General features: G+C 72.5%; 108 protein-coding genes and 1 tRNA gene (1 of these 109 cut by a window edge). 49 read left to right on the plus strand and 60 right to left on the minus strand.

The window, feature by feature from the left end:
* Window positions 1-141, minus strand: the 5' portion of a protein-coding gene (gene aspS / locus H283_RS0118715; RefSeq protein ID WP_043650154.1) for an aspartate--tRNA(Asn) ligase. Its footprint begins 1,176 nt before the window's first position; the window shows 141 of its 1,317 coding nt (coding positions 1-141); its start codon is at window positions 139-141; its stop codon lies beyond the left edge, outside the window.
* A 507-nt stretch (window positions 142-648) separates the two neighbouring features.
* On the minus strand, window positions 649-1,845 hold the full coding sequence (locus H283_RS0118720; RefSeq protein ID WP_028785732.1) for an acetoin utilization protein AcuC: 1,197 nt from the start codon (window positions 1,843-1,845) through the stop codon (window positions 649-651).
* Between the two features lie 50 nt (window positions 1,846-1,895).
* Here H283_RS0118720 and H283_RS0118725 point away from each other — a divergent pair, with 50 nt between their 5' ends.
* Complete coding sequence (locus H283_RS0118725) at window positions 1,896-2,564, plus strand: TrkA family potassium uptake protein (protein ID WP_020145057.1); 669 nt, start codon at window positions 1,896-1,898, stop codon at window positions 2,562-2,564.
* A 95-nt stretch (window positions 2,565-2,659) separates the two neighbouring features.
* Here H283_RS0118725 and H283_RS0118730 read toward each other — a convergent pair whose 3' ends face one another.
* The 4 genes from H283_RS0118730 to H283_RS0118745 all read right to left on the minus strand — a co-directional run bounded on the left by H283_RS0118730 (window position 2,660) and on the right by H283_RS0118745 (window position 5,578).
* Window positions 2,660-3,187 (minus strand): GNAT family N-acetyltransferase, encoded by a 528-nt coding sequence (locus H283_RS0118730; RefSeq protein WP_020145058.1) that lies wholly within the window; start codon window positions 3,185-3,187, stop codon window positions 2,660-2,662.
* A gap of 92 nt (window positions 3,188-3,279) precedes the next feature.
* Complete coding sequence (locus tag H283_RS0118735; RefSeq protein ID WP_020145059.1) at window positions 3,280-3,792, minus strand: N-acetyltransferase; 513 nt, start codon at window positions 3,790-3,792, stop codon at window positions 3,280-3,282.
* Between the two features lie 15 nt (window positions 3,793-3,807).
* Entirely contained in the window at window positions 3,808-4,614 is an 807-nt protein-coding gene (proC, locus tag H283_RS0118740) for a pyrroline-5-carboxylate reductase (protein ID WP_020145060.1), read from the minus strand.
* A gap of 13 nt (window positions 4,615-4,627) precedes the next feature.
* Window positions 4,628-5,578, minus strand: coding sequence for a proline dehydrogenase family protein (locus H283_RS0118745; RefSeq protein WP_020145061.1), 951 nt, complete (start codon window positions 5,576-5,578; stop codon window positions 4,628-4,630).
* A gap of 187 nt (window positions 5,579-5,765) precedes the next feature.
* Between H283_RS0118745 and H283_RS0118750 the strand changes: the two genes are divergently transcribed.
* The 3 genes from H283_RS0118750 (at window position 5,766) to H283_RS0118760 (ending at window position 8,702) form a co-directional block, all read left to right on the plus strand.
* Window positions 5,766-6,506 carry a hypothetical protein gene (locus H283_RS0118750; protein ID WP_156023310.1) on the plus strand — a complete coding sequence of 247 codons (741 nt, stop codon included), beginning with the start codon at window positions 5,766-5,768 and terminating at the stop codon, window positions 6,504-6,506.
* Window positions 6,506-7,330 (plus strand): maleylpyruvate isomerase N-terminal domain-containing protein, encoded by an 825-nt coding sequence (locus tag H283_RS0118755; protein WP_020145063.1) that lies wholly within the window; start codon window positions 6,506-6,508, stop codon window positions 7,328-7,330. The genes H283_RS0118750 and H283_RS0118755 overlap by 1 nt, the downstream gene beginning before the upstream one ends.
* An 85-nt stretch (window positions 7,331-7,415) precedes the next feature.
* Window positions 7,416-8,702, plus strand: coding sequence for a lactate 2-monooxygenase (locus tag H283_RS0118760; RefSeq protein WP_020145064.1), 1,287 nt, complete (start codon window positions 7,416-7,418; stop codon window positions 8,700-8,702).
* Window positions 8,703-8,718: 16 nt separating this feature from the next.
* Here the strand turns inward: H283_RS0118760 and H283_RS0118765 are convergent, their stop codons facing one another.
* On the minus strand, window positions 8,719-9,783 hold the full coding sequence (locus H283_RS0118765) for a hypothetical protein (protein ID WP_020145065.1): 1,065 nt from the start codon (window positions 9,781-9,783) through the stop codon (window positions 8,719-8,721).
* Between the two features lie 126 nt (window positions 9,784-9,909).
* Between H283_RS0118765 and H283_RS0118770 the strand changes: the two genes are divergently transcribed.
* The 9 genes from H283_RS0118770 to H283_RS0118815 all read left to right on the plus strand — a co-directional run bounded on the left by H283_RS0118770 (window position 9,910) and on the right by H283_RS0118815 (window position 19,381).
* Window positions 9,910-10,662, plus strand: coding sequence for a cyclopropane-fatty-acyl-phospholipid synthase family protein (locus H283_RS0118770; protein ID WP_028785734.1), 753 nt, complete (start codon window positions 9,910-9,912; stop codon window positions 10,660-10,662).
* Window positions 10,659-11,144, plus strand: coding sequence for a nucleoside deaminase (locus H283_RS0118775; RefSeq protein ID WP_020145067.1), 486 nt, complete (start codon window positions 10,659-10,661; stop codon window positions 11,142-11,144). Before H283_RS0118770 ends, H283_RS0118775 begins: the two co-directional genes overlap by 4 nt.
* A gap of 229 nt (window positions 11,145-11,373) precedes the next feature.
* Complete coding sequence (locus H283_RS27860; RefSeq protein WP_020145068.1) at window positions 11,374-11,676, plus strand: hypothetical protein; 303 nt, start codon at window positions 11,374-11,376, stop codon at window positions 11,674-11,676.
* A 296-nt stretch (window positions 11,677-11,972) separates the two neighbouring features.
* A complete protein-coding gene (locus H283_RS27865) occupies window positions 11,973-12,293 on the plus strand; it encodes a hypothetical protein (RefSeq protein ID WP_020145069.1) in 321 nt (106 codons plus the stop codon).
* Window positions 12,294-12,558: 265 nt separating this feature from the next.
* Window positions 12,559-15,177 (plus strand): ATP-dependent Clp protease ATP-binding subunit, encoded by a 2,619-nt coding sequence (locus tag H283_RS25725; RefSeq protein WP_020145070.1) that lies wholly within the window; start codon window positions 12,559-12,561, stop codon window positions 15,175-15,177.
* A gap of 164 nt (window positions 15,178-15,341) precedes the next feature.
* Window positions 15,342-16,268, plus strand: a complete 927-nt coding sequence (locus H283_RS25730; RefSeq protein ID WP_231372324.1) for an ABC transporter ATP-binding protein — start codon at window positions 15,342-15,344, stop codon at window positions 16,266-16,268.
* Window positions 16,265-17,596: an FtsX-like permease family protein gene (locus H283_RS0118805; RefSeq protein WP_020145072.1), complete on the plus strand. Its 1,332-nt coding sequence runs from the start codon at window positions 16,265-16,267 to the stop codon at window positions 17,594-17,596. The genes H283_RS25730 and H283_RS0118805 overlap by 4 nt, the downstream gene beginning before the upstream one ends.
* 22 nt (window positions 17,597-17,618) lie before the next feature.
* Window positions 17,619-18,878 (plus strand): LCP family protein, encoded by a 1,260-nt coding sequence (locus H283_RS0118810; protein ID WP_028785735.1) that lies wholly within the window; start codon window positions 17,619-17,621, stop codon window positions 18,876-18,878.
* Window positions 18,875-19,381 (plus strand): amino-acid N-acetyltransferase, encoded by a 507-nt coding sequence (locus H283_RS0118815; protein WP_020145074.1) that lies wholly within the window; start codon window positions 18,875-18,877, stop codon window positions 19,379-19,381. Before H283_RS0118810 ends, H283_RS0118815 begins: the two co-directional genes overlap by 4 nt.
* A gap of 95 nt (window positions 19,382-19,476) precedes the next feature.
* Here H283_RS0118815 and H283_RS0118820 read toward each other — a convergent pair whose 3' ends face one another.
* The 3 genes from H283_RS0118820 to H283_RS0118830 are packed head-to-tail and all read right to left on the minus strand — an operon-like array spanning window position 19,477 to window position 22,008.
* Window positions 19,477-20,409: an ATP-binding cassette domain-containing protein gene (locus H283_RS0118820; RefSeq protein WP_020145075.1), complete on the minus strand. Its 933-nt coding sequence runs from the start codon at window positions 20,407-20,409 to the stop codon at window positions 19,477-19,479.
* On the minus strand, window positions 20,406-21,221 hold the full coding sequence (locus H283_RS0118825) for an ABC transporter permease (RefSeq protein WP_020145076.1): 816 nt from the start codon (window positions 21,219-21,221) through the stop codon (window positions 20,406-20,408). The genes H283_RS0118820 and H283_RS0118825 overlap by 4 nt, the downstream gene beginning before the upstream one ends.
* Window positions 21,214-22,008: an ABC-2 family transporter protein gene (locus H283_RS0118830; RefSeq protein ID WP_020145077.1), complete on the minus strand. Its 795-nt coding sequence runs from the start codon at window positions 22,006-22,008 to the stop codon at window positions 21,214-21,216. The genes H283_RS0118825 and H283_RS0118830 overlap by 8 nt, the downstream gene beginning before the upstream one ends.
* 104 nt (window positions 22,009-22,112) lie before the next feature.
* Here H283_RS0118830 and H283_RS0118835 point away from each other — a divergent pair, with 104 nt between their 5' ends.
* Complete coding sequence (locus tag H283_RS0118835) at window positions 22,113-22,502, plus strand: pyridoxamine 5'-phosphate oxidase family protein (protein ID WP_020145078.1); 390 nt, start codon at window positions 22,113-22,115, stop codon at window positions 22,500-22,502.
* Between the two features lie 238 nt (window positions 22,503-22,740).
* Here H283_RS0118835 and H283_RS0118840 read toward each other — a convergent pair whose 3' ends face one another.
* From H283_RS0118840 to radA, 3 genes are read right to left on the minus strand one after another with little or no spacing between them, the layout of a single operon-like run.
* Window positions 22,741-23,634, minus strand: a complete 894-nt coding sequence (locus H283_RS0118840; RefSeq protein ID WP_020145079.1) for an A/G-specific adenine glycosylase — start codon at window positions 23,632-23,634, stop codon at window positions 22,741-22,743.
* A gap of 26 nt (window positions 23,635-23,660) precedes the next feature.
* Window positions 23,661-24,737 carry a DNA integrity scanning diadenylate cyclase DisA gene (gene disA / locus H283_RS0118845; RefSeq protein WP_020145080.1) on the minus strand — a complete coding sequence of 359 codons (1,077 nt, stop codon included), beginning with the start codon at window positions 24,735-24,737 and terminating at the stop codon, window positions 23,661-23,663.
* 55 nt (window positions 24,738-24,792) lie between these two features.
* Window positions 24,793-26,208 (minus strand): DNA repair protein RadA, encoded by a 1,416-nt coding sequence (gene radA / locus H283_RS0118850; protein ID WP_020145081.1) that lies wholly within the window; start codon window positions 26,206-26,208, stop codon window positions 24,793-24,795.
* A gap of 71 nt (window positions 26,209-26,279) precedes the next feature.
* On the opposite strand from radA, the gene H283_RS25735 reads away from it, so the two are divergent.
* Window positions 26,280-26,498: a hypothetical protein gene (locus H283_RS25735; RefSeq protein WP_020145082.1), complete on the plus strand. Its 219-nt coding sequence runs from the start codon at window positions 26,280-26,282 to the stop codon at window positions 26,496-26,498.
* Between the two features lie 290 nt (window positions 26,499-26,788).
* The gene (locus H283_RS0118860; RefSeq protein WP_020145083.1) at window positions 26,789-27,121 is read left to right on the plus strand and encodes an Lsr2 family protein; all 333 of its coding nucleotides are present in this window, start codon (window positions 26,789-26,791) and stop codon (window positions 27,119-27,121) included.
* A 178-nt stretch (window positions 27,122-27,299) separates the two neighbouring features.
* Here the strand turns inward: H283_RS0118860 and ligD (H283_RS0118865) are convergent, their stop codons facing one another.
* Together ligD (H283_RS0118865) and ligD (H283_RS0118870) are read right to left on the minus strand one after the other, a co-directional pair.
* A complete protein-coding gene (gene ligD / locus H283_RS0118865) occupies window positions 27,300-28,184 on the minus strand; it encodes a non-homologous end-joining DNA ligase (RefSeq protein ID WP_020145084.1) in 885 nt (294 codons plus the stop codon).
* Window positions 28,184-29,131: a non-homologous end-joining DNA ligase gene (gene ligD, locus H283_RS0118870; protein WP_043650158.1), complete on the minus strand. Its 948-nt coding sequence runs from the start codon at window positions 29,129-29,131 to the stop codon at window positions 28,184-28,186. The genes ligD (H283_RS0118865) and ligD (H283_RS0118870) overlap by 1 nt, the downstream gene beginning before the upstream one ends.
* Window positions 29,132-29,149: 18 nt before the next feature.
* On the opposite strand from ligD (H283_RS0118870), the gene H283_RS0118875 reads away from it, so the two are divergent.
* The 3 genes from H283_RS0118875 to H283_RS0118885 all read left to right on the plus strand — a co-directional run bounded on the left by H283_RS0118875 (window position 29,150) and on the right by H283_RS0118885 (window position 32,463).
* The gene (locus H283_RS0118875) at window positions 29,150-30,112 is read left to right on the plus strand and encodes a Ku protein (protein ID WP_028785737.1); all 963 of its coding nucleotides are present in this window, start codon (window positions 29,150-29,152) and stop codon (window positions 30,110-30,112) included.
* A 120-nt stretch (window positions 30,113-30,232) separates the two neighbouring features.
* Window positions 30,233-31,459, plus strand: coding sequence for an acetyl-CoA hydrolase/transferase family protein (locus H283_RS0118880; RefSeq protein ID WP_020145087.1), 1,227 nt, complete (start codon window positions 30,233-30,235; stop codon window positions 31,457-31,459).
* Window positions 31,460-31,701: 242 nt separating this feature from the next.
* Window positions 31,702-32,463, plus strand: a complete 762-nt coding sequence (locus H283_RS0118885) for an SDR family oxidoreductase (protein WP_020145088.1) — start codon at window positions 31,702-31,704, stop codon at window positions 32,461-32,463.
* Window positions 32,464-32,587: 124 nt separating this feature from the next.
* Here the strand turns inward: H283_RS0118885 and H283_RS0118890 are convergent, their stop codons facing one another.
* The 6 genes from H283_RS0118890 to H283_RS0118915 form a co-directional block, all read right to left on the minus strand.
* The gene (locus H283_RS0118890; RefSeq protein WP_020145089.1) at window positions 32,588-33,385 is read right to left on the minus strand and encodes a sugar phosphate isomerase/epimerase; all 798 of its coding nucleotides are present in this window, start codon (window positions 33,383-33,385) and stop codon (window positions 32,588-32,590) included.
* Window positions 33,386-33,455: 70 nt separating this feature from the next.
* Window positions 33,456-34,385: a Ppx/GppA phosphatase family protein gene (locus tag H283_RS0118895; RefSeq protein ID WP_020145090.1), complete on the minus strand. Its 930-nt coding sequence runs from the start codon at window positions 34,383-34,385 to the stop codon at window positions 33,456-33,458.
* A 152-nt stretch (window positions 34,386-34,537) separates the two neighbouring features.
* Complete coding sequence (locus tag H283_RS0118900) at window positions 34,538-35,272, minus strand: ABC transporter permease (protein WP_020145091.1); 735 nt, start codon at window positions 35,270-35,272, stop codon at window positions 34,538-34,540.
* Window positions 35,269-36,030 (minus strand): ABC transporter ATP-binding protein, encoded by a 762-nt coding sequence (locus H283_RS0118905; RefSeq protein ID WP_043650159.1) that lies wholly within the window; start codon window positions 36,028-36,030, stop codon window positions 35,269-35,271. Before H283_RS0118905 ends, H283_RS0118900 begins: the two co-directional genes overlap by 4 nt.
* Before the next feature lie 10 nt (window positions 36,031-36,040).
* A complete protein-coding gene (locus H283_RS0118910) occupies window positions 36,041-36,667 on the minus strand; it encodes a TetR family transcriptional regulator (RefSeq protein ID WP_020145093.1) in 627 nt (208 codons plus the stop codon).
* 9 nt (window positions 36,668-36,676) lie between these two features.
* Window positions 36,677-38,044 carry an ankyrin repeat domain-containing protein gene (locus tag H283_RS0118915; RefSeq protein WP_020145094.1) on the minus strand — a complete coding sequence of 456 codons (1,368 nt, stop codon included), beginning with the start codon at window positions 38,042-38,044 and terminating at the stop codon, window positions 36,677-36,679.
* A 252-nt stretch (window positions 38,045-38,296) separates the two neighbouring features.
* Between H283_RS0118915 and H283_RS0118920 the strand changes: the two genes are divergently transcribed.
* From H283_RS0118920 to H283_RS0118930, 3 genes are all read left to right on the plus strand, one after another.
* The gene (locus H283_RS0118920; RefSeq protein WP_020145095.1) at window positions 38,297-39,097 is read left to right on the plus strand and encodes a hypothetical protein; all 801 of its coding nucleotides are present in this window, start codon (window positions 38,297-38,299) and stop codon (window positions 39,095-39,097) included.
* Window positions 39,094-39,792, plus strand: coding sequence for a class I SAM-dependent methyltransferase (locus H283_RS0118925; RefSeq protein ID WP_020145096.1), 699 nt, complete (start codon window positions 39,094-39,096; stop codon window positions 39,790-39,792). Before H283_RS0118920 ends, H283_RS0118925 begins: the two co-directional genes overlap by 4 nt.
* A gap of 206 nt (window positions 39,793-39,998) precedes the next feature.
* On the plus strand, window positions 39,999-41,114 hold the full coding sequence (locus H283_RS0118930) for an NAD(P)/FAD-dependent oxidoreductase (RefSeq protein ID WP_020665708.1): 1,116 nt from the start codon (window positions 39,999-40,001) through the stop codon (window positions 41,112-41,114).
* 22 nt (window positions 41,115-41,136) lie between these two features.
* Here the strand turns inward: H283_RS0118930 and H283_RS0118935 are convergent, their stop codons facing one another.
* The 6 genes from H283_RS0118935 to H283_RS0118960 form a co-directional block, all read right to left on the minus strand.
* Window positions 41,137-42,777 (minus strand): helix-turn-helix transcriptional regulator, encoded by a 1,641-nt coding sequence (locus H283_RS0118935; RefSeq protein WP_020145098.1) that lies wholly within the window; start codon window positions 42,775-42,777, stop codon window positions 41,137-41,139.
* A gap of 51 nt (window positions 42,778-42,828) precedes the next feature.
* On the minus strand, window positions 42,829-43,713 hold the full coding sequence (gene nadC, locus H283_RS0118940) for a carboxylating nicotinate-nucleotide diphosphorylase (protein ID WP_020145099.1): 885 nt from the start codon (window positions 43,711-43,713) through the stop codon (window positions 42,829-42,831).
* Window positions 43,710-45,536, minus strand: a complete 1,827-nt coding sequence (locus H283_RS0118945; protein ID WP_020145100.1) for an L-aspartate oxidase — start codon at window positions 45,534-45,536, stop codon at window positions 43,710-43,712. Before H283_RS0118945 ends, nadC begins: the two co-directional genes overlap by 4 nt.
* 12 nt (window positions 45,537-45,548) lie before the next feature.
* The gene (gene panD / locus H283_RS0118950) at window positions 45,549-45,983 is read right to left on the minus strand and encodes an aspartate 1-decarboxylase (protein ID WP_020145101.1); all 435 of its coding nucleotides are present in this window, start codon (window positions 45,981-45,983) and stop codon (window positions 45,549-45,551) included.
* A gap of 36 nt (window positions 45,984-46,019) precedes the next feature.
* Entirely contained in the window at window positions 46,020-46,892 is an 873-nt protein-coding gene (panC, locus tag H283_RS0118955) for a pantoate--beta-alanine ligase (RefSeq protein ID WP_043650189.1), read from the minus strand.
* A 137-nt stretch (window positions 46,893-47,029) separates the two neighbouring features.
* Window positions 47,030-47,938: a Rossmann-like and DUF2520 domain-containing protein gene (locus H283_RS0118960; RefSeq protein WP_020145103.1), complete on the minus strand. Its 909-nt coding sequence runs from the start codon at window positions 47,936-47,938 to the stop codon at window positions 47,030-47,032.
* 23 nt (window positions 47,939-47,961) lie between these two features.
* On the opposite strand from H283_RS0118960, the gene H283_RS0118965 reads away from it, so the two are divergent.
* A complete protein-coding gene (locus H283_RS0118965) occupies window positions 47,962-48,954 on the plus strand; it encodes an SAM-dependent methyltransferase (protein ID WP_028785738.1) in 993 nt (330 codons plus the stop codon).
* A gap of 5 nt (window positions 48,955-48,959) precedes the next feature.
* The gene (locus H283_RS0118970; protein WP_020145105.1) at window positions 48,960-49,493 is read left to right on the plus strand and encodes a copper resistance CopC family protein; all 534 of its coding nucleotides are present in this window, start codon (window positions 48,960-48,962) and stop codon (window positions 49,491-49,493) included.
* Between the two features lie 26 nt (window positions 49,494-49,519).
* Here H283_RS0118970 and H283_RS0118975 read toward each other — a convergent pair whose 3' ends face one another.
* Together H283_RS0118975 and H283_RS0118980 are read right to left on the minus strand one after the other, a co-directional pair.
* Window positions 49,520-49,963: a glyoxalase/bleomycin resistance/extradiol dioxygenase family protein gene (locus H283_RS0118975; protein WP_020145106.1), complete on the minus strand. Its 444-nt coding sequence runs from the start codon at window positions 49,961-49,963 to the stop codon at window positions 49,520-49,522.
* Between the two features lie 13 nt (window positions 49,964-49,976).
* Window positions 49,977-51,203, minus strand: a complete 1,227-nt coding sequence (locus tag H283_RS0118980; protein ID WP_020145107.1) for a cytochrome P450 — start codon at window positions 51,201-51,203, stop codon at window positions 49,977-49,979.
* A gap of 82 nt (window positions 51,204-51,285) precedes the next feature.
* On the opposite strand from H283_RS0118980, the gene H283_RS0118985 reads away from it, so the two are divergent.
* Window positions 51,286-52,473, plus strand: coding sequence for an NADH-quinone oxidoreductase subunit D (locus H283_RS0118985; RefSeq protein ID WP_020145108.1), 1,188 nt, complete (start codon window positions 51,286-51,288; stop codon window positions 52,471-52,473).
* 8 nt (window positions 52,474-52,481) lie between these two features.
* Complete coding sequence (locus tag H283_RS0118990; protein ID WP_020145109.1) at window positions 52,482-52,712, plus strand: hypothetical protein; 231 nt, start codon at window positions 52,482-52,484, stop codon at window positions 52,710-52,712.
* Window positions 52,713-52,803: 91 nt separating this feature from the next.
* On the opposite strand, the gene H283_RS0118995 is transcribed toward H283_RS0118990, so the two are convergent.
* The 6 genes from H283_RS0118995 to ftsH all read right to left on the minus strand — a co-directional run bounded on the left by H283_RS0118995 (window position 52,804) and on the right by ftsH (window position 58,876).
* Window positions 52,804-53,733 carry a hypothetical protein gene (locus H283_RS0118995; protein ID WP_156023312.1) on the minus strand — a complete coding sequence of 310 codons (930 nt, stop codon included), beginning with the start codon at window positions 53,731-53,733 and terminating at the stop codon, window positions 52,804-52,806.
* A 164-nt stretch (window positions 53,734-53,897) separates the two neighbouring features.
* Entirely contained in the window at window positions 53,898-54,377 is a 480-nt protein-coding gene (locus H283_RS0119000; RefSeq protein WP_020145111.1) for a DUF3180 domain-containing protein, read from the minus strand.
* A complete protein-coding gene (gene folK / locus H283_RS0119005; RefSeq protein ID WP_020145112.1) occupies window positions 54,374-55,261 on the minus strand; it encodes a 2-amino-4-hydroxy-6-hydroxymethyldihydropteridine diphosphokinase in 888 nt (295 codons plus the stop codon). Before folK ends, H283_RS0119000 begins: the two co-directional genes overlap by 4 nt.
* A complete protein-coding gene (gene folP, locus H283_RS0119010) occupies window positions 55,258-56,151 on the minus strand; it encodes a dihydropteroate synthase (protein ID WP_051103692.1) in 894 nt (297 codons plus the stop codon). Before folP ends, folK begins: the two co-directional genes overlap by 4 nt.
* A 46-nt stretch (window positions 56,152-56,197) precedes the next feature.
* Window positions 56,198-56,770, minus strand: coding sequence for a GTP cyclohydrolase I FolE (gene folE / locus H283_RS0119015; protein WP_020145114.1), 573 nt, complete (start codon window positions 56,768-56,770; stop codon window positions 56,198-56,200).
* 3 nt (window positions 56,771-56,773) lie between these two features.
* Window positions 56,774-58,876: an ATP-dependent zinc metalloprotease FtsH gene (ftsH, locus tag H283_RS0119020; RefSeq protein ID WP_028785739.1), complete on the minus strand. Its 2,103-nt coding sequence runs from the start codon at window positions 58,874-58,876 to the stop codon at window positions 56,774-56,776.
* A gap of 345 nt (window positions 58,877-59,221) precedes the next feature.
* Between ftsH and H283_RS28645 the strand changes: the two genes are divergently transcribed.
* Window positions 59,222-61,450, plus strand: a complete 2,229-nt coding sequence (locus H283_RS28645) for a translation factor GTPase family protein (protein WP_304412612.1) — start codon at window positions 59,222-59,224, stop codon at window positions 61,448-61,450.
* Between the two features lie 127 nt (window positions 61,451-61,577).
* On the opposite strand, the gene H283_RS0119030 is transcribed toward H283_RS28645, so the two are convergent.
* From H283_RS0119030 to H283_RS0119050, 5 genes are all read right to left on the minus strand, one after another.
* On the minus strand, window positions 61,578-62,402 hold the full coding sequence (locus tag H283_RS0119030) for a DUF1028 domain-containing protein (protein ID WP_020145117.1): 825 nt from the start codon (window positions 62,400-62,402) through the stop codon (window positions 61,578-61,580).
* A 15-nt stretch (window positions 62,403-62,417) separates the two neighbouring features.
* Window positions 62,418-62,969 (minus strand): hypoxanthine phosphoribosyltransferase, encoded by a 552-nt coding sequence (gene hpt / locus H283_RS0119035; RefSeq protein ID WP_020145118.1) that lies wholly within the window; start codon window positions 62,967-62,969, stop codon window positions 62,418-62,420.
* Between the two features lie 348 nt (window positions 62,970-63,317).
* A complete protein-coding gene (gene tilS / locus H283_RS0119040; RefSeq protein ID WP_020145119.1) occupies window positions 63,318-64,316 on the minus strand; it encodes a tRNA lysidine(34) synthetase TilS in 999 nt (332 codons plus the stop codon).
* Between the two features lie 21 nt (window positions 64,317-64,337).
* The gene (locus H283_RS0119045; protein WP_020145120.1) at window positions 64,338-65,444 is read right to left on the minus strand and encodes a zinc-dependent metalloprotease; all 1,107 of its coding nucleotides are present in this window, start codon (window positions 65,442-65,444) and stop codon (window positions 64,338-64,340) included.
* Between the two features lie 123 nt (window positions 65,445-65,567).
* Window positions 65,568-67,148: a D-alanyl-D-alanine carboxypeptidase/D-alanyl-D-alanine-endopeptidase gene (locus H283_RS0119050; RefSeq protein WP_020145121.1), complete on the minus strand. Its 1,581-nt coding sequence runs from the start codon at window positions 67,146-67,148 to the stop codon at window positions 65,568-65,570.
* A gap of 156 nt (window positions 67,149-67,304) precedes the next feature.
* Here H283_RS0119050 and H283_RS25740 point away from each other — a divergent pair, with 156 nt between their 5' ends.
* The gene (locus H283_RS25740) at window positions 67,305-67,823 is read left to right on the plus strand and encodes an inorganic diphosphatase (protein WP_020145122.1); all 519 of its coding nucleotides are present in this window, start codon (window positions 67,305-67,307) and stop codon (window positions 67,821-67,823) included.
* A 31-nt stretch (window positions 67,824-67,854) separates the two neighbouring features.
* Here H283_RS25740 and H283_RS25745 read toward each other — a convergent pair whose 3' ends face one another.
* On the minus strand, window positions 67,855-68,811 hold the full coding sequence (locus H283_RS25745) for a serine/threonine-protein kinase (protein ID WP_020145123.1): 957 nt from the start codon (window positions 68,809-68,811) through the stop codon (window positions 67,855-67,857).
* Window positions 68,812-68,873: 62 nt separating this feature from the next.
* Between H283_RS25745 and H283_RS0119065 the strand changes: the two genes are divergently transcribed.
* Both H283_RS0119065 and H283_RS27870 read left to right on the plus strand, forming a co-directional pair.
* On the plus strand, window positions 68,874-69,440 hold the full coding sequence (locus tag H283_RS0119065) for an RNA polymerase sigma factor (protein ID WP_020145124.1): 567 nt from the start codon (window positions 68,874-68,876) through the stop codon (window positions 69,438-69,440).
* A 200-nt stretch (window positions 69,441-69,640) separates the two neighbouring features.
* Window positions 69,641-70,450, plus strand: a complete 810-nt coding sequence (locus tag H283_RS27870) for a hypothetical protein (protein ID WP_020145125.1) — start codon at window positions 69,641-69,643, stop codon at window positions 70,448-70,450.
* Window positions 70,451-70,568: 118 nt separating this feature from the next.
* On the opposite strand, the gene H283_RS0119075 is transcribed toward H283_RS27870, so the two are convergent.
* Together H283_RS0119075 and H283_RS0119080 are read right to left on the minus strand one after the other, a co-directional pair.
* Window positions 70,569-72,077, minus strand: coding sequence for an MFS transporter (locus H283_RS0119075; protein ID WP_020145126.1), 1,509 nt, complete (start codon window positions 72,075-72,077; stop codon window positions 70,569-70,571).
* An 8-nt stretch (window positions 72,078-72,085) separates the two neighbouring features.
* Window positions 72,086-72,325 carry a hypothetical protein gene (locus H283_RS0119080; RefSeq protein ID WP_020145127.1) on the minus strand — a complete coding sequence of 80 codons (240 nt, stop codon included), beginning with the start codon at window positions 72,323-72,325 and terminating at the stop codon, window positions 72,086-72,088.
* A 231-nt stretch (window positions 72,326-72,556) separates the two neighbouring features.
* Here H283_RS0119080 and H283_RS0119085 point away from each other — a divergent pair, with 231 nt between their 5' ends.
* The 4 genes from H283_RS0119085 to H283_RS0119100 all read left to right on the plus strand — a co-directional run bounded on the left by H283_RS0119085 (window position 72,557) and on the right by H283_RS0119100 (window position 75,894).
* Window positions 72,557-73,105, plus strand: coding sequence for a TetR/AcrR family transcriptional regulator (locus tag H283_RS0119085; RefSeq protein WP_020145128.1), 549 nt, complete (start codon window positions 72,557-72,559; stop codon window positions 73,103-73,105).
* A 17-nt stretch (window positions 73,106-73,122) separates the two neighbouring features.
* Window positions 73,123-74,058 carry an LLM class F420-dependent oxidoreductase gene (locus H283_RS0119090; protein WP_020145129.1) on the plus strand — a complete coding sequence of 312 codons (936 nt, stop codon included), beginning with the start codon at window positions 73,123-73,125 and terminating at the stop codon, window positions 74,056-74,058.
* 151 nt (window positions 74,059-74,209) lie between these two features.
* Window positions 74,210-74,671 carry a MarR family winged helix-turn-helix transcriptional regulator gene (locus H283_RS0119095; protein WP_020145130.1) on the plus strand — a complete coding sequence of 154 codons (462 nt, stop codon included), beginning with the start codon at window positions 74,210-74,212 and terminating at the stop codon, window positions 74,669-74,671.
* Window positions 74,668-75,894, plus strand: a complete 1,227-nt coding sequence (locus tag H283_RS0119100) for an MFS transporter (RefSeq protein ID WP_020145131.1) — start codon at window positions 74,668-74,670, stop codon at window positions 75,892-75,894. Before H283_RS0119095 ends, H283_RS0119100 begins: the two co-directional genes overlap by 4 nt.
* 91 nt (window positions 75,895-75,985) lie before the next feature.
* Here H283_RS0119100 and H283_RS25750 read toward each other — a convergent pair whose 3' ends face one another.
* The 3 genes from H283_RS25750 to H283_RS0119115 form a co-directional block, all read right to left on the minus strand.
* A complete protein-coding gene (locus H283_RS25750; protein ID WP_020145132.1) occupies window positions 75,986-76,357 on the minus strand; it encodes an MmcQ/YjbR family DNA-binding protein in 372 nt (123 codons plus the stop codon).
* Window positions 76,358-76,468: 111 nt separating this feature from the next.
* Window positions 76,469-77,800 (minus strand): nitrate/nitrite transporter, encoded by a 1,332-nt coding sequence (locus H283_RS0119110; protein WP_020145133.1) that lies wholly within the window; start codon window positions 77,798-77,800, stop codon window positions 76,469-76,471.
* Window positions 77,801-77,817: 17 nt separating this feature from the next.
* Window positions 77,818-79,266 carry an NAD-dependent malic enzyme gene (locus H283_RS0119115; protein ID WP_020145134.1) on the minus strand — a complete coding sequence of 483 codons (1,449 nt, stop codon included), beginning with the start codon at window positions 79,264-79,266 and terminating at the stop codon, window positions 77,818-77,820.
* A gap of 174 nt (window positions 79,267-79,440) precedes the next feature.
* On the opposite strand from H283_RS0119115, the gene H283_RS0119120 reads away from it, so the two are divergent.
* Window positions 79,441-81,924 carry an HAD-IC family P-type ATPase gene (locus H283_RS0119120; protein ID WP_020145135.1) on the plus strand — a complete coding sequence of 828 codons (2,484 nt, stop codon included), beginning with the start codon at window positions 79,441-79,443 and terminating at the stop codon, window positions 81,922-81,924.
* A gap of 175 nt (window positions 81,925-82,099) precedes the next feature.
* The gene (locus tag H283_RS0119125) at window positions 82,100-83,335 is read left to right on the plus strand and encodes an MFS transporter (RefSeq protein WP_020145136.1); all 1,236 of its coding nucleotides are present in this window, start codon (window positions 82,100-82,102) and stop codon (window positions 83,333-83,335) included.
* A 189-nt stretch (window positions 83,336-83,524) separates the two neighbouring features.
* Here H283_RS0119125 and H283_RS0119130 read toward each other — a convergent pair whose 3' ends face one another.
* The 3 genes from H283_RS0119130 to H283_RS0119140 all read right to left on the minus strand — a co-directional run bounded on the left by H283_RS0119130 (window position 83,525) and on the right by H283_RS0119140 (window position 85,547).
* Entirely contained in the window at window positions 83,525-84,001 is a 477-nt protein-coding gene (locus tag H283_RS0119130; RefSeq protein WP_020145137.1) for a GNAT family N-acetyltransferase, read from the minus strand.
* Window positions 83,998-85,128, minus strand: a complete 1,131-nt coding sequence (locus H283_RS0119135; protein WP_020145138.1) for a hypothetical protein — start codon at window positions 85,126-85,128, stop codon at window positions 83,998-84,000. The genes H283_RS0119130 and H283_RS0119135 overlap by 4 nt, the downstream gene beginning before the upstream one ends.
* 345 nt (window positions 85,129-85,473) lie before the next feature.
* A tRNA-Thr gene (locus tag H283_RS0119140) sits at window positions 85,474-85,547 on the minus strand.
* 248 nt (window positions 85,548-85,795) lie between these two features.
* Here H283_RS0119140 and H283_RS0119145 point away from each other — a divergent pair.
* Window positions 85,796-86,722 carry an NADP-dependent oxidoreductase gene (locus H283_RS0119145; RefSeq protein WP_196806030.1) on the plus strand — a complete coding sequence of 309 codons (927 nt, stop codon included), beginning with the start codon at window positions 85,796-85,798 and terminating at the stop codon, window positions 86,720-86,722.
* A gap of 102 nt (window positions 86,723-86,824) precedes the next feature.
* Here the strand turns inward: H283_RS0119145 and H283_RS25755 are convergent, their stop codons facing one another.
* From H283_RS25755 to H283_RS0119175, 6 genes are all read right to left on the minus strand, one after another.
* Complete coding sequence (locus tag H283_RS25755) at window positions 86,825-88,579, minus strand: alpha/beta hydrolase (protein ID WP_020145140.1); 1,755 nt, start codon at window positions 88,577-88,579, stop codon at window positions 86,825-86,827.
* Entirely contained in the window at window positions 88,510-90,309 is a 1,800-nt protein-coding gene (locus H283_RS0119155) for an alpha/beta hydrolase (protein WP_020145141.1), read from the minus strand. The genes H283_RS25755 and H283_RS0119155 overlap by 70 nt, the downstream gene beginning before the upstream one ends.
* Window positions 90,303-91,856, minus strand: a complete 1,554-nt coding sequence (locus H283_RS0119160; RefSeq protein WP_020145142.1) for an alpha/beta hydrolase — start codon at window positions 91,854-91,856, stop codon at window positions 90,303-90,305. The genes H283_RS0119155 and H283_RS0119160 overlap by 7 nt, the downstream gene beginning before the upstream one ends.
* Before the next feature lie 189 nt (window positions 91,857-92,045).
* Complete coding sequence (locus tag H283_RS0119165) at window positions 92,046-93,206, minus strand: DNA polymerase III subunit delta' (RefSeq protein ID WP_020145143.1); 1,161 nt, start codon at window positions 93,204-93,206, stop codon at window positions 92,046-92,048.
* The gene (gene tmk, locus H283_RS0119170) at window positions 93,203-93,862 is read right to left on the minus strand and encodes a dTMP kinase (protein WP_020145144.1); all 660 of its coding nucleotides are present in this window, start codon (window positions 93,860-93,862) and stop codon (window positions 93,203-93,205) included. Before tmk ends, H283_RS0119165 begins: the two co-directional genes overlap by 4 nt.
* Before the next feature lie 145 nt (window positions 93,863-94,007).
* Window positions 94,008-95,042: an aspartate-semialdehyde dehydrogenase gene (locus H283_RS0119175; protein WP_028785740.1), complete on the minus strand. Its 1,035-nt coding sequence runs from the start codon at window positions 95,040-95,042 to the stop codon at window positions 94,008-94,010.
* 193 nt (window positions 95,043-95,235) lie between these two features.
* On the opposite strand from H283_RS0119175, the gene H283_RS0119180 reads away from it, so the two are divergent.
* On the plus strand, window positions 95,236-95,718 hold the full coding sequence (locus tag H283_RS0119180) for a hypothetical protein (RefSeq protein ID WP_156023314.1): 483 nt from the start codon (window positions 95,236-95,238) through the stop codon (window positions 95,716-95,718).
* Window positions 95,719-95,780: 62 nt separating this feature from the next.
* On the opposite strand, the gene H283_RS0119185 is transcribed toward H283_RS0119180, so the two are convergent.
* Entirely contained in the window at window positions 95,781-96,542 is a 762-nt protein-coding gene (locus H283_RS0119185) for a MerR family transcriptional regulator (protein ID WP_020145147.1), read from the minus strand.
* Window positions 96,543-96,690: 148 nt separating this feature from the next.
* Between H283_RS0119185 and H283_RS0119190 the strand changes: the two genes are divergently transcribed.
* The 9 genes from H283_RS0119190 to H283_RS0119230 all read left to right on the plus strand — a co-directional run bounded on the left by H283_RS0119190 (window position 96,691) and on the right by H283_RS0119230 (window position 104,716).
* Window positions 96,691-97,665 carry a LysR family transcriptional regulator gene (locus H283_RS0119190; protein WP_196806024.1) on the plus strand — a complete coding sequence of 325 codons (975 nt, stop codon included), beginning with the start codon at window positions 96,691-96,693 and terminating at the stop codon, window positions 97,663-97,665.
* 51 nt (window positions 97,666-97,716) lie between these two features.
* Window positions 97,717-98,487 (plus strand): dimethylargininase, encoded by a 771-nt coding sequence (gene ddaH, locus H283_RS0119195; protein ID WP_020145149.1) that lies wholly within the window; start codon window positions 97,717-97,719, stop codon window positions 98,485-98,487.
* Window positions 98,488-98,561: 74 nt separating this feature from the next.
* Complete coding sequence (locus tag H283_RS0119200) at window positions 98,562-99,401, plus strand: TspO/MBR family protein (RefSeq protein ID WP_043650211.1); 840 nt, start codon at window positions 98,562-98,564, stop codon at window positions 99,399-99,401.
* Between the two features lie 166 nt (window positions 99,402-99,567).
* Window positions 99,568-100,815 carry an NAD(P)/FAD-dependent oxidoreductase gene (locus H283_RS0119205; protein WP_028785741.1) on the plus strand — a complete coding sequence of 416 codons (1,248 nt, stop codon included), beginning with the start codon at window positions 99,568-99,570 and terminating at the stop codon, window positions 100,813-100,815.
* 118 nt (window positions 100,816-100,933) lie between these two features.
* On the plus strand, window positions 100,934-101,644 hold the full coding sequence (locus tag H283_RS0119210; protein WP_020145152.1) for a fasciclin domain-containing protein: 711 nt from the start codon (window positions 100,934-100,936) through the stop codon (window positions 101,642-101,644).
* Between the two features lie 120 nt (window positions 101,645-101,764).
* Entirely contained in the window at window positions 101,765-102,586 is an 822-nt protein-coding gene (locus H283_RS0119215; RefSeq protein ID WP_020145153.1) for a DUF4397 domain-containing protein, read from the plus strand.
* Between the two features lie 30 nt (window positions 102,587-102,616).
* The gene (locus H283_RS25760; RefSeq protein ID WP_020145154.1) at window positions 102,617-103,381 is read left to right on the plus strand and encodes a class F sortase; all 765 of its coding nucleotides are present in this window, start codon (window positions 102,617-102,619) and stop codon (window positions 103,379-103,381) included.
* Between the two features lie 23 nt (window positions 103,382-103,404).
* Window positions 103,405-103,977, plus strand: a complete 573-nt coding sequence (locus tag H283_RS0119225) for an RNA polymerase sigma factor (RefSeq protein ID WP_020145155.1) — start codon at window positions 103,405-103,407, stop codon at window positions 103,975-103,977.
* The gene (locus H283_RS0119230; protein WP_020145156.1) at window positions 103,961-104,716 is read left to right on the plus strand and encodes an anti-sigma factor; all 756 of its coding nucleotides are present in this window, start codon (window positions 103,961-103,963) and stop codon (window positions 104,714-104,716) included. Before H283_RS0119225 ends, H283_RS0119230 begins: the two co-directional genes overlap by 17 nt.
* A 3-nt stretch (window positions 104,717-104,719) precedes the next feature.
* Here the strand turns inward: H283_RS0119230 and H283_RS0119235 are convergent, their stop codons facing one another.
* Window positions 104,720-105,292, minus strand: a complete 573-nt coding sequence (locus tag H283_RS0119235; RefSeq protein WP_231372325.1) for a MarR family winged helix-turn-helix transcriptional regulator — start codon at window positions 105,290-105,292, stop codon at window positions 104,720-104,722.
* A gap of 63 nt (window positions 105,293-105,355) precedes the next feature.
* Here H283_RS0119235 and H283_RS25765 point away from each other — a divergent pair, with 63 nt between their 5' ends.
* A complete protein-coding gene (locus H283_RS25765) occupies window positions 105,356-107,464 on the plus strand; it encodes an MMPL family transporter (RefSeq protein WP_231372326.1) in 2,109 nt (702 codons plus the stop codon).
* Between the two features lie 267 nt (window positions 107,465-107,731).
* On the opposite strand, the gene H283_RS0119245 is transcribed toward H283_RS25765, so the two are convergent.
* Both H283_RS0119245 and H283_RS0119250 read right to left on the minus strand, forming a co-directional pair.
* Window positions 107,732-108,340, minus strand: a complete 609-nt coding sequence (locus tag H283_RS0119245; RefSeq protein ID WP_020145159.1) for a GNAT family N-acetyltransferase — start codon at window positions 108,338-108,340, stop codon at window positions 107,732-107,734.
* The gene (locus H283_RS0119250) at window positions 108,340-109,746 is read right to left on the minus strand and encodes a serine hydrolase (protein WP_020145160.1); all 1,407 of its coding nucleotides are present in this window, start codon (window positions 109,744-109,746) and stop codon (window positions 108,340-108,342) included. The genes H283_RS0119245 and H283_RS0119250 overlap by 1 nt, the downstream gene beginning before the upstream one ends.
* A 168-nt stretch (window positions 109,747-109,914) precedes the next feature.
* Between H283_RS0119250 and H283_RS0119255 the strand changes: the two genes are divergently transcribed.
* Entirely contained in the window at window positions 109,915-112,137 is a 2,223-nt protein-coding gene (locus H283_RS0119255; protein ID WP_020145161.1) for an NADP-dependent isocitrate dehydrogenase, read from the plus strand.
* Between the two features lie 149 nt (window positions 112,138-112,286).
* On the opposite strand, the gene H283_RS0119260 is transcribed toward H283_RS0119255, so the two are convergent.
* Window positions 112,287-112,994, minus strand: a complete 708-nt coding sequence (locus H283_RS0119260; protein WP_020145162.1) for a FadR/GntR family transcriptional regulator — start codon at window positions 112,992-112,994, stop codon at window positions 112,287-112,289.
* Window positions 112,995-113,012: the final 18 nt, after the last annotated feature.

Genomic DNA, 113,012 nt, shown 5'->3' on the forward strand with positions numbered 1-113,012 from the left:
TAGCACGAGGAACGTGACGCTCGCGAGGACGCGGCGCCGGTGGATCCAGCCGGCGAGGGTGACCCGCTCGCCGGGCTCGACGGACGCGAGGTCCCGCGCGAGCACGCGCGGAGCAAGGGTCGTGGGTTGGGTCGGTTGCATTCCGTTCACCTCCAGAGGGTTGGTGCCCCGGAGGTGTGGGCGATGGGGAATGTCGCTGTGCCACCACACCTTCGCCGCCGCGGATCGCGGTCGGCCTCTGGTTGTGCTCGGCTCAGGATCGTCAGGCCCGTCGTCGCCGTGCGCCAAGGTTAGGCGCAACACGCACGCCCAGCCAACCCGGTTACCAGGCGGCGGCGCCGGCGAGCGGGACCTAAACCACCACGCGGAGGCGCCGGCGTCGCCTGGACGCAGCGCAGGGAGCGAGGAACGAGCGAGCGAAGCGGAGGAAGGCGACGCCACCGGGCGCCGCCGCCCGCGCCGGAACGGAGTGAGGCGCAGAGGACCCAGAGCCGCGGCGCCGACGGTGCCTGGACGCAGCGCAGCGAGCGAGGAACGAGCGAGCGGAGCGGAGGAAGGCGACGCCTGACGGGCGCCGCGGCACGCGCCGCAGCGAAGCGAGGCGCCGACAGCAGGGCACGCGCCGCAGCGAAGCGAGGCGCCAATAACTCAGTCGAAGTGGACGTCGAGCCCGTGCAGCGGGAAGACGGCCGTGCGGGTGGCCATGACGGCGCGGTCGACCTCGCTCGCAGGGTCGTAGCCCATCTCCCACGAGCGCCACCAGAGCGGCCCGTCCTCAGCGGTCAGGTCGCCCATCCGTCGCGGACCCGGACGGCCGAAGATCTGCTCGACGTGGGCGCGCCAGTCCTCGGGGACCGCGGTGCTCGTCGGGATCGGGGCGTGGGCTGCGATGGCGGTCAGGTGCGTCCACGTGCGGGGCACGACACCGATGACCTCGTAGCCGCCACCGCCGAGGGCCACCCAGCGGCCCTCGCACACCTCGTGCGAGAGCCGGTGGAGCGCGTCGGCCGCCGCCCGCTGGGCGTCGACCGTGACGGCGAAGTGCGCGAGGGGGTCCTCCGCGTGGGTGTCGCAGCCGTGCTGGGTGACGAGCACGTCGGGTTTGAAGGCACGGATGAGCGGCATGGCGACGGCGTGCAGGGCGCGCAGCCAGCCGGCGTCGCTGAGGCCGGGCGGCAGCGCGACGTTGACGGCGGTGCCCTCGGCGTCGGGGCCGCCGACGTCGCTCGGCCATCCGGTGCCCGGGAAGAGAGCTCGGCCGGTCTCGTGGACCGAGATCGTCAGCACCCTGGGGTCGTCCCAGAAGATCCGCTCGACGCCGTCGCCGTGGTGCACGTCGACGTCGACGTAGGCGACGCGTTCGGCGCCGTGGTCGAGGAGCCACTGGATGCCGACGGCGATGTCGTTGTAGACGCAGAAGCCGCTCGCCTTGCCCCGCATCGCGTGGTGCAGGCCGCCGGTGAAGTTCACGGCGTGCTCGGCCTCGCCCTCCCAGACGGCGCGACAGCTGTCGACCGTCCCCGACACGACCCGGGCGCTGGCATCGTGCATGTCGACGAAGGCCGGGTCGTCCTCGGTGCCGAGGCCGTAGGCCTCGTCGGCGGCAGAGGGATCGGTCGACGCGGCCTTGACCGCGGCGACGTAGTCGTCGTCGTGGACGGTGGCCAGCAGCTCGTCGGTGGCCACCTCGGCACCGACCACCTCGACGCCGTCGACGTCGAAGACCCCGAGGGCGTCGCAGAGCCGGGCCGTGAGGTCCAGGCGAGCGGGCGCCATCGGGTGCGTGGGGCCGAAGTCGTACCTCGTGAAGGAGGCGTCCCAGACGACCCGGGCCTGAGTTGGCATGATTGAGACGCTATCGCGGAAACGCGCCACGGACGACGGAGGTAACACCCATGGGCCGCAACCGGCTCTTCGACGACGACGTCATCGTCATCGGGCTGGGACGCTTCGGCTCGGCCGTCGCTCTCGAGCTCACCAAGCTCGGCCACCGGGTCATCGCCGTCGAGCGCGACAACGCCATCGCCGAGAGCTACGTCAACAAGGTGGCCAAGGTCGTGCACGCCGACATGGCGCAGTCGACGGCGCTCGACATGATCCGCCACGCGGAGCCGCGGATCGCGATCGTCGGCATCGGCTCGTCCGTCGAGTCGTCGGTCCTCGCGGCTGCCAACCTCGTCGACGCGGGCGTCCCCTCGATCTGGGCGAAGGCCCTGTCCCCCGAGCACAAGCGCATCCTCGACCGCATCGGGGTGCACCACGTCATCTCGCCCGAGGCCGACTCCGGTCGCCGCGTGGCCCACCTCGTCAACGGCAAGATGCTCGACTACATCGAGTTCGACGACGGTTTCGCCATCGTCAAGCTGAAGCCGCCGGCCGAGACGATCGGCTTCACGCTCGAGCAGAGCCAGATCCGCCGCAAGTACGGCGTCACCGTCGTCGGCGTCAAGGCTCCCGGCGAGGACTTCACGTATGCCGTCCCGCAGACGAAGATCTCGGCGCACCACATGCTCATCGTCAGCGGGCCCGTCGAGCTCATCGAACGCTTCGCCGCGCGCCCCTGAGGACGGGCTCGCCTCCGGCACAGACGAACCCACCGTCCCGAGCGCGGGGGCGGTGGGTTCGTGACGTGCCTGGTGGCCGGGGGCGCGCCGCCGGCTCAGAGGCGCAGCGTCGGTCCGTTGTCGGCGCCGAGCGGCAGGACCATGGCGATCTCCTCCTCGCCGTCCTCCTCGCTGACGACACCCATCGGCCGGCGGTAGTCGGTGGGGCGGAACCCCATCCCGCTCGCGAAGGCGACGGCGCGGCCGTTCTCGGTGCCGACCCAGTAGACGAGGTGGGAGTGGCCGCGCTCGGCCGCGAGCGAGGCGCCGTCCTTGACGAGGTGGGTGGCGACGCCGGAGCCGCGGGCCTCGGGACGCACCCACAGCCCGAAGAGCTCGCCGGCCGAGCCGTCGCTCTCCTTGGCGGTGCCCACGCTGACCACGCCGACGGCGCGGCCGTCGCGCTCGGCCACGAGCCGTGCGGAGCGCTGCATGCGTTCACGCCAGAAGTCCTCGTCGTAGGACTCTTCCTCGTCGACCGAAGCCACGAATGCCTCGGGCGATTCACGCAGTGCGGCGAGGCGGACGGAACGGTAGTCCTCCCAGTCGTCCTCGCCGAGGGGACGCACGGTGATGTCGCTCATGGGTCCACCTTCGCACGACAGCCTGTCGGACCGCACCCGCGGGCCGGTGAACGTTCGGGTGCGCCTCGGGACCGACTGGCCGACAGGGTGACTCAGAAGCGGTGGACCATCTCGATCTCGCGCAGGTCCGGGCGCCGCGGGTGGTCGTGGACCGCGCCGGTGCGCACGAACCCGCACCGAGCGTACAACCCCTCGGCGACCGTGTTGGAGCTCGTCACCTCGAGCACGACCTCGGTCTTGCCGAGGCGCCTCGCCTGCTCGAGGACGGCCCGGACCAGCGCCTCGCCGACACCGCGACCGCGGGCCTCGGGTGCGACGTACATGCCGAACAGCGTTGCGGTCGTGGCCCGTTCGGGCTCCCAGTGGGAGCCGAGCCCCGCGCTGCCGAGCACCCCCGAGGCGTCGCGGGCCTGCACGAGCCAGGCGCCCTCGATCCGCTCGCGCCAGTCGGCCTCGTCGTAGGCGGCCTCGTCGGCGTAGGTGAACCAGAAGGCGTCGGGGGCCTCCTGAAGCATCGCGAGCCGGACGTCGCGGTGCGACTCCCAGTCCTCCGGCGAGACGGGGTGCAGGTGCAGACGCTGGTCGTGGGTGTGAGGCTCGGCCATCACCCCACGATGCCTTCAGACCTGGCCGGACGCCAGCTGTTTCGAGCGCGCCGCCGCAGCCTCGATGGCCGTGACGAAGGCGGCCCGGACCTTGTGGTCGTCGAGCTGGCGCAGCGCCGCCACCGTCGTGCCGCCGGGCGAGCTGACCTGCTCGCGCAGGACCGTCGGGTGCTCGCGGGTCTCCTTGAGCATCGTCGCCGCCCCGTAGAGCGTCTGGACGACGAGCTCGGTGGCCGTGGCGCGCGGCAGACCGAGCACGACGCCGGCCTCGATCATCGCCTCGACGACGTAGAAGATGTAGGCGGGGCCGCTGCCGGAGATCGCCGTGACGGCGTCGAGGTGCTTCTCGGCGAGCCGGACGACCCGGCCGCACGAGCTGAGCAGCGCCTCGGCCTCGGCGAGGTGGTCGTCTGTGCAGTGGCTGCCGGGCGAGATGCCGGCCATGCCCTGGTCGACGAGCGCCGGGGTGTTGGGCATGACGCGGATGACCGACGTGCCCTCGGGCAGCCGCGACTCGAGGAACTCCGTCGTGATGCCGGCAGCCAGCGAGATGACGGCGTTGCCGGGGGCGACGTGGTCGTGGATCTCGTCGAGCAGCGCCGCCATGTCCTGCGGCTTGACGCAGAGCACGAGCGTGTCGGCGACGTCGGCCGCCTCGGGGTTGGCCAGCACGCGCACCCCGTGACGCTCGGCGAGCGCGTTGACCTTCTCGGGCGTGCGTCCCGTGACGAGGAGGTCGCCGGGCGTGCGGCCCGAGCGGATGAGGCCGGAGACGAGGGTCTCGCCCATGACCCCCGCACCGAAGATGGCCGTCGTCGTCATCGTGGGTCTCCGCTCAGCTCTTGGTCGCGACGCCGCGCAGGAAGAACATGACATTGGCGGGCTTCTCGGCCATCCGGCGCATGAGGTAGCCGTACCACTCCTGGCCGTACGGGATGTAGACGCGCATCTGGTCGCCGCGGTCGGAGATGCGCTTCTGCTCCTCGGGCCGGATGCCGTAGAGCATCTGGTACTCGAACGACCTCGGGTCGCGACCGGCCTGGCCCGCGAGCGCCCCGGCGATCTCGATGAGCCTCGGGTCGTGCGAGGCCACCATCGGGTAGCCCTCGCCCTGCATGAGGATCTTGAGGCACCGGACGTAGGACTTGTCGACGTCGGCCCCGGACTGGAAGGCGACCGACTCGGGCTCCTTGTAGGCGCCCTTGCAGAGACGGACGCGGGACCCGGCGTGGGCGAGGTCCCGGCAGTCGGCCTCGGTGCGGTAGAGGTAGGCCTGCAGCACGGCCCCGACGGTCGGGAAGTCGGCCCGCAGGTCACGCAGCGCGTCGAGGGTCAGGTCGGTCGTCGTGTGGTCCTCCATGTCGAGGGTCACGGTCGTGCCGGCCTGACGGGCCAGCTCGCAGATCTCACGGGCGTGGTCGAGCGCGATGGCGTTGCCGTCACCCGGCAGCGCCTGCCCGAGCGCGCTCAGCTTGAGCGAGACCTCGACGGAGCCACCCTCGGTGAGGCCCTGGTCGCGCAGCGCGGTGAGCAGCGAGAGGTAGGCGTCGCGCGTGTTCCGGGCCTGGGCGAGGTCGGTCGTGTCCTCGCCGAGGTAGTCGATCGTCGAGAGGCGGCCGGACGCCGCGATCTCGGAGGCGGCCCCGACGACGTCGGCACGCTCGGCACCGGGCACGAAGCGCTTGACGACCGAGCGCGACACGGGCGCCTTCTCGATGACGTCTCGGATCTTCTCCTGCTTGGACAGCTGCAGGAGCGAGTTGCGCAGCAGGTCGCTGGCGTCCACGGGGGCCTCCGGGTGGTGCTCGGGATGTCGCTCGGGTCACGGCGGCGGACGGTGGTGACCGTCCCGCCGGGCAAATCTACCGCCGCCGGCAGCCGGCGCCCGCCGGTCCCCTCCGCTCCTCCGGCACGCATGCGGCCCGCCCGGTCCCTCGGGCTCGTCCTCGGGCCCATGGGGCAGACTCGCTGCCATGGCTCGCCCGACCGCCACCCGACGACCCGTGCCCGCCGCCCTCGCCGCCGTGGCACTGCCTCTCGTGCTCGCCGCCTGCGGCCAGCCGACCGCGACGCCGTCTGCCGCCACCAGCCCGGTCGGCTCGGCCGGAACGGCAGGCGCCACCGGTGCCTCGACGAGCCCCGCCGCCGACGACCCGCCGCTCACCCCGCCGTCGAGCGTCGTGCCAGCCCGCGTGCACGCCACCGCAGCCGTCGCCGCCTACTTCCGTGGTCACGACCTCCGGGGGCTGACCCGCACGGACGACGAGTCGGTGACCGAGGCCGTCCTCACGTCGTGCCCCGCCGGGCCCACCGTGGCCCGGGACGCCGGCCCGACGGCATACGCCCGCTCCTGGGAAGGACCGGGAGGCGTCCGCGCCGACGTCGCCGCGATCACCTACCCCGACCTCGCGTCCGCGGCGCAGGCGGCCGAGCCGCTGCTCGCCGCGGCGCAGGCCTGTCGGGCACCCCGGCCGGCCAAGGGCATCACGACGACCGTCGCCAACCAACGCCGCGACGTGGCGGAGGGTATGCCGCTCGGCCGGGTCGACGTGACCCGGACCTCCCCGGACGAGACCCGCCACGACTACGTCGGCGTCGTGCAGGTGGGCAACGTGCTCGTGCGCCTCACCTACTCGTCCGTCGACGCGAAGGTCGCCACAGAGAAGGGGTCGACGGCGCTCGCGCTGCTGGCCCGGGACGTGCAGAGGCTCTGATGCCCACGATCGACGACGCCGCCCTCGCCGCGCCCGGACCGCTCGGCGTCACCCTCGACGACCTCGGCGAGGCCCTCGGGGGCGCCGCGACCGTGCTGCGCGCCAACGCGATGGCCGCCGGCCTCGACTCGCCCGTCCCGACGTGCCCCGACTGGACGGTGCTCGACCTCGTCGTCCACCAGGGCATGGTCCACCGCTGGGCCGCGAGCCACCTGCGCGGCGAGCCCGTCGAGCCACCGGAGCCGCTCGAGCGTGAGGGCCGCGAGTCCTCCGACCTGCTCGGCTGGTTCGACGACGGGGCGACGGCGCTGCTCCAGGCCATCGTCGATGCGCCGGACGACCTCGACGCGGTCGTGTTCCTCAAGGACGCGCCTGCCCCACGGCTCTTCTGGACGCGCCGGCAGTGCCACGAGACGACGGTCCACGCCGTCGACGCGCTCGGGGCCCGGCTCGGACGGCCCGCGCGCGCCGACGAGACGTGGATCCGGCCCGCCGTCGCGCTCGACGGCATCGACGAGCTGCTCGTCGGCTTCGTCACCCGCCGCAAGGAGGGAGCCTCACCCGGCGCTCCGACCCGGCTGCTCGTGCGCCCCGACGGCGCCGACGTCGCGTGGCTCGTCGACCTCGACACCGGCCGGCCGATCCGGACCAGCCGGGTCCGGTCGGGGTCCGGTGGTTCCGGCGGTGCCGACGCCGACCACGTCCTGACCGGCGACCCCGTCGACCTCTACCTGCGACTGTGGAGCCGCGGCGCTACCGAGCCGGCGGAGCCCGTCACGGAGCTCGAGCGCTGGTGGCGCGAGAACATCTCGATCTCGTGGTGACCCCCGGGTCGGCCGCGTAGCAGGATGGGCGCAGCACCCAGACCGCACCGTCGCGGACCGGGCTCCGGCGACCAGAGGAGCTCGTATGCCGCAGGAGGGCATCGGACGGACCGTCCAGTCGGCCATCTACCGGGCCGGCGCCTTCGGCCGCCGACCGGCGGTCCCGACCGACGGCACGCAGCTCGAGGCGGCGGCCCGCAAGGTTATGTCGAAACGCGGGTTCGCCTACGTCGCAGGCTCGGCCGGCTCCGAAGCGAGCGCCGACGCGAACGTCGCCGCCTTCTCCCGGTGGCGCGTCGTGCCCCGGATGCTCGTCGACACGACCGCACGCGACACGTCCGTCGAGCTGTTCGGCCGTCGACACGAGAGCCCCTTCCTCGTCGCCCCGGTCGGGGTCCTGTCGATGGCCGACGACGAGGCCGACCTCGCCGTCGCCCGCGGTGCCCGTGAGCAGCGCATCACCCAGATCCTCAGCACCCAGGCCTCGGTGCCGATGGAGGACGTCGCCCGCGCCCTCGCCGGCTCGGGGCACTGGTACCAGCTCTACTGGAGCAGCGACGACGACCTCGTCGAGAGCCTCGTCTCGCGCGCCGAGGCGTGCGGCAGCGACGCCCTCGTCGTCACGCTCGACACGGCATACCTCGGCTGGCGTCCACGCGACCTCGACCTCGGGCACCTGCCCTTCGCCCGCGGCGAGGGCATCGCGCAGTACACGTCGGACCCCGTCTTCCAGCGGCTCGTCCGCGAGCGGGTGGCGGCCGCCGCGCCGGTCGCCCGGCCGCGGCCCACACCGGCTGCGGTCGCGACGCTCGTCTCGATGAGCCGCAACCACCCGGGCGACACCCGGCACAACCTCACGGCACCCGAGCCGCGCGCCGCGGTCGAGACGTTCCTCGACGTCTTCAGCCGTCCGTCGCTGACGTGGGACGACCTGCCGCGGCTGCGGGCGATGACGAGCCTGCCGATCGTGCTCAAGGGGATCCTGCACCCCGACGACGCCCGACGCGCCGTGGACGCCGGGGTCGACGGCGTCTACGTCTCCAACCACGGGGGCCGGCAGGTCGACCGGTCGGTCGCCGCGCTCGACGCACTTCCCGGAGTCGTCGGGGCCGTGCGCGGTGCGGGGTCGGTTGCGCCGGTGATCTTCGACAGCGGGATCCGTTGCGGCGCGGACGCGTTCGTCGCGCTGGCCCTCGGCGCGTCGGCCGTCGGCATCGGGCGACCACACGTCTACGGGCTGGCTCTCGCCGGTGCCGACGGGGTGTCGGAGGTGCTGCGCAACCTGCGCGCCGAGCTCGACCTCCAGCTGGCGCTGACCGGGTGCACGTCCCTCGACGACCTCACCCCGGAGCGCCTCGTCCGGGTCGGGTGACCCGCCCGGACCGGCCCTAGAGCCGCACGCCGGAGTACGACGTCGCCGTGCGCACGTCGATGGTCGGCGCGGGGTCTCCCCCAACCTCCCACCACGTGTCCGTGGTCCCGCCGCCGGCCGTGCTCCAGCACGTGCCCACCTGGTTGCGCGGCGGGTTCGCGGCGAACGTGCAGACGGTGTAGACGCCCGGCGGCACGTGGATCGTGAAGGCGCCACCGTCGACCGCGGGGTCGGCCGCGGCACCGGCGATCAGCGCGTCCTCGGCGTCGAAGAGGTTCTGGCAGCACAGGGCGACGACCGTGGCGTTGCCACCCGACACGGTGCCGGTGATCGTGCGGCTGCCCACGACGACGTCGGCGCGGACGTAGCGGTCGGCGAAGCCGCCGACCGTCGACTCCGGGATGACCCAGTAGTGGACGGCTTCGGTGCTGCACCCCGTGCCGCCTCGCGAGCCGCACACCTGCGCGGGCAGTGCGGTGTCGACGAACGAGGTGGCGGAGCCGCTCAGCGTGACCACCGTGCCCCCGGTCGTCGTCGGCGCCACGTTGCGGATGAGGCGGACGGCCTTGAGGGGGCCGGTGGGGTTGCGCCACGAGAGACGGACCTGCGCCGCGCCGAGGTCGTAGGACGGCGGGGTCACCGAGGCGACGGCGCGGAGGTCCGCCACGACGTCGGGGCGCGTGACGACGGTGACGGTGCGTCGGGCCGAGTAGAGACCGTTCGCCCTGACCCAGACGGCGAACGTGTAGGCCACGTTCGGGGTGAGAGCCGGGGTGAGCGTCGTGCGTGCGGTGCGCCCGGTGACCGGGACGGCATACCCCGCCGTCGGGGACGCCGCCGGCGTGTAGCCACGCGTCAGGCGCACGACCCCGCCACCACCCGGGCTGTAGTACGCCGCCGGGACGGTGTAGCTGATCGTGATCCGGTGGGCCGTGCGCTCGGTGACGGTGATGCCCGAGACCGGCGGCGGGGGCGTCGCGGCCGACGAGGGCGTCGCCGGGACGAGCAGCGCCGCGAGCCCGACGAAGGCGGTCAGCGCGACGACGAGGCGTCTGCGGATGGTCGTTCCGGTCGTCGTCATCACGGCGCTCCCTGTGTCCCCTGTGGCGTGCGAACCGTCACATCATGGACCAGCCGGGGCCCGACGACGGGGTTCGGGGAGTGGAACTCGCTCGACGGCTCCGTCGCCGTCCCGGAGGATCGGGTCATGCCAGCCCTCGACCACCTGACCCGCGACGCCTACCCGAAGTCGAACGGCTACGACGCGAAGTGGCTCGTCGACCTCGACATGGGCCCGCATCCGCTGTGGCTGCTCGAGGACCTCGCCGCCGACCTCGACCTGCGTCCGGGCATGCGCGTGCTCGACCTCGGCTCCGGACTGGGCGCGACGTCGGTCTTCCTCGCACGGGAGTACGGCGTCAGCGTCGTGGCCGCCGACCTGTGGGTCGACCCCACCGAGGCCGCCGCGGTCTTCCGCAAGGAGGGCGTCGACGACCGCGTCCTCGCGACGCGGGTCGACGCGCACGCGCTCCCCTTCGGCCGGGGCTCGTTCGACGCCATCGTCAGCATCGACGCGTGGGAGTACTTCGGCACCGGCGACCACTACCCGCCCTACCTCGCGACCTTCCTCAAGCCGGGTGGCCAGCTCGGGGTCGCGACGCCCGCACTGACGACCGAGGTGCGCGAGCTCGGCGAGATCCCCGAGCACATCGACCGCGTCGTGGGCGCGGAGTCCGCGGCCTGGCACACGGCGGACTGGCTGCGCAGCCAGTGGGAGTTCAGCCGCGCCTTCACGACCGTCACGGCCCGCAACCAGCCGGACGCGTGCGCGAACTGGCTGCTGTGGGAGCGTGCCGTCATGGAGCTCAAGGGACAGCCCACGTCGCCGGTGCAGGGGATGCTGGAGGCCGACGGCGGCGCGTTCGTCACGTTCGCCCTCGTCACGGGGAGGGTCGCATGAGCCTCGACGCGACCGACCTCGAGCACCTGCGGCGAGCCGTGTCGCTCGCGCGGCTGGCGCTGGAGCGCGGCGACGAGCCGTTCGGCTCGGTCCTCGTCTCGGGCGACGGCCAGGTGCTCTTCGAGGACCACAACCACGTCATCGAGCTCGAGGAGACCCAGCACCCCGAGTTCGCCATCGCGCGGTGGGCCGGCGCCCACCTGACCGCGCCCGAGCGCGCGTCCGCGACCGTCTACACCTCGGGCGAGCACTGCCCCATGTGCTCGGCCGCGCACGCCTGGGTCGGCCTCGGCCGGATCGCGTATGCCGTGAGCTCGGCCCAGCTGACCACGTGGCGGTCGGCGTGGGGCTCGGCCCCGTCGCCGGTCGCGCCGCTGTCGATCCGCGACGTCGTGCCCGGCGCGGTCGTCGACGGGCCGGCCCCCGAGCTCGAGGCCGAGGTCCGCGACCTCCACGACCGCTTCGCCCACCGAAAAGCCTGACCCCGGCACGAGGCGTACGCCAACCCAGCCAAGGCGCAGCTCGCGCGCCGACCCCACCTTCGGGCGCCGCGGCCCTCAAACCGTCGGGGCGCGCACCTTTGCGGGCCGCGGCACCCAAACCGACGGGATCAGGCGCCAAACCCCGCACCCTCAGGCGCCGCGGCCCCCAAACCGACGGTGCTGTGGAGAGCGCGGGCAGGGGTCCTCGCCCTTGGGAGATGGTCGGGCCATGACCCTGAACGAGGGACGGCCGTTTCTTCGGTCCGAGGCGAGACACCTGTCGGACGGCCAGCTGCGCCGCAGCTACCGGGCGCTCTTCCACGGGGTCTACGTCCGACATCGAACCCCGGTGGGCGACCTCGAGCTCGCCGAGGCCGCATTGCTGGTCGCCGAGCCCGGAAGCTACGTCTCGCACCACACGGCTGCCCGGCTCCTGGGGGCAGCGGCGCCCGACCACCCCGACGTCCATGTGACCTCGCGTCGGTTGCGGGTCAAGGGAGCCGGGTTGACGGGGCACCGGGCGAAGGCTTAGCAGCAGGTGGTGCTGTGGCGAGGCATCCGGATGACGTCGCCGGTGCAGACGTTCCTGGACCTGGCCCACTGCCTGACCCTCGTCGACCTGGTCGTGCTGGGTGACTCCTTGGTGCGGCGCCGACGGACGACCCCGGATGAGCTCGTGTCGGCTACTCGTGCCCGTCGAGGGCCGTACTCCCGACTGGCCCGCCGAGCAGCGGCGCTCGTCCGCGCGGGTGTCGACTCACCGATGGAGACGCGCCTGCGGCTGCTCATCGTGCTCGCCGGACTGCCCGAGCCAGGGTCGACCACCGGGTGCACGACCACGACGGGACCCTGCTCCGGCGCTACGACCTCTCCTACCTCCCCTTCCGACTGATCATCGAGTACGACGGCAGGCAGCACGCGGAGTCGGACGAGCAGTGGCTCAGCGACATCGGTCGCGACGAGACACTCGACGACGAGCGGATCCGGCGGCTGGTCATCGTGTCCCACGACCTCTACGCGACGCCGGCGAAGACGCTCGCGCGGATCACGCGCGCCATGCGCCGGGCCGGCATGCCGTCCATTCGACTCCGCGACGAGTGGCGCCGACATTTCCCGAGCCGGCCCGGCGACCTCGCGATCCCGGCCTGACCGGACCGCGGCGACCCGCCCGACACGGGTGGGAAACGCGGGCGCAACAGTGCGGGCGGACACTGGACGGGTACGACACGGCATACGCAAGGATCACGACACGCCTCACGGCATCTGTCCGCTCACGGCGAACAGCGGCTGAACCTGAGCCGATCACGCTCAGGATGGGGAACAGGAGGGACACCACCGGCGTTGGTCGGGGTGTGCTCGTCCACAGCGGGCACGGATAGCATCGAGATGTCTCTCGATCAGTCAGGAGAAGAACATGTTCGAACGGTTCACCGACAGGGCCCGAAGGGTGGTTGTCCTCGCGCAGGAGGAAGCTCGCCTGCTCAACCACAACTACATCGGGACCGAGCACATCCTCCTGGGTCTGATCCACGAAGGCGAAGGCGTCGCCGCGAAGGCCCTCGAATCGCTCGACATCTCGCTCGAAGCGGTCCGGGCCCAGGTCCAGGAGATCATCGGCCAGGGGCAGCAGGCCCCGACCGGCCACATTCCCTTCACGCCCCGCGCGAAGAAGGTCCTCGAGTACTCGCTCCGCGAGGCGCTCCAGCTCGGCCACAGCTACATCGGCACCGAGCACATCCTGCTCGGCCTGATCCGCGAGGGCGAGGGCGTCGCCGCCCAGGTCCTCGTCAAGCTCGGCGCGGAGCTCAACAAGGTCCGCCAGCAGGTCATCCAGCTGCTCTCCGGCTACCAGGGTGGCCAGGGCGGCGAGAAGGCTGGCGCCGGCGTTGGCCAGAGCCAGGCCGAGGGAACGCCCGCGGGCTCCCTCGTGCTCGACCAGTTCGGTCGCAACCTCACGCAGGCTGCCCGCGAGGGCAAGCTCGACCCGGTCATCGGACGTGAGAAAGAGATCGAGCGGGTCATGCAGGTGCTGTCCCGCCGCACGAAGAACAACCCGGTCCTCATCGGCGAGCCCGGCGTCGGCAAGACCGCCGTCGTCGAGGGTCTCGCCCAGGACATCGTCAAGGGCGAGGTGCCCGAGACGCTCAAGGACAAGCAGCTCTACACCCTCGACCTCGGCTCGCTCGTGGCCGGCAGCCGCTACCGCGGTGACTTCGAGGAGCGGCTGAAGAAGGTCCTCAAGGAGATTCGCACCCGCGGCGACATCATCATCTTCATCGACGAGATCCACACGCTCGTCGGTGCGGGTGCCGCCGAGGGCGCCATCGACGCCGCGTCGATCCTCAAGCCGATGCTCGCCCGCGGTGAGCTGCAGACGATCGGTGCGACGACGCTCGACGAGTACCGCAAGCACATCGAGAAGGACTCGGCCCTCGAGCGGCGCTTCCAGCCGATCCAGGTGCAGGAGCCGACGCTGCCGCACGCCATCGAGATCCTCAAGGGTCTGCGTGACCGCTACGAGGCCCACCACCGCGTGACGATCACCGACGGTGCGCTCGTCGCGGCGGCCAACATGGCCGACCGCTACGTCAACGACCGCTTCCTGCCCGACAAGGCCATCGACCTCATCGACGAGGCGGGCGCGCGACTGCGCATCCGTCGGATGACGGCTCCGCCGGACCTGCGCGAGTTCGACGAGAAGATCGCCGCGCTCGTGCGCGAGAAGGAGTCGGCCATCGACGGCCAGGACTTCGAGCGCGCGGCTCGCGTCCGCGACGACGAGAAGCGCCTGCGCCAGGAGAAGGCCGCCCGTGAGGCCCAGTGGAAGTCGGGCGACATGGACGTCGTGGCCGAGGTCGACGAGGAGCTCATCGCCGAGGTCCTGGCTGCGAGCACCGGCATCCCGGTCTTCAAGCTGACCGAGGAGGAGTCGAGCCGACTGCTCCACATGGAGGACGAGCTGCACAAGCGAATCGTCGGCATGGACGACGCCGTCAAGGCGTTGTCCCAGGCGATCCGTCGCACCCGTGCCGGCCTGAAGGACCCGCGCCGTCCGGGTGGCTCGTTCATCTTCGCCGGCCCCACCGGTGTCGGTAAGACCGAGCTCGCCAAGACGCTCGCCGAGTTCCTCTTCGGCAGCGAGGACGCGCTGATCCAGCTCGACATGTCCGAGTACTCCGAGAAGCACACGGTGAGCCGCCTGTTCGGCTCGCCTCCCGGCTACGTCGGCTACGAGGAGGGCGGCCAGCTCACCGAGAAGGTGCGCCGCAAGCCGTTCTCCGTCGTGCTCTTCGACGAGGTCGAGAAGGCCCACCCGGAGATCTTCAACTCGCTGCTGCAGGTGCTCGAGGACGGCCGCCTCACCGACTCGCAGGGTCGGATGGTCGACTTCAAGAACACGGTCATCATCATGACGACCAACCTCGGCACGAGGGACATCTCCAAGGCCAACATGGGCTTCTCGGCCGGACCCGACAGCCGCTCGGACTACGAGCGGATGAAGGCGAAGGTCACCGACGAGCTCAAGCAGCACTTCCGGCCCGAGTTCCTCAACCGTGTCGACGACACGATCGTCTTCCCGCACCTGAGCCGCGACGAGATCATCCAGATCGTCGACCTCGAGATCGCCAAGCTCGACAAGCGGCTCAAGGACAAGGACATGGGCATGGAGCTCACGCAGGCCGCCAAGGACCTGCTCGCCAAGAAGGGCTACGACCCCGTGCTCGGTGCGCGCCCGCTGCGCCGCACCATCCAGCGCGAGATCGAGGACGCCCTGTCGGAGCGGATCCTGTTCGGGGACTTCGCGTCCGGCCAGTACGTCAAGGTCGACACCGAGGGTGAGGGCAAGGCGGAGAAGTTCACCTTCTCCGACATGGCCCACCCGGACGCGGCGCACCGTCCGGCCGACGACCTCCCGGAGCTTCCCGAGGGCGCTGCCCTCGACGAGGCGCTCGGGGTCAACATCACGGCCGGGCCGCCCGTGCCCGACGACCAGGTCTATCCCGACGCGGGGCTGACCGGCACGGAGCGCTGACCGCAGCGATCCGCCAGCACGGCCGAGGGGCCGGGGACATCACGTCCCCGGCCCTTCGTCGTACGCACCCGTCCCGGCCGTCATACCGGAGTCGTATGCCGTCCCGCCCGGGAGGCGACCACGGCCCGATGTGGGACCGTCCCCACTCCCGCGAGGGTGGGTCCATGAGCTACTACGACCCAGCCCGTATGCCGTGCGGCGCGCCCGAGCGCCCCGGCTCCCCGACCGTCGCCTCCCCCACCGTCGCCTCCCCGGTCAGCCCCACCGTCGCCTCCCCGGTCAGCCCCGCCGTCGGCCTCGTCGGCGCCCCGGCCCCCTCGCGTCCGTCACCGGCGGCGCCGGCCGACCCGACCCGCGACCTCGTCGCCCGGGATCTTGTCATGACCTACGGACGCTCCGGGGCCTCCGCCGGGCCGCCCGCTCTCGGCGGCGTCGACCTGACGATCCGCGCCGGGGAGAGCCTGGCCGTGATGGGGCCCTCCGGCTCGGGCAAGACGACGCTGCTGCACGTCCTCGCCGGAATCCTGCGACCCACCGGCGGCCAGGTGCTGTGGCGCGGCCGGGACATCGCCCGGATGTCGGACCGCGAGCGCACCGTGCTGCGCCGCGAGGACTTCGGCTTCGTCTTCCAGCAGGGCATGCTCCTGCCCGAGCTGCCGGCGATCGAGAACGTCGCCCTGCCGCTCATGCTCGGCGGGGTCAGGCGGTCCGAGGCGGCGGCGCGAGCGGCCACGCTCTTCCCCCCGCTCGGCCTCTCGGGCCTCGAGAAGCGCCGACCCGGCGAGCTCTCGGGCGGACAGGCGCAACGCGTCGCCATCGCGCGGGCGCTCGTGGCCCGGCCCGGTGTCGTCTTCGCCGACGAGCCGACCGGTGCGCTCGACCAGACGACGAGCGCCGAGGTGATGCACCACCTGACGCAGCTCGCGGCGCACACGGGCGCGTCGCTCGTCGTCGTGACCCACGACGAGAACGTCGCCCGCTGGTGCCACGGCGTCGTCCGGGTCCGCGACGGCCGCGTTGCGCCCGACGCCGTCGCCGACGACCGCGCCGCGGCCGGCCGGGTGCAGGCTGCTCCGGCGGCGACGCGATGAGGGCCGCGACCGAGCTCTGGTGGCGCCTGCGGCACGCGGGCGCGGCCGACAACAGGGTGCCCGGCATCCTCGCGGTGGTCTCGTTCGCCGTCGCGACGGCCGCCCTGCTCGTCTGCGTCGCCGGGCTGCGCGCGTTCGAGGCGCGCAACCCCCTGCCACCGGGCGGGCTCGAGGGCCACCTCAGCGACGAGGCGGCGCTCGGCAACCTCTACGTGACCCTCGCCTGGATCGCGACGACGTGCATGGTCATCCCGATCCTCACGCTCGGCGGTGTCGCGGCGCGTCTCGCGATCGCCCGCCGCGACCAGCGGCTGGCCGCGCTCCGTCTCGCCGGTGCGACGTCGGGACAGGTCACGCTCATGACGCTGGCCGAGGCTGCGGCCCAGGCCGTCGTCGGTGCGCTGACCGGCGTCGTGCTCTACCTCGCCGTCCTCCCTGTCGTGGCCCGGCTGAGCTTCCAGGGCCGCCCGTTCGAGCTGCGCGAGCTCGTGCTGCCGCTGGGGCAGACGCTGGCCGTCGTCGCGGCCGTCGTCGTCGTGGCGGTCGTGTCCGGCGCGTCGAGCCTCGCCCGGGTGGCGATCAGCCCGCTCGGCGTGGCTGCCCGCACTCGCCCGAAGCGTCTCAGCGTCCTGCGGGTGCTCGTCGCCCTGGCCGCCGGAGCTGCGTGGGTGCTCGTCATCACGCCGATGAAGGAGCCGCAGCGGATGACGATCGTGCTCGTGCTCGGCGCGATGATCCTCGCCGTCAACGCGGTCGGGCCGTGGGTCGTCATGGTGGCCGGCCGGGGCGCGGCCCGTCTCGCCCCGACCGCTGCGACGCTGCTGGCGGCCCGGCGCATCGCCGACGACCCGAAGAGCACGTGGCGCGCGGTCGGCGCCCTCGGCCTCGCCGTCGTCGTCGTGGGCTTCACGAGCCTTGCGCAGGTCGACGACCCGACGACGCCGCTCGAGCGCTACCTCGCCGACGACCTCGGCACGGGCGCGCTCGTCACCCTCGTCATCATCACCATCGTCGGCGCCACCTCGACGGGTGTCGTCCAGGCGGCCCGGGTGCTCGACCAGCGCGAGCAGTACCGCGCGCTGGCGCTGGCCGGCACGAGCGAGCGCTCGCTCCACCGGGCACGCGCGCTCGAGGTCGCGCTGCCGCTGTCGGTGACGATCGCGCTGTCCGCCGGCTTCGTGCTCGTGCTCATGCTGCCCTTCACGAGCGCCCTCGACAGCGGCCTCGTCGTGCGCTTCGTCGTGACCTCGGCCGTCGCCGGGGCGGTCGTCCTGGCCTCGGTCCTGGCCTCTCGGTCACTCGTACGGACGGCCTCCCGCGTCGCCTGAACCGGTCGTCTACGGTGGGGCGGTGACCTCCCAGCCCCGCCCCACCGACGTCCGCCAGCCGTCTGCGTTGCCCGCCGACACCCGTCGTCCGGCCCGCTCGCGACTGCTCGTGGTGGCGCGTGCCGGGGCCGTCTCGGTCGCTGCCGCGGTGGCCCTCGCCGGCTGCTCGACAGGCGCACCGGGCGGGACCGGCTCGGCGGTCGGAGCGTCCGCCACGGCCGACGGCGCCACGTCCGGGTCGAAGCCCTCCTCCTCAGGGGTTCGCGTGAGCGGGGCGCCGGCGCCCTTGGCTGCGCTGGTCTCGAGGCTGTATGCCGGGGGCGACCTCACGCATACGTCCTCCCACTCGGCCGCGGCCGCCCTCAAGACGCGCAAGGCCGCCCCCGGCCCGGTCACGGCCCGGGCCGAGGTCGGCTCGTGGTTGGGCACGCCCGTCGCCGTCGTCACCGCCGGCGACGACGTGACGCTCGCCGTCGGGCCGACGTGGAAGGTCGTCGGCGGCTGGTGGCCGTCGCTCGGGGTCGCGAAGCCGAGCCTCGGCGGCGGACCGCGCTGGGTGCTCGCCATCGGCTCCGACGCTCGCAAGGGCCAGCCGCTCGAGCGCACCCGCGCCGACGTGCTCCAGGTCATCGGCATCGACGGCCAGGGTGGCGGCGGCGTCATGGGAATGGCCCGCGACCTGTGGGTCCCGCTGGCGACCGGAGGCAAGGGCAAGATCAACTCGGCCATGGTGTTCGGCGGCCCCCGCGCGCAGGTGAGCACCGTCAGGTCCGTGACCGGTCTCCCCGTCGAGGGCTACGTCGTCCTCGGCTTCAGCGGGTTCAAGAAGATCGTCGACGACGAGGGGGGCATCCCGATCGTCATCCCCAAGACCGTCGTGGCCTCGCACGCCAAGAACCTCGTCATCAAGGCCGGCGCCCAGACCCTCTCCGGCGCCGAGGCCCTTGCCTACGCCCGCGAGCGCAAGACGTTGCCCGACGGGGACTTCGGCAGGTCGCGCCACCAGGGAGAGGTCATCCTGGCCGCCGCGGTCAAGGCGAAGCTCGCCGGCCCGATCGCCATCCCGTCGGCGCTGACGAGCTTCAGCGCGGTCGGTCGGAGCAACCTCTCGGCCGAGCAGATCCTCACCTTCGCCGCAGGCCTCCATCAGCTGAGCCCGCTGCGGGTCGGCCGAGGCGTCGCGCAGGGAGCCTTCGGGTGGGCGGGCCAGCAGTCGATCGTCGTGCTCGGCAGGCAGGCCCGCACCCTCTTCGCCGAGTTCCGCGACGGGAACCTCTCGTGAGCGGCGGCACCCCCGTCATCCGTCGGGCCCGCACCTCCGACGTCCGCGCCATCCGCGCCCTCGTGGCGCCGTTGGCCGAGCGTCGGGTGCTCGTCAGCAAGGAGGCGGTGACCTACTTCGAGAGCCTCCAGGAGTTCCGCGTCGCCGACCTCGACGGCCGCGTCGTCGGCTGCGGCGCCCTCCACGTCATGTGGGAGGACCTCGCCGAGATCCGCACGCTCGCGGTGGCCCCGGACCAGCTCGGCACCGGACTGGGCGGACGTCTGCTCGAGACGCTCGTCGAGGACGCGCGCGAGATCGGCGTCGAGCGGCTCTTCTGCCTGACCTTCGAGACCGACTTCTTCGTCCGGCACGGCTTCGAGGTCATCGAGGGCCAGGCCGTCCCGATGGATGTCTACGCCGAGCTGCTGCGCTCCTACGACGAGGGAGTGGCCGAGTTCCTCGACCTGGAGCGCGTCAAGCCCAACACCCTCGGCAACACCCGGATGCTCCGCACCCTCTGACCCCGGCTCGGATCTCCCCACCGTCGAAGGGCACCCGCCAGGCCCCGTTCGTCGGGCCTCTCGCCGGTAGGGCCGCTCCACGTTCTGGCTGGTGGTCAGGTGCGGCCCGAGGCGGCGTAGATGCGCCGGACGACGTCCTCGATGTCAGGCTCCTCGATCGTCAGGTCGCGCACCTCGTGGCGCGAGGAGACGTGCGCGAGCACGGCCGCGACGGTCGTGGCCTCGGCGTCGAACGACAGCCGCTGCCGCAGGCCGTCCGACTCGCTGTCGACGAGAGTCGCTCCCGGGACGTCGTGCAGGTCCGGCGTGGGCTGGGCGAGGTCGATGACGAGGATCCGCTGCGCGCCGACCGTGCCCGCCAGCCCGGTCAGGGTGCCGTCGAAGGCGAGCCGGCCGTGGTCGACGACGAGGACCCGGTCACAGAGCCGCTCGATGTCGCCCATGTCGTGCGTCGTCAGGAGCAGGGTCGTGCCCTGCTCACGGCGCTCGGCGACGAGGAACTCGCGCAGCCGCTGCTTCGAGAGCACGTCGAGGCCGATCGTCGGCTCGTCGAGGATGAGCAGCTCCGGTGAGTGCAGCAGGGCGGCGGCGATCTCGGCCCGCATCCGCTGGCCGAGCGACAGCGAGCGCACTGCCGTCCCCAGCTGCGGGCCCATCTCGAGCTGCTCGACGAGCAGGTCGGTGCGGGCCCGCGTCGCCGCCTCGTCCATCCGGTGGATGGCCCCGAGGATCGCGAAGGAGTCGCGCAGCGGCAGGTCCCACCACAGCTGGGAGCGCTGGCCGAAGACGACCCCGACGCGCCGAGCCACCTCGACCCGCTGCCGCATCGGGTCGAGCCCGCAGGTGCGGACGTGACCGGAGGTCGGCTTGAGGATGCCGGTCAGCATCTTGATCGTCGTCGACTTGCCGGCGCCGTTCGCCCCGATGTAGCCGACGGCCTCGCCGGGCTCGACCGAGAAGGTCATCCGGTCGACGGCCCGCGTCTTCTTGAAGTCGCGCACGAGGTCGCGCGTCTCGATGATGCTCATCCGCCTGCTCCTTGGTAGTGACGAGTGCCGAGGCGCCAGCACGTGGCGGCGATCCCCCAGGCCAGCAGCCCGGCGACAGGGGTGAGCCATGCGAGCCAGGTCGGCGCCAGCGGGTCGTCGAGGCCGAGGATCGCGACGGCCGGGATGTAGGCGACGAAGGCCGTCGGCACGACGAAGGTCCAGAAGATCCGCAGCAGGTCGGGGAAGACCTGCTGGCTCTGCTGGGCGGCATACGACCCGCCGTAGGTGAAGGCGTTGGTGAACTCCGCGCCGTCGACGAGGAAGAACTGGAGCCCGCCCGCCGCCGTGAACAGGGCCGAGAAGATCGCGGTGCCGCTGACCACGGTGAGCACGATGAGCGCCACGGTGGCCGGCGACCATGCGATGTCGGCCGTGGTCAGGGCGACGCCGAGGGCCACGAGGGCGACGGACAGCCGGCCGACCCTCCGCAGGGACAGGTCGCTCGTCATGAGCTGGGCGAGCAGCGGCAGCGGGCGCACGTAGAACGCGTCGACCTGGCCGGCCCGGATGTAGCGCGGCAGCTGGTCGAGGTGACCGACGAACATGTCGGCGAGCGAGAAGGCCAGGTTGGACAGCGCGAACACGAGCAGGGCCGCCGTGAAGTCGAGCCCACCCAGCACGTCGACGTTGTGGAAGATCACCCACACCTCGGCGAACTCGGCGAGGCCGACGCCGACGGTGCCCAGGATGTCGGTGACGAACGAGGCGCGGTACTGCATCTGGGCTCGGGCTCGGGACGCGAGCAGCACCCGGTAGGGGCGCAGCCGCTGGGAGAGCGTCGCGTCAGCCACCCTGCACCTCCAGCCGTCGACGACCCGCGCGCAGCACGACCTGACCGAGGGCGAGCAGTGCGACGGCCCAGAAGACCTGCACCCCGACGGCCGACGCGATGTCGTCGCCGACGACGCGTCCGGCGAGGATGTCGATGGGGTTCTGCAGCATCGACGGGAAGGGCGACCAGTTGGCGATGGTGCGCAGCCAGTCCGGGAACCACGGCACGGGCAGGTAGAGACCGCAGAGCAGGCCACCGGTGATCATCCATAGCAGCGTGATGCCGCGGATCTCGACGAGCCAGAACGCGAGCAGGTTGATGACGAAGTTGCCCGAGAAGGCCACGACCACGGCGAGCAGGATCGACACGGCGCCCGCGACCCAGCTGACGGCGGACGGTGGCCACGCCATGTCGAACAGGAGGGCACCGAGGAGCAGCGCGGGCACTCCCCGGCCGACGAGGTTGATGCCCGCGCGTCCGAGATCGCCTGCGAGATAAGCGATCTGCGGGTCGACAGGTCTGAGGAAGTCGACGGCGATGTCACCGGTGCGGACGCGGTCCTTGACCTCGGCGAAGCCCCAGAGGTTGACCGTGCCGAGCAGCGCCTGACCCCACCAGACGAACGCGATCGTCGTCGGGGCGTCGTAGCCGCCGATGGCCGTGCCGGCCGACGCGAGGGCGGCGAGCAGGATCGAGGCACGGATGAAGCCGAATACCGAGTTCGTCGTCATCCCGGCCAGCAGGGCCAGCCGATACGTCGAGTGCCTCCTGAAGCCGGCCCGGACGAGCAGCCAGAAGGTCTTCACGACGCACGGACGGGGGCAGGCACAAGGGGCCACGCTACCGACGAGGCGCCCCGGGATCAACGGGGTGCGCCGGTGACATGCCGGGCTCTCGTAGTCTGTGGCCCGTGGCCACCCTTCCGCGCGACCTCTCCCCCGAGGCCCTCGAGTTCCTGTCGGTGCGTCACCTCGCGACGCTGACGACCGTGCGGCCGGACGGCTCGCCCCACGTCGTGCCGGTCGGCTTCACCTGGGACCCCGAGACGTCGGTCGCCCGCGTCATCACGAGCCGCGACAGCCGCAAGGCCCGCAACGCGCTCGCCGGGTGTGCCGCCGTGCTGTGCCAGGTCGACGGGCGCCACTGGCTCTCGCTCCAGGGCACCGCCCGCATCGTCGACGACCCGGCCTCGGTCACCGACGCCGAGCAGAGGTATGCCGCCCGCTACCGCGAGCCTCGCCCCAATCCCGAGCGCGTCGTCATCGCGATCGACGTGCGCTCCGTCCTCGGCAACGTCTGACCGGCGCCCCGCCCCACTCGAGTGAGCACCCTGTCACAGTCGAGTGAGCACCTGGACTCAGTCGAGTGAGCACCTGGTCACATCGAGTGGCCGCGCCGTCCCACACGTCACATCGGTGCTGTGACGACGGGCCCACTCGACTGTGGTTGCGCGCTCACTCGAGTGTGGTTGCGCGCTCACTCGAGTGGGGTTGCGCGCTCACTCGAGTGGGGTTGCGCGCTCACTCGAGTGAGGTAGGTCAGGCGGGGAGGCGGAACCTCTGGCGCGACAGGGGCTCCACGAGGCCGTCGGCGACGAGAGAGTCGAGGCAGCGCATGACCTGCACCCGGTCGTCGGCGGAGTCCTCGAGCTGGGCGAGCGGCAGCGACGCGTGGGCGTCGCGCAGGCGGCGCAGCAGCTCGCCACGCACCTGGCGGTCGGTCCCGTGCCAGGACTGGCCCCGCCGGGGCGGTCCGTCGTAGGCCGGCCGCCCGGCGACGTTCCACGCGCACAGGTCGGCGACCGGGCACTCGTCGCAGCGTGGGCCCCGCGCGACGCAGACGAGGGCGCCGAGCTCCATCACGGCGACGTTCCACGTGTTCGCGGTGCCGCGGTCGGGCGGCATCGAGTCGGCGGCGAGCCGGGCCTCGGCGCGGTTGAGCGTGAGGTTCGGGAAGGCCTTGCCCTCGAGGGTGCGGGCCAGCACGCGCCGGACGTTGGTGTCGACGACGACCTCGGGGATGCCGAACGCGAAGCAGGACACGGCCGCCGCCGTGTAGGCCCCGACCCCGGGGAGGGCCAGCAGCGCCTCGGGGCTGTTCGGCACCTCGCCACCGTGACGCTCGACCATGACCTGTGCCGCCTCGTGCAGCCGGAGGGCGCGCCGCGGGTAGCCGAGGCGACCCCAGGCGCGCACGGCATCTCCCGGCGCAGCGGCCGCGAGGTCGGCCGGCGTCGGCCACCGCTCCATCCACGCGCGCCAGATCGGCTCGACCCGGGCGAGCGGGGTCTGCTGCGACATCACCTCGGAGAGGAAGACACCCCAGGGACTGGCGTCCGGCGCTCGCCACGGCAGCTCCTTGCGCCCGGACTCGGCGTACCAGGCGTTGACGCGCTCGTGGAGCAGCGAAAGCGGGACCTCGCGGGACGGCATACGAATTCGGACGGCGGCGGGGCCGGTCAGACGTAGCGCTCGAGGATGCTCGACTCGGCGAGCCGCGAGAGGCCCTCGCGCACGGCCCGGGCGCGGCCCTCACCGACGCCCTCGACGAGCATGAGGTCCTCGATGCCGGCGGCGAGCAGGCGCTGGAGCGACTCGAAGTGCGACACGAGCCGGTCGACGATCGCCGTGGGCAGGCGCGGCACCTTGGTCAGGAGGCGGTAGCCCTGCGGCGACACGGGGGCGTCGAGGCTGTCGCCGACGACCGAGAAGCCGACGGCGCGGGCACCTGCCGCGAGGTCGAGCAGCTCGACCGAGTTGAGGGCCTGGAGGTTGGCGAGCGCGTCGCTGAGGGTCAGGCCCGACTTGGTCGCCGGGAGATAGTCGCGGATGACGAGCTCGCGGTCGTTGCCGAGCCCGCCGACGAGCTCCTCCAGCTGGAGGCTGAGGAGGCGACCGTCGGTGCCGAGCTCGACGACGTAGTCCTGGATCTCGGCCGAGATGCGCCGCACCATCTCGAGGCGCTGGAGCACCGCGGTGACGTCGCGGATGGTGACGAGGTCCTCGATCTCGAGCGCGGACAGCGTGCCCGTGACCTCGTCGAGGCGGGCCTTGTAGCGCTCCAGGGTCTGGAGGGCCTGGTCGGCGCGCGACAGCGTCGTGGGCGAGCCCTCGATGACGTGTCGGAGGTCGCCGACGTAGAGCGCGACGACGCCCATGGACTGGCTGACGGAGATGACGGGGAAGCCCGTCTGCTTGGCCACGCGCTCGGCCGTGCGGTGACGCGTGCCGGACTCGGTGGTCTCGATGCGGGAGTCGGGCACGAGCTGGGTGGCGGCGCGCAGGATGCGGGTGCCCTCGCGGTCGAGCACGACGGCGCCGTCCATCTTGCACAGCTCGCGCACGCGGGTCGCCGAGAACTCCATGTCGAGCACGAAGCCGCCGGTGCAGATCGAGTCGACCACGCGGTCGAAGCCGAGCACGATGAGGGCTCCGGTGCGTCCACGGAGGATGCGTTCGAGGCTGTCGCGCAGCTCCGTTCCGGGTGCCACGGCGGCGAGGGCCGCACGCAGCAGCAGCTCGTCGTTCCGGTCCATCACTTCCCTGTTCGCAATGGGGGCGCCGAGCGCGTCCACCCCGGTCGGTCGCAGTCTAGACGGTGCCGACGGCCGGTGCGCTCGTTGACCGTCCACCGGCGAGGCGCCCCATCGCCTCGATGGCCCGCGGGACGTCGGCGACCTCGACGGCACGGATCCCGGCCGGCACGGAGGAGTCGGACAGGCTGCCTGCGGGCACGAGGGCGTGGCGGAATCCGAGGCGGGCCGCCTCGGCGAGACGGCGGTCCAGACCGGTGACGCGGCGCACCTCGCCGGCGAGGCCGACCTCACCGAAGGCGACGACGTCGCTGGCGAGGGGCTTGTCGATGACGGACGACGCGACGGCGCAGACGATGGCGAGGTCGGCGGCGGGCTCGGTGATGCGTACCCCGCCGACGGTCGCCGCGAAGATGTCGCGCGAACCCACCGGCGCCCCGGCGCGCTTGTCGAGAACGGCGATGATCATCGCGAGCCGCGAGGCGTCCAGACCGCTCGAGGTGCGTCGCGGCGACGGCAGCGTGGACGGTGCGACGAGCGCCTGCACCTCGGCGACGAGCGGTCGGCGGCCCTCGAGCGTGACGGTGACGCACGTGCCCGGCACCGCATGGTCACGCGTCGAGAGGAACAGCCCGCTCGGGTCGGCCAGCCCGGTGATGCCGACGTCGGACAGGTCGAAGCAGCCGACCTCGTCGGTGGGGCCGAAGCGGTTCTTCACGGCGCGCACGAGTCGCAGCCGTGAGTGCCGGTCGCCCTCGAACTGGATGACGACGTCGACGAGGTGCTCGAGGACCCGAGGACCGGCGATCGAGCCGTCCTTGGTCACGTGGCCGACGAGGAGCACGGCGGTGCCACGCGCCTTGGCCGCCGCGATGAGTGCACCTGCGACCTCCCGGACCTGCGAGACGTTGCCGGCCTGGCCCTCGACGTCGGCACTCGCGATGGTCTGGACGGAGTCGACGACGAGCAGGCCCGGCGAGCGGGCCTCGACGTGGCCGAGGACCGTCGCGAGGTCGGTCTCGGCTGCGAGGTAGAGCGTGTCGGCCATCGCCGAGATGCGCTCGGCCCGCGTGCGCACCTGGGCGGCCGACTCCTCGCCGCTGATGTAGAGGACCTCGGAGCCCGACCGGGCCGCTCGGGCGGCGACGTCGAGCAGCAGCGTCGACTTGCCGACGCCGGGCTCCCCCGCGACGAGGACGACCCCGCCGGGGACGAGGCCACCGCCGAGCACGCGGTCGAACTCCGCCACGCCGGTGGGCCGCGCGGCCGCCCGGGTCACGTCGACGTCGCCGATGCGCAGGGCCGGGGTGACGACGGAGGCCGCCGTGGTGCGGGCGGCTGCGGGCGCACCGGTCTCGGCCACCGTGCCCCAGGCCTGGCACTCGCCGCACCGACCGACCCACTTGGCGGTGGTCCACCCGCATTCACCGCAGCGGAAGCCGGGGGTGCGTCGGGTCGTCGTCCTCGTAGCCATGGCACGACCGTACGGTGGGGGTGCGACAGCGCTCGTGAGGGGCGGCCGTGGCGCCGTGAGAAAATGTCGGCATGGAATCGGTCATGCCCTATGTGCTCGCCATCGTCCCGACGGTCGGTGTGGGTGCGCTCTTCTACTTCGTCATCAAGAGCATCCTCGAGGGAGACCGACGCGAGCGCCTCGCCCAGGCCAGGTGGGAGGCCGAGCACGACCGTCGCGAGGCTGCCGCGAACGAGGCGTCGCACACGGCTGCGCCGGGCGCCGAGACCACCCCGACGACAGAACGCTGAGCGACGGAGCGTAGATCCCCGGAGCGCAGAGCCCCGCAGCGCAGAGCCCCCGGAGCGCAGAGCGCGCCCGGCGCGTGTCGTCGACCGCGCGTCCGACAAAGGACCCGCCACGGCAGGATCACGGCCTTTCCGTCATTCCTCTACGTCGGCGCATCTCTTTAGTCATCGACCGCGCCATTCTTTCGATGGAAATGCATTCGCGGACTCTTCGCGCTAAATTGATCGTGCCCCGCGAGTCGCGTATTCGCGGAATCCCCTCCGAATTAGCGAACAACTTCAGATGGAGAAACATGGCTCAGCGTGTCGAAGTGGTGTTGATCGATGACATCGACGGTGGAAAGGCTGCCGAGACGGTGACCTTCGCCCTCGATGGCGTCACCTACGAGATCGACCTGTCCGACAAGAATGCCCGCAAGCTTCGCGACGACCTCGCGACGTGGACCGGTCACGCACGTCGGGCGGGTTCGGCCAAGGCCGCCTCGCGTCGTCGCGCGGGCGCCGGCTCGGCCAAGCGCAGCGACCTCGGCGCGGTCCGTGAGTGGGCCCGCGCCAACGGCCACACCGTCTCGGACCGGGGCCGCATCTCGGCCGACGTCCAGGCGGCCTACGACAAGGCGCACTGACCCCGGGTCAGCGACGCAACCGAGAGGGCCCGGCACTCAGGTGCCGGGCCCTCTCGCTGCTCCGGACCGGACGGAGTCCGCCCCGTCCTCGTGCGAGCGCCGCAGGGCCGCAGCGCCGCAGCGCCGCAGCGTCGCCGGTCCGTACGCCGCGACGTCGCCCTACTCGCCGGACCAGCACTCAGCCCGTGATCTCGGCAGCCAGGTCACCGTCCCGGGCCACGCGGTCGAGCACCTCGTCGGCCGTCAGCTGCTCGAGCTCGCCACCCTCGGCACCCGCCTCGATCTCGTCCCACGACCGCGGCGCCGCCACGGTCGGACGGTCACGCCCGCGCAGCGAGTAGGGGCAGACGGTCGTCTTGGCGGCGACGTTCTGGCTCCAGTCGAGGAAGATCTTGCCGGGCCGCAGCTCCTTGGCCATCTTCCACACGATGAGGTCGGGGTGCGCCTTGGTCAGCTCCTGGGCGAGCTGCTGCACGGTGTCGCGGATCTCGTCGCTCGTGTGCGCTCCGGGCAGGACGGCATACAGCTGGAGTCCCTTGCTGCCACTGGTCACCGGGACGGTGGCGAGCCCGATGCGGCCGAGGCGCTCGCGCACGACGAGCGCGACGCGGGCGCACTCGTGCAGGCCGGTGCCGGGCCCGGGGTCGAGGTCGATGACGAGCCGGTCGGGGTTCAGCGGCACCGCGTCGCGCCCCTCCCCCTCGTAGCGCCACTGGTGCACATGCAGCTCGAGGGAGTTGAGGTTGGCGAAGAAGGTGAGTCCCGCGAGGTCGTCGATGAGCGGGAAGACGGGGTCGCGCCCCGCACGCCGGATCCACGCCGGCGTGCCCGCCGGGATGTTCTTCTCGAAGAACTGCATGTCACCGACCCCGTGCGGGAAGCGGATCCGCGTCACGGCGCGGTCGCGCAGGTGCGGGAGGATCACCGGCGCGATGCGCGCGTAGTAGTCGATGACCTGGGCCTTGGTCGTGCCCGCCTTCGGGTACATCACCTTCTCGAGGCTCGACAGCTTCATCCGGCGGCCGTCGACCTCGACGGTCACCTTGGTCGGCACGTAGGCCATCACTCACCGTCCCCGTGGTCGTCGACGTCACCGGGCGTGAGGTCGCTGCGCAGGCCCTTGTATGCCGGCTGGCGCAGTCTCCCCTGGCCGCTCAGTCCCAGCGACTGCACGTCGGCGACGAGCACCGGGTGCACCCACGTCGCGCCGTTCGAGTCCTCGGCGGGGACGTCTGTGGCGAAAGGCGACTCGGCCGAGGTGAGGGCTTGGAGGTCGCGCATCAGGGCCTGCCCCGTCTTGCCCGCGAGACCCGACCCGACGCGCCCGAGGTAGCGCAGGCCGCCCGGGCCGGGGACCCCGACGAGGACGGCCCCGAGACGGTTCGACACGGTGCCCGTGGACTCGGGTCGCCAACCGCCGATGACGACGGAGACGGTGCCGCGGTGGGGCGACTTGAGCCAGTAGGGCGAGCGGAGCCCAGGGACGTAGACGGAGTCGACACGCTTGGACACGATGCCCTCGAGGCCCTGCTCCTTCGTCGCGGCGTGCAGCGTCGCCCCGTCGGCGAAGGTCGGCGGGGTCTGCCAGCGCGAGGCGCTGAGCTCGAGGCGCTCGAGTGTCGAGCGCCGGTCGGTCCACGTGCGCGGCATGAGGTCGACCCCGTAGAGCCGCAGCAGGTCGAAGGTCATCAGGGTGACTGGCGCGGCCTCGGCGAGCATCGCGGCGCGGCGGGCGTCGGTCACGTGGAAGCGTTCGGCCATCGCGGCGAACGACGGCACGCCGTCTCGCATCGAGACGATCTCGCCGTCCAGGAGCATGTCGGCGTACTCGTTCGCGAGTCCACGCAGCTCCGGGAACGCGACGGTGACGTCACGCTCCGTGCGGGAGAAGAGGCGCATCTCGCCGTCCACGACGTCGGCCAGCACCCGCATGCCGTCCCACTTGACCTCGTGCTGCCAGCGGTCGCCGAGCGGAATCGTCGTCGTCGGCGTCGCGAGCATGGGGCGCATGGGTGCATTCTTGTTCTCATGCGAGCCATCTGGAAAGGCGCCGTGTCGTTCGGCCTCGTCAATGTGCCGGTCCGACTCTTTTCGGCGACCGAGAACCACGACGTGCAGTTCCGGCAGGTCCACGAGAAGGACGGCGGCCGCATCAAGTACCAACGCGTCTGCTCGATCGACGGTGAGGAGGTGCCCTACTCCGACATCGCCAAGGGCTACGAGGCCGCCGACGGCCAGATGGTTGTGCTGACCGACGAGGACCTCAAGAGCCTTCCGACGCGGTCGACGAAGGAGATCTCGATCGAGAAGTTCGTGCCGTCTGAGCAGATCGACCCGCTGCTCTTCGACAAGAGCTACTACCTCGAGCCCGACAAGACGGGCCTCAAGCCCTACGTCCTGCTCCGTGACGCGCTGGAGAAGGCCGACCGGATGGCGCTCGTCACCGTGTCGGTGCGCACCCGGATGACGCTCGCGGTGCTCCGTGTGCGCGACGGCGTCATCGTGCTCCAGACGCTCCTCTGGGCCGACGAGGTGCGGGCGCCCGAGTTCGAGTCCCTCTCGGAGGAGACGCACGCGACGGCCAAGGAGCTCGCCATGGCCTCCTCGCTCGTCGACTCGCTGTCGGGCGACTACGAGCCCGAGGAGTTCGAGGACGACTACGCCGAAGCCGTGACGCAGCTCGTCGCGACGAAGATCGAGGGCGGCGACATCACCGAGACGCCTGAGGCCAAGGGCGAGGAGACCGAGGTCGTCGACCTGCTCGCGGCCCTGCAGCGCAGCGTCGACAAGGCCAAGGCCGCCAAGACCGGCGGCCCGAGCGCCTCCGACTCCGACTCCGACTCCGCCGACGAGAAGCCCGCGAAGAAGACGGCCGCGAAGACCACGACGCAGAAGAGCGCGGCCAAGAAGACGACGGCCAAGAAGACGACGGCGAAGAAGTCGACGGCCAAGACCACGACGAAGAAGGCAGCCACCAAGAAGGCCAGCTGACCCGCCGGCTCCGCACCGTCGTCGCCCCGACCCACGCCACGTGCGAAGGGTCGGGGCGACGTTCGTCACGCCGGACGGCATACGCCCTCGCCGGGGCGTGCGCTGCGCGAGGATGAAGGGGTGCGGACGGCGACGATCGACGAGCTCACCCAGCGGCTTCGAACACTCCCGGACAACCCCCGTGTCGTCGTCAGCGGCAACATGGCGGTCCCCTGGGAGGCGGTCCGGGCGCTCGACGCGGCCCAGCCGAGCTACGTGCTCCACGCGCTCAACGCGCCTGCCGGGCTTCCCGACCGCGAGGGCGTCACCGTCGAGACGTGCTTCGTCGGACCGGGTATGCGTCGGCACCCCCGCCTGCGCTACGTGCCCTCGCGCCTGTCGCTCGTGCCGCTGCTCTACGGCCGGGCCCTGCCGCCGGACGCCGTGCTGCTGCACTGCGCGCCTCCGCGCAACGGCCAGGTCAGCATGGGCCTGGAGGTCAACGTCCTGCCCGCGGCGCTCGAGGCGTGCCGGGCCCGGGGCGGGCTCGTCGTCGCGGTCGTCAACCCGCAGATGCCCTACACGTTCGGCGACGCCCAGGTGCCGCTCGAGCACGTCGACCTCGTCGTCGAGGTCGACGCGCCGCTGCCCTCGCACGCGGCCACCGAGCCTGATCCCGAGAGCCGGCTCATCGGCGAGCGCGTCGCGGCCATGGTCCGGGACGGGGCGACGATGCAGCTCGGCATCGGCGCGGTGCCCGACGCGACGCTGTCCGCGCTGACCTCCCGCCGAGGCATCCGGATGTGGACGGAGATGTTCTCCGACGGCGTCCTCGCGCTCGACGAGGCCGGTGCCCTCGACCCGGACCACCCGCTCGTCACGTCGTTCAGCTTCGGCTCGACCGACCTCTACGCCTGGCTCGACGGCAACCCACGCGTCCGGATGATGCGCACCGAGAAGACGAACGACCCCGGTCTCATCGCCTCGCAGCGGCAGATGACCTCGGTCAACACCGCCCTCGAGGTCGACCTCTTCGGCCAGGCGAACGCCTCGCGGATCAACGCGCGCATCCACTCCGGCTTCGGCGGGCAGACGGACTTCATCGTCGGCGCGCTGCACTCCGCCGGCGGCCAGTCGTTCATCGCGCTCCGCTCGTGGCACCCTCGCGCCGACGTGTCGACGATCGTGCCGCTGCTCGACGAGCCCGTGACGAGCTTCCAGCAGAGCGCCATCGTCACCGAGCAGGGCGTCGCGCCGCTGTGGGGACGCAGCGAGAAGGACCAGTGCCACGACATCATCGAGAACTGCGCCCACCCGCGCGTCCGCGACGACCTCTGGGAGGAGGCGCAGGCCCTCGGCCTCGCCTGACCCCGCACCCGCTCGACCGATGGCGTATGCCGCCCTCCCGCCCTTCGCGGCGCACCCTCCCTCCCGTCGCGTGAGCGCGCAGTCCCAGTCGAGTGAGCGCGTAGCACCAGTCGAGTGCGCCCGTAGTCACACCCGGTCTGGTGAGGGTGGGGCGGGGCGCTCACTCGAGTGGGACGGGGCGCTCACTCGAGTGGGACGGGGCGCTCACTCGAGTGGGACGTGGGGGCTCGTAGGGTGGCGGCATGAGCCCTGCGCCACCGTCCGACGCCACCACAACCGCTCCGGACGGGCGTCCGGTCGCGGTCGTCACCGGCGGCACGCGCGGCATCGGACTCGCCATCGCCCGCGACCTCGCCGCCACGCACCACCTCGTCATCGGCGGTCGCAGCGCCGACTCGGTGGCCGACGTCGTCGCCGCGTTCCCGTCGGCCGAGGGCCTCGTCGCCGACCTCGCCGACTGCTCTCCCGGCGGGTCGCTCGAGACCGCCCTCGCGGCCCTCGCCACGCGCCTCCCGCGTGTCGACGTGCTGGTCCACTCGGCCGGCGTCCTGCGCAACGGCACCGTCGCCGACTCGCCCGTGCAGGACTGGGCCGACTCGATGACCGTCAACGTCGTCGCGGTCGCCGCCGTGACCCGCGCGCTCCTGCCGGCGCTCCGGGCCGCGCACGGCCTCGTCGTCACCGTGAACTCGGGCTCGGGCCTGACGGCGACGCCGGCCTCGGGCGCCTACTGTGCCTCGAAGTTCGCCCTCCGAGCGCTCACCGACTCGCTGCGCCAGGAGGAGCGCGAGCACGGTGTCCGCGTCACCTCGCTCCACCCCGGCCGGGTCGACACCGACATGCAGCGCGAGCTCGTCGAGTTCGAGGGCGACGAGTACGACCCGGGCGCCTACCTCGACGTCGACTCGGTCGTCCGGGCCGCGCGCCTCGCCATCGACGCCGGCCCTGACGCGAGCATCGACATGGTCTCGGTGCGCCCTCGCGGCTGGCGCCCCGCCACCTGACCGAAGCCCCGCACACCCGCACCGCACCGCGCGCTCCTGGGCAACAGACCGAGAAGATCGCAACCGACCGGGATCGGATCTCGGTGGGTTGTGACCTGCACGGTGTGTTGCGGAATGGAGGCGGTCAGATGCGGCTGGCGCCTCGGGTCGGGACGAGGGCGAGCCGGGCGAAGGCGAGTGCCTCGGCGAGGTCGACCTCACGCTGGTCCCGACCCACCTTGCGCGTCGACACCTCGACGACGACGTCGCCGGCCCAGCCGCTGTCGGCGAGGTGCTCGAGCACGGCACCGCACGGCTCGCCGCCGCGCCCGGGGACGAGGTGCTCGTCGAGGAACGAGCCGAGCCCGTCGGCGAGGTGCAGGTGCGCGAGCCGCGACCCGAGCGACTGCGCCATGAGGAGCGCGTCGGACCCGGCGGTCGCCGTGTGCGAGAGGTCGAGGGTCACGTTGTCGTAGGGCTGGCCCACCGGGTCCCAGTGCGGGAGGTAGGCCATGACCTCACGCCGCGCGGTGCGCCAGGGATACATGTTCTCCACCGCGAGCCGGATCCCCGACTCGTGCTCACGCAACGCCACCCCGTCGACGAACCCAGCGGCATACTCCCGCTGCCAGCGGAAGGGAGGGTGCAGCACGACCGTGCCGGCACCGACCTCGAGCGCGAGGTCGATGGAGCGGTCGACCTTGCCCCACGGGTCGGTGCCCCACACGCGCTGGGTCAGCAGCAGCGTCGGCGCGTGCACGGAGACGATCGGCAGGGCGTGCAGCTCCGACAGCGCCCGCAGGGCACCGGCCTCCTGCGTCACCGGGTCGGTCCAGACCATGACCTCGATCGCGTCGTAGCCGAGCCGCGCCGCGGTCGCGAAGGCGGTCGCCGCGTTGTCGGGGTAGAGCGAGGCGGTCGACAGGCCGACCCGGATGGTCATGCGGCCATTCTGCGCCACGCCCCCGGGGCGGCTTCGGGGCGGTCCGTCCGTCTGCCGCGCATCCGCTGCGTCACGACGTCAGGTGGTCGAGGCGACGGAGGATGAGGCCCTCGCGCAGGGCCCAGGGGCAGATGTCGAGCTGCTCGACCTGGAGCAGGTCGAGCGCAGCCTCGGCGACGAGCGCCCCGGCGTAGAGCTGGCGGGCGCGGCCTTCGGACACCCCGGGCAGCTGCGAGCGTGCGGCGGTGTCGAGGCGTCCGACGCGGACGACGATCTCGTGGAGGTCGTCGCGCGAGAGGGTGCGCCGCACGAAGGGGCCGTCGGCGCGCGGCGCGGCACCTGCGATGCGGGCCAGCGAGCGCATCGTCTTGGAGGTCCCGACAGCCCGGTCGGGGCTCCCGGACGTCAGCAGCGGTCGCACCTGCTCGGCGAGGCTCGACCGGACGTGAGCGCGCAGCTCGCGGGCGGCCAGCTCCGAGGGCGGGTCACCGGGGAGCCGCTCGCGGGTCAGGCGGCCGGCACCCAACGGCAGGCTGAGGGCCACGTCGGGCTCCTCGTCGAGACCGCACGCCAGCTCGAGCGAGCCGCCGCCGATGTCGACGACGAGCAGGCGCCCGCTCGACCAGCCGAACCAGCGCCGGACGGCCAGGAACGTCATCCGCGCCTCGTCGGCACCGCTCAGGGCCTCGAGCTCGACGCCGGTCTCGGTGCGCACCCGCTCGATGATCGCCTCGCCGTTCGGCGACTCACGCAGGGCCGACGTCGCGAAGGCGAAGAGGTCGCTGACGCCCTGGTCCTCCGCGACGTCGAGGCACTCGCGGATGAAGGCGACGAGCCGGTCGGCCGTCGCCTCGCTGACGCTGCCGTCGGCCTCGAGGCTCTCCGAGAGGCGGAGCTCGGTCTTGTGCGAGAAGGCAGGCAGCGGCTGCGCGCCGGGGTGTGCGTCGACGACGAGAAGGTGGACCGTGTTGGACCCGATGTCGATGACGCCCAGGCGCATGCCCCAACCCTAGTGCCGGGGCCGGCAGCGCCCCGCCCCGGCGCCGACTCCCCATCGAACGCGGCGTTCGACGGCGAACGCGCTGGCAGAACACCGAGTTCGCGACCGAACGCCGCGTTCGGTGGGGGGTGAGGGTGAGCGGCCGTATGCCGTCAGGCGGACCGGCGGCTCAGCGTGAGCGAGGCGAGGGCGAGGGCGCCGGCGATGAAGGCTGCGACGATGCCGAGGTCGCCGAGCACCGCGGTCACGGGCTCGGGGTTGCGCGCGATCTCCTTCATCGCGTCGACGGCGTAGGACAGCGGCAGGACGTTGCTGACCCACTCGAGGACGGTCGGCAGCTGGTCGCGCGGGATGAGCAGGCCGCAGAGGAGGAACTGCGGCAGGAGGAAGGCCGGCATGAACTGCACGGCCTGGAACTCGGTGCGCGCGAAGCCGCTCGCGAGCAGCCCGAGTGCGGTGCCGAGGACCGCGTCGAAGACGGCGACGACGACGAGCAGCCACAGCGGCCCAGCGACGCTGAGGCCGCAGACCCAGACGGCGAATCCCGTTGCGATCACGGCCTGCAGGACGGCGAGCGCTCCGAACGCGACGGCATACCCGAGCATGAAGTCACCCTTGCCCATGGGGGTGGTGAGCAGGCGCTCGAGGGTGCCGGACTGGCGCTCACGCAGGGTGGCGACCGACGTGACGATGAACATGACGACCATCGGGAAGACGCCGAGCAGGGCCGGGCCGATGGCGTCGAAGACCGGCGTGCCGTTGTAGATCCACGCGAGCAGCCCGAGTAGGACGCAGGGCACGACGATGATGAGGCCGATGGTGCGGTGGTCCGTGCGCACCTGGCGCAGGACGCGGCCGGAGGTGGCAGCGGTGAGTCCGGCGTTCACGACGAGCTCCTCTCTCCGGACCGGGCGGTCTCGGCGTCGATGAGGGCGAGGAAGGCGGCATCGGCGTCGACGGCACCCGTCTGCTGGAGCAGCTCGGCGGGCGTGACGTCGGCGAGGACGCGACCCTCGCGGAGCAGCACGAGCCGGTCGCAGCGCGTCGCCTCGTCCATGACGTGGCTCGACACCACGAGCGAGTGTCCGCGGTCGGCGAGGTGGCGGAAGAGGTCCCACAGGTCACGGCGCAGGACCGGGTCGAGGCCGACCGTGGGCTCGTCGAGCACGAGCAGGCTCGGCCGCCCGACGAGCGCCGCGGCGAGGGAGACGCGGGACTCCTGACCTCCCGAGAGGTCCTGGACGAGCTGGTCGGCGTAGGGCACGAGGTCGACCTCGGTGAGGGTGCGGTCGACGGCCTCGCGCAGCTCGGTCCCGCGCAGGCCGACGGCACGGCCGAAGTAGGTGACGTTGTCGCGGACGCTCAGGTCGGCGTAGACGCTGGGACTCTGCGTGACGTAGCCGACGCGGTCGCGGAGCGCCGGTGAGCCGGCCGGATGACCGAGCACCGTGACGGTGCCCGACTCGACGATCTGCACGCCGACGATGCAGCGCATGAGCGTCGACTTGCCCGAGCCGGACGGCCCGAGCAGGCCGACCACCTGGCCGGCGGGGATCTCGAGGTCGAGGCCCGGGATGACCCGCCGCTTCCCGCGCACGACCTGCAGGCCGCTCACGGCGACCGCCGGACCACTGTTATTCATCATGTGATGAAATCTACTCCTGCTCGGGCAGCCTGTCCACGAGATGGTGCTGGAGGACGGGCCCGATGCGCTCGACGAGCTCCTCGCGTGTCGCGTCGGCCAGCGCCGGGACGCGGATGACGTAGCGCGCCACGACGAGCCCGATCATCTGGGAGGCAGCCAGCGCACCGCGCAGCTGCGGGTCGGCGGCCCCGGTGCTCGCGGCGATCCGCCCGAAGACCTCGCGCCCGAGGAACTCCCGCAGCATGCGCGCGGCCTCCTCGCTCGTCATGCTCGACCGGACGAGCGCGACGAGGGCGTCGCGGCGCTCCGGCGGCTCCCAGACCGTCAGGAAGGTCTCGACGATCCGCCAGCCGAGCCGTTCGACGTCACCCGACGTGATGCGCGCGATGAGCTCGGCCGGGTCGACCGGCACGTCGAGCGTCGCTGCGAAGAGACCCGCCTTGCCCTCGAAGTAGTGGTGCACGAGCGCAGGGTCGACGCCGGCTTCGCGGGCGATCCCTCGCATGCTCGCCTTGTCGTATCCCTTGGCCGCGAAGGACTTTCGCGCAGCGTCGACGATCACCGCTCGCGTGTCGGTGCCGCCCGGACGGCGTCCGCGCCCCTTCGGCGTCGCCTCGCTGCTGGCCCTCGGCGTCATGTGCTCACGCTAGCGCTCGTCGTCCAGGGCCCTCGAGGTATGCCGTCCGGTGGCGCCGCGCAGCACGGCCGCGGCGCGCTCGCCTCTCGCCCACAGCGCCCAGCGGTAGGGCGTCGTACCGTGCATCGCGTCGACGACGGTCGGGTCGGCGCCGACCTCGAGCAGCGCGGTGACGAGCTCGACGTCGTCCATGAACGCCGCCTGGTGCAGGGCGGTGCGCCCGTCGCGGAGGCTGTCGACCCTGGCGCCGGCGGCCACGGCCGCACGGACGGCCTCGGGCGTGGCCGCTCGGTGGATGTCGGGGACCGTCGGGTCGCCCGGCCACGGGCCGGTGACGGGGACGTCGTCACCCAGCACGTCGTCCGGAGTCAGGTCCGCCGCACCGTCGGGCACGAGACCGTGGGCGGCGAGCAGCTCGAGGCGGTCGACGAAGCCGTGGGAGCGCGCCCAGTCGACCTGACGGGTGATCATCTCCTCGATCGTCTCGGCAGGCTCACCGGTGCGTCGGGTCCAGACCTCGGAGGAGGGACGGCCCAGGCCGTGCGCGAGGAGCAGCTCGAGGTGGCTGTCGTCGCGGTTGAACATCCGGTTGTAGAGCGTCTGCCGGTCGTTGGGGTCGGCGCCGCGCTCGAGGAGCAGCTCGGCGAGCGGCTGCCACTGGGGGTGCCGGGGCTGGCGGCCCGGCCCCTGCTCGCCCTCGCCGAACACGCCGGTCAGGGCGGTGAAGGCGGTGGGCAGCCCCTGCCAGAGGTAGCCGCTGTCGGGGTCGGCACCAGCGTCGAGCAGGACCCGAGCCGACCCGACGGCGTCGACCTGCGGGACGCGCGAGTAGACGAGGTGGAGCAGCGGCGGCCACCGGAACGGTCCGCCCTCGCGGGTCGGCGCTCCGCGGTCTGCCGCGAGATGCGACCGCAGGGCCTCGGCGTCGCCGGCGGCCGCGGCGACGAAGACGTCGCGATGGACGAGATCGGGGTCGTCCGCGAGCAGCTGCGCGGCACGGGACCAGCGCTCGGGCTCGTCGCGTTCGGTGTACGTCAGGCACGCGAGCGCCACTGTGACAGAAGCAGACTCGGCGGCATCCACTCCGGCCGATGCCTCCAGGACCGGGTCGAGGGCGGCAGGGTCCCGACTCAGACCTGCAGCGGCCGCGAGGTAGGTGCGCAGCCGCGGCCAGCTCGCGAAGCCGAGACTGCGGGCGACGACGAGCTGGGCGTCGGAGAGCGCGAAGGTGGTGGGGTCTCCAGGTGCACCCTCGGGATGGAGGCGGGACACGAGGACGATGGCCCGGGGCTCCCCGGACCGGACGGCGCGCTGGAGCCGACGCGCCTCGCGGCGCAGGTGCTCGAGATCAGGGTTGGCGGGCAGTGACAGGGCCATGACGGCCTCCTCTCGTCGTGCCCGCGTGCGCTGCTCGGGCCGAAAGGAGGTCGGACCGCATGCTGTTCGGCTCCAGGGAGGCTGAGCCCCTTCCCGCGCACCGGAGGCGCCCTGGACGCCTGCCGCCAGCGTACGCGGGCGCCCGCGCACGCGGAAGCACACGGCATACGCACGCAGGGCCCGTCCGGACGCACCATCCACGGGGTGGGCGTCGTCGGCGCGCTGGAAACGTCGGCGGCATAGGGTGAGCCGGTGGCTGAAGCACCTCTGGACCTCCCCCGCGTCTGGGTCGAGTTCACCGACCCCGCCGACACGAACCAGCGCTACCGCTGTGACCTGACGTGGCTCACGAGCAGCTGGACGTGCATCTTCGGCAGCGGCTGCCAGGGCATCTACGCCGGCCGGCCCGACGACGGGTGCTGCACCCTCGGCGCCCACTTCACCGAGAAGGACGACTGGAAGCGTGTCGCCAAGGCGGTCGAGGACCTCGGCGAGGACGAGTGGGAGTACCACTCGGTCGGCCGCGCCACCGGGAGCAAGGACGACTGGACCGAGAAGGAGGACGGCGCGCGCAAGACGAAGGTCGTCGACGGTGCCTGCATCTTCCTCAACCGTCCCGGCTTCCCCGCGGGCGCCGGGTGCGCGCTGCACCAGCACGCGGTCCTCACCGGCGTCGAGCCGCACACCCTCAAGCCCGACGTGTGCTGGCAGCTGCCGATCCGCCGCACCTTCCGCACCGTCGAGCTGCCCGACGACTCGAGCTACCTCGAGGTGACGATCACCGAGTACGACCGCCGCGGCTGGGGCCCCGGTGGCCACGACCTCGACTGGTACTGCTCCGGCAACTCCGAGGCGCACGTCGGCCGCGAGCCGGTCTACCGCTCCAACGCACCTGAGCTCACCGAGCTCATGGGGCCGCTCGCCTACGCCGAGCTGGCGATCCGCGCTGAGGCGCACCTCGCCCAGGTCAAGGCCGTCCGCGCGCGTGGCGTGCGCAAGCTGCTGCCGCTGCTCGTGCACCCCGCCACGATCGAGGCGCAGCGGAACCCATGAGCGACGAGTCCGGGATCATCCCCTCCCCCAACATCTGGGAGACGCCCGACGTCTACGAGGTCGAGAACCGCGGCGTCGACCGTGCCCATGTCATCGAGGACGCGATGCGCTCGGTCCTCGACTGGTCGGGTCTCGACGTCGTCGACATCGGGTGCGGCACGGGCTACCACCTGCCGTTCTTCGCCCGCGACGCACGCTCGGTCGTCGGCCTCGAGCCGCACCCGCCCCTCGCTTCGCTTGCGGCACAACGCATCTCGGGTATGCCGTCCGTCTCGGTCCGGGAGGAGGGTGCCGCCGCCATCGGGGTGGCCGACGGGTCGTTCGACGTCGCGCACGCGCGATGGGCGTACTTCTTCGGACCCGGGTGCGAGCCGGGGCTCGCCGAGCTCGACCGCGTCATGCGTCCGGGCGGGGCGGCCTTCGTCGTCGACAACGACGCGACCCGCTCGACGTTCGGTCAGTGGTTCCGACGGGCGCTGCCAGGCTACGACCCGCGCGCGGTCGAGCGGTTCTGGGAGCGTCAGGGCTGGCAGCGCGAACGGCTCGACATCCGGTGGGACTTCGACTCACGCGCGGACTTCGAAGCCGTCGTCGGCATCGAGTTCGCACCCGAGCACGCCGACCTCATCCTCGCCGAGCACCCCGACGCCACCGGCGTCGACTACGCCATCAACCTCTGGTACCGGCGCTACTGACCCTCCGCGACGGCATACGCCCGCGGCGGCAAGGGCCCGACGCGTCCCCTCCCGTCCGGGTCATCCGCCACGCGGATCGCCCGCCCGTCTGCGACGAGGCCTGGTCATTTCTGCCCACGCCGCCTCGTGCGGGATGGGCACCACGGCCGACGCGGCGACCGGCCCGTCCTTCCTACCGTCGAGACATCGACCACCGGGAGGACACCATGGAGACCATCGAGACCGTCATCGTCGGCGCGGGCCAGGCAGGGCTGGCCACGGCGCGCGAGCTCGTCGAGCGCGGGCACGAGTGCGTGCTCCTCGAGCGCAACGAGGCCGTCGGGGACGGCTGGCGCCAGCAGTACGACTCCCTGCGGCTCTACTCCTCCGTCCGGCACGACTCCCTGCCCGGGATGCCGTTCCCCGGCGACCCCCGGGCGTTCCCCGGCAAGGACGAGGTCGCGGCCTACCTCCAGTCGTATGCGGCCCGCTTCCGTCTGCCCGTTCGCCTCGGCGTGCGGGTGGAGCGGCTCGCAGCCGCGCCCGAGGGTGACGGCTTCGTCGTCACGACCGACCGCGGCAGCATCGCCTGTCGCAACGTCGTCGTCGCGACAGGGACCTTCGGGCGTGCGCCTCACGTCCCGGCCTTCGCCGCCGACCTCGACCCCTCGATCCTCCAGCTGCACTCGAGCCAGTACCGCCGCCCGAGCCAGCTGCGCGACGGGCCGGTGCTCGTCGTCGGCGCCTCGCACTCGGGCTGCGACATCGCCTACGAGCTCGCCGAGGGCCGACGCACCGTGCTGGCCGGGCGGGACTGCGGTCAGATCCCCGTGCGCTGGGACACCCCTGCCGTGCACGTGGCGTTCCCCTTCCTGCTCTTCGCGTGGCGTCACGTGCTGACGCGCAGGACCCCGGTCGGTCGGAAGATGATGGCCGAGATCCGCCACCACGGCGGACCGATGCTCCGGGTCAAGCGGGAGGACCTCGCCGCGCGTGGTGTCGATCGTCGGGTGCAACGCGTCACCGGCGTGACCGACGGGCGCCCGACGCTCGACGACGGGACGGTCCTCGACGTCACCAACGTCGTCTGGGCCACGGGGTTCGACCAGCGCTTCGACTGGATCGACCTCCCCGTCCTCGGCGAGGACGGCTGGCCGCGGGAGTACCGCGGCGTCTCGACCGACGTGCCCGGCCTCTTCTTCTGCGGGCTCGCCTTCCAGTACGCGTTCGCCTCGATGGTGCTGCCCGGCGTGGGTCGCGACGCGGCCCACGTGGCGACCCACATCGCCAGGCGGTCGGCCGCGCGCACCACGCCGCTCGGGGTGGGCGCCGCTGCCGGGTGAGGCCACCCGGGAGACGGGCCGGTCAGCGCGGTCGGGGCACGAGGTCGTGCTCGAAGGCGAAAGCCGCCGCGGCCGTGCGGCTCCCGACGCCGAGCTTGGTGAAGATGTTGCTCAGGTGGCGGGCCACGGTCCGGTCGCTCAGCACGAGCGCAGACGCGATCTGGGCGTTGCTTCGCCCCTCCGCGACGAGGCCGAGCACCTCGACCTCGCGCTCGGTGAGGCCCGCTGGGCGCGCGCCGGGTGAGCCCAGCCGGTCGAGCGCGTCGACGTCGGGGCCGGCCCCGAGAGCCACGAGCACCTCCCGCGCCGACGCCAGCGACCTTCGGGCCGACTCGTCGTCGCCGAGCGCGAGGAGCGCTCGCCCGCCGGCAGCCTGGGCGAGCGCGGCCTCGTGGGGCACGTCGAGGCGCACCCAGGCCTGCTGTGCCTTGCGCAGGTAGGGCAGCGCACCTGCCGCGTCACCGGCAGCCAGCTCGACGTGGCCCCAGGCCGTGGCCGCCGTCGCGGCGAGCACCTCCGACCCGAAGGACTCCGCGAGCGCGTCGAGCTCGCGAGCACCGTCACGGGCCGCGTCGACGTCGTCCGCGGCCAGCAGGACCTCCACGGCGGCCGGCAGGATCCGGCTGCGTCGCACCGCCGGCCCCGGCTCCGCGAGCAGCCGGCGCACCGCGGCGAGCGCGGCCGTCGTCCTCCCCCGGGCCAGCCAGAGCAAAGCCGATCCCGGCTGCGGGTCGTAGCCGTGCTCCGCACTCAGCTGGTAGGCCGCGTCGGCTGCCTCGAGGTCGCCGCGCAGGCGCAACAGGTCGCCGCGTTCGCAGGCGGCCTGGCCGACGGCGTCGACGGCACCCGCCAGCCGGTAGCGCTCGATGGCCGCCGTGAGCTCGTCGAGGGCGTCGTCCCAGGCGCCGTGGGCGCGCATCACCTGGGCGCGGTGGAGGCTGCACTGCCCGGTGAACGTCACGAGGCCCGGTTGGTCGGTGCACCAGCGGTGCAGCAGCTGCGTCCACTCGACGACGCGGCGCAGGTCGGAGACCTCCTGACAGCCCTCGATGGCGGTGCAGTAGACGTGCCCGAGCATGACCGGGGGCAAGGTCCGGGTCGTCGCCTCGAGCATCGACTCGTCGAGGAGGGAGAGACCGTCGGTCACGCGGTCGCCGTAGATGGCCATCCGACCCTGGGCGCACAGCCCGGTCGAGAGCAGGCCCGCGTCGTCATGGCGACGTCCGGCCTCGGTCGCCTCGAGCGCGCACGCGTGGGCCTCCGCGAAGCGACCCGCACCGAGGTGCGTGAACATCCGCGCGAACGCGACGTAGCCGGACTCCAGGCTCCCGTCGGGCAGTGCCGCGACGAGGCGCTCACCGCGACCGAGCCACGCGGCGGCGGAGGAGGGGTCACCGCTCGTGCGGCCGATCATCGACAGGTGGAAGGCGCACCGGGCCGCCCCCGCGGTGTCGTGCTCGGAGAACCTGACCTCGAAGGCTCGCCGATAGCGCTCGACGGCGTCCCTCATGCGCCCGAGCAGGTGCGCCGCTGCGGCGGACGACTCGAGATCGTCGGCCGTGAGCCCCTCGGGCTCGACCGCGGACCACCGGTCGAGGGCGGCCGACCACTCACCACGCTCGAACTCGGCTCTGGCGCGGACCAGCTCGTCGACGACACCCACGGCACCCTCCTGCCCGCAGGCTACGCCCGCGCCACCGTCGAGGGGCCGGAGTCAGTCGGTGAGGTCGAGGGCGATGTCGACGATGGGTGAGCTGTGCGTCAGGCCACCGACGGACACGAAGTCGACTCCGGTCCCGGCGTACTCGCGCACGACCTCGAGCGTCAGGCCACCCGTCGCCTCGATCTCGACGGGCTCGCCGGCGCCGCGGAGCAGCGCGACGGTCTCGCCGAGCACGTCGACGCTCATGTTGTCGCACATGATGAAGCGGGCCCCGGCGTCGTAGGCCTCCTGCGCCTCGGCCGGCGTCGTCACCTCGACCTGCACGTCGACGTCGGGGAATCGCCCGCGGACGAGCGCGTACGCCGACGCCACCGAGCCGGCCGCGAGTTTGTGGTTGTCCTTGATCATCGCGACGTCGTAGAGACCCATGCGCTTGTTCGTGCCGCCGCCGCAGCGCACGGCGTACTTCTCGAGCCAGCGCATGCCCGGCGTCGTCTTGCGCGTGTCGAGGACCATCGTCGACGTGCCCTCGAGCGCGTCGGCCCAGCGACGGGTGTGGGTGGCCACGCCCGACAGCCGGCTCAGGATGTTGAGGATGGTCCGCTCGGCCACGAGGATCACCTGGGTGGGCCCGGTCAGCCGCGCGATGACGTCGCCGCGCTCCAGCCGCGAGCCGTCGTCGCCCACGACCTCGACCGTCGGCACCTCGCGGCCGAGCTGCTCCGCGACCGCCGCCAGCACGAGCCCGATGACGGGCACGCCCGCGACGACACCGGGGGCCCGCGCGACGATCTCGGCGGTGCGCGTCTGGTCGGCGGGGATCGTCGCGAGCGTCGTCACGTCGACGCCCTCGGGACCGAGGTCCTCACGGAGCGCGACCGTGACGAGCTCGTGCGCCCACTCCCGCGGGAACCCGCTCAGCCCGTCGCCGCTCACTGCGTTTCCTCCGTCGATCCCACCGGTTGCGTATGCCGTCCAGCCCCGTTCGCGGGTCGCACCCCGTTCGCGCGGTCCTCGTCGAGCACGTCGAGCGGCACCGAGCCGTCGAGGTCGAGGCCGTCGAGGTTCGCGCGGGGCACGGGCACGACCGTCGCCTCGAGCACGCCGGAGCCGGAGCGTTCCAGGTGCACGTGGTGCAGGAAGTGCGCGTCGTCGCGGGCCGGGAAGTCCTCGCGCACGTGACCGCCACGGGTCTCGTCACGCAGCGCGGCGGCATACGTCAGCGCTCGTCCGAGGTGGAGCAGGTTGGTCGTCTCCCAGCTCTTCGGACCGCCCTGCTTGTCGGCGTCGTCCGCGACGGCGCGCGCCGCGAGGGCCGCGAGGGTCTCCTGCGTCTCCGCGAGCGACGCGGCCGAGCGCACCGTTCCCGACCCCGACGTCATGGCGCGCTGCACGTCGAGGCGGCGCTTGCCGCGGATCAGCTCGGGCTCACCGACAGGTGCGACCGGCGTCGTCTCGGTGAGCTCCCCGGCGCCGAGCCGGGCCGTGAGGTCGTCGGCGATGCGGCGCGCGAAGACGAGCCCCTCGAGGAGCGAGTTGCTCGCGAGGCGGTTGGCACCGTGGACGCCGGTGCACGAGGTCTCCCCGCACGCGTAGAGGCCCTCGAGCGAGGAGCGGCCGCGCAGGTCGGTGCGCACGCCACCGCTCGCGTAGTGCTGCGCCGGCGCGACGGGGAGCAGCTGCGTCGCAGGGTCGAAGCCGAGCTCACGGCAGCGCTGGACGATCGAGGGGAAGCGCTGCTCGAGGAACTCGGCGCCGAGGTGGCGGCAGTCGAGGTAGACGTGGTCGGTGCCGGTCTCGCGCATCCGGGCGATGATGGCGCGGGCGACGACGTCGCGCGGGGCGAGGTCGGCGAGCGGGTGCTGGCCCTGCATGAAGCGCTCGCCCGCCTCGTCGACGAGGAAGGCACCCTCACCGCGCACCGCCTCGGAGATGAGCGGCTGCTGGCCGCGCGAGCCCTCGCCGAGCCACAGCACCGTCGGGTGGAACTGGACGAACTCGAGGTCGGCGAGCACGGCGCCGGCCCGCAGCGCGGCCGCCATGCCGTCCCCGGTGGCGACGGACGGGTTCGTCGTCGAGGCGTAGATCTGGCCGAGGCCACCGGTGGCGAGCACGACGGCACGCGCGTGGGCCGCGCCGACCCCGTCGACCTGGCCCTCGCCGATGACGTGGAGCGTCACGCCGCACACCCGAGCGTCGGCGTCCGTCAGCAGGTCGACGACGAGCGCGTGCTCGATGACCTCGATGCCGGGGTCGTCGCGCACGCGGTCGAGGGCGGCGATGAGGGCGCGGCTGATCTCGCGGCCCGTGGCGTCCCCTCCGGCGTGGAGGATGCGGTCGCGGTGGTGCCCGCCCTCGCGGGTCAGGGACAGGCCGCCGGTGTCGCCGCGGTCGAACTCGGCCCCGAGGGCGATGAGGTCCCACACGGCGTCCGTGCCCTCGCGCACCAGCGCCTCGACGGCGTCGACGTCACAGAGACCGACCCCGGCGACGAGGGTGTCGTGGATGTGCTCGGCTGCGCTGTCCTCGGGTGACATGACGGCGGCGATGCCGCCCTGCGCCCACGCCGTCGAGCCCTCGTCGAGGACCGTCTTGGTCACGAGGAGCACGCGGTCGACCCGCCGCCTCAGCCGCAGGGCCGTCGTCAGGCCGGCGACGCCTGAGCCGACGACGATGACGTCGGCCGTGGCCGTCCAGCCGGGCGCGGGCGCACGCAGCCGCCGGGGGACGGTCACGTCGGGGAGCCCGCTCTGCGGCATACGGCTGGCCTCTCAGTCCTGGTACTCGTGGTGGCGCCCGGTGACGGCGGAGGTCATGAGACCGAAGCCGTCGGGCACGTCACCTGCATCGTGCCCCACCTCGACGACGCGGTTGTCGTCGTCGACGAAGACGACCTGCGGCTCGAAGGTGCGTGCCTCGGCATCGTCCATCGCGGCGTACGCGATGATGATGACCGTGTCACCGGGCGAGATGAGCCGGGCCGCCGCGCCGTTGATGCAGACGATGCCCGTGCCGCGCTCGCCCTCGATCGCGTAGGTCGTCAGGCGGTTGCCGTTGTCGACGTCGACGACGTCGACCTGCTGGCCCGGCCACAGGTCGGCGGCGTCGAGCAGGTCGCGGTCGATCGTCAGGGAGCCGACGTAGTGCAGGTCGGCCTGCGTCACCGTGGCCCGGTGGATCTTGGAGTGGAGCATGAAGCGCTGCACGACAGGTCCTCGAAATCGTCTGTGGTGGAAGGGAACTCAGGGCTGGGAGAAGGTCTCGAGCGCGCCGCCGCCGGGGCCGACGAGCACCGGCAGGTTGTCGATGAGACGAGTCGTACCCACTCGGCCCGCCACGGCGAGCAGCGCCTCGCCGCGATACCACTCCGGCACGTCCTCGAGCGTGTCCGGGTGGACGAGCACGAGGTAGTCGACGAGCGCGAGCGGCTCGCGCACGAGCACGGCCCGGGCGGCGCGACGCACCGCCGACGGACCCTCGGAAGCGGCGTCGGCCCCCGCACGCAGCGCGGCCGACAGGCACAGGGCCGTCTCGCGGTCGGAGTCGGTGAGATAGGTGTTGCGGCTCGACATCGCGAGGCCGTCGGGCTCGCGGACGGTCGGCACCGCCACGACGCGCACCGGGAAGTCGAGGTCGCGGCACATCCGGCGGATGAGGAGCAGCTGCTGGGCGTCCTTCTGCCCGAAGTAGGCCGCGCTGCACCGGGTCAGGTGCATGAGCTTGCCGACGACGGTGAGCATGCCGTCGAAGTGGCCGGGCCGCGACTGGCCCTCGAGGACGTCGCCGAGCGGGCCGGCCGAGACGCGGACGCCCGGGTCGCCGTCGGGGTAGATGACGTCGGGCGTCGGGGCGAAGACGACGTCGACGCCCGCGGCCGTGCAGATCTCGAGGTCGGCGTCGAAGGTGCGCGGGTAGCGCGAGAGGTCCTCCTTGGGGCCGAACTGGAGCGGGTTGAGGAAGATCGTCACGACGACGTGGCGGTGGGTCTTGCGCGCCTGGTGGATGAGGGTCGCGTGCCCCTCGTGCAGCGCGCCCATCGTCATGACGACGGCGACGTCGTCGTCGTCGAGCGCGGACCGGGCCTCGGTCAGCTCGTCCCTCGTCCTCGCCACCACCGGCGATTCCGGCCGTGTGCCGCTGACGCCGCCGGCGCCGTCGGTGGCGTCGGTGGTGTGGTCGCCGGCGCCGGTAGTCGTCCCGATGGTCGTGCCGGTGGTCGTGCCGGTGGCGGTGGTCGTGCCGGTGGTGTCAGTCACGGTTGGTCCTCCTCGTGCGCGAGCAGCTCGAGCAGCGGGCCGGCGTCGGAGGCGCGAAGGCGTCCGCTGAGCAGCGCTCGCTGCGCCGTCGCGCGGGCCAGGGCGAGGTAGGTCGGGCGAATGTCCGGGGCGACCTTGCGCAGCATCGCGACGTGCCCGGCCACGGTACCGGCATCGCCGCGCGCGACCGGACCGGTGAGGGCTGCGTCACCCCGGCGGAGGGTGTTGGAGAGCGCGGCGCTCAGGAGCGGTTCGAGCACCCGCGCCGGGTCGTCGACGCCCGCCTCCCCGAGCAGCTGCATCGACTGGGCCACGAGCGTCACGAGGTGGTTCGAGCCGTGCGCGAGAGCCGCGTGGTAGGTGACGCGGTCCTCCTCGGCCACCCACACCGGGTCGCCGCCCATCTCGATGACGAGGGCCTCGCCGAGGGGGCGCGCGAGGTCGAGGGTCGTCACCCCGAAGCAGCAGTCGTGGAGCCGGTCTAGGTCGAGCTCGGTGCCGGTGAACGTCATCGCCGGGTGGATCGCGAGGGGCACGATGTCGCTCTCGGCCGCCGCCTCGAAGACCGAGATGCCGTGCGCCCCGGACGTGTGCATGACGAGCTGTCCGGGCGTGAAGGTCCCGGTGGCGCTGAGCCCCGCGACGAGGTCGGCGAGGGCGTCGTCCGGGACGGCGAGGACCACGAGGTGGGCGCCGGAGACGACCTCGGGGATCGGCTTGACCGGCACGCCCGGCAGCAGCGTGGCCGCCCGCTCGAGGCTCGCCTCGCTGACGGCCGAGACGCCGCTGACGACGTGACCGGCCCGGGCCAGGGCGGCTCCGAGGACGGCGCCGACGCGACCGGCGCCCACGACGCCGACGTCGAAGCGCGCGGGACGCTCGTGCGGAGTGCTCACCCACGGCACGCTATCGCCTACAGTCGGCGGTCGTGGATCCCCTTCCCTGGCGCGAGGCGTGGCACGAGGCGTTGTATGCCGCCGGGCAGGGTTTCTACGTCGCGCGCGGTGGACCCGCGGCGCACTTCACGACGGCCACCCACGGCCCGACGGGCGCGGCCCTGGCCCGGGCCCTGCTCAGGCTCCCCGAGCACCCCGTCCGAGCGGTCGTGGACGTCGGCGCCGGACGCGGCGAGCTGGCCACCCACCTCGTCGAGGCCATGGACCCGACCGAGCCCCGTGGTCGGCGCACCCCTGACACCACGCGGGTGGTGGCGGTCGACGTCGTCGACCGGCCCGAGGGGCTCGACGACCGGGTGGAGTGGGTCCGCTCCCCCGGGGGATCGGCCCTGCCGCCCGAGCTGACCGGCCTGCGCGACGCCCTCGTCATCGCCCACGAGTGGCTCGACGTGGTGCCGTGCACCGTGACCGAGGTCGACGCCGACGGAGTCCTGCGCGAGGTGCTCGTCGACCCGACGACCGGCGTGGAGTCGCCCGGTCCCCTGCTCCGCGACGCCGACCGGCGCTGGGCCGAGGCGCACTGGCCCACGAGCGCGCCGGGTGACCGCCTCGAGATCGGCCTGGCCCGCGACGAGGCGTGGGCCGACCTCGTCTCACGGGTCGAGGACGGCACGCTGGTCGCCGTGGACTACGGCCACACGGCGACGGAACGTCCGTCCGGGGGGACGCTCACGGCATACGCGAGCGGTCGGCTGACGGCGCCCGTGCCCGACGGCTCGTGCGACGTGACGGCGCACGTCGCGATGGACACGCTCGACTCCGACGAGGTGCTGACCCAGCGCGAGGCGCTGCAGGGGCTCGGGCTGACCGGCTCCACGCCGCCGCACTCCGTCGCGACCACCGACCCGCTCGCCTACCTCGCCGCGCTCGAGCGCGCGAGCGTCGAGGCACGGCTGCTCGCCCGGGACGGCTTCGGCGGCTTCCGGTGGGCGGTGAAGCGCGTCCGCGAGCACGACGTAACCTGAACGGCATGCGTCGTCTCGCCTCTGCGCTGCTCGCCCTCGGACTCCTCGTCGCCCTGCCGGCGACCGCCTTCGCGCACGACGTGCTCGAGCGCACGAACCCCGCCGACGGCACGAGCGTCACGCGGCTGCCGGGCACCGTGGTGCTCACCTTCTCGGAGGCCCCGCTCGAGATCGGCACCCAGGTCGTCGTCACCGGGCCGACGGGGCCCGTGTCGTCCGGCAGCCCGACGGTCGAGGGCCGCGACGTGACGCAGGCCCTCGCGCCGAACGCACCCGGCGGTGACTACACGGTGTCCTACCGGGTCACCTCCGACGACGGCCACCCCGTCACCGGCACGTTCTCCTTCCACGCGGCGATCGGCCTCGACGGGTCGACCGCCACAGCGGGCGCGAGCGTGCACGTCAAGCCCACCGCCGGGGCCGACGACGCCCAGGGTTCGCTCCTCGTGCCCATCCTGCTCACCATCGTGGGCACCGTCGTGCTGCTCGGGGTGGGTGGCTTCCTCGTGCTGCGTGGCCGCGAGGCCGAGCGCACCTGACCGTCCCGCGAGCGGCTCAGTCCGGCTCAGTCCGGCTCCGGCACGGACTCCGGCACGGACTCCGGGCCGGCCTCCGGCACGGGCTCGGGAAGGGGCTGGTTGAGGAACCAGCGGTGCCCGAACGGGTCGTGGAAGACGGCGAGCCGGCCGATCGGCGGGTTGTCCTCGGGTGCACGGTCGATGGTGGCCCCCGCGTCCTGGACTCGGCGGCAGAGGGCGTCGACGTCGGTCACCGTGAGGTGCAGCGTGACGGCGTTGCCGCGGCCGGGGTCCGGCGGGGCGACTCCTGCGGACTCGAACGCGTCGGACATCATCCACCGGGCGCCGTCGACGGCCAGCTCGCAGTGCCCGATGTGGCCGTCGTCCATGACGATCGGCTCGACGGTCACGGCGGCACCGAGGTGCTCGCGGTACCACTCGATCGCAGCCCTCGAGTCGGCCACGCAGATGTACGGCGTCAGCTCAGCCATGTCGTGCTCTCCTTCACTCGCTGCTCCGGTCGGGTCCTGCGCTCGGCGAGACGACGAGCCGCTCGTAGCCCCGCAGCACGAAGGTCGGTCGCCGCACCGCCTCGACGACCTCGATCGCTCCCAGCCGCTCGAGGAGGGCGCGCGTCGAGATCTGCAGCTCCATCCGGGCCAGGGGCGCCCCGAGGCAGAAATGGATGCCGGCGCCGAAGGCGAGGTGCGGGTTGGGCTCGCGCGACGCGTCGAAGCGGTCGGGGTCGGCGAAGACGGCCGGGTCGCGGTTGGCGGCCCCGAGCAGCGCCGCCACCTTCTGGCCCGCCCGGACCGTCACACCGTGGAGCTCGACGTCGGCCGTGGCGGTGCGCTCGAAGAGGTGCAGCGGTGAGTCGTGCCGGAGCATCTCCTCGACGAGTCGCTCGACGACACCCGCGTCATCGAGCCGGTCGAGCACCGCGTCGCGCTCCCCCGGGTCGGCGAGCAACGACGCCAGCCCGTTGCCGAAGCCGTTGACGCTCGCCTCGTGTCCGGCGTTGAGCAGGAGCACGACAGTCGCGACGAGCTCTCGCGGCGAGAGGCGGTCGCCGCCATCGCGCTCCTGGACGAGGGAGGTCAGCAGGTCGTCGCCGGGTGCGGACGCCCGCTCCGCCGCGAGCGCCTCGACGTACGAAGCGAACTCGTCGCACGCGCGCTGGGCGTCCCGCTGCGACGCGGCGTCGGGGTCGACCTCGTACATCCGGACGATGGCCTGGGACCAGTCCCGCAGCACCTTCCAGTCCGCGGTCGGCGCACCGAGCAGCTCACAGATGACGAGGACGGGCAGCGGCTCGGCGTAGGCGGCGATGACGTCGACCCGGCTGTCCCGGTCGAGGACCCGCTCGACGTCGTCGAGCAGCCCCGAGGCGATCTCCTCCACCCGCGGCCGCAGCCTCGCGACGTGACCCCGGGCGAACGCGCCGGCCACGAGGCGGCGCAGCCGCGTGTGCTTCGGCGGCTCCGAGTCGAGGATCGAGTCGGCGTGCAACCAGTCGAACGTCGTCCACGCGTCGTCACCCTCGGAGCGCGGCCGCAGGATCCGCCCGAGCCGCCGATCACGCAGGACGTCGTTGGCCGCGGTGTGCGTCGTCGTCACCCAGAGGCCCAGACCCTCGTGCCACAGCACGGGCGCCTGCTCACGGGCGGCGGCCAGGGCCCCGTAGGGCTCGGTCACGAAGGCGGGGTCGCGCAGGTCGAACAGGTCGGTCACCCCCACACTCTGCCCGACCGGGCGTGCCCCGGGGAGGGGCCACACGGCATACGCCCTCCGCAGGGGCCGTAGGCTCGGGCCCATGACGGAGACCACCGCCTCGTCGCCGAGCCGGCGTCAGGCCCTGACCGTCGGCATCGGCGCGGGCGGGCTCGCGACCGCCGACATGGTGCTCAACATCGGGCCGCAGCACCCCGCGACGCACGGCGTCCTCCGCCTGCGCATCGTCGTCGACGGCGAGCGGATCATCAGCGCAGAGCCGATCGTCGGCTACATGCACCGGGGCGCCGAGAAGCTCTTCGAGGTCCGCGACTACCGGCAGATCATCGTGCTCGCCAACCGTCATGACTGGCTCAGTGCCTTCTCCAACGAGCTCGGCGTCGTGCTCGGCGTCGAGCAGATGCTCGGCATGGAGGTGCCGGAGCGGGCCGTCTGGGCGCGCACCGCCCTCGCCGAGCTCAACCGCGTGCTCAACCACCTGATGTTCCTCGGCTCCTACCCTCTCGAGCTCGGCGCCATCACGCCGGTCTTCCACGCGTTCCGCGAGCGCGAGGAGCTCCAGGCCGTGATGGAGGAGGTCTCGGGCGGACGCATGCACTACATGTTCAATCGCGTCGGCGGCCTCAAGGAGGACCTGCCGGCCGGCTGGATGGGCCGCGTCGACAAGGCGATCGCCAACGTGCGCAAGCGACTTCCCGACCTCGAGCGGCTCATCGTCGGCAACGAGATCCTCGAGGCGCGCACCCGCGGGGTCGGCGTGCTGCCGCTGTCGACCGTCCAGGCCTACGGCGTCTCGGGGCCCATCGCGCGCGCCAGCGGCCTCGACGTCGACCTGCGCCGCGACGCGCCCTACCTCGCCTACGGCGAGCTCTTCGGCGACAAGGGCCCGGGCCGCGTCGTGACCCGCTCGGCCGGTGACTGCCTGTCGCGCCTCGAGGTGCTGCTCGAGCAGGTGCACGTCTCGCTCGACCTCGCGCAGGCCTGTCTCGACCGGCTCGTCCAGCTGCCGCAGGGACCGATCAACGTCAAGCTCCCCAAGGTGCTCAAGGTGCCCGAGGGCGAGATCTACTGCGCGACCGAGAACCCCCTCGGCTTCAACGGCTACTACCTCGTCTCCCGCGGCGAGAAGACTCCGTGGCGCCTCAAGCTGCGGTCGGCGTCGTTCAACAACGTGTCGGTGCTCAGCGAGATGTTGCCCGGCCAGCTCATCGCCGACATGGTCGCGATCCTCGGCTCGATGTTCTTCGTCGTCGGGGACGTCGACAAGTGAGGGGTCGTATGCCGTCCGCCCGGGTCTCGCGCGCGACCGTCCTCCGCGCCGCCGCCGTCACCGTCATCACCGCGACGGTGACGCTCGCGGCGGCCTGCTCCGACGAGGACACCGTCGACACGATCCCGCCGCCGTGGCCCGTCCGGACGACGACACCGGACGGGCCGCCCCGGCCGCCGTCGGTGTCGACGACGACGCCGGCACCCACCTCGACGATCACCGTCGCCGGCACCACCTGACGCGAGGCCCTGACCCGTTGCCGATGGTGCTGCATCCGGTTGGGTGGACACCCCACCCGTCGCAGCACCATGGCGCGCACCATCGGCTGCCTCAGGCGAAGTGCTCGCCGAGGACCTGCCCGAGACCCACGTCGACGATCGGCCGCGTGGCCAGGGGTGCAGCGAGAGGGATGCGGCTCGGCGTCACGACTCCCGCGGCGTTGCAGGCACCGGTGAAGCCTGCCGTGTCGCCACCGACGACGACCAGGTCCGGCGTCTCGAGGACGTAGGACACGAGGTCGGTGTCGCACGTGCCGTGCATGATCCCTGCGACGACGGCGCGGTCACCGTCCCGGCGCGCGTAGCCGGCGCTGAGCACGTCCGCCGGGTAGGCGTCGAAGAGCGGCTTCATCGGCAGGTCGGGAAGCGAGGCCTCCGTCGCGGCGACCACCTGGTACGGCGTCGAGAGCCCGTCGGCCCAGAACTGCCACACGGGCACCAGGGCCCGGCCTCGGCTCGTGCTCAGGGTGAGCGTGCCGAGCGTGGCTCGGGTGATGACCGGACACGCGCCTCCGCTGGTGCCGGCACAGCCGATCCCGAGGCGGACGACGCCGGCCAGGGTGTCTCGGGCGCTCATGAGCTCGACGGGGTGCCTCACGCCGTCCACCGTCGTCACCACCCCGGCGCGAGCCGCACCGGTGAGGGTCGGGCCCGCCCGGAAGGCGTAGGAGGAGAAGGCGGTCTTGAGGTCGTCGGTCGGGTAGCCGGTCTCGACGACGCGTGACGACAGCAGGACGAGGGACGTGGCGTAGGCCGCAGCCGCGCCACTGCTGCGCATGCGGTCGACGGCCTGTTTCGCCCGTGCCTCGAAGGCCGAGGACGAGGTGGCTTCGAACGGGATCGACGTCGGCCCGTCGGCGGCGTCGACGCCGCGCGCACGAGCCGGGGCCGTCGCTGGTGAGTCACCGGCGGCCGAGGTGCCCACGCCTCCCGGCGTCACGGGCGTGGCGCCGCAGGCCGCGAGCGCCAGGACCACTGCCACGACGGCCACCGAACGGGCGCGCGGTCCCACCGCGCGCCTTCCTGCGGACCGACCCTTCCGATCCGGGCACGAGCTCCCCTGCGAGTCCATGACTGGATGACACCACAGCGGCGACATCCGTTGCGTCACGTCGAGGTGGCGCTGCGGTCACGATCCTCCGGAGATCAGGCCGGGGGCTGGTCCTCGTCCTCGTCGTCACGGGGCCGGAGGCGACACCAGTTCTGCACGACCATGCCGGCGACGGCGAGCAGCAGCGCGACCACGGCGTGGAGCACGAACGGCAGGATGCGCCCGCGCTGGGAGTCGACGTCGGCGTCGGGCAGCAGGACGAGGGCGTTGGCGAGGTACCAGCCGACGAGCACCGAGCCCGTGAGCGCCCCGGCCTGTCCGAGCACGAGCGTGCGGGCGGCGCGCAGCGGCGTGACGGCGGGGTTGGGTGCGCCGTCACGGACCTTGCGCACCTGCCAGCCGGCGAGGACCAGCCCGCCGGTGAGGAAGAGCATCGCGGCGGCGCCGACCCAGCCGGGCTCGGGCACGGCGTTGCCGCCGGACGTCGTCCAGCGCAGCGCGAGCCACGCGACCACGGTCATGGCGAGTCCCGCGAGCACGAGCGTCGTGACGCGGATGCCGGAGTGTGGTCTCACTGCTGCTCCCATCGGGGACCGGGACGCACGCCCGATCGGTCGAGGTCGGCCACGAGGTCGGCCACCGGTCGTATGCCGTCACGGCCCTCGGAGACGCGCAGCGTGGCTCGCGGGTCGGCGTCCAGCCACGGCACGAGGACGAACGCGCGCTCGTGGGCGCGCGGATGGGGCAGGATCAGCTCCGGGTCGTCGCTGACGACCTCGCGGTGTCCACCGGGAAGGCCGTACTGGACGAGGTCGAGATCGAGCGTCCTTGCCCCCCAGCGGATCTCACGCGTGCGCCCGTGCAGGGACTCGATGCGGTGGAGCTCGACGAGCAGGTCGCGCGGATGCAGCAGCGACCGGGCGGTGACGACGGCGTTGAGGTACTCGGGCTGCTCAGGACCACCGACGGGGTCGGTGGCGACGATGTCGGAGACCGAGGTCACGGTGACCCCCGGCAACGCCGTGAGAGCGGCGACCGCGTCGGTCAGCGTCTGTCCGCGGTCGCCGAGGTTGGTGCCCAGGGCTATGACGACGTGGGCGGCGTTCCTCCGCTCGACGCAGACCTGAACGTCGGTGAACGGGTGACCGACCGGCGCCTCGGGCTTGTGCACGACGACCTCGACGGACTCCACGAGGTCGTGGCGCAGCACGTCGTCGGCGATGACCTCGGCGAGCCGCTCGATGAGGTCGTAGGACGGACCGGTGATCCGGGCCACGACGTCGTCCGCGACCTCGGCGTAGTTGACGGTGGCGCCGAGGGCGTCGGTGCGTCCGGCCGGCGCGAGGTCGCAGACCATCGTCACGTCGACGAGGAAGGTCTGGCCGTCGCGCTTCTCGGCGGCGAGCACTCCGTGGTTGCCGCGGGCCGAGACGCCCTGCAGCACGATGCGGTCGGTCATCCGTCGAGGCCTTCGCTCAGGTCGTCGGGGGCGTGCTCGAGCGCGGCCTGGACGACGGTCAGGGCGCGCACCGTCGAGGCGACGTCGTGGACGCGGACGCACCAGAGCCCGGCCATCGCGGCCATGACCGACGTGGCCGTCGTCTCGAGGTCACGCTCGGCCGCGGGCCGCGGGGCCTCACCCTCGTCGCGGCCCAGCCGTCCGAGGAAGGTCTTGCGCGAGGCGCCGAGCAGGATGGGATGGCCGAGGTCGTGCAGCGCGGGGAGCTCGGCCATCAGGGTCCAGTTGTGGTCGGAGTTCTTGGCGAAGCCGAGGCCCGGGTCGAGGACGAGGTGCTCCTCGTCGATGCCACCCTCGAGGAGGGCGTCGCGTCGCTCCCCCAGCTCGCGCAGGACGTCCTCGACGACGTCGTCGTAGACGGCGCGCGACTGCATCTCGGTGCTGTGCCCGCGCCAGTGCATCGCGATGTAGGGCAGGCGGTTGGCGGCCACCCACGGCACCATGTCGGGGTCGGCGAGGCCACCCGAGACGTCGTTGACGATGGAGGCACCGGCGTCGACGGCCGCTCGGGCGACCGAGGCGCGCATCGTGTCGACGGAGACCACGGCACCGTCGGCGGCGAGGGCGGTCACGACGGGCAGGACGCGGCGCAGCTCCTCCTCGACGGACGGGCGTTCGGCGCCGGGGCGGGTCGACTCGCCACCCACGTCGACGATGTCGGCGCCGGCCAGCAGGACGTCGCGCCCGTGCGCGATGGCGGCGTCCTGCTCGAACCACTCCCCACCGTCGGAGAAGGAGTCGGGCGTGACGTTGACGACCCCCATGACGATCGTGCGGTCGCGCACGCCGAGCAGGGACGTCGCGTCGAGCGGGGGGCGGCGCACGGTCATGCGCGCCATTGTGTCGCGGCTGGTGGCGCGGGTGTCAGGCCGTCGGTCACTTGTTGCCCTCGAGCATGAGCGCCATGGCCTCTGCTCGAGTGGCCGGGTCGCGCAGCTGGCCGCGCACCGCCGAGGTGATGGTGCTCGCGCCGGGCTTGCGGATCCCGCGCATCGACATGCAGAGGTGCTCGGCCTGCACGACGACGATGACGCCCTGTACGTCGAGGTGCTCGACGAGTGCGTCGGCGATCTGCGTCGTGAGCCGCTCCTGCACCTGGGGTCGCCGCGCGAAGACCTCGACGAGCCGCGCGAGCTTCGACAGGCCGGTGACCCGCCCGTCCTTGCTCGGGATGTAGCCGACGTGCGCCACCCCGTGGAAGGGCACGAGGTGGTGCTCGCACGTGCTGTAGAGCTCGATGTCCCGCACGATGACGAGCTCCTGGTGGTCGATCTCGAACGTCGTGCCGAGCACGTCGGCCGCGGTCATGTCGAGACCGGCGTAGATCTCGGCGAACGACCGGGCCACCCGGCCCGGGGTGTCGAGCAGGCCCTCACGTTCAGGGTCCTCACCGATGGCGAGCAGCAGCTCCCGGACGGCCGCCTCGGCGCGCGGCTGGTCGATCGACACCCGTCAGCTCTTCTCGTTGGGGTTGACGGGGCGGTCGTCCGGCACCTCGATGACCTGCTCGGCCGGGTGCTCCTCGGCGAGGGGGTGCGCGCCGACTGCGGCGGCCTCGTCGATCTTGTCCTCGATGACCCGGTCGGCCAGCACCGGCGGGGGCAGGTGGCCGTTCTGGCCGGAGCCGTTCTGCGCCGCGATCTCGGCCGGCGTCAGCACCGGCGGACGGTCGCTGAGCTGGCGCGTCTGGGACGAGAGCCACGTCGGCCGGGCCGGCTGCTTCACGACCGGCTTGAAGAGCTCGGCGAGCTCGTGGACATTGAGCGTCTCCTTCTCGAGCAGCTCGAGGACGAGGTGGTCGAGCAGGTCGCGGTTGGCGTTGATCGCCGCGTACGCCTCGTCGTGGGCGGCGTCGATGAGCGACCGGACCTCCTCGTCGACGATGCGGGCGACCTCCTCGGAGTAGTCGCGCTGGTGCCCCATGTCACGACCGAGGAAGACCTCGCCGGTGCTCTGGCCGAGCTTGATGGCGCCGACACGCTCAGACATGCCGAACTCGGTGACCATCTTGCGGGCCATGCCCGTCGCCTTCTCGATGTCGTTGCTGGCACCGGTGGTCGGCTCGCGGAAGACGATCTCCTCGGCGACGCGGCCACCGAGGGCGTACGCGAGCTGGTCGAGGATCTCGTTGCGCGTCGTGGAGTACTTGTCGTCGATCGGCATGACCATCGTGTAGCCGAGCGCGCGTCCACGCGGGAGGATCGTCACCTTCGTCACCGGGTCGGTGTGGTTGAGCGACGCGGCGACGAGGGCGTGGCCACCCTCGTGGTAGGCCGTGATCTTGCGCTCCTTGGCCGACATGATGCGGGTGCGCTTCTGCGGGCCGGCGATGACGCGGTCGATGGCCTCGTCGAGTGCCTCGTTGTCGATGACCTTCCTGTCACCGCGGGCGGTGAGCAGGGCGGCCTCGTTGAGGACGTTGGCGAGGTCGGCACCGGTGAAGCCGGGCGTGCGCCGGGCGACGGCCAGCAGGTCGACGTCGGCCGTGACGGGCTTGCCCTGGGCGTGCACCTCGAGGATGCGGTGGCGGCCGATCATGTCCGGGGCGTCGACGGCGATCTGGCGGTCGAAGCGGCCCGGGCGCAGCAGTGCCGGGTCGAGGATGTCGGGACGGTTGGTCGCCGCGATGAGGATGACGTTGGTCTTGACGTCGAAGCCGTCCATCTCGACGAGCAGCTGGTTGAGCGTCTGCTCGCGCTCGTCGTGGCCGCCGCCCATGCCGGCGCCGCGGTGGCGTCCGACGGCGTCGATCTCGTCGACGAAGACGATGGCGGGCGCGTTGGCCTTGGCCTGCTCGAAGAGGTCGCGGACGCGGCTCGCGCCGACACCGACGAACATCTCGACGAAGTCGGAGCCGGAGATCGAGTAGAACGGCACGCCGGCCTCACCCGCGACGGCGCGGGCCAGGAGGGTCTTGCCGGTGCCGGGCTGGCCGTAGAGCAGCACGCCCTTGGGGATCTTGGCGCCGACCGCGAGGAACTTCGCAGGCTCCTGGAGGAACTCCTTGATCTCCTGGAGCTCCTCGATGGCCTCGTCGCAGCCGGCGACGTCGGCGAACGTGACCTTCGGGGTGTCCTTGGTGGCGAGCTTGGCGCGCGACTTGCCGAACTGCATGACGCGGTTGCCGCCGCCCTGCATCTGGCCCATGAGGAACCAGAAGAGGCCGAGGATGATGATGATCGGCAGGATCGAGAAGAGCAGCGAGCCGAACCAGCTGGGCTCGTCGATCTGGTCGTCGACACCCTGAGCCGGCGGCTTGGCGTTGAGGGCCTCGACGACGTCGGTGCCGCGGGCGTCGACGTAGTAGGCGTAGACCGACTTCGCGTCCTTCACCGTGCCGTCGGGCGAGGTGTAGGGGGTCTTGAGGGTCAGCTCCATGCGCTCGTTGTTGAGCAGCTTGGCCGACTCGACGTTGCCGTCGGTGATCTGCTTCATGGCAGCCGAGGTGTCGATCCGGGGCGGGCCGGACTCGGAGAACATCATGCCGAAGACGAGCGCGCTGATGAGGACCAAGATCCACAACAGTGGTGTGCGCAGAATCCGCTTAGCGTCCATGTACGTGCGGGGCCTGTGGGGCCCCGGTCCTCCTGCTCGTCCGGTGAGTTTGTCCACCGGCACAACGTCCGGCGGACTACCAGTGTTCCGCATGCGGCGCGCCGGTGACCAACCAGCCCACGCACGGATCGGCGTTCCGGCCGGGCAGACATGCCGATGACGTATGCCGTGTGCCCGGCTCCCGGCCCAAAACCGGTTGCCGCACGCTCCCCCGCCTTGCTGCACTGGAGCGGTCGACGGTCCCGTCGACGTCAGGCACGGCCGAGGAGAGAGGCACCGGGATGCGCCGCAGCTTCATGTCACCCGAGCAGGTCACCCACACCTACGCACAGGACATGGAGCACCTTGGACACCCCACCCACCCCACCCGTGCGTCCCGGACGCACTCTCGGCCTCGGGATCCTCGCCCACGTTGACGCGGGCAAGACGAGCCTGACCGAACGTCTGCTGCTGCACGCCGGGGTCATCGCCGAGCTCGGCAGCGTCGACGACGGCAGCACGCAGACCGACACGCTCGCGCTCGAGCGCGACCGCGGGATCACGATCAAGGCCGCCGTCGTCTCCTTCGAGCTCGGCCGCCCCGGCGACCCCGACCCCCTCACCGTCAACCTCGTCGACACCCCGGGCCACTCGGACTTCATCGCGGAGGTCGAGCGCTCGCTGGCGGTGCTCGACGGTGCCGTGCTCGTCGTCTCCGCGGTGGAGGGCGTGCAGGCCCAGACCCGCGTGCTCATGCGGGCCCTGCGGCGGCTGCGCATCCCGACCGTGCTCTTCGTCAACAAGGTCGACCGCTCCGGCGCCCGCACCGAGGTGGTCCTGCGGGAGGTCGTCGACCGGCTCGGCGTCACACCGGTGCCACTCGGCCGGGTCGTCGACGAGGGCACGCGCGCCGCCGCCGTCGTCCCGGACGGCCTCGCGGACCTGGGCCTGCCGGCCCGGGGCCCGGCCGAGCGCGAGGACGCCGAGCCCGAGGGCGGCGACCGGGACGCCGCGGCAGCCCGCGAGCGAGTCGTCGAGGCGCTGAGCCGGGCCGACGACCGCCTGCTCGCGGACTGGCTCGACGCCCCGCACCGCGTGGACGCGTCGCGGCTGCGAGCAGCCCTCGGTGAGCAGACGCGTCGAGGACTCGTGTGCCCCGTCCTTCTCGGCTCGGCGATGACGGGGGCCGGGGTCGAGGACCTCGCCCAAGCCCTGCCGGACCTGTTGCCGGCGCGGACACCGGACCCCGATGCGCCCCTCGCGGCCACCGTCTTCGCGGTACAGCGCGGCGCCTCCGGGGAGAAGGTGGCCCTCGTCAGCGTCACGTCGGGCTCCCTGGCGGTGCGCGACCGGGTGCTCGTCCACGACGGTCGCACCGAGTGGAGCCCGGCACCGGACCCGGACCCACGGCATACGACCTCGGCCTCCGGCGACGACGGCGCGCGGTGCCGAGAGGAGCGGGTCACCGGGCTCTCGGTGCACGCGCGCGGCGAGGTGCGCCGGGTCGCACGGGTGCCCGCCGGGCGCATCGCGCGGGTCGTCGGGCTCGAGCGGGCCCGGATCGGCGACCTCGTCGGCGACGCCGCCCTCGCGCGGCCGCTCGTGCACGAGTTCTCGCCGCCGACCCTCGAGACGGTCGTCGAGGCGTGCGACCCCGCGGAGCGCGCGCTGCTGCACACGGCGCTGACCCGGCTGGCGGAGCAGGATCCGCTCATCGACCTGCGGCACGACGAGGTGCGCGGGGAGACCCACGTGTCGCTCTACGGCGAGGTGCAGAAGGAGGTCATCGGCGCGACGCTCGAGGCGGAGTACGCCGTGGCCGCGAGGTTCAGCACGACGTCGGTCATCTGTCGCGAGCGCGTCACCGGTTCGGGGGCCGCGTTCGAGCTCATCGACGTGGCGCCGAACCCGTTCCTCGCGACGGTCGGCCTGCGCGTCGACCCCGGACCTCCGGGCAGCGGCGTGCGCTTCTCGCTCGAGGTCGAGCTCGGCTCGATGCCGGCGTCGTTCTTCACGGCCGTCGAGGACACCGTCCGGGCGACGCTCGGGCAGGGGCTGCACGGGTGGCCCGTGACCGACTGCGTCGTCACGATGACGCACTCGGGCTACTGGCCGCGGCAGAGCCACATGCACCAGAAGTTCGACCCGTCGATGTCGAGCACGGCCGGCGACTTCCGCGCCCTGACGCCGCTCGTGCTCATGGAGGCGGTGCGCCTCGCGGGCACGGCCGTCGAGGAACCGGTGCACAGGTTCGACCTCGAGGTGCCGAGCGACGTGCTCGGGGCGGCGCTCTCGATGCTCGGCCACGTGCGGGCGAGCCCGCGAGAGACGGCCGTGCTCGGCCCGGTGACGCGGCTGCGGGGTGAGGTGCCGGCCGAGCGGCTGCACGAGCTGCAGCAGCGCGTGCCGGGCCTGACGAGCGGGCTCGGGGACCTCGTGACGGCGTTCGACGGCTACCGGCCGGTCGTCGGCCCGGCGCCGACGCGGTCACGCACCGACCTCGACCCGCTCCACCGCCGCGAGTACCTCCTCCGCCTAGCGGGCAAGCTGAGCGCCCAACCCCACTCGAGTGAGCGCCCAACCACACTCGAGTGAGCGCGCAGCCTCACGCGTACCACCGTGTGCGTGACGGCTGCGACGGAGCGCTCACTCGAGTGGGACGACGCGCTCACTCGAGTGGGACGACGCGCTCACTCGAGTGGGACGACGCGCTCACTCGAGGTCAGGCGGTGGCGGCGCGGAGGGCCTCGAGGACCCGGCGGTCGATGCCGTCGGGACTCAGGCGCGCCTCGTAGTTCGCGTTGCCGGCCCAGTCGGCGAGGGCCGTCGCGACGTCGGCGTCGGTGAACCCGGCCTGCGCCAGCCTGCCGCGCACCTCGTCGGCGAGCTCGCCCTCGAGCGGAGAGACGTCCTCGGGCTTGCCGAAGTACATCTCCCAGTCCGAGAGCAGGCGCCCGAGCTCGGTCACGGGGTGGGCGTGGTCGTCGACGCGCAGGTCGGCGAGCACGCCGCACGCGTCGTAGCCGGCACCCGGCTCGACGGCATACAGGGCTGCGCTCTGGCGTCCGCGGGAGTCGCCACCGGCGTCGTCGCCGGCCACGAGCGCGGCGAGCAGTCGCCGGGCGAGCGGCTGGCCAGCCGTCTCGTGCCAGGCGCGCTCCATCGCCTCGACCACCTCGGGACCGGTGAGGATGTTGCCCTGGATGGCGTATGCCGTGTCGCCGTCGTCGCGCGCGACACCGCCGGCCCAGTCGTTGCACTCCGAGCCCGTGAAGGTCGCGGCCGAGGCGAGCCCGACGACGCCGACCTGACGGGTCTCGCGACCCTCGTCGAGCGCGGTCGCGGCCGCGAGGGCCTCGTCCGCGGACTCGCCGGCAGCAAGCCGCCCGAGGAGCTCCTCGAGGTAGGCGACCCGGGCGAAGGACTGCGTCGCGACCGCGCCCACGCCGAGACGGGCGGCCGGGACGACCGCTCCGACGGCGAGGAACTTGCTCGCGACCGCGATGCCGTGGGCGTCACCCTGGCGGGCGACGATCGAGAAGGTCACCGGAGGACGCCGAGCTCAGGCGTAGACGTGCGGGGCGAGGGTGCCGACGCAACGCAGGTTGCGGTACTTCTCGGCGTAGTCGAGGCCGTACCCGACGACGAACTCGTTGGGGATGTCGAAGCCGACGTACTTGACCGGGATGTCGACCTTGACGACGTCGGGCTTGCGCAGAAGCGTGCAGATCTCGACCGAGGCCGGCTTGCGCGACTCGAGGTTGGACTTGATCCACGAGAGGGTCAGGCCGGAGTCGATGATGTCCTCGACGATGAGCACGTGGCGGCCGCTGATGTCGGTGTCGAGGTCCTTGAGGATGCGCACGACGCCCGAGGACTTCGTGCCGGAGCCGTAGGACGAGACGGCCATCCAGTCCATCGGCGCGGTGCCGGGCAGGGCGCGCATGAGGTCGGCCATGACGACGACGGCACCCTTGAGGACGCCGACGAGGAGGAACTCCTTGCCCTCGTAGTCCCGCCAGATGTCGGCGGCGAGCTCGGAGAGGCGGGTCTGGATCTGCTCCTCGGTGAGCAGGACCTTGGCCAGGTCATCTCCCATGTGCTCGTGGTCCACGAAGGCTCCTCAGTGCGTTGGGGGTGGTGCAGGGTCGTGCGGGGCGGGTCCATTCAACCGCACGCGGACGGGTGCCGTCGCCGCCGGGGAAGCACGCGGGGCGGCTCAGCCGAGCTCCGCCCGAGCCACTCCTCCAGCCGGGCGTATGCCGTCCGCTCCGTCACGACGACGCCGCGGATCCGCGGTCCCGGAACCCTCGGGTCGACCGGCCCCGGCCCCGGACCCTCGTTCAGGCGCCGCGGCCCCCGAACTGTCGGGCCACCGGCATCCAGACCCTCGTTCAGGCGCCACGGCCCCCGAACCGTCGGTACGTCCGGGGCAGGGGCGACTGGTGGCTCTCGCCGCGGGTCAGGCGTTGGCGGTCTGGCGCAGCGGGCTGAAGACGATGGCCCCGCCCGTGCGCGCGACGGCGATGCCGCCCGGCACGTGGAGCGGGCCCTGTCCGTGCCACGACGTGAGGAGCGCGTCGAGCGACTCGACGTGCGCGGCGCTGACATCGGCGAGCGGTGCGCCCGCCTCGGCGGCGAGGATCCGCCAGACGCGTGTGCGGATCGCCCGTGGCAGGGCTCCGAGGGCGTCGAGGTCGACGCCCTGACCGCCGGGTCCGGCGGGCAGGTCGGCTCGGGCCCGGACGGCCAGGCTCTCGAGGTAGTCGGCGTCCTCGCGCAGCAGGTCGGCACTGCGGGCGAGGGCGGCACCGAAGCCGGGTCCGAGGTCGGACTCGAGGGTCGCCAGCAGTCGACGGGCGCGGACCCGCCGGAACGAGTCGTCGCTGTTGTGCGGGTCGTCCCACGGCTCGATCCCGTAGGCCGCACAGGCGGCCAGGGTCGTGGCACGCGGCAGGCCGAGAAGGGGACGGACGAAGCGGTCGCGGCGCACCGGCATACCGCTGAGCGACCGCGCACCCGATCCGCGGGAGAGGCCGAGCAGGACCTGCTCGGCCTGGTCGTCCCGCGTGTGGCCGATGAGCACGAGGGACGCGCCGACACGGTCGGCCACTGCCTCGATGGCGGCGTAGCGGGCCGACCGGGCGTCGGCCTCGAGGCCGGCGCCGCTCGTGCGCACGTCGGCACGGACGACCTCGACGGGGTCGAGACCGATCTCGCGGCACAGGGCGGCCGCGGCCTCCGCCACTTGGGCCGACCGCTCTTGGAGGCCGTGGTCGACGACGACGGCACCGGCACGCACACCGGAGCGCGGCGCCTCGAAGGCGAGGGCGGCGGCGAGCGCCACGGAGTCGGGTCCGCCCGAGCACGCGACGAGGACGACTCCGCCCTCGGGCACGTCGGCGAGGTGCTCACGCACCGCGAGCCGGGTGGCTGCGACGGCGGGGTCGGGACCGGGCATGTCTGCGGGACCTCGCATCGCTCAGCCGTGGACCCGACGCACCCAGGCGCCCGGATCGACGATCTCGGCGGCCCGGGGCAACGTCTCCGGGGAGGACCACACGACGTTGAAGCCGTCGCGGCCCACCTGGTCGGTGACGGCCCGCACGAAGACGGCGCCGTCGCGGTACTGGCGCATCTTGGCCTCGAGGCCGAGGAGCTTGCGCAGCAGGCGGTCGATGCCGACCGAGCTGCTGCGGCGCTCGTCGAACTTGCGTCGGATCTCGGCCACGCTCGGGATGACCTGCGGACCGACGGCGTCCATGACGACGTCGGCGTGGCCCTCGAGCAGCGACATGACGGCGGTGAGCTCGGCGATCTGGGCCTTCTGCTCCGGGGTCGCGAAGAGCTGGCCGATGCCCTCACCGGAGCTGAACACCTCGGGGAGGTTCTTCGTCAGCTGCTCGAACCGCTTGGAGAGGTCCTCGGGGGTCGGCGCGAGGTCGACGGCGAGCGCCTGGGTGCGCGCCACCATGTGGTCGCGCAGCCACGGCACGGCGGTGAACTGCACCCGGTGCGTCTCCTCGTGCATGGCGACCCAGCGGCGGAAGTCGGTCGGGTCGACCTCGAGGCGTCGCTCGGTGGCGACGATGTTGGGGGCGACGAGGAGGAGCCGGGGCGTGCCGCCGGGTGCGAGGTCGTACTGCCCGAGCACCTTGCTCGACAGGAAGGCGAGCAGGCCGCCCATCTCGGCGCCGGTGACCTTGCCGCCGATCGCCGCGGCGGTCGCGCTCGTCGACGACTTCTTCGTCGCGTTGAGCTTGTCGACGACGGGGTCGAGCATCGACTTGAACGAGTCGACGTTGGCGCTGATCCAGCCCGCCCGGTCGACGACGAGGGGCGCCGGCGCGTCGGCGGGCGCGGTCAGCGCGCTCGTCTCGGCGACCGGAGCCACCGCGGACGCGGCGGCCGCCCGCAGGTCGGCGACGATCGCCGCGGCCTCGTCGCTCGAGACCTGGGGGCCCGGGTTGACGATCGCTCGCCCGGTCCGCTTCGCGAACTCGTAGTCGACGGACGCGGCCGGTGCACCACCCCTCGAGCCATCGGGACGTCCGGCGTCCACGGGAGTCGGGAGGGTCGTGTCGGTCATGCCAGCCCTTTCGGTGCCGTGACGGTGTCGACGTCGCTCGAGGTGTCTGGGAAGCCCAGCCGGCAACACGGAGAGGTCACGACCACCGTCGCGCACCAGGACCCCGAGCGGCCCACCGGCCCGTCAGCGGCACCCGCACGAGGCGATCGCCGCTACAAAACGGTCCAACGCCGCTCGCGCGTCGTTGGTTCCCACTCCGGCGACCATACCCACGAAGACGAGGAGCCGACCGTCGTCGTCGACGACGCTCCCGGCGAGGGCGTTGGCGCCCGTCAGGGTGCCCGTCTTGGCCCGGGCGCGGCCCGCGGCGTCGTGCTGGGCGCCGGTGAACCGGTCCGCCAGGGTGCCGGTCAGACCGCCGATCGGGAGGCCGTCGAGCGCTCGCCGCAGCACGGCGTGCTTGCCGTCGTAGCCGAGCACGAGCACGTCGGACAGGAGCGAGGCGCGGACCCGGTTCTCCCGCGAGAGGCCGCTCGCGTCGGACAGGGTCACGCCGGCCGTGTCGAGGCCGAGCGCCGCCACCTGCGAGACGACCCACGCGCCGACCTCGGCGAAGTCGGTGCCCGCGCCGGACCGGTAGGCGGCCTGCCGGGCGAGGATCTCGGTGAGCGCGTTGTCGCTGTCGGTGAGGGCCAAAGCCAGCTGCTCGCGCACCGGTGCGGACTCGACGCTGCCGAGGACCGCTCCGGGGCCGCTCGCGGGCACGTCCGGTGTCGCGGCCGCGGTCGTCGGGGCCTGCGCGCCGTCGGACGTCGCCCCGTCGGACGGCGTGGCGGACGGCTCCCCGCCGGTGGCCGGCGTCGGCATCGGCGACCCGGGGACGCCGGGTGCCTGCCCTCGCGCGGCCAGCCTCACGTCGATCCCGCGCCCCTCGAGCTGCCGGGCGAAGGCCGAGCGGACCGAGGCGACGGGGTCGGCCGGGCCCGGCGCCCCACCGTGGGCCCGCTGGCTCGACAGCCCGAGCATCGCGACCGCGCCGGTGATGCCCGAGCTGCGGAAGGTCGACGCCCACGTCGGCGCCGTCGTCGGCCCGGCGGCATACGTCTCGTCGACGTAGAGGGTGACGCTGGTGGTGCCGCTCCGCCCGAGGGCCGTGGCCACCTGCTCGGCCAGGTCGCGCAGTCCGGCTCGGCCGGCGACCGCGTCGGGCTCGCCCTTGCCGGGGTTGAGCAGGGAGTCGCCGCCCGCGACGAGGACGATCTCGTCGGGGGTGTCGCCCTCGCGCACGACGGTGCGCAGCGTCTCGTCGGGCGCAAAGGTCTGGCCGATGGCCGCGGCCGAGAGCAGCTTGGTCGTCGAGGCCGGGATGCGCAGCTCGTCGCCGCCCTGGTCGAGCAGCACCTCGCCGGTCTGCCCGTCACGGACGACGAGGGCCGAGTCGCGCAGAGCCGGGAGCGCCCGCACCGATGCGAGCGCCTCCTCGATGCCGGCGGGCGACGGGGCGGCGGTGTCGCCGGCAAGCGCGGGCAGCGGCGGAGCGACCGAGGTCGACAGCGTGGGCTGCGGGACCGACGGCAGCGTCCGCGTCGCCACCGTCTCGGTGGGCGGGGGCGGCGGCAGCGGCCGGACCGTCAGCGCACCGGGCGCGGCGTCGGCGACGTCGAGGACGGCATACCCGAGCAGGATCGCGACGACCGACCACACCGCGGCCATGCCGTAGGTCAGGCGGGGACCGCGGCGACCCGGCTGCGTCTCGTGCGCCATGGCGCCTCACCCCCTGTCCGTCGTCCGTCGCTGTTTCGCGCAAGGACCGCCCTTGCTGACACACTGTCGCGGACGATTCTGTCAGCCGCCGACGGGTGCCCCGACACCCGAGCCGCACCCGAGACAGCACCCGAAGACCGTGAAGAAGGGGAAGACGTGGAGTTCGACGTCACCATCGAGATCCCGCGCGGACAGCGCAACAAGTACGAGGTCGACCACGAGACCGGTCGGATCCGCCTCGACCGCTACCTCTTCACCCCGATGGCCTACCCCGCCGACTACGGCTACATCGAGGACTCGCTCGGCGAGGACGGTGACCCCCTGGATGCTCTCGTGCTGCTGCCCGAGCCGGTCTTCCCCGGTGTCGTCGTCGAGGCCCGCCCGATCGGTGTCTTCCACATGACCGACGAAGCCGGCGGTGACGACAAGGTGCTCTGCGTGCCCGTCGACCCGCGCACCGCCGACGTCCAGGACATCTCCGACGTCAGCACGTTCACGCTCGACGAGATCCAGCACTTCTTCGAGCGCTACAAGGACCTCGAGCCCGGCAAGCACGTCGAGGGCTCCGACTGGGGCAACCGCGAGGCCGCCGAGAAGATCATCGGCGAGGCCTTCGACCGCGCCAAGGAGCAGGGCACCTCGACCGCCCGCTGGGCGATGCCGCAGGGGCACTGAGCCCGCACGACCCGTCCGGCCCTCCGTCACCTCACCCGAGGAGGCGGAGGGTCAGCCACGTCGCGAGCGTGAAGACCGCGACGGTGGCCGCCGCGAGACCGACGAGCGCCCCGCCGGCCCAGGTGCCCACGGGAGCCGTCTCCGCCGCACCCGTCGCGAGCCGATGGCGTATGCCGTCCAGCCGGTCCGCGAGCTCCAGCGCGGTCCGTGGGCGGCGGGCCGGGTCGTGGGCGAGGGCCGAGCGGAGCAGCTCGTCGAGGTCGCGGGGGGTGCCGGCGACGGGAGCTACGGGCGACGGGGTGAGCTTCGGGTCGCGGGTGGCGATGCTGAGGAGGCCGTCGTCGACGGCATACGGCGACCTCCCGGTCAGGAGCGCGTACGTCACGGCCGCGGCGGCGTAGACGTCGGCGCGCTCGTCGAATCCCTTGGTGCCATGGGCCTGCTCGGGCGCCATGTAGGCCGGGGTGCCGGCGGTCACGGTGAGACCCGAGGACTCGGCGAGAGCCTTGGCCATGCCGAGGTCGGCGATGACGACGTGGTCGCGCCCACCGCGGTCGGTCAGGAGCAGGTTGCCGGGCTTGACGTCGCGGTGGACGACACCGTGCTCGTGGAGCACGTGCAGGCCACGGGCCGCGTCGGCCCCGATGGCGAGGGCGCGCGCGGGGTCGCGGGCCTCGTCCGACGCAACGACCGCCCGGAGGACGTCGGCGACCGTGCCGCCGTCGACGTAGTCCATGACGAAGTACGGGCGCCCGTCGTCGAGCTCACCGAGATCGTGCACACGCACCACCCGGTCGTCGGAGAGCCGGCGCAGGAGCCGCGCCTCGGCGAGGAAGCGATGACGGATGTCGAGGTCGGAGCTCCAGTTGTCGGCGAGGACCTTGATCGCCACGGGGACGGCGAGATCGGGGTCGTGCGCGAGCCAGACGGTCGCGAAGGCCCCGGCGCCCAGTCGGTGCCGGAGCTGGTAGCGACCGATAGCCTCCATCGCGTCATCATGGCCCATCCGCTGCGGCGGGCGGGCTCCGGGTCAGGGGAACGGAGCACATCGTGCTGCACGACGACACGCCGGAGGTGGAGTCGCTCGAACGGCTGCGGCTCGCGGCGCTCGAGGGCGACGGGCGGGCCCTCGACGACCTCGTGAGGGCGCTCGAACCGCTCGTGATGCGGCGCTGCGCCCGGCTCCTGCCACACCGTCCGGACGCCGAGGAGGCCTGCCAGGACGCGCTCGTCGCCGTGGCCTCGAAGCTCGGGTCCTTCTCGGGGAGCGGGTCGTTCGTCGGCTGGGTCACGGTCATCGCCTCCAACAGCGCCCGCTCGACCTACCGCTCGCTCAAGCGTCGCGGCTCGGAGCAGGCAGTGGCCGTGATGCCCGAGGCGCTCGACCCGCGGACGACGAGCGTCATGGCCGGCTCACGCGTCGACCTCATGGAGGCGCTCGACGCGATGGAGGCCGCCAAGCCCCACCTCGTCGAGTCCTTCGTGCTCCGCGACCTCGGTCAGCTGCCCTACGACGAGGTCGCCGCCATCACCGGCGTCCCGCTCGGCACGGCCAAGGCACGCATCCACGACGCCCGTGCCTTCATGCGCGAGCACCTCGTCGAACGGTTCGGCTGAGTACGCGGCTGAGGCGCCGCCGAGCTTCGGCCGAGGGCGCGGCTGAGCCGCGGCCGCGCTCACCAGGGCCGGGTGTCGAAGATCGTGGCCCGCTCGCGGCAACAAAAGCCCGTGCCGGAGCATCTCCAGGGGTGTCCACACCCCCGCCGACCGGCTCGGGCACACGGGTCCGTCACGGGCCGACCACAGGGAGAGTCACCATGACCAGCAGGAACACCACCGTCGCCGCCGTCCTCGCCTCGGCCGCCGTGGCGGGCGTCGCCGTGGGCGTCCTCATCCACGGCGTGACCGACGCCGGCGCGACACCCGGAGCGGGTGGGTCCGGCGCCGCCACGAGCCCCGCCACGAGCCCCGGCGCGACCGCTGGGTCGCGGCCGTCGACACCGTCGTCGGGCAGCAGCGCGCCGACGAGCCCGACGCGCGTCGCCACGACGTCCGCCGCGTCGACGTCCCTCCCCGCGGGCCCGGCACCGGCGCGGGCAGCCCTGTCGGAGAAGGACCTCATGGTCGCCAACGACTACCTCGCCGCCGGCTTCGGCACGGCCCGGCTGCACACCGGTGAGGGGGCCGGACAGGCCACCATCACGGCGTGCCAGACGACGAACCCGGAAGGTCAGTACGGCCTGAAACGGATGTACTCGTCGACGGTGGAGGCCGGCGACCTCCATGCCGACCAGTGGGTCCTCGACTTCCGCGAGGCGGCCGACGCCCAGCAGATGCTGTCGGCCGTCGTCGACTGGCGGACGCTGTGCACCGATCCCTCGAACGAGGGGATGAAGGGCGTGACCTTCAGCGCCACGAGGGCCACACAGGTCACGCTCGCCGACGGGTCGGAGGGCCAGCGCTGGACCATGGACTTCGAGCAGGACAACCACGCCCTGCGGCAGGCCGTGGCGGTCGTGCGCACCGGGACGCGCGTCTCCGTCAGCGTGGTGTCGGCGTCGCCGGCGCTCGTCGAGGGCGTTGACGCCGAGACCCTCGCGGAGCGCTCGGCCACGCGTCTCGGCTGAGGCCCTCTGATCCGCGCCGGGCATCCGGACAGATGGAACGGCAGATGGTGCCGCGTCCGGTGGGGTGATGACCCCACCGGACGCAGCACCATGCGCCGGTTGATGCCGAGGGAGGGTGTCAGCTCGCCTCGGCGCCGTCTGCTGCGGCGACGGCCACCGTCTCTCGAGTCGGCTCGCGGGTCGCCTCGGACGATGCGGCGACCGCCTGGGCCGGGCGCGGCCGGAGCACGAACGCCGCGACGAGCAGTGCCACGAGGGTGAACGTCGCCGACGTGAGGAACGCCGGCTCGACGCCCGGCACGAACTGGCCGGGGACCGCCTGCGAGGCGTACACGCTGACGATCGCGGCGAGGCCCACGGCGCCACCGAGCTGCTGCGCGGTCTGGAGCAGCCCGGAGACCGTGCCGGCCTGGGCGCGGTCGACGCCGCCGAGGACGACGACGGTGACCGGCATGAAGACGAGAGCGGCCGACACGCCGTTGAGCACCAGCGCACCCAGGAGGTGGCCGGCATACGTGCTCGTCGTCGACATGGAGCTCAGCCACACGAAGCTGGCGGTCAGGCCCAGCGTGCCCACGAGGAGCATCGGCCGGGGACCGACCTTGGCGACGAGACGGGCGCTGACCCGCGACGTCGCGAAGATCGCGAGGCTGAGCGGGAGGAACGCGGCGCCCGTCGCCACCGGGCTGAAGCCGAGGACGAGCTGGAGGTACTGGGTCACGAGGAAGAACGTCGAGAACTGCGCGCCGACGACGAGGGCCATGAGCACGAGGGCTCCCCCGCGGGTGCGGTTGCGGACGAGCGCGAGTGGCAGCAGCGGCGAGCTGACCCGACCCTCGGTGCGCACGAAGAGCGCGATGAGCAGCGCGCCGACGACGAAGGAGCCGATCGTCAGGGGCGAGGCCCAGCCGCGGTCGGCCGCGCTGATGAAGCCGTGCACGACGGAGACGGAACCGAGGGTAGCGGTGACCGCGCCGACCACGTCGAAGCGGCCACGGATCCTCGGCGTCTCGGTCACGAAGCGGCGCGCGAGGACGAGCACGACGGCCCCGATCGGGACGTTGACGAAGAGCGTCCAGTGCCAGCTGACGTAGTCGGTGAGGATCCCGCCGAGGAGCAGGCCGATGGACGCGCCCGCGGACGACACGGCCGTGAAGAGCGCGAGACCGCGGTTGCGGGCCGCCTCGTTCGGGGCGCTCGTCGTGACCAGGGCGAGGACGCTCGGTGCGGCGAACGCGGCGCCGACGCCCTGGAGGGTGCGCGCGGCGATGAGCCAGGCCGGGGACGTGGCGAGGCCACCGAGCAGGCTCGCGATCGTGAAGATCGCGAGGCCGACCTCGAAGATGCGCAGTCGCCCGAAGACGTCGCCGAGGCGCCCGCCCAGGAGCAGCAGCCCGCCGAAGGCGAGGGTGTACGCGTTGAGCACCCAGGAGAGGCCCGCGGGCGTGAACCCGAGGTCGGTCTGGATGTGCGGGAGCGCGACGTTCACGACGGTCGCGTCGAGCACGAGCATGAGCTGGGCGACGAGGACGACGCCGAGGCCGATGGCTCCGCGTCGGGCGGCCCGCTCCCCCGCGGAGCGCTCGGGTTGTCGGGTGACGGGTGATGCGGTGGTGCTGGTCGACATCTCTGACCTCAGGATTCGTGGTGCGTGGACAGGCGCGGCGAGCTCTCGTCGGTGAGGTCGCGGGCCATGGGCGTGAAGGACGTGGCGCGGGTGCGGCGGCGGCGCTCGCCGTCGCTGGCGCCCTGGGTGCCGTGGGTGCCCTCGGCTCCGTGGGTGCCGCGGGGCACGAGCGGGGCACGGTGGGTCGTGGCGAGGTGCGACAGGTGGACGCGTCGGGCCTGTCGGGTGGGCTGGATCGTGGTGGTCATGGGTGCCGGACTCCTCTGTGACGACGATCGGCGCTACGATTAGCGGAGAACCACTCCGGTTCTGCCTGACCCACAATATGGAGACTGTCTCCGTTTTAGCAAGGGAGATTTCTCGTGAGGCCTGCCGAAGCTGGCAGTGCGACGCTCGAGTCGTCGCCGGGATCTGTTGCCGCCCAGAGGGATTCGGCTGACGGTCTGGCTCAGGAGAGCCCCGAGAAATTGCCTCGCCCGATGCGCGCCGACGCCCGGCGCAACTACGACAAGATCCTCGCCACCGCCCGCATCGTCTTCACCGAGCGCGGCACGGACTCCTCGCTCGACGAGATCGCGAAGCGGGCCGGGGTGGGCCCCGGCACGCTCTACCGCCACTTCCCCACCCGCGAGGCCCTCGTCGACGCCCTCATGCAGGACTGGACCGACCGGGTGTCCGCCGACGCCGACGCCGCCATCGCCACGGGACAGCCCGCACGGGAGATGCTGCTCGGCTGGTTCGAGCACTTCATCGACCACATCACGCTCCACCGGGGCGCCGCCAGCAAGATCTGTGCCGCCATGGACGACCCGGCGTCCCCGATGTACCGCAAGTGCCGCGTCATGGGCGATGCCAACCGCCGCGTCATCGACCACCTCGACGCCGAGGGCGAGCTGCGCCCCGGCGTCGACGCCGCCAACGTCATGCGCCTCGTCAGCGGTGTCGCGAGCGTGGCCGACACGAGCCACGCCGACCTCGACGTCCGGCCCATGCTCGAGGTCGTCGTCGACGGGATTGTTCGCGCCTGACCCGTGGTTGCAGGGGCATGACCGTCGACCTGCACCTCTTCACCGAGCCACAACAGGGCGCCACCTACGACGACCTCCTCGCCGTCGCCCGTGCCGCCGAGGATCTCGGGTTCAGCGGCTTCTTCCGCTCCGACCACTACCTCGCCATGGGCGGGGACGGCGGCGCGGGGCCGACCGACGCGTGGACCACACTCGCCGGTCTGGCGCGTGACACGTCGACGATCCGCCTCGGCACGCTCGTCACGTCCGCCACCTTCCGCCTGCCCGGTCCGCTCGCGATCCAGGTCGCCGGCGTCGACCAGATGAGTGGTGGACGGGTCGAGCTGGGACTCGGCGCCGGCTGGTTCGAGGCCGAGCACACGGCATACGGCATCCCCTTCCCGCCGCTCGGCGAGCGCTTCGACCGCCTCGAGGAGCAGCTCGCGGTGATCACCGGCCTCTGGACTGCCGAGCCCGGGAAGACCTTCAGCCACAACGGAACCCACTACCCCGTCATCGACTCCCCCGCACTGGCGAAGCCGGTGCAGCCTGGTGGCGTCCCGATCATCATCGGTGGTGGCGGCAAGCGACGCACGCCGGCACTGGCCGTGAGGTATGCCGCCGAGTTCAACGCGCCGTTCGTGTCGGCCCCCGATGCGGGCCGGCTCTTCGAGCGGGTCGGTGGCATGGCTCGAGAGGCCGGCCGAGAGGTCGGCTCGCTCAGGTACTCGGCGGCCCAGGTCGTCTGCGTGGGACGCGACGACGCGACCCTGCGACGCCGCGCCGAGGCCATCGGGCGCGACCTCGGCGAGCTGCGCGAGCACGGCCTCGCCGGCTCCCCCGACGAGGTCGTCGAGAAGATCGCGGCGTTCGAGGCGGTCGGCGCCGAGCGGGTCTACCTCCAGGTCCTCGACCTGTCCGACCTCGACCACGTGGCCGACGTCGCCGACGGCGTGCTGCGCCAGCTCGCCTGAGCCCTCCTCCCTCGAGTGAGCGCTCCGTCCCAGTCGACCGAGCGCTCCGTCCCACTCGAGTGAGCGCCCCGTCCCACTCGACTGAGCGCCCTGTCCCACGTCGGCCACGCTCGACTTGATATGCATAGGTTATCTATGTAAATTGCAGCGAGTGACCGAACCGACCACCCTGGGCAACGAGCTGCTGCGCTCGGCCGCGCGACTCTCGCGCTGGGCCAGCCGCCACGCGTCGTTCGACGTGCCCTTCGCGCAGGCCCGGCTGCTCGCCCTCCTCGACGAGCTCGGCCCCTCCCGCGTCAGCGCCCTCGCGGCCGCCGATCACAGCAGCCAGCCGACGATCACCACGCAGCTCCAGCGCCTCGAGGCGTCGGGCTGGGTGCACCGCGGGTCCGACCCGGACGACGCGCGCGCCACGGTCATCTCCCTCACCGACGACGGCCACGCCACGGTCGAGAGCCTGCGCCGGGCCCGACTGGCCGTCCTGTCCCCCGTCCTCGACCAGCTCGACGGACCGGCCCTCGACCGGGTCCGCGTCGCCATCGATGTCCTGAACGAGCTGCTCGCCGCCGCGGCGGACACCCCTGTCCCGCACCCCACCCGAAAGGACGGATGACCACCACCATGTGGCGCCAACCCAAGACCGTCTGGTCGATCGCCTTCGCCTGCGTGATCTCCTTCATGGGCATCGGCCTCGTCGACCCCATCCTCAAGCCGATCGCCGACGAGCTCGGCGCCGGCCCGTCGCAGGTCTCGCTCCTGTTCACCAGCTATCTCGCCGTCATGGGCATCGCGATGCTCGGCACCGGCTGGGTCAGCAGCCGCGTCGGCGCCAAGCGCACCCTGCTGCTCGGCCTCGCGCTCATCATCGTCGGCGCTGCCTTCGCCGGCAGCCAGGACACCGTCGGCGGCATCGTCGCCTTCCGCGCCCTGTGGGGCCTCGGCAACGCGCTCTTCATCGCGACGGCACTGGCGACGATCGTCAACGCGGCCTCCGGCTCGGTCAAGCAGGCGATCATCCTCTACGAGGCCGCCCTCGGTGTCGGCATCGCGACCGGCCCGCTGCTCGGCGGCTGGCTGGGCGGCATCTCGTGGCGTTGGCCGTTCTACGGCGTCGCCCTGCTCATGGCCGTCGCGTTCATCGCGACCCTGACGACGCTGCCGAAGACCCCGCCGGCCGAGAACCCGACCTCGATCACGGCACCCCTGCGTGCCCTCGGCCACCGCGGCCTGCTCACCGTGGGCATCACCGCGCTGCTCTACAACTTCGGCTTCTTCACGCTGCTCGCCTTCACGCCGTTCCCGCTCGCCATGGGCGCGCACGAGATCGGCTTCATCTTCTTCGGCTGGGGTGTCCTGCTCGCGATCACGTCGGTCTTCGTCGCCCCGATGATCCAGCGCCGCTTCGGCACGCTGGCCGGCATCGTCGGCGCGCTGCTCGGCTTCGCGGTCATCCTCGCCGCCATGGCGGTCTGGACCGACAACAAGACCGTGCTCGTCGTCGGCGTCATCCTCGCCGGCGCCTTCCTCGGTGTGAACAACACGCTCATCACCGAGACGGTCATGAAGGTCTCCCCCGTCGAGCGCGGGGTCGCGTCGGCGGCCTACTCCTTCGTCCGCTTCAGCGGCGGCGCGGTGGCCCCCTGGCTCGCCGGCAACCTCGGCGAGAAGTCGATCCACCTGCCGTTCTGGGTGGGCTCGGCCGCCGTCGTGCTCGCCGTCCTCGTGCTCCTCACCGCTCGCCGGATCATCAGCGCGCTCGACGAGGCGCCCGGGCACGGCGCCGAGGCGGTCACGTCCCGCACGGAGGCCGAGGCCCTCACGGTCGGCGACGCCTGACGCCCACACTGTCGATCCCAGGCCGCCCCCCTGGTCAACACACCGAACAGTTCGCAACCCACCGGGATCCGATCCCGGTGGGTTGCGACTTTCACGGTGTGTTGCGCAAGAGGTCGGCCACGTCGGTGTCGCCGCGCCGGCGGCGCCCGCCGCGGATGTCGTAGGACTCGACGAGCAGCTCCGCGAGCTCAGCCCGCTCGAGGCGGTCGAGGCGCGCCCACATCGACACGCGGTAGCGGAAGGTGTCGACCCGCACGAACGTGTCGAGCCGGTCGGCCAGCGCCTGCTCCGTGTCCATCTCGCCGGTCCACACCTGGACGAGCTCGCGCCCGTCGTCGTCCCAGCGCAGACGAGCGAACGTATGCCGTCCGGCGTGCCAGGCGGGAGAGCCCTCGTGGGCGACCCCGAGCACCGCGCCGGGCAGGCGCCCGGCCAGCTCGTCCACGTCCGCCCACGTCGCCATCGCTCCTCCTCCCGAGCAGGCTAGACCGCCGGACGTGACCACTCGACGGGTCGGCACCCCCGAAACGTGGCCTCTCGACCGATCAGCGGGGCCGCGACCGTCAGTTGAACGTCAGTGGAAGGTGACGGAGCGGCCGGCCTGCATGGCGGCGTACGCGTCGGGGTCGGCCTCGAGGGCCGCGCGCCGCGCCTTGTGGCGATAGCGCAGGATCTGCACGATGCCGAGCGCCCACACGGGGTACTGCACCGTCATCGCGACCCGGAACGCGTCGACGTCCCACGTCGACGGCCCACCGGGAGCGACCCGGTCGAGGACGACACCGACGAGGGCCACCGCCGTCAGCGTGGCGATGAAGCCGCCGGTGTTGACGATGCCCGAGGCGCTGCCGATGCGGGTCGGCGGGTTGAACGTGCGCGCGAGGTCGAAGCCGATCATCGAACCCGGGCCACCGATGGCGATGAGCACGACGAGGACCACGAGCATCCACAGCGGCGCGCGCCCGGGCCAGAGCAGCACCACGGTCCAGGCGGCGATCGCGGCGGCGACGATCCACAGCACGAGGGTGCTGCGCGAGAACGGGTAGCGCATCGTCAGCGTGCCGATGACGGGGCTCGACACAACCGTCGTGACGACCATGAGCATGAGCAGCACACTGGCCGTCGACGCCGAGACGCCTTGTCCTGCAATGAGGAACGGGAAGCCCCAGAGCATCGTGAACATGTTTGCGGCGAACTGCGACGTGAAGTGTGACCACAGCCCGAGGCGGGTCCCCGGCACGAGCCACGCCGCCTTGAGGGTGCGCGCGATGGCCCGGAGCCGCAGCTCGTCGCGGTGGTGGTCGACATAGGGGCTGTCCTTGACGACGACGACGAGCGCGACCCCGGTGAGCACGCCGACCGACGCCGCCACGGCATACGACGGGGTCCAGCCGAAGTGGTCGAGCGCGGCCGCGAGCGGGCCGGCAGCGGCGAGCGCCCCGAGCTGGCCGAGGACGCCGGTCAGCTGCGTCACCATCGGCGTGCGCCGCGGCGAGAACCACAGGGCGACGAGGCGCAGGACCGAGATGAACACCATGGCGTCGCCCATGCCGAGCAGCACCCGGCAGAGCAGTGCGGCCGGGAAGGCGTGCACGAACGCGAAGCCGAACTGGGCCAGCGTCAGGAGGGTGAGCCCGACCCCGAGCATCCGCTTGCTGCCGTAGCGGTCGAGCAGCGCCCCGACCGGCAGCTGCATCGCCGCGTAGACGAAGACCTGGACGATCGTGAAGGTCGACAGCTGCGAGCTGGAGATGCCGAACCGGTCGGCGGCCTCGAGACCGGCGACACCGAGCGACGTGCGGTGGAAGACGGCGAGGACGTAGACCGAGATGGCGGCCGCCCAGACCGCCCAGGCGCGGCGGCCGTCGAGCGGATAGCGCTGTCCGGGATGGGTCGTGCTCGTCATCCGGTGGGTCGTGCTCCTCAGTTGGCGCCGGTCATCGGGATGTTCTTCGCCGGGGCCTTGGGCACGCAGTCGACGATCGCCTTGGCGACGGTCTTGCTCATGTCGGGCTGGAAGACGCTCGGGATGATGTAGTTCGGGTTGAGCTGCTCGTCGGTGACGACCGAGGCGATGGCGTCGGCGGCCTTGATGAGCATCTCGGTCGTGACGTCGGTCGCCCGGGCGTCGAGCAGGCCGCGGAAGACGCCGGGGAAGGCCAGGACGTTGTTGATCTGGTTCGGGTAGTCGCTGCGGCCCGACGCGACGACGGTGGCGCGCTGCGTCGCCTCGTAGATGTCGACCTCGGGGTCGGGGTTGGCGAGCGCGAAGACGATGCGCTTCTCGGCCATCTCGTCGATCCACTCGGGCGCGAGGATGTGCGGCGCGCTGACGCCGATGAAGACGTCGGCGCCCTGGAGGCCGTCGCGCAGGGTGCCGGTGAGGCCGCGCGGGTTCGTCTTCTCGGCGAGGTCGCGCCACGCCGGCGTCAGCGACTCGTCGTCCCGGTTGAGCAGGCCCGGGCGGTCGGAGACGGTGACGTCGACCGCGCCGGCGGCGAGCAGCAGCTGGACGATCGCCGAGCCGGCCGCGCCACCGCCGGAGACGACGATGCGCGCGTCGGGCAGCTTCATGTCGATGCAGCGCAGCGCGTTCTTCAGTGCCGCGAGCACGACGATGGCGGTGCCGTGCTGGTCGTCGTGGAAGACCGGGATCGAGAGGCGCTCGCGCAGCTTGGCCTCGATCTCGAAGCAGCGCGGGGCGGCGATGTCCTCGAGGTTGATGCCGCCGAAGCCGGGGGCGATGAGCTCGACGGTGCGCACGATCTCGTCGACGTCGGTCGTGTCGATGCAGATCGGCCACGCGTCGATGTCGGCGAAGCGCTTGAAGAGCGCCGCCTTGCCCTCCATGACCGGAAGGGCCGCCATCGGGCCGATGTTGCCGAGCCCGAGCACGGCCGACCCGTCCGTGACGACGGCGACCGAGTTGCCCTTGATCGTCAGGCGCGGCACGTCCTCGGGGTGCTCGAAGAGGGCCTGGCTGACGCGGCCGACGCCGGGCGTGTAGGCCATCGCGAGGTCCTGGCGGTTGCGCAGGTTGACCTTGGACTCGACGGAGATCTTGCCGCCGAGGTGCAGCAGGAAGACGCGGTCGGAGACCTTGTGGACGCGGACGCCCTCGAGCGTCTCCACGGCGTCGACGACCTCGGTCGAGTGCTCCGCGTTGCTGGCGGAGCAGGTGAGGTCGATGACGAGCCGGTCCGGGTGCGAGTCGACGATGTCGAGCGCCGTGGTGATGCCGCCGCTCTCGGCGACCTTCACGGCGAGGGCCCCGATGACCGCCGGGTCGGTGCCGGCGTGGATCCGCATCGTGATCGAGTAGGAGGCAGTGGTGGCGCGGGCACGTTGGATCGACTCAGTCACGCGCCCCATCGTCCCACGACCCGAGAAGCGCCCCGGACCTCGTCCGAAGACCGATCAGTAACCTTTGTCCACCACCGGAGGACGAGGGTCGTATGCCGTCGCGCCGGCTTCCCGAGACGCCCACCGCAGCGCTCGCGCGCGTTCCACCGCGGAGGCGGGCACCCGGCATACGACAATGGGCCGGTGACGGCAGACGGGGCGACGCACGGGACGACGGACGACGCGACCCATGGCGGGGCGACCCTGACCCGGCCCGAGGGGCTCACGGGCGCCGAGGTGGCCGAGCGCGTCTCGCGTGGCGCCGTCAACGCGCTGACCGAGCGGACGTCGCGCTCGATCGGCGAGATCGTCCGGGCCAACGTGCTGACCCGGTTCAACGCGATCCTCGGCGCCCTCTTCGTCCTCGTCATGGTGACGGGGTCGTTCGCCGACGGGCTCTTCGGGATCGTCCTCGTCGTCAACTCCGCCATCGGCATCGTGCAGGAGTACCTCGCCAAGCGGAAGCTCGACCGGCTCGCGCTGCTCAACGCCCCGACGACGCGGGTCGTGCGCGACGGCGAGGTGCGGGTCGTGCCGACGACCGAGGTGGTGCTGGACGACCTCATCGAGCTGCGCACGGGCGACGAGGTGCCCGCCGACGGCACCCTCCTCGCGAGCGCCGGGCTCGAGCTCAACGAGGCGAACCTCACCGGGGAGTCCGACCCGGTGCCGCACGGCGAGGGCGACGACATCATGTCCGGCACGAGCGTCGTCGCCGGGTCGGGCCGCTACCACGCGAGCAAGGTCGGCGCCGACGCCTACGTCAACCGGATCGCCGCCGACGCAAGGAAGTTCACGCGCACCCGTTCGGAGATTCAGGAGTCGATCAACACCCTCCTGACCTACATCACGTGGGTCATCGTCGGTGCCCTGCCCATCGCGATCTGGTCGCAGTGGCGCACGGTCGGCGACCAGGGATGGCGCGAGGTCGTCATCCGCTCGGCGGCCGGCGTCGTCGGTCTCGTGCCCGAGGGGCTCGTGCTCCTCACGTCGGTCGCATTCCTCCTGTCCGCGGTGCAGCTGACACGGCGCAACGTCCTCGTCCAGCAGCTTCCGGCCGTCGAGGGTCTCGCCCGGGTCGACGTCGTCTGCCTCGACAAGACGGGGACGCTGACCGCGGGCGAGATCGCGTTCGAGGACGCGCACACCCTCGCCGGGCAGGACGCCGACGAGATCCGTTGCGCGCTGGGGGCGCTCGCCGACGACCCGAACGCCAACGGCACCCTGACGGCCGTGGCCGCCGCCGTCGAGGCGCCCGGCTGGGAGCGCACGCAGACGATCCCGTTCAACTCCTCCCGCAAGTGGAGCGCGGCGTGCTTCGCCGAGCGCTCGACGTGGGTGCTCGGCGCGCCGGAGGTGCTGCTCGCCGCCGACCCGCAGCCCTCTCCGCCCGAGGTGATCGAGTCGATCCGGGCCCGGGTCGCCGAGCTCGCGGACTCCGGGCGACGTGTCGTCCTGCTCGCCCGGAGCGAGACGCACCTCACGGAGGCGACGCTGCCCGCCGACATCACCCCGGCTGCCCTCGTGACGCTCACGGAGCAGGTGCGCCCCGACGCCAGGGCGACGCTCGACTACTTCGCCGAGCAGGGCGTCGCCATCAAGGTCGTCTCGGGCGACAACCCGGTCACCGTCGCCGCCGTGGCCCGGACCGTGGGGCTCGACGTCGGCGAGCCCGTCGACGCCCGCACGCTGCCCGACGACCAGGACGCCCTGCGGGAGGTCCTCGCGGCGCACACGGTCTTCGGCCGGGTCACCCCGGAGCAGAAGCGCGCCTTCGTGCACGCACTCCAGGCCGACGGTCACGTCGTGGCGATGACCGGAGACGGGGTCAACGACGCCCTCGCCCTCAAGGACGCCGACATCGGCGTGGCCATGGGCAACGGGGCCCAGGCCACCAAGGCGGTCGCCGAGCTCGTCCTGCTCGACGGGAAGTTCTCGCACCTGCCCGACGTGCTCGCCGAGGGACGCCGGGTCATCGGCAACGTCGAGCGCGTCGCCAACCTCTTCCTCGCCAAGAACGCGATGAGCCTCGTGGCCATCCTCGCGGCAGCGCTCATCGCCGTCCCCTTCCCGTTCCTGCCGCGCCACCTGACGCTCGTCTCGGCCGTGACCATCGGCATCCCGGCGTTCTTCCTCGCCCTCGGACCCAACAAGCGCCGCTACCTCTCCGGCTTCCTCGGGCGCATCCTGCGTTTCGCCGTGCCGTCCGGGGCCGTCGCGGGACTCGCCGTCATCACGTCCTACCTGCTCGCCGGCAGCAGCTACGGCGTGCCGCCCGACGAGTTCTCGACCCGGTGTGCCGTCGAGTCCGGCGCCAAGACCGTCGCCGACGTCGCCTGCTGGCAGCCGGGCAGCGGCGCGACGATCACGCTCCTCACCGTCTTCTTCTGGATCCTCGTCGTGCTCGCCCGGCCCTTCCGGCTGTGGAAGGCCGTGCTCGTCGCCTCGATGGTCGCGCTCGCCGTCACGGCGTTCGCGTGGCCGGTCGCCGCGTCATTCTTCAACCTCGACGCGCCGCTGCCGCTCGTGTGGCAGTCGCTCGCGGTCGGCGCGGTCGGCGCCGGGCTGGTCGAGGCGATCTACCGGCTCTCGCCCTCGGTGCGCCAGGCCCACCACATGCGCGACTGACGACCAGGCGGATCGTCGCCGGTCGCCGTCCGGCGGCCCACCCGATGAGCGGCGACCGGGCGCCGGTCCGCGACGCCCTACACTGGGAGCTGCACAGGGATCTGGCGTGACCTGTTGGGCGGGTAGGCACGCACCGTTTGTCGCGTACCCCGCGACCAGATCCGGAGCTGCACACGTGTCACCCATCGACTCCTACCGCCACCTCTTCGGCCTCACCGGCCGCACCTACATCGTCGTCGCCTTCCTGGCTCGTATGCCGCTCGCGATGAGCCAGCTGGGCACCCTCCTGCTCGTGTCGTCCGCCACCGGCAGCTACGGCGCGGGCGGCTTCTGCGCCGGTGCCCTCGCCGTGGCCAACGCCGTGGGGGCCCCCTTCTGGGGCGCCCGGGCCGACCGGCTCGGCCAGCGACGCGTCGTCGCCTTCCAGTCGCTCGCCGGGGCGGCCGGCCTCGTCGGCATCCTCCTCGTCGTCAACGCCGGACTCCCTTGGGGCGTGGCCGCGGTCGCGAGCGCAATCGCGGGTCTCCTTCTGCCGCAGATCGGTCCGCTGGCGCGCGTGCGCTGGCGCCCCATCACCGCCGAGACCGGGGCCCGCCAGCACCGGCTCGTCGACGCCGCCTTCTCCTACGAGGGCGCGGCCGACGAGGCCTCCTTCGTCCTGGGCCCGGCGCTCGTCGGGCTCGGCGTCTCGCTCGCGAGTCCCACGGCGGCGCTGGCGCTCGCGGCCGCGGGCCTCGCCGTCTTCGGCACGTGGTTCGCCCTGCACGAGACCGCGACGGTCACGCACGCCGCGACGTCACGGACGAGCGGCGCCGTCGGCCGGCTGATGACCCCCGCCGTCGTCGTCCTGTGCGCCGCCCAGCTGCTCGTCGGCACCGTCTTCGGGTCGGTCCAGACCGGCACGTCCGTCCTCGCCACCGCCGCAGGCTCCCCCGGCCTCACGGGCTACTTCCACGCGCTGCTCGGGGTCGGCAGCGTCATCGCCGGTCTCGCCGTCGCAGGACTCCCCGCCCGGTTCGCGCTGTCGGCGCGGCTGCGATGGTTCGCCGTCGGCCTGCTCACCCTCTCGGCGCCGCTCCTGCTCGTCGGGTCGCTGCCCGCGCTCGTGCCCGTCCTGCTCGTGCTCGGCCTCACCGTCGCGCCCTACATGATCACGACGTTCACGCTGGGCGAGCGCGTCACGCCGCCGTCCCGCACCGGCGCCGCGATGACGGCGCTCGCCGCGGCCACGGGGCTGGGCTACGCGGTCGGAGCCGCGCTCGCCGGACGCCTCGCCGACTGGGGCGGCCACACGCCGGCGTATGCCGTCACCGTCGGCGCCGGCGCCGCGGCCGTCCTCGTCTCGTGGGGATTCCGACGGGTCCTCGAGCGCGCCCAACCGCACGAGGCCGCGCCGGCGACCATCCCCTGAGCCCGAACGGTGCGCGGTAGCACCTCTGAGGCCAGCCAGCACCCCCTGCACCTCCAGCGCCACGGCCCCCCGAACCGACGCGCACCGGCCCGCGAACCCGACCACTCAGGCGCCGCGGCCCCCGAACCGACGCGCACCGGCCCGCGAACCCGACCACCCAGGCGCCGCGGCCCGCACACCGGCGGGGCGTCAGCGGTCGAGGCGGAGCCGCATCGCAGGCCAGGCCGTCGGGGTGAAGCCGAGCTCCTCGTAGAGCCCCGACCCCTCCCCAGTCGCGAAGAGCTCGACGACCGAGGCCTGCGTCTCGTCGCGCAACCAGTCGAGGACGCCGACGACGCACGCCCGGGCGAGGCCCTGCCGGCGCGCCCGAGGATGGGTCGCGACGTTGTTGACGAGACCCCAGACACCGTTCGGGTTCACGGGCGAGGGGGTCTCGAAGCGGAGCGCCGCCATGGCCCCGGCCACGACCTCGCCGTCGGCGTCCTCGGCGACGACCACGCAGGCCCGGCCGCCGTCGAGCTCCCGCTCGAACCACGCGGTGGCCGCCTCCTGCCAGCCCGGGTCGTCGACGCCCGGCACCCCCATCGCCGAGAACATCAACGCCCGCAGGCCGACCACGACGGCAGCATCCGCGGCGGTGGCCCTCCGCGTCGTCCAGGCCGTCACCGGACGGCACCACCCGTGAACGCCGGGGCGAGCGGCACGTCGGTGGCGGCATACGTCGTCTCGACGGCACGCGCCAGCCGGAGCGCGACCTCGGCGAGCTCGGGCAGCGCCCGCCCGAGCGCCGCGGTGCGCAGGAAGCGGTGCACCCGGTCGGGCATGCGCGGCATCGGCTTGACCGGGTTGACCCCCTGCGGCTCCCCGTCGACGAGCCCGGCCAGGCACCAGCTGCCGGCGAGCCAGGCCCACGCCTCCGTCGCGAGGTCGAGGTCGTGGTCGAAGTCGGCACCCAGCACCTCGGGCCACTCCAGGGCCACGGCGTCCCGCCATCGCCCCAGTGCCACCTCCGCGGCCGACGTCTCGAGCGACCAGGCGCACCAGCACGTCGGCCACGGCACCCGGAGGTAGGCCGCGTCCCAGACGACCGGTCGCCACAACGCGAACTCGAAGTCGAGCAGGACGAGCCCCGCGTCGCGGACGAGGTTGTTGTCGGGGCACATGTCGGCGGCGGACAGGCTGCAGGCATCGACCCGGAAGCGGTCCGGCACCTTCGCGATCACGTCGAACGTCCCCGCCGGCACCGGGACGTCGAGGGCAGCGGCGAGGCGTTCCCACACCGAGACCGCCTCGGCGAGATGTGCCGGGAGGTAGTCGACGTCGACCGGCTCCGACGAGCGGGACAGCACGCCGGCCTCGAAGGCCTCGCGCACCTGGTGCCCGGCCCGGTGCAGACCCGCCACGGCCGTGGCCCACCCGGACAACGTGGTCGAAGCCCGGTCGGCGTCGTCGCCGAGGAGCGCGTCGGCCAGGTGAGTGCCGTCCCCGAGGTCGCCCATGACGACGAGGCGCGGGTCGCTGGACTCAGCCACGAGGGTCGGTGTCTGCGCGACCCCGGTCAGCGCCTCGAGAGCGGACGCCTCGCGGGCGTAGGCCTCGCGTCCCTCGTCGCTGAGGTAGCGCTTGACCACGAACGAGCGGCCCGACGGGTCGACGGTTCGCACGACGAGCGTGCGGCGGCTGCCGGGGAAGGGCTCGCCCACGGCTCGCAGCGGGCCTCCGACGAGACCGGCGGCGACGGCCAGCGTCTCGGCCAGGACGTCCTGGCCCACGTCTGCCCGGGTCGCGCTCACCGGGTCACTGTGCCAGATCGACGGCGGCCCGGGCTCGACAGGCACCTTTCGACAAAAGCCCCACGACGAGCCATTCCAAAACTTCTCACCACAAATTTGTCGAAAGTCCGTACACGTGGCGACAGGTTCATTACTGTCACACCTGTAACACCCCCACGGCTGGCACGCACCCCCCCATCCGCACCAGCCTCGAAGGAGCCCGTCCTGCGCGCGCGCAGGTGGGCTCCTTCGTCATTCCGGGAGTATGCCGTCCCGCGGGCCAGGGATGCGCCCGCGCCGTGGCGTGTCGGACACGGAGAAGGCCCCGCCGCCTGCGACGAACGCAGGTGACGGGGCCTCGAGCCGAGCCGCTTATCGGAATCGAACCGATGACCTATTCATTACGAGTGAATCGCTCTGGCCGACTGAGCTAAAGCGGCTGGTCGTGCAGGCCGCGACGAGCGCGACCGGGCACGGAGGTTGAGTATACGCACGACCCTTGCCGGAGAAAAATCGTGCCCCGACGAGGCCGTCGGCACGTCGCCACCGGCCGCGATCGAGCCGGTGCCGACCCCCGGGAATGCCGCGCCGACCCCTCGGCCTTGACCTGAGGAGACCCCCCGGAACCCCACCGGCCATTCCCCAGGAAGGACCCACGATGACCGAGTCGAACGCCTCGACCGCGACGATGCGCGCCATGACCTACGACACGTACGGCGGACCCGAGTCGCTGGCCCTCACCGCGCAACCGCGCCCCAAGGTCGGGCCCGGAGAGGTGCTCGTGCGGGTGCGATCCGCGTCGGTCAACCCCGTGGACTGGAAGCTCATGTCGGGCGGCCTCGACGCCGTCATGGACGTGCGGTTCCCCGTCGTCCCGGGGTGGGACGTGTCCGGGGTCGTCGAGGCGGTCGGCTTCGACACCCCCGAGTTCTCCCCCGGCGACGAGGTGCTGGCCTACGCCCGCAAGGACTACGTCCACGGTGGCACGTTCGCCGAGCTCGTCAGCGTGCCGGTGCGCACCGTCGCCGCCAAGCCCGCGTCGATGTCGTGGGACGAGGCGGCCGGCCTCCCGCTCGCGGGCCTCACCGCCCTGCGCCTGCTGACCCGCCTCGAGGTCGGCGAGGGCGACACCCTGCTCGTCCACGCCGCGGCCGGCGGCGTCGGCTCGCTCGCCGTGCAGATCGCCAGATCGCTCGGCGCCCGTGTCATCGGGACGGCGTCGGAGAGCAACCACGCCCGCCTGCACGAGCTCGGTGCGGAGCCGGTGACCTACGACGACGGCGTGGTCGACCGCATCCGTGCACTCGCTCCCGACGGCGTCGACGCCGTCGCGGACTTCGTGGGTGACGTGCTCGACGTGACGACGGCCGTGCTCGCCGACGGTGGACGCCACGCCTCGATCGCCGACGGGTCGGTCGCCGAGGCCGGCGGCAGCTACGTCTGGGTGCGGCCGGACGGCGCCGAGCTGGCCCGACTGACCGCGCTCTTCGAGGACGGCACCCTGACGGTGCCGGTCGCTCAGACCTTCCCGCTCGAGGAGCTGGCGGACGCCTTCCGGCTCAGCCAGGAGGGGCACACCGCCGGCAAGATCGTCGTCCGGGTCTCGACCGACTGACCGACTCAATGACTGCCCGAGCCGACTGACCGAGCCGACCGGCCGAGCCGGCTGGGTCGAGGCCTCCGGCGTACGCCGTCGCGGCGTCGGGGCCTTGCAGCGTCAGGCGTCGCAGACCTCGCCGTTGCGGGGCGCGAGTCCCCGCACGAGGTAGTCGTCGACGATCGCGTCTGCGCAGTCGTTGCCGTTGGCATAGACCCCGTGGCCGTCCGCGTCGACGAGCACGAAGCGCGACCCGAAGATGCCGTGACCCATCTCGCGCGTGCCGTCGGGAGGGGTGGTCAGGTCGCGCTCGTTGGCCAGGACGAGCACCGGGGACGTCGCGTCCACGGTGAGGATGAGGTTGGTGCGCTGGGTGCCCACCCAACCCTCGCAGGAGTCCGTCGGCACGCCGTGGAGGTGCGCGTAGACAGGGTGCTCGGCGAGGACGGAGGCACTCGGCTCCATCTGCGACGTCGCGTCGAGCGGCCAGTCCGCGCAGTGGATCGGCAGGTGGCTCTCCTCGTAGCCGCCGACGTACGACCCGTCGTCGTCACGCATCACCGTGTCCATCGCGGTCCACACGAGGTCGGTGCCGTCACCGTCCTCGAGCGCCACGTGGAGCGCGTCCTCGACGTCCGCCCAGGAGTCGGGGTAGAGGAGCACCGCGTTGATGGCCGTGACGGCCCAGCCCTCGGTGAGCCGCGGGATGCCCTGCGCGTCGCTCGGGAGCGGTTTGCGGTCGAGCCGGTCGAGAAAGGCGAGCAGGCGGGTGCGTGCCGTGTCGACATCGTCACCGAGAGCGCAGTCACCCTGGTCGACGCAGTCCTGCAGGAAGGCGTCGAGCCCGTCCTCCACCGTCGCGGCCTCGTCCTCGGCCCAGCCGTCGACGGCGTCCTGCGAGGCCGAGTCCGACGCGAAGTAGTCGGGCGAGACCGCCGAGTCGATGACCATGAGCCCGATCCGGTCCGGGAACTGGGCGCCGTAGAGCGCCCCGATGAGCGTGCCGTAGCTGATGCCGTAGTAGTTGAGGTGGGCGTCGCCGACGGCGTCACGCATGACGTCGAGGTCGCGCGCCACCTGCTCGGAGCCCATGTTGCGGGCGAGCGCACCGCCTCGGGCCAGGCACCCCTGGAGCCGAGCCGTCCGTGACGCTACGGCCGCCGCCTTCTCGGCCTTGGTGTCCGGGGTGGGATCGGCCGCGTACATCGCGTCGAGGTCCCTGCTGCGCAGGCAGGCGAAGCCGCCCGACTCACCGATGCCGCGTGGGTCGAAGCCCACGACGTCCCAGACCTCGCGGACGTCGTCGGAGAAGAAGTCCCGGGCCTCCATCGCGAACTCGAGTCCGGAGGCGCCAGGGCCACCGGGGTTGATGAAGAGCGTGCCCTTGCGTGCCTTGGGGTTGCCCGCAGGTACCTTGCGCAGGGCGATCTCAACCGTCTCCCCACGCGGTGCGAGGTAGTCGACAGGGACGCGCACCGTGCCGCACCGGTCGTCGTCGGAGCCCCGCCCGTCGCCCGTGACGTCGCAGGCGTGCCAGCTGATCGTCTGGTCGTAGAAGACGTCGAGACCCTGGGCGGGCTCCGACGTCGGCGTGCCGAGCTCGACCCGGTCGCGCTGCGGTGCGTCACCGTCCGCCCCGGCGGCGCCGTCGGGGTCCGGGCTCGACGAGCCCGCCGCCGAAGTGCCGGACGTGCCGCCGCTCGCGGCGTCACCATTGGCCTCGCCGGTCCCGTGGGGCGGGGCGGCGGCAAGCAGAACGAGCGCCGCGAGGACCGCGACGGAGACGATGGGCGCGAGCAGTCGGCTCAGCAGGTCGTGCCGTCGCGCGGCGCCGTTCCCCTGAGCAGGTACCCGTCCACGGCGGAGTCCACGCACGAGTTGCCAGCGTAGTAGGTGCCGTGCCCGTCGTGGTCCGAAGTGAGCAGAACGCCCGAGGCGAGATCCTTGGCGAGCTGCTTCGTGCCGCCGATCGGCGTCGCCGGGTCACGCTCGTTGCCGATGACGAGGATCGGGTCGGCGCCGGCCGCGAGCGTCGTTCCCTTGGGAGCGCGCCCGGCCGTCGGCCACGTGCGACAGTTGTCGTAGAGCTCACCGGTCATCCGGGCCCACAGCGGGTGCGCGGCCTTGGCCTTCTTCTGCTCCGCGGCCAGGGAGGGGTCGCCCGCCGACCGCGGCCAGTCGGCACACCGCACCGGGATCATCGCCTGCAGGTAGGTGCTCGGGGCGTAGTCGCCGGTGATGCCGCGCTCGACGACCGACATGCCCTTGGCGAGGAGGATGTCCCCCTTGCCGGTGAACGCCTGGGCGAGCCCCTTGTCGAGCGTCGGCCAGGACTGGTCGGAGTAGAGGCACATGAAGATGGCGAAGCCGACCCATCCCTCGCCGATCCGGGTCAGGCCCGGCTTCGTCGTCGTCAGGCCGTTCTTCTCGACGCTGTCGAGCAGGTCGACGATCTTCTGGCGGGCGCCGGCCTTGTCGCTGCCGAGGGCGCAGTCGGGCCGGGCGACGCACCAGTCGATGAAGGCGTCGATCGAGGACTCGAAGCCCTGGATGTCGTACGTCATCTCCTGCTGCTCGGTCTGGTTGGGCGACATCGCCGAGTCGAGCACCATCCGGCCGACCTTCTTCGGGAACGTGTCGGCGTAGATCGCGCCGAGGAACGTGCCGTAGGAGCCGCCGAAGAAGTTGAGCTTCTCGTCGCCGAGGAGCACCCGCATGACGTCCATGTCGCGGGCCACCTCGGTCGTGCTCATGTGCATCGCCCGGTCGCCACCGCGCGCCGCGCAGCGCTTCGTCACCCCGTCGACGTCGGCGAGCAGGGTCGAGCGCTCGGCCGCCGAGTCGGGCGTCGGGTCGGCGCTGAAGAGCAGGTCCATGTCGGAGTTGCTCAGGCACCGCACCGGGCTCGACGCCCCGATCCCCCGCGGGTCGAAGCCGACGATGTCGTAGGCCGCCCGGACCCCCGGAGAGAAGACGAACGACGAGTACTGGGCGTACTCCACCCCGGAGCCGCCGGGCCCTCCGGGGTTGATGACGAGCGAGCCGAGCCGCTTGGACGGCTGGGTGGCCGGGGCCTTGCGCAGCGCGAGGGTGAAGCGGTCGCCGGCCGGCTTGGCGTAGTCGACGGGCACCTCCATCGTGGCGCACTCGTGCTTGGCGTTGTCGGCGCACGGCGACCAGCCGAGCTGCTGGGTGTAGAAGGGCGCGAGGGCCGCCGGGTAGTCCGCCCTGACGCTGCCGTTCGGCGCCTGCGTCGCGGGCGGCACGTCCGTGGTGCCCGGTGCCGGGACGCCTGACGCCGGTGCCGTGACCCGGGGCTGGGCGACGGTCGGCGGGTTGCCGATCCGCCAGACGGCGAGGACCAGCGCTGCGACGACGGCCACCACGGCGACGGCCGCGAGCACCGGTCGCAGCGACGACCGGGCCGTGCGGCCCGTCCCGGGGCCGCCGGTGGGCGCGGGGTGCGCGGGGTCTCCGGACCCACCGGGCCCGTCCGTGCCACCGCGTCCGGCACCCGGCGAAGGCGCCGGGTAGGAGGGCGGAAGGGCGGCATACCCCGTCGGTGCGTCCGGAAGGTCGTCGGGACGCGGGTCCTCGTTCAGCACTTGAGTCCGTCCTTGGGCACGCGCCCTTGCACGTAGTAGGCGTCGATGGCGCTGTCGACGCACGTGTTGCTCCGACCGTAGGCGGTGTGGCCGTCGCCGTCGTAGGACACGAGCACGGCGTTGTCGAGCTGGTCGCGCAAGCGCTTGGACCACTCGTAGATCGTCGCGGGGTCGCGCGTCGTGCCGACGACGACGATCGGGTCGCTGCCGGGGGCCGCCACCTTGTGCGGGCCGACGGCTGACTTCACCGGCCACACGCCGCAGGGCAGGGCGCCCCACGCGAGGTTGGCACCCCACGTCGGCGCCTTGGCCGAGAAGTCCTTGGCGTAGGTCTCGTAGGCGGACAGGTCGGGGCTGTCCGGTCGGTCGAGGCAGTTGACGGCGTAGATCGACTCCATGAGGTTGCCGTCGTAGCCGCCACCCGGACGACGGCCCGCATAGGCGTCGGCCAGCTGCATGAGGGACTGGCCGTTGCCTGACTTGGCCTCCCGGAGGGCGTCGGTGAGGAAGCCCCACGAGCCCTGGTCGTAGAGCGCGACGGCGACACCGAGGCGGGCCCAGCCCTCGGTGAGCAGCGGCGCGCTGGGGTCGCCCGTCGGCAGCGGCTGCCGGTCGACCTGGCGGAAGAAGTCGTCGAGGCCCTTGAGCGCGGCCTCCGGGGTCGTGCCGAGGGGGCAGTCCTCGGTGACACAGTCCTCGACGTAGGCCTGCGTCGCGATCTGGAACCCCCGGGCCTGGCCCTCGCCGAGCTCGGCGCTCGTCAGGTCGGGCGGCACGACACCGTCGAGGACGACGCGGCCGACGCGCTGCGGGAAGAGGTCGGCGTACGTCGAGCCGAGGAACGTGCCGTAGGACTTGCCGAGATAGTTCAGCTGGGTGTCACCCACCGCGGCCCTGAGGATGTCCATGTCGCGGGCGGCGTCGGCGGTCGAGAGGTGCTTGACGAGGTCGGGGTTGTCCTTCTGGCACCCGTCGGCCATGGCCTTGGCCTGCGTGACGAGCGCCTGCTCCTCGGTGGCGTCGTCGGGCGTCGGATCGGCCGCGAGGAAGTGGTCGAGCGCCTTGTCGTCGAGGCAGTCGATCGGGTCGGAGCTCGCGACGCCGCGCGGGTCGAAGCCGACGAGGTCGTAGTAGCGACGCACCTCAGGGCCGCCGATCGTCTCGGCTCCGCCGCGGACGTACTCGATGCCGGACGCGCCGGGGCCGCCGGGGTTGACGAGGAGCGAGCCGAGGCGCTTGGCCTGGTCACGGGCCTTGACCCGGGCGACCTTGATCGTCAGGTCCTTCGACGGGTCCGGGGCCGCGTGGTCGAGCGGGACCCGCAGGTCGGCGCACTCGAGGTCGCCGCACTTCTTCCAGTCGAGCTTCTGGGCGTAGTAGGGGGCGAGAGCAGCGCTCGGGGCCGCCGTGGCCGCCGGGAGGCCGGTCTTGGAGGTGGGCCCGACCGGGGGCTCGCTCGTCGTGCAGGCCGCAGCAGCCAGCACCAGCGCCAGGGTCGCCGCGGTGGCGGTGAGGGCGCGGGAGATGGCGGCAGGGCGTGTCGTCATGCCGGAAACCGTAACCGGTCGACCTGTAGGCGGCCGCCCCGGACGACAGGTCGTGACCGCATCGAGGCCGTATGCCGTGTCGCCCGGACCGTCTGCCGCGCCGGCTCCCGCACGGGGCGGGTCGTAGGCCCGCCGAGCGCTCCCCCGTCACGCATGAAGAACCTCACACCACCGGCCGACCCGGGTGGGTCAGATGCCGAGGTCGCGCGGGACCCGCAGCTGCAGAGCCATCGCCTCGAGCGCGAGCAGCGGCGACACGTTGGCGTTGATGCGGTCGCGGGCCTCGTTGATGGCGTCCATGGCGGCGAGCAGCTGCTCGGGGCTGAAGACCCCGGCGAGCGCGCGCACCTTGTCGACGGCGTCGGGGTTGACGAGGTCGACGTCGGAGCGCAGGCGCAGCACGAGCGCGTCGCGGTAGATCGAGGTGAGGTCGATGAGGGCCCGGTCGACGACGTCGCGGGCCGAGCGGGTGGCCCGCGTCTTCTGCTCGCGCTCGAGGGCGGCGAGCTGCGAGCGGATATGGGGCGGCTGGGTGCGCGCGGTGGGGTCGGCGCCGAGCGTCTCCATGAGGTGCGCGCGCTCGGCGGCGTCGCGCTCGGCGCTCGAGGCGGTCGACTCCTCCTCGGCGATCTGGGCGAGGTCGGCGGCGGCGCCGATGGCGTCACCGACCCCGAGGATCTTGGTCGCCATGGCGATGACGTCACGGCGGCGGATGCGGGCCTGCTCGTCGCGAGCCAGTCGGCGCGCGAGCCCGACGTGCGACTGGGCCGCGCGCGCGGCATACAACGCCATGGCGGGGTCGACCCCGTCGCGTCGCTGGAGCAGCTCGGCGACGGCCTCGACCGGCGGTGTGCGCAGACGGACGTGTCGCGACCGCGAGCGGATCGTGACGATGACGTCCTCGAGGCTCGGGGCGCAGAGCATCCAGACCGTGCGCGGCGTCGGCTCCTCGAGGGCCTTGAGCAGCGCGTCGGCCGGGGCGTCGGTGTAGGCGGTGAGGCGGTCGGCGTCCTCGATGATGATGATGCGCCAGCGGCCCACCGACGGGCGCAGCGCGGCCTCCTGGACGAGCGCCCGGGCCTCGGCGACCTTGATCGACAGGCCCTCGGTGGCGACGACCTTGACGTCGGCGTGGCTGCCGTCGAGGGCCGTGCGGCACTCGCGGCACTGGCCGCAGCCACCGTCGGGGCACTGGAGGGCGGCGGCGAAGGCCCGGGCGGCGGTCGAGCGGCCCGAGCCGGGCGGACCGGTGAAGAGCCACGCGTGCGTCATCGCGGACTCGTCGCTGACGGCACGCGAGAGCGTCTCGATCGTGGGCTCCTGGCCGACGAGGTCGGCCCACACGGTCATCGGCGGGCCGCCATGACGCGGTCGACGCCGTCGACGACGCCGGCGTGGAGCCGCTCGACCGACCCGGTCGCGTCGAGGACGAGGTAGCGCTCGGGGTCGGCAGCGGCGAGCTCGAGGTAGCCGCGGCGGACCGCGGCGTGGAAGGCGTCGGCCTCGGACTCGAGGCGGTCGTGCACGGTGCCGCGGCGCGCCCGGCCCACCTCGGGCGAGACGTCGAGGACGATGGTCAGGTCGGGCAGCAGGCCACCGACGGCCCAGTGCTGCAGGGCGGTGATCTCGTCGCGGCCGAGCTCGCGGCCGGCCCCCTGGTAGGTGATCGAGCTGTCGACGTAGCGGTCGGTGATGACGACGGCGCCGCGCACGAGCGCCGGCTTGATGAGCTGCTCGACGTGGTGGGCCTTGTCGGCCGCGAAGAGCAGCGCCTCTGCCCGCGCCGCGACGTGGTCGCCGTGCAGCACGAGCTCGCGGATCTGCGCGCCGAGCGGCGTGCCTCCGGGCTGGCGGGTCACGACGACCTCGCGGCCCCGCTGCTCGAGGGCCTCCGTGAGCAGGCGCACCTGGGTCGACTTGCCCGCGCCGTCGCCGCCCTCGAAGCAGACGAAGAGCCCGGGGGCGGTGCCCTGCCGATGGGTCGCGGCCGCGAGGTTCTCCGTCACGCCCCGACCCTATGCCAGCGCCCGGACACCGGACCCGCGTCCCCGACGTCTCACCCGCAACACACCGAGAAGGTCACAACCCACCGCGTTCCGATCCCGGTGGGTTGTGACCTGCGCGGTGTGTTGCGGGGTGGGCGGGTGACCGTCAGCGACGGGCGACGAGCGCCTCGGCGATCTGGACGGCGTTGAGGGCCGCGCCCTTGCGGAGGTTGTCGCCGACGACGAAGAGCACGAGCCCCTTGCCCTCGGGTGCCGCCTGGTCGGCCCGGACGCGCCCGACGAAGACCTCGTCGCGGCCGGCGGCCTCGAGCGGGTTGGGCACGTCGGTGACGATGACGCCCGGAGCGTTCTTGAGCAGGTCGAGCGCCTCCTCCGGGGAGATGTCCTCGGCGAACTCGGCGTGGATCGCGAGGCTGTGCCCGGTGAAGACCGGGACGCGCACGCACGTGCCCGAGACCCGGAGGTCGGGGGCGTGCAGGATCTTGCGCGACTCGTTGCGCAGCTTCTGCTCCTCGTCCGTCTCGAGCGAGCCGTCGTCGACGATGGACCCCGCGAGGGGCACGACGTTGAAGCCGACGGGCACGGCATACAGCTGGGCCTCGGGGACGGCCACCGCGCGCCCGTCGAGGGCGAGCCCGGTGGGGTCGCCCGCGGCATACGCGCCCTTGAGCTGGCGGTCGAGCTCCTGTACGCCCACACCGCCGGAGCCGCTCACGGCCTGGTAGCTGCTGACATGCAGCCGCACGAGGCCGGCCTTCTCGTGGAGCGGCTTCAGCACCGGCATCGCGGCCATCGTCGTGCAGTTGGGGTTGGCGACGATGCCCTTGGGGATGTCGTCGAGGTCGGCGGCGTTGACCTCCGAGACGACGAGGGGCACCTCGGGGTCCTTGCGCCACGCGCTGGAGTTGTCGACGACGGTCGCACCGGCGGCGGCCACCTTCGGCGCGAGCTCCCGGCTCGCGGCGCCACCGTTGGAGAAGAGGGCGATGTCGATGCCGGAGAAGTCGGCGGTCGCCGAGTCCTCGACCGTGACGTCCTCGCCCTTGAACGGGAGCGTCGTGCCGGCCGAGCGCGCCGACGCGAAGAACCGCACCTGCGTCACCGGGAAGTCCCGCTCCTCGAGAAGGGCGCGCATGACGCCACCCACCTGACCCGTCGCACCGAAGACACCAACTCGCATGGCCCAAGGTTACGGCGGGCGGCGGTCAGGCACGGGGCGCCGTTCAACTGGTGGGCGCCCCGGCCGCGCCGGCTGGAAGGTGGCTGGGATTCTCCCGTTTCACCCACCTGCCCTGCGGAGTGGGAGCACCCTCGACAAGGGGCCACAGTCCCCCCTCGGGGGCCACAGGAACACACCTTCAAGGGAGAGTCGTATGAGCCGACTCAGCATTCGGGCCACCTGCGCGATGGCCGTCGTCGCACCGCTTCTCGTCGTCAGCGCCGTGTCCGCCGGTGCCGGCGGCAACGGAGCCGTCACGTTCACCGACAACCAGCACTCGGTCGTCGACGTGTTCCACGACATGAACCCGTGCACCGGGGACCCGGGCACGGTCAGCGCCGTGGAGAACCAGATCTTCCACGGCACCATCAACAAGACCGGCTCGTGGTTCACGGGCACGGTCGAGGGCAAGTTCACGTTCACGCCGGACGACCCCTCGAAGGTCACCTACACGGGACACTTCGCCACGTGGTTCGGTGACGAGAACAACCTGCGCAACGGCGTCGAGCACAGCACGTTCAACGTCAACGCGACAGGCACGGACGGGTCCCACCTGCAGTTCCACGACAACGCCCAGGCCACGCTCAACGCGAACGGCACCGTGACGGTCTCGTTCGACCACATGTCCTGCGCCTGAGGGGCGCCGGAGTCACCGGGCCGAGCGATCCAGCGACCGCTCGGCCCGGCATGCCCTCGACGTCACTGCCGGTGGCGGTCGGCGTTGGCGTGGATCGCGTCGCGCACGTATGCCGCGAGGCCGGGTGCGATGTCCTCGTACGTCTTCGTGAAGCGGGGATCGGCGACGTACATGTCGGCGAGCCCCCGGTGGAAGGTGTGGTCGAGGTCGTAGAAGCGGTCGTGGATGTGTCGGCGGTGCTGCTCGGCCGCGTCCATGGCCGCCTCGCTCGTCGCGGGCTCGCCTGACTGCAGTGCTGTGACGAAGGCGGCGTTGACGGCGTCGGCCTCCTGCTTGACCTGCTCCCAGTCGGCCTTCGTGTAGCGCTTGGTGCGCGACCGCGACTGCTTCCAGGCGTCGGTCTCACCCCAGCGCTCCTGGGCCTCCTGCTCGTACTCGTCGCTGAAGCCGTCGCCGAAGAGCTCCTTGAGGTCCTCAGGCGTGGCGGGCTGCTCGTTCATCTCTCGCTCCAGTGCTCGGTCGATGGCCGAGACGAGCTCGCGCAGCTCGTCCAGCCGGGTCATGACGGTGGCGCGCTGCCGGCGCAGGTGGTCGGCCGCGTCCTCACCGCCTCGCAGCAGCGTCGCGATCTCGTCGAGCGGCATCTCGAGCCGCCGGTAGACCACGACCTGCTGCAGGCGCGTGAGGTCCTCGTCGGTGTAGAGGCGGTAGCCCGCCCGCGAGCGCTCGCTCGGGACGAGCAGGCCGATCTCGTCGTAGTGGTGCAGCGTGCGCACCGTCACGCCGAAGAGCTCGGCGACCTGCCCCACCGTCCAGGTGGTCATCTCCTGCGTCCTTCCAGTCATGGGATCGAGCGTGACGCCTCACGCGACGTGAGGGTCAAGCCCATTGAAGCGCCGATGGGCGGGCACGGCGCCGGGAGCGCCGCACGTCCCGGGTGGCGCCGTCGGGCGTGCGGCCTACGCTCGGTACGTGGAGCTCGAGGTCCGTCACCTGCGCGTCGTCGCGGTGGTCGCGCAGCAGGGCAGCATCCCCGCCGCGGCGGCCGCTCTGGGGGTGTCCCCGTCGACCCTGGGCTCCGAGGTCGGCCGCATCGAACGCGCCCTCGGCTGCACCCTGTTCCGGCCGAGCGGAGACGGGGTCGCGTGCACCGCGATCGGCGAACGCGTCGTGTCGCGGGCCCGCACCGTCCTCGACGAGGTGGCGGCGCTGCGTGAGGACGTGCGCACCCACCGCGCGAGCGACGCCCCGCTGCGCATCACGTCGGACTCGATGCGCTACTTCACGTCCTTCGTCAGCCACGCCTACGCGACGGACATGCGACGACCGTTGATGCCCGTGCCGCCGCTGGCCGGCGGGACCACGACCGAGGCGATCAGCGACGGCCGGGTCGACGTCGCGGTCGTCATCGCGCTCGTGGCCGACCTGCGCGAGGAGCGCGCGCGGTCGATGATCGGCGAACGCGTCATCGTCGAGCGCGAGCCGCTGCTCGTCGCGTTGTCCGCGTCGCACCCGCTGGCGGCCCAGCGGTGCGTCGACATCAGGGAGCTCGCCGGCGAGGACTGGATCCTGCCGCCGACCGAGGTCGACCCCGGGTCCGAGGCGACGAGCACCGTGCTCGCCCGTCTCGGCGTCACCCTCCGTTCGTCCTACGGACCGCACGACCTCGGGCCGTTGTGGCCGGCGGTCGTCGCCGGCCGCGCCGTGTCCTTCGCCGTGCCCACGGCGTCCGCCCCGCCGGGCGGTGTGCTGCGGCCGCTGTGCGACCAGCCGATCACGGCCCGGCGCCTGCTCCGCTGGCGGCTGGGGGCGCTCGACGACGAGGACGTCGAGCGGTGCGTGCGCGCAGCGGGCTCGGCCTACCGGGAGCAGCTGACCCACACCGCGCAGACCCAGGGCTGGTGGCCGACCGCACGCTCCGACGAGAAGCCGATCCTCGCGCCCTGACCGGCCGTTGCGACCTCCGACCGGTCGGCGCCGCGCCCCTAGAGTGAGCGCGTGCACCGTCGCCTCGCGCTCGTCCGTCGACCCTCCCCTCGTCTCGCGGACGGGATCGTGACGCACATCGAGCGCTCGGCCTCCGTCGACGGCGAGCTGGCCCTGCGGCAGTGGCAGGAGTACGTCGACGTGCTCGGACGTCGCGGTTGGTCGGTCGTCGAGGCACCTCCGGTCGACGACTGCCCCGACGGCGTCTTCATCGAGGACCAGGTCGTCGTGCACGGCGACGTCGCGATCCTGTGCCGGGCCGGCGCCCCCGGACGCCGCGGCGAGCGCGCGGGGGTGCGCGAGGCCGTCGAGGCACAGGGCTACCGGGTCGTCGAGGTCGAGGAGCCCGGCACCCTCGACGGCGGGGACGTGCTCAAGCACGGGCACGTCGTGTGGGTCGGTGTCGGCGGCCGGACGAACCTCGTCGGCATCGAGCAGCTGCGGCGCGCGTGGGCGGGCCATCGCGTCGAGGTCGTGGCGGTGCCCGTGTCGAAGGTCCTGCACCTCAAGTCTGCGGTGACCGCTCTGCCCGACGGGACCGTCCTGGGCTACCCGCCGCTCGTCGACGACCTGAGCGCGTGGCCCCGGTTCCTCGCTGTTCCAGAGGAGTCAGGCGCCCACGTCGTGCTGCTCGGCGGCATGTCCGTGCTCATGTCGGCGTCCGCGCCGCGCACCGCGCAGCTGCTCGCCGCCCGCGGGCACGACGTGACGACCGTCGACATCTCCGAGTTCGAGAAGCTCGAGGGCTGCGTCACCTGCCTGTCGGTGCGCCTGCGCGGATAGACCGGTGGCCGCGCCACTCTCTGTTAAGGTCGCTAACTGGATGAGCAATCTCCCGAGCGACTGAGGTGACCGACATGCCCGGATCCACCACCCCGACGACGGCTGCCCTGACCAGCAGCGACCAGCTGCGTCGCGCGGCCGTCGTCGCCGCCGAGATCTTCTGCGTCGTCGGCACGCTCTTCGGCGTGGGCGTCCTCGGCACGCGCGTCGAGGAGTCCTCGGGAGGAGCCCTCGCCGCGACCGCGACCCTCATCGCGCCCGCCGGCCCGGCCTTCTCGATCTGGACCCCGATCTACCTCGGCCTCCTCGCGTATGCCGTGTGGCAGGCCCTGCCTGTCAACGCCGTTCGCGAGCGGGTGCGTAGCACCGGGTGGCTCGCCGCCGCGTCGATGGTGCTCAACGCGACGTGGCTCCTCGTCACGCAGCAGGGCTGGATCTGGGCGAGCGTCGCCGTCATCGTCACGCTCGCGCTGACCCTCGGCGTCCTCCTGCGCCGCCTGACCCGTGAGCCCGCCAGGTCGACGTGGGAGCAGGTCGTCCTCGACGGCACGTTCGGCCTCTACCTCGGCTGGGTCGCCGTCGCGACGTGCGCCAACATCACTGCGGCACTGGTGGACTCGGGCGTGGACCTCGGCGCCACCGCCAACCAGGCTGCGGCGGTGGTCGTCCTGGCCGTCGCGGCCGGACTCGGCATCGTCTTCGCCCGTCGCCTCGGTGGCCGCTGGTCGGTCGCCGCCGCGATGGCCTGGGGGCTCGCGTGGATCGCCGTCGGCCGCCTCGGGGACGAGCCGGGCTCCCTCGTGACCGGCATCGCAGCGGTCGTCGCCGCCGTGGTCGTCGTCGTCGCCGCCGGGCGCTGGCACACCCGACGGCGGGCGACGCCGGAGACGTCGCGACGGCTGCGCACGGTCTGAGGACCTCGGCGCCGCGCCCTCGGAACGCGTGTCGCGACGGTCCGGCGGCGCGTCGTGAGCCGGCCGGGTGCCCGCCTCGGATATGGCCCTCGCAGCCACCCCGCGACCGACCCGCGAGGTCTACGCTGCGACGGGGGCCGGACTCGAGCAGTGGGGTGATCCTTTCGTGGACGCTGACGTCGTCATCGTCGGGGCAGGGCTGGCAGGGCTGCGGTGCGCGCGACGACTGACCGAGCTCGGTCATGAGGTCGTCGTCCTCGAGTCGAGCGACGGGGTCGGCGGGCGCATCCGCACCGACGTCGTCGACGGCTTCCGGTGCGACCGGGGCTTCCAGGTGCTCAACCCCGCCTACCCGGCGGTGCGGCGGTGGGTCGACGTGTCGACGCTCGACCTCAAGCCCTTCGGGTCCGGGGTGCTGGTGCGGCGCACGAACGGCCTGCAGGTGCTCGCCGACCCGATGCGCGAGCCGCGGCTGCTCGCCCAGACGATGCGCAGCGGCTACCTCCACCCGCGTGAGCTGGCAGGCGTCACGCGGTGGACCGCTCGCGTCATCGCCGACCCGAAGACCGTTCTCGCCCAGAAGGACTCGACCCTCGCCGACTCACTCGACGAGGCCGGTGTCACGGGTCGCCTCCGCCGTGAGGTGCTCGACCCCTTCCTCGCCGGCGTCCTCGTCGACAGCCACGGCGGCTCGTCGGCCAACTTCACGAAGCTGCTCGTGCGGATGTTCGCGCTGGGCCGGCCGGCCGTCCCGGCGACGGGCATGCAGGCCCTGCCCGAACAGGTCGCGAAGCCGCTCGGCGACCGCGTCCGGCTCAACAGCCACGTCGAGTCGATCACGACCGTGCACGGGGGCGTCGACGTCCGCGTCGACGGCCGGCGCCTGAGGGCCCGCAGCGCCGTCGTCGCCACCGACCCCATTGGGGCGGCGACCCTCACGACCCTGCCCGAGCCGCCGACCAAGGGCCTCGTCACGTGGTGGTTCGACGCGCCGGAGCCGCCCCACTCCCTGCCCCTCGTGGCCGTCGACGGACGACGCCACGACTCCGTCCCACCCGGCCCGGTGTGGAACACCGCCGTCATGACGGCCGCAGCCCCGAGCTACGCCCCGCCGACGGAGCACCTCGTCGAGGCGACGTGCCTGCTCGACCGTGCCGACGGCGACGCGTCGGAGGCCGACGTCCTGCGCCACGTCGGCGAGATCTACGGCTGCGACACGACGGACTGGCGCGTCGTCACGCGACACCGCGTCGACGCGGCGCTGCCCGCCATGACACCGCCCCTCGAGGTGCGGTCACCGGTCACGCTCGGCGACGGCGTCTTCGTCTGCGGCGACCACCGCGACACAGCCTCGATCCAGGGCGCGCTCGTCTCCGGCCAGCGCGCGGCCGAGGCGGTCAACGCACACCTCTGACGCGGCACGCCCCCACCGCGAGAAGAAAGTTCGCGGCAGGTGCATCCCTGCACGGCACGTCCTCGGAAGTAGGGGCAGACGGCACACGACGCCGTCGCTCCCGGAGAGAGGACAGACCGTGAAGAAGCGCCATCTCGTCCCCGTCGTCGCGGCCCTGGCGGGCGCCCTCGCCGTCCCTGCCGCCGTCGCCGCCCCTGCTGCGTCGGGCGCATCGAGTGCATCGAGTGCATCCAGTGCCTCGCGCACCCAGGCGTCGGCGGTCGCCGCAGCCGCCCCGACCGGAACCACGAGCCTCGCCGACGTGCTGCTCGCGGACGGCAACCAGTTCGACGGCAACTGGTACGACTACGACATCGTCACCGAGGCGGTCCTGGCCGTCCTCGCGGCGAAGCCCGACAGCCCGGTGGGCCTGCTGACGCAGGGTGACGTGCCGCTGACGGCCTTCATCCCCAACGACCGGGCCTTCCAGGTCCTCGCTGCCGACCTGACGGGCCGCTGGTACGGCTCCGAGACGAAGGTCTTCGAGGCGCTCGCCGGCGCCGTCGGCATCGACGCCCTGGAGCAGGTCCTGCTCTACCACGTCGTCCCCGGCGGCCCCGTCACCTCGTCGCAGGCCCTCCGGTCCGACGGCGCGATGCTGGCGACGGCGCTCCCGGGCAAGAGCATCAAGGTCGACGTGCTGTCGCGCTGGCTCAAGCTCGTCCGCCTCGTCGACGGCGACCGCAACGATGCCGACCCGCTGCTCAACCCGCGGGCGCTCGACATCAACAAGGGCAACCGGCAGATCGCGCACGGCATCGTCCTCGTCCTGCGACCCGCCGACCTCTGACGCCCTCCGCGCGGCCCCCGAGGTCCGCACCGCACACCACAGATCCCCCTCCCGGATGCACCTCCACCCGAGCGCGGCCCCGTCGCACTCGAGCACTCACCCCTCTGGAAAGGAACGACCATGAAGTCGCTTCGCATCGCCGCCGCCACGACCCTCGCCCTCGCCCCGGCCGCCTTCCTCGCGGCCCCGGCCCACGCGGCCGACGCCACGGTCTCGATCCTCCACGCCGTGCCCGGCGCGACGGTCGACGTCTACGCCAACGGCAAGGCCCTCCTGACGGACTTCAAGCCGGGCACGCTGACCGATCCGCTGATGCTTCCCGAGGGCACCTACGACCTCAAGGTCACGCAGGCCGGCGCGGGCGCCGGTGGCGCAGCCGTCATCGAGGCCAACGACGTCAAGGTGCCGGGCGGCGCCAACGTCACCGTCGTCGCGCACCTGTCCGAGGCCGGCAAGCCGGTCCTCACGCCCTTCGTCAACGACACGTCCACGATCGATGCCGGCAAGGCGCGGATCACCGTGCGCCACACGGCCGCCGCCCCGGCAGTCGACGTCCGGGCCAACGGCACGGTGGCGTTCAAGAACCTCACCAACCCGAACGAGGCCAAGGCCGACCTGCCCGCCGGCACGATCTCGGCCGACGTCGTCCTCGCGGGGACCGACACCGTCGCGATCGGCCCGGCCGACCTCGACCTCAAGGAGGGCACCAACACGATCGTGTACGCGTGGGGCAGCGCCGCCGACAAGAACCTCGAGCTCGCAGTCCAGACCCTCTCCGGCATGCACTCGGCCCCGGGCGGCGTCCCGGCCGGGGCCGGCGGCCAGGCCGCTGCGGCGCGGGAGTCCTCCGATGTCGCTCGCTACGCGGCCGTCATCGGCGCCGCTGCCGCCGCAGGCGGGCTCGTCCTCGTGTCGCGCCGCCGGGCCGCCGGGGTCCGCTGACCCGGTACGCACCCGTCACGAACGACCGAGATGAACCGCACCGTCGACCCCGGACCGGGTCGCTCCCGGGCCCGGGCATCGAGCCCGTCCAGGGGGGTGGCCGCCGCGCTCGCGGCCGCTCTCCTGGCGGGCGTGGGCGTGGCGTGGCTGACGCGTGACTCGGATGCCGCCCTCCCAGCGGCGTCGGTGGCGGGCGTCACCAGCACCGCGGCACGCCCCGCCGGCGACCCCACGACCCCTGCCCCGCAACCGGGGTCGCCGGGGTCGGGGTCGCCGGCCGGGACGGACGGCTCGGCCGGTCCGGCACGACCAGCGGTCCACCCGGCGACGCAGCAGGCGGGTGCGACCGCGGCAGTCCCCGACCGCCTGACGATCCGCCGTCTCGGCATCGACATGCGGGTCGTGCCGGTGGGCGTCGCCCGTGACGGCGAGATGGCGCTGCCGGAGACGCCTGCGCAGGTGGGCTGGTACCGCTACGGCCCCCGACCCGGCGACGACGCCGGGTCGACGGTCCTCGCGGCCCACCTCGACATGCCGGGCTACGGCATCGGCCCCATCGCCACTGTCGAGGAGCTGCGCACGGGCGACGTCATCACGGTGCGGTCGGGCGAGGTGACGAGGCGGTACGCCGTGACGTCGGTGGCCAGCGTCCGCAAGACGACGCTCGACCTCGCGGCACTCTTCGCCCGCGACGGGCCGGCCCTGCTCCACGTCGTGACGTGCGGCGGCGACTTCGACCGCGAACGGCGTCGCTACGACGAGAACGTCGTCGTGACCGCCGAGCCGCTCGCATGAGCCCCACGTGGTTAGGTGGGTCCGTGCACGTGCACGACGATCCTGACGTCGAGTCCGCCGAGCTCGCCGTCCGGCTGTCCGGTGGGGACCGCGAGGCCCTGGCCGAGATGTACCGCCGCTGGTCCCCCCTCGTGCACACCATCGCCCTGCGTGCCCTCGGTGCCAGGGAGGACGCCGAGGACGTCGTCCAGCAGGTCTTCGTCGCCGCGTGGCGTGGCCGGGCGACGTTGCGACCCGACCAGGGGTCACCCGCCGCCTGGCTCGTCGGCATCACGAAGCACCGGATCGCCGACGTCCGCACGCAGCGCTACCGCACCCACCGCAACCTGCAGGCGGTCGCGTCCGAGGTCGTCACGGAGCAGGCGCCCACCCACGAGGCAGACTGGGCCGAGCGACTGCTTCTCGTGCACGAGCTGGAACGCATGGGCGATCCTCGAGCGACCGTGCTCCGAATGGCGTTCCTGGAGGACCGCACGCAGGAGGAGATCGCCCGCACGCTGGAGATGCCCCTCGGCACCGTCAAGAGCCACGTCAGGCGAGGGCTGCTCGAGCTGAGAGACCGACTCAAGGAGGTGGAACGTGTCGCATCCGACTGACGACGAGCTCGTCGACCTCGCCCTCGGCGAACCCGTCGACGCCGAGCGTTCCGCCCACGTCGCCACCTGCGGCCAGTGCTCCGCGACCGTGGAGCAGCTGCGTCGCACCGTGCGCCTCGCGAGCGGCCCGGTGTCGTATGCCGGGTGGCAGGCTCCCGACGACGCCGTCTGGGCGCGGGTGGCCGCTGAGATCGACGCCGACGACCCGCCGGTGGCAGAGGTGCCCGAGACCGCGAACGCGGCGTCGTCCCCCGACGTGGCGGCCCACGACATCCGCGTCGCCCGTGACGGCGCGCGGCGACCGTCGCGCCGCCGCACCGCCGCGTGGGCCGGCGCGCTCGTCGCTGCCAGCCTGGTCGTGGGCCTGCTCGCCGGGCGGGCCATCTGGAGCCCGAACGAGAGCGGGAGCGTCTCGCAGGTCGCCCTGAAGACCCTCGACACGCGCCAGCGGGAGGGAGAGGCCTCGGTCGTGCGGACCGGGGACGGGCTCGACCTCAACGTCGTCACCGACCGTCCGCTCGACGCCGGCGACGGCTACCTCGAGGTCTGGCTCATCAACGCCGACGGCAAACGGATGGTCTCCGTCGGGGTGCTGCGACCCGGCGAGACGGGCACCTTCCCGATCAGCCAGGCGCTCATCGACCAGGGGTACGTCGTCGTCGACATCTCCAAGGAGCAGTTCGACGACAAGCCGGCCCACTCGGGCGACAGCCTGCTGAGGGGCAAGCTGCCCGCCTGAGCGTCACGTCATGAGGTTCTTCATCGCGGCGGTCGCACCCCTGAGGTAGCGCTCGACGACGACGCGGTCGCCCTCGGACAGGGTCGCGTCGAGGGCCGCGAGGCTCTCGAACATCGGCGTCATCCGGGCGAGCACCTCGGCGCGGCCGCGCTCGGTGATGACCACCTCGGTGCGTCGGCCGTCGCCGGGGTGTGAGCGACGCTCCGCGTGCCCGTGGCCGACGAGGCGGTCGACGACGCCGGACGACGCGGCCGACGTCACCCCGAGCACTTTGGCGAGGTCGACGGGACCGATGGGTCCGCGCATGAGGTGGCGGAGCGAGTGCAGCTCCGACGTGCTGAGGCCCGCCTTGCGGGCGACGACCGCAGGGACGGTCTCGGACACCTCGACGAGCTCCTGCAGGGCCGTGAGGGTGCCCGTCGTGCGCCACTCGGGCACGCCGGGAACGAGGCCGACCTCGGGCGGCCCGTCCGCCCGGGCGTGCTGCCCGCCGTCGGCGGCCGCACCCTTCGAGCGGCGGGCACGGCTCGGAGCCGGCTGTTGGCCGACGGTCTGTTTGCTGCTAATGTCACTCACCAACTTAGTAATCTACTGAGTAACCCGATGAACCATCTTAACTGGAGGTGTGGCGTGCGTTCGGTGACCGACAGGATCACGCGCAAGTGGTGGGCCGTGGCGATCGTCGTCCTGGCCCTGGCAGGAGCGATGGGCGTCGTGAGCGCCGTGGGCGAGGCGCAGCGCACCTCGGCCTCGACCGATGCCCTGCCGATCGGATCCGACAGCGCAGCGGCGCTCGCGATGCGCGACCGGCTGCCCGAGGCCGAGGGCTCCACGGCCGTCGTCCTCTTCAGCAAGGGCTCCGGCACGCTGACCGCCGCCGACCTGGCGGCCGTCGAGGGACGCGTCGCCCAGGTCCCCGGCGCCGGCCGTGCCCCGCTCCAGCGCAGCGAGGACGGCACGGCCGCGCTCGCGATCGTGCCCGTCGACGCCACGGACGCCACGGAGACGGCAGCCCTCGTGGGCGACATCCGAGAGGTGGTCAAGGCCGACCTGCCCGAGGGCGTCACGGCCCAGGTCACCGGGCCGGCCGCCGTCCAGGCCGACCTCGCCGCGGTCTTCGAGGGCGCCAACACGCGTCTGCTCATCGCCACCGCCTCCGTCGTCGCCCTGCTGCTCGTGCTGACCTACCGCAGCCCGATCCTCTGGATCTTCCCGCTCGTCGTCGTCGGTGTCGCGGACCGACTCGCGGCCGTGGTCGCGACACACACGCTCGCGGCATTCTCCATCGTGTGGGACGAGTCGACCATCGGCATCCTCTCGGTCCTCGTCTTCGGCGCCGGCACCGACTACGCCCTGCTGCTCATCTCGCGCTACCGGGACGAGCTCCGCAGCCACGCCGACCGGCGGGAGGCCATGTCCGTGGCCCTTCGCCGCACGTCCGAGGCCGTCCTGTCGAGCGCCGTCACCGTCGTCATCGGCCTGCTGACGCTGCTGCTCTCCCTGTTCCCGGCGACGCGCGGCCTGGGCCTCGCCTGCGCCGTTGGTGTCGTCGTCGTCGCGGCCTTCGTCCTGCTCGTCCTCCCGGCGGCCCTCGTCCTCTTCGACCGCTGGATCTTCTGGCCCAAGGTTCCCCGCGAGGGCGAGGCCGCTCTGGCCGACGGCCACTCGCTGTGGCGCCGCGTCGGCGACCGCGTCGCCGCGCACCCGAAGCGCATCATCAGCGTCACGCTCGTCGTGCTCGCGGTCATGGCGGCGGGCATCGCCGCGATCGACACCGGGCTCAAGCCCGCCGACCAGTTCCTCAGCAAGCCGGAGGCCATCGCCGCGAGCGAGCGGCTGGCCCAGTCCTTCCCTGCCGGCAGCGCCGACCCCGCCGTCATCGTCACGACGGCGGACCCTCAGGCCGTGACGGCCGCGGTGCAGGACGTCCCCGGCGTCGCCGGCGCCCGCACCGTCAAGGAGGCGGACGGGGTGGCAGAGGTCGACGCCGTCATCGCGGCTGCGCCCGGATCGGACGAGGCGACCGACACCGTGCGGGCCCTGCGCGCGGCACTCACGTCGCACCCGCAGAGCCACGTCGCCGGCACCGAGGCCGTGGCCCTCGACCAGGCGGAGGCGTCGTCGCGCGACCGGCTCGTCATCTTCCCGATCGTGCTCGCCCTCGTGCTGCTGGCCCTGGGCCTGCTGCTCCGCTCGGTCGTCGCACCGCTCGTCCTCGTCGCGACCGTCGTCGCCACCTTCCTCGCGAGCGTCGGGGCGTCGTGGTGGATCTTCACGAAGGTCTTCGGTTTCTCGGGCCTCGACGACAGCGCCCCGCTCTTCGCCTTCGTCTTCCTCGTGGCGCTCGGCGTCGACTACAACATCTTCCTCGTGACGCGGGCACGCGAGGAGTCGCGCCTGCACGGGTCGCGTCAGGGGATGCTGCGTGGCCTGGCCGCCACGGGCGGCGTCATCACGAGCGCCGGCATCCTGCTCGCCGCGGTCTTCGCGGTGCTCGGTGTGCTGCCGCTCGTCGTGCTGGCCCAGATCGGGGTCATCATCTGCGTCGGCGTCCTGCTCGACACCCTCGTCGTGCGCACGCTTCTCGTCCCGGCCATCGCGGTCGTCCTCGGCGACCGCTTCTGGTGGCCGCGCCGAACGCACCCGGCCCCGTCGGGCCAGTCGACGACCGAGGGCGCCGGCCCTGCCGCCGATGCCAGTGCCGATGCCGATGCAGATGGCAGGACGAAAGTCGCGACAAACTCTTGACAGGGGGCGGCCGCGGCCGTTCAATCAAGGGGACGAACCTTCGACAAACCATGGACATACGAGGCAGATGCCTCAGCGGAAGCCTCGTCGTCCAGACCCCGCAGTCACCGTTTGACACCGCCACCCCTCGACAGCCCGTTGCGGTCGCGATCGATGCCCTCCCCGTCGATCGAGGCAGATCGTGGGCCGCGCGCCGGACTCCCTTCCGGTGCGTGGCCCACATCTGCATGGCGAGAGGCATCCGGCTTCGGCGTCGCGCTCCGCCGCTCAGACCGGCCATTCCTCGCGGAGCAGGCCCCACGTGTTGTCGTCGAGCCAGGTGCCGTCCTTGCCCAGCGACTTGGCCCGGATCGTGGCCTCGTGCCGCATGCCGATGCGGCGCAGCACCCGGTTCGAGGCGATGTTGTCGGCATAGGCATCAGCGGTGATCCGGCGCAGCCCCAGGTCGCGGAAGCCGATGACGAGCAGCTCAGCGGCCGCCTCGGCCGCCAGGCCGCGACCCTGGACGTCGGGGTGCAGCGCGTAGCCGATCGTCCCCTCCCACTCCTGCGCCGGCGCGCGGCCGATGCTGTGGCACGGCTCGAGCCGCATCATGACGTCACCGACGACACGACCCGTACGACCCGTGCGCCGCTCCTCGACGGCGAGCGCGAGCAGCGGCTGGACCGCACCGGGCCGACCGCGCTCGATGCGCTGGGCGATGCGCTCGCGCACCTCGTCGTGGGTCAGGACGTCATGGCTGAGGTGGACGACGACCTCGGGCAGGCAGCGGTAGGCATGCACGGCATCGACGTCGTCGAGCGTCAGCGGGCGCAGCAGGAGGCGATCGGTGAGCCGCGGCCACACGAGCCGGGACAGGTCGGGAGACGCCGGCACTAGCGCCAGCCGTCCGCGGCGACCCCGCCCGGCACGTCGCCGGCCGGGTCGTAGGGCGTACGCGTGAAGCGGAACGACGCGAGGTCGAGGTGCGACGGCGTGCCGTCGGCGGCACGCACGACCCGAAGCGGCTCGCCCGTGTAGTAGCCGTCCAGCCCCACCCAGACGTCGGGGCCGTCCGCGACGAAGCGCGAGCCGCGGGCCTGGCCGGGCTCACCGAGCACGAGATGCTCTCCGACGACCTTCGCCATGGACACCGACGGCCCCCAGTGCCACGTTCCGACGAGCTCGAGGGCCGACGGGTCCCCCGATGCGAACCACGGCTCCGGCGCTCGTGGCTCGCGCGCGACGAACGCCGCGAGCAGCTCGGGGGCGATCTGGCCCATGCCGCTCGTCGTGTTGGTGACCACGACGACACCGTCACCGCTCTCGATCTCGACGCGCAGGCCCGCGAGGAAACCGGGCATCGAGCCGCCGTGGCCGGCATACCTCGTGCCGTCGACGTTCCAGACCTGCCAGCCGAGCCCGTGGGCGGTGGTCCAGGGCTGGCCGGGGTTGTCGTTGATCGTGTGGGGCTCGTACATCTCGGCGAGGGTGTCGGACGACAGGAGCTCGGCCGTGTCGCCCCCGGCGAACGTGGCCCAGCGCGCCAGGTCCTGCACCGTGGTCCAGAGCTGCCCGGCGGGGGCCATCGCGCCCGCGTCGTGCTCGGGCTCGGGCAGCAGGACGTCGGCGAAGGGGTGCACCGCAAGACCCTGCGCGGCCCGGCCGCTGGGGCGGGTCGTCGTCCGGGACATGCCGAGCGGGTCGAGCAGGCCGCGCCGGACGACCTCGAACCAGTCGACCCCGTGCGCCCGGGCCAGGAGCTCGCCCAGGGCCGCGAAGCCGACATTCGTGTAGTGGAATCGTCGACCGGCCCGGAAGCGCTGCCCCACAGGTGATCCCGCGACGCCGCCCGCGAGCGACTCCCAGTCACCCCCGGGCGTCCGCTCCCACCACGGGCCGTTCGTCTCGGCCTGCACCCCGCCCCCGTGCGAGAGCAGCTGGGCGATCGTTGCCCCGCCGAACCGCGAGCCGGGCACGTGGTCCTCGAACCGGTCGAGCAGGTCGACCCGGCCGGCATCGCGCAGGCGCATGACAGCCACGGCCACGAAGGTCTTCGTGATGGAGCCCATCCGGTACTGCGTGTCGGCGTCGGCCGGCTGCCCGCCGAGGCGGCCGTCGAGAGTGCCGATGGCGTCGGACCACACGAGAGCGCCGCCACGCACGATCCCGGCGGCGACCGAGGGCAGGCGACCACGGCGCTGCTCGGTCGCGAGGAGGTGGTGCAGGTGGCGGGCGGTGACGGGGTCGATCACGCCGTCGGTGCCCGGGACGTCGGCGGCGCTGCGCGGGTCGGTGCTCACCCGCTCCAGCCTAGGCCGGGGGTCTCTGGCGTGGCGCAGGCCACCCCGGCAGGATGGGACGGCGGCCCCACGGTCGCCCCGCATCGGATATCTTGACATCAAGATTTATTCGGGGATCCTCGAAGACCGGATCTCGGCACGAACAGCAACCCGAACGGAGCACCCGCGTTGGACTCGACAATCATCTACACGCACACGGACGAGGCGCCCGCCCTGGCCACGGCCTCGCTGCTGCCCATCGTCTCGGCCTTCGCCAAGCAGGCCGGCGTCGAGGTCGAGACGCGTGACATCTCACTCTCGGGTCGCATCATCGCCGCGTTCCCCGACGCCCTGAAGCCGGAGCAGCGGATCGGTGACGCCCTGGCCGAGCTCGGAGCGCTCGCCAAGACGCCCGAGGCCAACATCATCAAGCTCCCCAACGTCTCGGCGTCGATCCCGCAGCTCAAGGCCGCCGTCGCCGAGCTCCAGGCCGCGGGCTACGCCCTGCCCGACTACCCCGACACTCCGTCCACCGACGAGGAGAAGGCGGCTCGGGCGGCATACGACAAGATCAAGGGTTCGGCCGTCAACCCCGTTCTGCGGGAAGGCAACTCGGACCGCCGTGCCCCGGCGTCGGTGAAGAGCTACGCGCGCAAGCACCCGCACTCGATGGGCGCGTGGAGCGCCGACTCCAAGACCAACGTCGCAACGATGGGTGCCGACGACTTCCGCCACAACGAGACGTCCGTCGTCCTGCCTGCCGACGACACGCTGCGCGTCGAGCTCGTCGGCGCCGACGGGTCCACCACCGTCCTCAAGGAGTCGATCCCCGTCCTCGCCGGCGAGGTCGTCGACGCGACGTTCATGGACGTCGCGAAGCTGCGTGACTTCCTCTCCGAGCAGGTCGCCCGGGCCAAGGCCGAGGGCGTCCTCTTCTCGGTGCACCTCAAGGCCACGATGATGAAGGTCTCCGACCCGATCATCTTCGGTCACGTCGTGCGCGCCTTCTTCCCCGACGTCTTCGAGACGTATGCCGGCGCGCTGGCCTCCGTGGGGGCATCCCCCAACGACGGGCTCGGCGCCGTGCTCAAGGCCGTCGAGGGCCTGCCCGCCGACGAGCGCGCCGAGGTCGAGGCCGCGGTCGCCCAGGGCTTCGAGGAGGGCCCCGCCATCGCGATGGTCGACTCGAACAAGGGCATCACCAACCTCCACGTCCCGAGCGACGTCATCGTCGACGCGTCGATGCCGGCGATGATCCGCACGTCGGGCCACATGTGGAACCGCGAGGGGGGCGAGCAGGACACGCTCGCCGTGCTGCCGGACAGCTCGTACGCCGGCATCTACCAGGTCGTCCTCGACGACTGCCGCACCAACGGCGCCTACGACCCGTCGACGATGGGCTCGGTCTCCAACGTCGGGCTCATGGCGCAGGCCGCCGAGGAGTACGGCAGCCACGACAAGACGTTCGAGATCCCGGCGGACGGCACCGTGCGCGTCGTCGACTCCTCGGGCACGACCCTGCTCGAGCACGCCGTCTCGGCGGGCGACATCTGGCGAGCCTGCCAGACGAAGGACGTGCCCATCCGTGACTGGGTCAAGCTCGCCGTCACCCGCGCTCGCGCCACCGGCACGCCGGCGATCTTCTGGCTCGACGCCGACCGCGCCCACGACGCGAACCTCATCACCAAGGTGAACGAGTACCTCACCGAGCACGACACCGACGGCCTGACCATCGAGATCATGAAGCCGACCGACGCGATCGCCTACTCCCTCGGGCGCATCCGCAAGGGCGAGGACACGATCTCGGTCACCGGCAACGTGCTGCGCGACTACCTCACCGACCTCTTCCCGATCCTCGAGCTCGGCACCTCGGCCAAGATGCTGTCGGTCGTCCCGCTCATCAACGGCGGTGGCCTCTTCGAGACCGGCGCCGGCGGCTCGGCCCCGAAGCACGTGCAGCAGCTCGTCCAGGAGAACTACCTCCGCTGGGACAGCCTCGGAGAGTTCCTCGCCCTGGCCGTCAGCTTCGAGCACCTCGCCGACGTCACCGACAACGCCCGCGCGCGGGTGCTCGGCGAGACCCTCGACCGTGCCACCGGCACGCTCCTCGACGAGAACAAGGGCCCGGCGCGCAAGGTCGGCCAGATCGACAACCGCGGAAGCCACGTGTGGCTGGCCCTCTACTGGGCCCAGGAGCTCGCCCGGCAGACCGACGACGCAGCGCTGGCCGAGACGTTCGGCCCCGTGGCGCAGGCCCTCGTCGACAACATCGACACGATCTCCCGGGAGCTCGTCGACGCCCAGGGACACCCGGTCGACATCGGCGGCTACTACCGTCCCGACGCGGCCAAGGTCGCCTCGGTCATGCGCCCGTCGAAGACCTTCAACCAGATCATCGACGCCCTCTCCTGAGCGCAGCGCCACCCGGCAGCGCCCACTCGACCTCACGGGCCGGGTGGGCGCTGTGTCGTATGCCGTCACGCGCGTCGGCGCGGACGTGCCGTGGGCACGCGGCCGGCTGCACGGCACACGCCCCGGCCGGCCGGCGCGGCAACCTGCCGCTACTGGCTCTCGGCGTCGCGCAGCGCGTCACTGGCCTCGGTGATGATGGCCTGCATGGCAGCCGCGGCGGCGGCACCGTCGCCGGACTGGACCGCCTCGGCGACGTCACCGTGCAGGCGGACCGCGAGGGGGTTCGGCGTGGTCGGCATGAGGTCGTGGTGGGTGCGGCCGGCGAGCACCTCGCCGACGACGTCGGACAGGGCCGCGAGCATCTCGTTGCCGGAGGCGGCGAGCAGGGTCGAGTGGAAGAGCTGGTCGGCCACGAGGTAGGCCTCGAGGTCGCCCGACTTGGCGTGCACCGCCATCTGCATGACGGCGCCCATGAGGGCCCCGCACTGGTCGGGGGTCGCCCGGGCGGCGGCGAGCTCGGCCGCGACGGGCTCGACGCCTCGGCGCACGTCGCCGAGGGAGAGCAGCTGCTGCTCACGCCCCGGCCCGTCGAGGCGCCACCGGATGACGCGCGGGTCGAAGACGTTCCACGACGTGCTGGGCAGGACGCGCACGCCGACGCGCTTGCGGGCCTCGACGAGTCCCATCGAGTCGAGGACCCGGACGGCCTCGCGCACGACGGACCGGGACACCCCGTAGCGCTCGTCCAGCTGGTCGATGCGCAGCACGGTGCCCGGGGCGAGCTCTCCGGTGGCGACCTGTCGGCCGAGGTCATCGAGCACGCTCGCATGCAGGGCGGGGCGACGGTCCGTGGGCACAGCCACAGCCTGACACAC

This window comes from Terracoccus sp. 273MFTsu3.1 (assembly GCF_000383675.1).
Lineage (GTDB): Bacteria > Actinomycetota > Actinomycetes > Actinomycetales > Dermatophilaceae > Terrabacter.

Coding starts and splice junctions, on each gene's coding strand:
- H283_RS0118720 (WP_028785732.1), bottom strand. CDS start 1,845: ATGCCAACTCAGGCCCGGGTCGTCTGGGACGCCTCCTTCACGAGGTAC.
- H283_RS0118725 (WP_020145057.1), top strand. CDS start 1,896: ATGGGCCGCAACCGGCTCTTCGACGACGACGTCATCGTCATCGGGCTG.
- H283_RS0118730 (WP_020145058.1), bottom strand. CDS start 3,187: ATGAGCGACATCACCGTGCGTCCCCTCGGCGAGGACGACTGGGAGGAC.
- H283_RS0118735 (WP_020145059.1), bottom strand. CDS start 3,792: ATGGCCGAGCCTCACACCCACGACCAGCGTCTGCACCTGCACCCCGTC.
- proC (WP_020145060.1), bottom strand. CDS start 4,614: ATGACGACGACGGCCATCTTCGGTGCGGGGGTCATGGGCGAGACCCTC.
- H283_RS0118750 (WP_156023310.1), top strand. CDS start 5,766: ATGGCTCGCCCGACCGCCACCCGACGACCCGTGCCCGCCGCCCTCGCC.
- H283_RS0118755 (WP_020145063.1), top strand. CDS start 6,506: ATGCCCACGATCGACGACGCCGCCCTCGCCGCGCCCGGACCGCTCGGC.
- H283_RS0118760 (WP_020145064.1), top strand. CDS start 7,416: ATGCCGCAGGAGGGCATCGGACGGACCGTCCAGTCGGCCATCTACCGG.
- H283_RS0118765 (WP_020145065.1), bottom strand. CDS start 9,783: ATGACGACGACCGGAACGACCATCCGCAGACGCCTCGTCGTCGCGCTG.
- H283_RS0118770 (WP_028785734.1), top strand. CDS start 9,910: ATGCCAGCCCTCGACCACCTGACCCGCGACGCCTACCCGAAGTCGAAC.
- H283_RS0118775 (WP_020145067.1), top strand. CDS start 10,659: ATGAGCCTCGACGCGACCGACCTCGAGCACCTGCGGCGAGCCGTGTCG.
- H283_RS27860 (WP_020145068.1), top strand. CDS start 11,374: ATGACCCTGAACGAGGGACGGCCGTTTCTTCGGTCCGAGGCGAGACAC.
- H283_RS25725 (WP_020145070.1), top strand. CDS start 12,559: ATGTTCGAACGGTTCACCGACAGGGCCCGAAGGGTGGTTGTCCTCGCG.
- H283_RS25730 (WP_231372324.1), top strand. CDS start 15,342: ATGAGCTACTACGACCCAGCCCGTATGCCGTGCGGCGCGCCCGAGCGC.
- H283_RS0118805 (WP_020145072.1), top strand. CDS start 16,265: ATGAGGGCCGCGACCGAGCTCTGGTGGCGCCTGCGGCACGCGGGCGCG.
- H283_RS0118820 (WP_020145075.1), bottom strand. CDS start 20,409: ATGAGCATCATCGAGACGCGCGACCTCGTGCGCGACTTCAAGAAGACG.
- H283_RS0118840 (WP_020145079.1), bottom strand. CDS start 23,634: ATGCCGTCCCGCGAGGTCCCGCTTTCGCTGCTCCACGAGCGCGTCAAC.
- disA (WP_020145080.1), bottom strand. CDS start 24,737: ATGGACCGGAACGACGAGCTGCTGCTGCGTGCGGCCCTCGCCGCCGTG.
- radA (WP_020145081.1), bottom strand. CDS start 26,208: ATGGCTACGAGGACGACGACCCGACGCACCCCCGGCTTCCGCTGCGGT.
- H283_RS25735 (WP_020145082.1), top strand. CDS start 26,280: ATGGAATCGGTCATGCCCTATGTGCTCGCCATCGTCCCGACGGTCGGT.
- H283_RS0118860 (WP_020145083.1), top strand. CDS start 26,789: ATGGCTCAGCGTGTCGAAGTGGTGTTGATCGATGACATCGACGGTGGA.
- ligD (WP_020145084.1), bottom strand. CDS start 28,184: ATGGCCTACGTGCCGACCAAGGTGACCGTCGAGGTCGACGGCCGCCGG.
- ligD (WP_043650158.1), bottom strand. CDS start 29,131: ATGCGCCCCATGCTCGCGACGCCGACGACGACGATTCCGCTCGGCGAC.
- H283_RS0118875 (WP_028785737.1), top strand. CDS start 29,150: ATGCGAGCCATCTGGAAAGGCGCCGTGTCGTTCGGCCTCGTCAATGTG.
- H283_RS0118885 (WP_020145088.1), top strand. CDS start 31,702: ATGAGCCCTGCGCCACCGTCCGACGCCACCACAACCGCTCCGGACGGG.
- H283_RS0118890 (WP_020145089.1), bottom strand. CDS start 33,385: ATGACCATCCGGGTCGGCCTGTCGACCGCCTCGCTCTACCCCGACAAC.
- H283_RS0118895 (WP_020145090.1), bottom strand. CDS start 34,385: ATGCGCCTGGGCGTCATCGACATCGGGTCCAACACGGTCCACCTTCTC.
- H283_RS0118905 (WP_043650159.1), bottom strand. CDS start 36,030: ATGATGAATAACAGTGGTCCGGCGGTCGCCGTGAGCGGCCTGCAGGTC.
- H283_RS0118910 (WP_020145093.1), bottom strand. CDS start 36,667: ATGACGCCGAGGGCCAGCAGCGAGGCGACGCCGAAGGGGCGCGGACGC.
- H283_RS0118915 (WP_020145094.1), bottom strand. CDS start 38,044: ATGGCCCTGTCACTGCCCGCCAACCCTGATCTCGAGCACCTGCGCCGC.
- H283_RS0118925 (WP_020145096.1), top strand. CDS start 39,094: ATGAGCGACGAGTCCGGGATCATCCCCTCCCCCAACATCTGGGAGACG.
- H283_RS0118930 (WP_020665708.1), top strand. CDS start 39,999: ATGGAGACCATCGAGACCGTCATCGTCGGCGCGGGCCAGGCAGGGCTG.
- H283_RS0118945 (WP_020145100.1), bottom strand. CDS start 45,536: ATGCCGCAGAGCGGGCTCCCCGACGTGACCGTCCCCCGGCGGCTGCGT.
- H283_RS0118970 (WP_020145105.1), top strand. CDS start 48,960: ATGCGTCGTCTCGCCTCTGCGCTGCTCGCCCTCGGACTCCTCGTCGCC.
- H283_RS0118975 (WP_020145106.1), bottom strand. CDS start 49,963: ATGGCTGAGCTGACGCCGTACATCTGCGTGGCCGACTCGAGGGCTGCG.
- H283_RS0118985 (WP_020145108.1), top strand. CDS start 51,286: ATGACGGAGACCACCGCCTCGTCGCCGAGCCGGCGTCAGGCCCTGACC.
- H283_RS0118990 (WP_020145109.1), top strand. CDS start 52,482: ATGCCGTCCGCCCGGGTCTCGCGCGCGACCGTCCTCCGCGCCGCCGCC.
- folK (WP_020145112.1), bottom strand. CDS start 55,261: ATGACCGACCGCATCGTGCTGCAGGGCGTCTCGGCCCGCGGCAACCAC.
- folP (WP_051103692.1), bottom strand. CDS start 56,151: ATGACCGTGCGCCGCCCCCCGCTCGACGCGACGTCCCTGCTCGGCGTG.
- ftsH (WP_028785739.1), bottom strand. CDS start 58,876: ATGGACGCTAAGCGGATTCTGCGCACACCACTGTTGTGGATCTTGGTC.
- tilS (WP_020145119.1), bottom strand. CDS start 64,316: ATGCCCGGTCCCGACCCCGCCGTCGCAGCCACCCGGCTCGCGGTGCGT.
- H283_RS0119045 (WP_020145120.1), bottom strand. CDS start 65,444: ATGACCGACACGACCCTCCCGACTCCCGTGGACGCCGGACGTCCCGAT.
- H283_RS0119050 (WP_020145121.1), bottom strand. CDS start 67,148: ATGGCGCACGAGACGCAGCCGGGTCGCCGCGGTCCCCGCCTGACCTAC.
- H283_RS25745 (WP_020145123.1), bottom strand. CDS start 68,811: ATGGAGGCTATCGGTCGCTACCAGCTCCGGCACCGACTGGGCGCCGGG.
- H283_RS27870 (WP_020145125.1), top strand. CDS start 69,641: ATGACCAGCAGGAACACCACCGTCGCCGCCGTCCTCGCCTCGGCCGCC.
- H283_RS0119075 (WP_020145126.1), bottom strand. CDS start 72,077: ATGTCGACCAGCACCACCGCATCACCCGTCACCCGACAACCCGAGCGC.
- H283_RS0119080 (WP_020145127.1), bottom strand. CDS start 72,325: ATGACCACCACGATCCAGCCCACCCGACAGGCCCGACGCGTCCACCTG.
- H283_RS0119085 (WP_020145128.1), top strand. CDS start 72,557: ATGCGCGCCGACGCCCGGCGCAACTACGACAAGATCCTCGCCACCGCC.
- H283_RS0119090 (WP_020145129.1), top strand. CDS start 73,123: ATGACCGTCGACCTGCACCTCTTCACCGAGCCACAACAGGGCGCCACC.
- H283_RS0119100 (WP_020145131.1), top strand. CDS start 74,668: ATGACCACCACCATGTGGCGCCAACCCAAGACCGTCTGGTCGATCGCC.
- H283_RS25750 (WP_020145132.1), bottom strand. CDS start 76,357: ATGGCGACGTGGGCGGACGTGGACGAGCTGGCCGGGCGCCTGCCCGGC.
- H283_RS0119110 (WP_020145133.1), bottom strand. CDS start 77,800: ATGACGAGCACGACCCATCCCGGACAGCGCTATCCGCTCGACGGCCGC.
- H283_RS0119115 (WP_020145134.1), bottom strand. CDS start 79,266: ATGGGGCGCGTGACTGAGTCGATCCAACGTGCCCGCGCCACCACTGCC.
- H283_RS0119145 (WP_196806030.1), top strand. CDS start 85,796: ATGCGCGCCATGACCTACGACACGTACGGCGGACCCGAGTCGCTGGCC.
- H283_RS0119160 (WP_020145142.1), bottom strand. CDS start 91,856: ATGACGACACGCCCTGCCGCCATCTCCCGCGCCCTCACCGCCACCGCG.
- H283_RS0119165 (WP_020145143.1), bottom strand. CDS start 93,206: ATGACCGTGTGGGCCGACCTCGTCGGCCAGGAGCCCACGATCGAGACG.
- H283_RS0119175 (WP_028785740.1), bottom strand. CDS start 95,042: ATGCGAGTTGGTGTCTTCGGTGCGACGGGTCAGGTGGGTGGCGTCATG.
- H283_RS0119180 (WP_156023314.1), top strand. CDS start 95,236: ATGAGCCGACTCAGCATTCGGGCCACCTGCGCGATGGCCGTCGTCGCA.
- H283_RS0119185 (WP_020145147.1), bottom strand. CDS start 96,542: ATGACCACCTGGACGGTGGGGCAGGTCGCCGAGCTCTTCGGCGTGACG.
- H283_RS0119200 (WP_043650211.1), top strand. CDS start 98,562: ATGCCCGGATCCACCACCCCGACGACGGCTGCCCTGACCAGCAGCGAC.
- H283_RS0119215 (WP_020145153.1), top strand. CDS start 101,765: ATGAAGTCGCTTCGCATCGCCGCCGCCACGACCCTCGCCCTCGCCCCG.
- H283_RS25760 (WP_020145154.1), top strand. CDS start 102,617: ATGAACCGCACCGTCGACCCCGGACCGGGTCGCTCCCGGGCCCGGGCA.